This window comes from Bacillus cereus (genome assembly GCF_002567495.1).
GTDB lineage: Bacteria > Bacillota > Bacilli > Bacillales > Bacillaceae_G > Bacillus_A > Bacillus_A cereus_AQ.
On sequence record NZ_NVAP01000005.1, the window covers coordinates 1 to 115,343 of the forward strand.

The following is a 115,343-nucleotide window of genomic DNA, read 5'->3' on the forward strand; positions in this document are numbered from 1 at the left end:
CTATTCGGGTTCACTTCAACGATCTTTTAGGCAGTTTTTTATTCTTCTTTCACCGAGATAACATTTTCCCAATTCCATTTCTCATAATACCACTCTGGTACATCTACATTTTCAATCCACTTCTTTTCATGTTTTCCATCACTATGAGCTAGCCATATATCAGCTTTCTTACGATCTGAACGTATCCATATTAATTGATTGCTCTTCTTCATGAAGATTGGATGATAATCGCCTTGCTTATTAGATGGCTTTGTAATTTGATATTGTGTATCCCTTGTGCTATTTATCTCATATAAAGATGGGAATGGCCTTTTTTCTGGCGGTGTTTCAAACCCTCCCTCTTTTGCTCGTGAAACGATAATTACGTTATCGTTCTTCCATGTAAAATCCCAATCAACATATCCTTTCGGCGTAAATGTTTGCTGCTGGAGTGCTGGCAGTTCTTTTATTTTTAAATGTTTATTCTCTAATGCAACTCTCCCGCTTCCTTCAATATAAGCCAATATATTTTTGGATGGCGCCCATTTGAACCATTCTGTATTTAATAGCATTTGATCTACTATTTCAAACCGACTGCCGTCTGCTCGAATTAAGCAAAGCGTATTACTATCAGCTGACCATGAAGCTGTCGGTACCGCTAAAAATGAAATACACTTTTGATCTGGTGACCACGTAAAGCCACTTGCTACTAGCGCTAGAAAATCATCATGTTCATTTGGCAATGCATACAAATGCTTCATTTTGTGAGGATTCATATGTGCATCTTTTTGCACTTCATATAGCTGAGCCCCTGTCCATCCTGTTGGAAGTAAGTGCGCTTCTGAGGATACAAGAAAGTTCTTTCCATCGGGGTACCATGCATAATCCCCTACACCAGCCGATACATTTTCAAAATCTGCATTCTTTTTTTCTACATCAAATGTATTTAATGTACCTGTAAATATAAATGCAATTATATTTTCTGTTGGTGACCATTGATAATTCGATGCTTCTGAGTGAAACGGCGTAACTTTCTTTCCGTCTTTCAGCCGATATAACTCAAGCATACTTTGTTTCTTTCCTTTTACATATGCCAGCCACTCTCCATCATATGACCACTTCGGCCCTGTTATGTACTCTCCTTTTGTAATTTGTATTTCTTTTCCATCAACTTTTATCCAAAGATTATGATGACGAATAAAAGCAACTTTCACATTATTATTTTCTGCGCTCGTGATAGTGATAGAACATAAAAACATAAACAACACTACACTACCACTTACTATTAGCCTCTTCATACCATCACTCCATTTCCCTCATAGCATTCCTCACTTTCTCCCTACAATATGTGAAAAATATCGATTCGACATAATCAGAAAAAATTTCCCAAGAAATTTTCAATCCATAGAGGATTGGTATGAATTATGTCGAAAGTATAGTTTAGCCAACATTTATATTTATAATTTCCAACTAAAATGTAAGATTTTATTTCTGAATATTGGCACTTTTTATCAGGGGGAGTATCAATGAAAAAAACTACATCTACACTATTAAGCATGGCGCTTGTCTTTTCTAGTTTTGGAGCTTTAAGCGCTCATGCTGAATCACTACAAAAGGAGAAGCAATTTAGTCCACAATTAAAAACAACGATTGAACAATGGGGAGAAAATAAAATTGCTCAAAATGTTGAAACGAAAACAACAAAAGAAATATCAGTAATTGTAGAATTACAACATGCACCACTCGCTGCTCAAAGTAATATTCAGCATGCTCCAGATTTACAAAATAGTAATGCGCAGTCTTATCATGCTGAGCTAAAAAAAGCACAAGAAGATACGACTAAGAAAATAAAAGAAAAAGCACCTGGTGCAAAAATTAAAGAAATTTATAATACGTTATTTTCCGGATTCTCTATTTCAGTTCCTGGAGATCAAATTACCGCTCTTGCCTCTTTACCTGAAGTAAAAGCAGTCTATCCGAACTTAACATATAAATTGCATGAAACATCAAAAAGTGCTACTAGCGAAGAAGCACCAAATATCGGTGGACCGACAATTGGTGCACCTGAAGCATGGAATTTAAAAGATCCATCTGGCAAACCGCTTGATGGAAAAGGTATGAAAGTAGCTATTATCGATTCTGGCGTAGACTATACACACCCTGACTTAAAGGCAAATTATATTGGTGGATATGACACGGTTGATGAAGATAACGATCCAATGGATGGTAACGTACATGGTACTCATGTCGCTGGAATTATTGCGGGTAACGGAAAAATTAAAGGCGTTGCTCCAAATGCTTCTATTCTAGCCTATCGTGTAATGAATGACGGTGGTACTGGTACAACAGATGATATTATCCAAGGTATTGAACGAGCGATTCAAGATGGTGCCGATGTGTTAAATCTCTCCCTTGGGCAGGATTTAAATGTACCTGATCAGCCTGTCACATTAACGTTAGAACGTGCAGCGAAACTTGGTGTTACTGCTGTTGTTTCAAATGGAAATGACGGACCAAAACCTTGGTCTGTTGATGCTCCCGGTAACGCAAGTAGCGTCATTTCTGTTGGAGCATCTACGGTTTCTATCCCATTCCCAACATTCCAAATAGCTGGTTCCAGCAAAACATATCAAGGGTTACCGTTATCAAAATCCGATTTCCCAATAGGAAATGATTCCCCTCTTGTATATGTTGGTTATGGCAATCCAAGTGATTATGCAAACCAAGATGTGAAAGGGAAATTCGCACTTATTTTACAAGGCACTTCTAGTACATTAGTAAAAGCAGAGCAAGCGAAGCAAGCTGGTGCACTTGGTGTGTTATTAATTTCTAACGAAAAAGAAATTAATATGATGCCGGAATATTTTGCACGTGAAAATCTAGCTGTCCCAGTCATGCAATTATCAAATACAAATGGGGAAGAATTAAAAACTTTAATTACAAAACGAAAGAAAAATATAAAAATTGGACAACCAAAGCAAACAGAACTTATCGGTAACTTTAGTTCAAGAGGACCATCACAAGGAAGTTGGCTAATAAAGCCTGATATTGTTGCACCTGGCGTACAAATTACTAGTACAGTACCGCGAGGCGGCTATGAATCGCATAACGGAACAAGTATGGCTGCTCCGCAAGTAGCTGGAGCAGTTGCCCTTTTGCGTCAAATGCATCCTGATTGGACGACAGAACAATTGAAAGCGGCTCTTGCCAACACTGCAAAAACATTACATGATGTCAATGAAAATACATATCCTGTCATGGCACAAGGATCTGGTTTAATTAACATTCCGAAAGCAGCTCAAACCAATGTATTAGTAAAACCTAACAATATTAGCTTTGGTCTTATTAAGCCAAATAGCGGAAAAGTAAAACTGACGCAAAATGTTACATTACAAAACCTTTCTAGTAAAAAGAAAAGCTTTTCAACTCGTGTGGAGTTACTAGATGCAAACACAAAAACAAAAGTAAAAACTTCTGTCCCTTCATCGATTAGCATACAACCAAATAGTAGTACCGAAAAACCATTTACTATCACTGTAGATAGCTCACTACCACAAGGTGTGTATACTGGAAATGTATATGTAAAAGAACAAGGAGCAAAAGAAGAAATTCGAATTCCATTTACATTTAGTATCGATCCTAAAGATTATAAACGTATCGATGGACTTGAAATTGTTAATTCTACTTTTAGCCCAAATGATGATAACATACTAGACGTTAATCTTATCAACTACTATTTAGTCGCTCCAGTTGAAGATGTAACGTTACACGCTAACTTAGTTACAAAAGAGCGCGTAACGTACCAAGGAATAATTTATCAAGGTAAAAACGAAACAGCAGGTTATAAACCTTTCAAATGGAACGGTACTACAGTTGATGGATCGCCATTAGCAGATGGTTTATATCAAATTGAAGCTGTTGCTTCTAACTCAGGCGGAGAAACGAAACAAACAGCTGCTGTATTTGTTGACCGTACTGCACCGAAATTGACACATGAAGTTGATCAAGAAAACCTCGTAATTAGAGGGAAAGTTGACGATATTCTACTAGATTGGATGACAGAGTCTGGATGGGTAGCACCTGGAATTCCAGTGAAAATACAGTATGAAATTAACGGAAATGGTGTATGGGAACAAGCATTCCTAAACTCTTGGGAGAAAAGCTATGACATTTATTTCGAGCGTAATCAATTACAAGAAGGAAAAAATACTATTCACATTGTCGCAACTGATGCAGCTGGCAATACCTCTAATTTAAATGTTGATTTAGAAGTGAAATAAAGTGACACTTTAATCAGTGGGGATTTTGTTCATCCCCACTGATTATTAACCTTCACCAATCGGGTGTTTACGGCCAGTTAGTCTCCCCTCTAACTTCTTTGCTCCCGCCGAATTTTGAGGTGGGATTTTTACCGCTCGTCAACGCGAGATAAAAAAAATTGTTGACAATTTTTTTAATATAGTTTTATAATACAAAACATAGTTTAGTTGAACGAATTATATATCGGCTTTGAAGGAATACTAGTAGCGACTTATATCACTGTCTCAGAGAACTGATGGTTGGTGCGAATCAGTACATATACAAGCGTGAATTACAATTCTGGAGCTTCTTTCCCGTAATGCTTTTTATGCATGAAGAGAAAGACGGATCTTTCCGTTATCTTAAAGTGAGTGGTAAACAATTACTTGTTTACAAATAGGGTGGTACCGCGATTTTTATCGTCCCTATCGGATTTTCCGATAGGGACTTTTTTGCGTCCGCCCTCTTACAAAATTTCATATATACGCGTTGAAAGAATCGCAGTAGTATCTTATATCCCTGTTACAGAGAGCTAATGGTCGGTGGAAATTAGCACATATATGAGTATGAATTACAATTCTGGAGCTTCTTTTTCGTAGTGCTTTTATGCATGAAGGAAAAGACGGAATTTTTCCGTTATCATTAATTGAGATGTAAGTGTATTTTCACTTACAAATAGGGTGGTACCGCGATTCTTTCGCCCCTATCGGATTTTCCGATAGGGGCTTTTTCTATTTCTCACAGAAACAGATGTTAAATAATTCCGAATCTTATGATAAAATTTTATAAGCGCTTACAAATAATGAAGGGAGGTGATACAAGCTATACGAAATCGATATTCAATTTTATAGAAAAAAAGGAGGATGTCTAAATGACAAAGAAAACAGAAATTCCATCGCATTTAAAACCATTCGTATCCACACAACATTATGATCAATACACACCGGTGAATCACGCTGTGTGGCGTTACATTATGAGACAAAATCATAGCTTCTTAAAAGACGTTGCTCATCCAGCCTATGTGAACGGACTACAATCATCTGGTATTAATATAGATGCAATTCCAAAAGTAGAAGAAATGAATGAGTGTTTGGCACCAAGCGGCTGGGGTGCTGTAACGATTGACGGACTTATTCCTGGCGTAGCATTCTTTGATTTCCAAGGACACGGCTTACTACCAATCGCAACTGATATTCGGAAAGTAGAAAATATCGAGTACACACCAGCTCCAGATATCGTACATGAAGCCGCAGGACACGCACCGATTTTACTTGATCCTACATATGCAAAATATGTGAAACGTTTTGGACAAATTGGTGCAAAAGCTTTCTCTACAAAAGAAGAACATGATGCATTTGAAGCTGTTCGTACATTAACGATAGTAAAAGAAAGCCCTACTTCTACTCCTGATGAAGTTAAAGCTGCTGAACATGCTGTAATTGAAAAACAAAACTTAGTTTCTGGTTTATCAGAAGCTGAACAAATTTCACGTCTTTTCTGGTGGACAGTAGAATATGGATTAATCGGAAATATAGATGATCCAAAAATATATGGTGCTGGTCTCCTTTCTTCTGTTGGCGAAAGCAAACATTGCTTAACAGACTCTGTAGAAAAGGTTCCATTTTCTATCGAAGCATGTACAGGGACAACTTATGACGTAACAAAAATGCAACCACAACTATTTGTTTGTGAATCCTTTGAAGAATTAACAGATGCACTTGAAACATTTTCTAAAACAATGGCCTTTAAAACAGGTGGAAAAGAAGGTTTAGAAAAAGCAATTCGCTCTGAAAGCTATGCAACAGCTGAGCTAAATAGCGGATTACAAATTACAGGTACATTTAGCGAGACAATTGAAAACGATGCAGGTGAATTAATTTACATGCGAACAAATTCGCCAACGGCATTAGCACTTCATAATAAACAGTTAGTGAATCATTCTACTTCTGTGCACAGTGATGGATTTGGAACACCAATTGGATTACTCACTGAAAATATTGCATTAGAAAATTGTACAGACGAACAACTACAATCATTAGGAATTACAATTGGAAATATCGCTGAGTTTACTTTTGCAAGTGGTATTCATGTAAAAGGAACAGTAACAGATATTGTAAAAAACGATAAGAAAATTGCTCTTATTTCCTTTATCGATTGCACAGTTACTTATAACACCCGCGTTTTATTTGATGCTTCATGGGGCGCATTTGATATGGCTGTTGGCTCACAAATCACTTCAGCATTCCCGGGTGCCGCAGATGCAGCAGCATTTTTCCCAATGGATGAAGAAGTTCAAGAACTTCCTGCTCCACTTGTACTGAATGAACTTGAACGTATGTATCAAACAGTGCGAGATATTCGAAGTGAGGGTATTTTACACGACGCGCATATCGATCAATTAGTAGCAATTCAAGAAGTATTAAATACATTTTATGCGAAAGAATGGTTGCTGCGCCTTGAAGTATTAGAGTTACTTTTAGAGCATAACAAAGGTCATGAAACATCGGCAGCATTACTACAACAACTTTCTACTTTCACAACTGATGAAGCTGTAACACGCCTTATTAACAATGGCCTTGCGTTACTTCCAGTAAAGGATGTGAAAAATGATGCTACGATTAACTGAAGAAGAAGTTCACGAGGAATTATTGAAGGTAGATAAATGGATGGTAAAAGATGAGAAATGGATTGAACGAAAATATATGTTTTCCGACTACTTAAAAGGAGTCGAATTTGTCTCTGAAGCCGCCAAACTATCAGAAGAACATAATCACCATCCATTTATCCTTATCCAGTATAAAGCAGTTATTATTACTTTGTCATCTTGGAATGCAAAAGGTTTAACGAAACTAGATTTTGAGCTTGCAAAGCAATTTGATGAACTATTTTTACAAAATGAAAAAGCAATTATAAGAAAATAAAAAAGAGAAGCCTTTTTAGGCTTCTCCTTTTATTTTGAAATGGATACAATGTCCAAATGGATCCTCGACTTGTAATATTCCATCTTTGTACGTAGCAATCTTGCCAATATTTTTTAAGCTTTCACATACTTGCTCTTTTTGTTTTTCATTTGCTAGTACAATTGTGAAATATTTCAAACCAATGGACCCTGGCATTTGCGGTGGTACCCCTTCACCTTGCCATGTATTTAAACCGATATGGTGATGATAACCACCTGCAGATACGAACAACGCTCCATTACGAGCCGGGATCGTTACTTCAAAACCAAGACCATCAACATAGAAACGTTTCGCTTCCTCTAAATCAGCTACATGGAAATGAATATGTCCCATCACAGTACCAACTGGAAAACCATTCCATTTACTTCCTTGCTGTAATAATTCTTCACCAGCTAACGGGTTACTAACAAATGGTAGTTCTCCATTTTCATCACGCCAAACTTCTTTTTGACGATCATGATAAATTTCAATCCCGTTTCCATCTGGATCAGCTAAATAAAGAGCTTCACTAAAGTAATGATCGGCTCCGCCATGTAGCGGATATACCATCTCTACAAGATGACGAAGAACATTCGCTAAATCCTGTCTATTTGGTAATAAAATTGCGTAATGATATAACCCTGTTCTTCCTCTTTGCTTTGGAAAGGCTTCTTTCTTTTCTTCAATGATAAGAAGTGGTTCATCATTTTCATTCCCAAATGTAACAACTGCTTCTTCTTCTTTTAGCACCTTCATACTTAGTACTTCCGTATAAAACTCTAGTGATTTCTTTATATTCGATACGTATAAATGAACAACATCAAGTGTTGTATCGGGATGAAGTTGAAAACTCATCTTGTTAGCCTCCCATTTAAATTAGTTCTTCTTTGACATTTTCTCTTTTAAGAAATTATCTACAAAACCATCAGCTTTCGCAACAAATAAGTACGCACCCATTGCTAATAGTGCAAGTTCTAATTCGAAGCCAGGATTTTTTCCATCTCCTAATAAACCAGCTGACCATTTCACTTTTACAATTGCTCCAACCATAACAAGCGCAAATAGTAATCCAATATATCTTACACCTAAACCTAGAATTAATAATAGACCGCCAACTACTTCCATTGTTGCTACACCGTATGCAAGTCCTCCAGGTAAACCAATGCTTGTGAACCACCCTGCAATATTGTCAATTCCCGATTGGAATTTTGTTAAACCGTGCATGAAGAATGTTACCCCTAACACGATACGAATAATTAAGTTACCAATATGTTGATTCATTTCTTTCTCTCCTTTATAGTTTTCTTATACAAAACTTTTATTTACATTACAAAACATACACTAATTTTTTTTATTCGTCAATTCATTTTCATTGGGAAAAAATATATTTTTTTTGCTATGATACAAATAGTTGTTTACAAAAAGGAGCTTGATTTTATGAATATTGGTTCTGCAATACGTGAAATTCGTCAACGTAGAGGCATAACAATTGCACAAATTTGTGAGGGAACAGGTCTTTCTAAAGGCTTTATGAGTCAGGTTGAAAATAATAAAACATCACCATCTATCTCAACTTTAGAAACGATTTCCAATTTTTTAAATGTTCCTCTTCCCTATTTATTGTTAGAACAAAAAGATCAGTTGAAAATTGTCAAAAAAGAAGAACGGAAATACAGTGTATACGGCAAAGATGAGCAAAGAATTGAACATGTTGCGGAGCAAGGGGGGCTTCGCCTATCTCTAGTAGAAATCCCTACTGGGTTCCCAAAAGAAAACTCACCAAATGCCCATGAAGGGGAAGAATGTCACCTTGTATTACGCGGAAAACTAGAAGTTCAGCATGGTGAAGATATTGCAATTGTAGAAGAAGGTGATTCTTTCTCATGGAATGCATGCGTTCCTCATATTGTTCGTAATATAGGAGAAGAAACTGCATTATTACTTATCTCTAGTTATGCGGAAAATCGAAAACGTGTTTACTAAATAATAAAAAAGAAGCCTGATTAACAGGCTTCTTTTTTTATCCCCTTATAATTCCATAACTTGTCCCAACTAGTACAGTCTTTTCATGCTGATTGCGATAAACTGACTCGATTGAAACTTTTTTATAACCTTCCATTTGCTCAATATTTGTTAAAGTTAATTCACAAGTGATCGTATCTCCTGTAAAAACTGGTCTAATAAACTCACTTACTAATTCTCTTGCTATGTAATGTAACTCTTCGCCCACCTTTGTTCCGATACTAGCAGTCAATAAACCATGAACCATTAATCTTCCGTTTTCATCATATTCCATATGGTGTCTACCTTTATCACCTGTAATATTTGCAAATTCAAAAACTTCTTCCTCAGTAAATCTTCTTTCATATTTAAATACATCCCCAACTTTTATACTCATTTTTATCCCCCTAATAATAAACAGAATTTTCTTTTATTTTATCATAAAATGAGCCTCAATCCATTTTCTATTATAAAAAGTCTCAAAATTACCTCGCTATACTTTTTCTTTACTTTCCGTTCCTTTATCGATGACCATCTCTTTTCGCGACTTGATATCCATAGTACGCACATGTTCCATTTCTCGATAGCTCTCTAACTTCAAATCCACAACTTCTATAAAAATCAAAATTGTTCGCAGATGTATGCGCAAACCAATCACCGTGGGGAAGCTTTTGCAAACAAAGAGCTACGAGCTTCTTACCTAATCCCTTCCCTCTATATTCACACTTCACAACTAAATTTACTATGTTCGCGATCATAATTCCATCCGAAATGACCCTGACCATCGCAATCATCTCTTCTTCATCCCAAATTGTGAAAGCCCATGTTGAATTTTCGAATGCTATCGTAAATTTTTCAATTTGCCAAGAAGGGATATCATCATTACTCCAACCGGCATCTTCAAACAAAGCTTTAATTGCATATGCTGGTACACTACTCGTTCCCTCACGAATAATAAGTCCATTATGATAAATGTACATGTAATCCCCCCTTTATTTTCATATACCATTCTTCAAAAAATGTAATTTACCTTTAAAAAAGTAATTTTTTCATCCAACACGCTTAATGGAATAAACGAGAACATCCATCCCATGAAATGAAGTTGTTTTCTCATAGCTGAGCCCTGTCTTTCTAGCAACAAATATTGAGGCGGGATGATTCGGGTTAATAAGAGAAATTAATTTATTCATTCGTAATGCTTGGAAACCGTAGTCTCGAAATGCTGCCGCCGCTTCTTTTGCATACCCTTTTCCCCAATACTCAGGAAGCAACCAATAACCAATTTCAATTTCCTCTTTTCCATCTATCTGCTGCTTTACCAGCCCTGCATGACCAATTCTTGTTCCCGTTTCCTTTTCAATCAATACAAATAAACCGAGACCGTTTTTATAGCTAGGAATCACCCACTCCTCCAAACTTTTTTTACACTGCATATATGTTTTTAACGTCCCATTTCCAATATAGCGCATTACCTTCTCGTTCCCCCATAGTGAAGCGTAGAACTGTAAATCATCCATTGTATATTTGCGAATTTGTAAACGATCTGTATGAAACATGCCTGCACTCCTTTCCACTAATTTGTTCTTAATTTCACGATCATGTTTTGTATGTATACGAAATGTTACTATTAATTATAAAGTGAAACTTTAATCAGTGGGGAGTTTTGTTCATCCCCACTGATTATCAGCCCTCACCAATCGGGCGTTTACGGGCAGTCGATCTCCCGTCTAACTTCTTTGCTCTAGCTGAATTTTGAGGCGGGAGTCTTACTGCCCGTTAATGCGGGATAAATGAACCCACAACAAAATACAGAATATTCATTCTCACCGACTAAAAAAAGCAGTAGACAAATTTTGTCTACTGCATCCATATCATAACTAGTATTCAGAAAACTACAGTTGAGGGGGTGTAGGATTTTCAAATATACTAGATACTTATCCCGTTCTAACGGGCGGTAAACTTTCCAATTGTTTCAAGTGAAAAGTTTACCGCACATAAGAACTTCCTTCGTTCATTAAGATAGTATTGCTAAATAATCATATACACGCTTAGATTTCTCTCCACCCATTCGCGCATGCTGAAGAAGAGAAATACCATGAGGACCAGATGCATGCAACGCTTCTGGCTGGACTACTAAAATAGCTTGTACAACTTCTAATTCTCCAAGCATAGCTGCTGCAAAAATATCCATTCGAGCACCCTTTTCTAGTAAATAAAGAGCAATATCTTTACGCCCTACATGTGCCGCTGCTCCTAAAGCACTTTCCCAATCTGAGCCACCCCAACTATAAGAGGCATGAAGTAAGCTTGGTGATTCAACCAACAGTTCTTGTACTTTCTCTAAATCCCCGTGAGCTGCCATAACAAATTCTCTTACTAATTCAGTGGTAATACGCTCTTCTGTTTGCATCGCGCTTCTCCCCTTTTAGAAATTCGTTTCGGTGTAAAAAACGGCTTGTCATTTCCTTGAAAAATATCTACATCTATGCCAAATACATGTTGAAACATTTCATGGCACAGTACTTCTTCTGGTATACCATCATACTGAATCTCTCCTCGCTTTAATACGAGTAAACGATCGCTATATTGAGCCGCTTGGTTAATATCATGTAAAACCATTATAATTGTCATTCCAAACTCCTCATTTAATCGTTTCACAAGTTCCATTACTTCCAACTGGTGAACGATATCTAAAAAGGTTGTTGGTTCATCCAATAATAAGACATTTGTACGTTGCGCTAGCGTCATCGCAATCCAAGCACGTTGCCGTTCCCCTCCGGATAAAGAGTGTAAAAGACGATATTCATACCCTTCAAGATTTGTAACAGACAATGCCCAATCAACAATTTCTTCATCTTCTTTATTTAAGCGGCTACTCCATGATTTATGAGGACCTCTTCCAAACTCAATTAGTTCCTTCACTGTTAAATCTAATTGATGATCATGCATTTGTGGTAACATCGCTAATTGCTTCGCTACATCAGCACTTTTCATCGTATGAATATTTTTCCCATCTAAAATGATGTCCCCTTCGCTTTGTTTCAGTAGCCTTGCTATTAAACGAAGCAAAGTAGATTTTCCCGATCCATTCGGACCGATTAAACTAATGATTTCTCCAGCCTTAATATGTACATTCATATTTTTCATTTGAAATCTTTCAGAGTGTGCGTAAAACACTTTGTTAACGGAAATCACGTTGTTTTCCTCCTCTATGAATTAAATATAAGAAGAAAGGACCACCTAAGAAGGACAGTAAAATACCAACAGGCAATTCGATTGGGTCAAACCAACTTCGAGCTATTGCATCCGCAAAAACAAGTAATATCCCGCCGCCAAGGCATGATAAAGGTAGCAAATATCTATAATCATTTCCAACTAATAAACGTAGCATATGTGGTACGACAAGACCGACAAATCCAATAAGACCAGACACACTTACTGCAATTCCAGCTAATAATGTACTTACTACGATTAAATAAAACCGACTTTTTTCCACATTATGTCCTAATAGTTTTGCCATTTCATCTCCAAGCATTAACACTCGAATATGCTTAATACCAAAGAAAGCTAATATAATGGCGAATATTGCATAATAAATAATCATGTTTAAATGTGCCCAACTTACACCACCAATGCCGCCCGCTAGCCACGGTAACACGGATTGTACTTTGTCACTATGTAATAACATTAAAGCTGACGTTGCTGCACCAATTAATGCATTGATCGACACCCCTACTAAGACGATTCTTGAAGGTGGTGCCCCTTTTTGCCATGATAAAGCATAAATAACCATTGCTGTTATGAAAGCTCCTAAAAACGCCCCTAGTGGTAAAAAAGCTAGATGCTGTGGGAATAAAATCATGATGACAATTGCTACAAGACCTGCCCCAGATGAAACCCCAATAATACCAGGATCTGCAAGAGGGTTTCTCATAACCCCTTGCAACAGTGTACCAGATGCAGCTAAACATGTTCCTACTATAAACCCAACGAGAACTCTCGGTATGCGAAGATCCCATACAATTCGATGAACTGTCGAACCTTCATCTTGTATACCTGTTAGAATGTCTCGTACAGAAAAGGATAAACTTCCTGCGAAAAGACCGTAAAAGAGGCCTAGAATTGTTAATACAACTAAAGTAACTGCTATTATCCATCTTTTTTTCGCAAAAGGATGTTCCTTTTCTCTTACTACTTCACTACTTTCCATACGTATCATTTCCTTACATCTTGTATACTTTTATACATAAAGTCCATTGCTTCTGTAACTTTTGTCCCAGGATTAGATCCAAATAAATCAGGTGGCAAAATAACTACGCGGTTTTGTTTTACTGCATCTAAATTTTTCCACGCTTCATTTTTCATCATTTCGCCTTCGAATGCTTTTTTCACACTTTTTGGATCTCCGTGTGTAATTAAATAAATGACATCTGGATTCGCCTCAATAATACGTTCTACACTTAGCTGTGCATATTGCGGATATTCTTTCGTTTCTGGAAAATCAGAAGCAATATTTTTCCCGCCTGTTTTTTCTAAAACATCACCTGATAAAGATGTTGGTAATGCCGCTAAATAAGTACCTGGTGCGCCATACACTAGCAATGCTTTCACATCGCTCTTTTTCTCATATTTCTTCATTTGATCATTGATTTTTTGATTAAGTTCTTTTGCTTTATCTTCTTTCTTCATTACTGTTCCATATAATTCAATATTCTTTTGAATATCTTGTACAGAATTCGCAGAAGAAATGATTACTTTCGTTCCTTGTCCTTCAACCGTTGGCACATTCTTTTGGAATCCATTGTTAGCAACAAGTACATCGGGCTTTAAACTAGCAATTTGCTCAAAGTTCGGTTGATGTGCATTCCCGATTACTTTTGCTTTCTTTAACTCCTCTGGAAGAGTTAATTTCGTATCCGGACGACCTACTACTTTTCCACCTAAAGCATGAATAATATCCATGTCTCCCATACTTAATGTTGCAAAACTTTCTGGTACTTTATCGAATGTTACCTTTCTCCCTGACAGGTCGGTAATTTCGATTTTTTCTTTTCCTTTTTCTGTTTTGGTTGCAGACGCTTTTTCGTCCCCTTTGGCACTGCAACCTATTAACAAGAAAAAAATAGATAAAATCGCTGTAAATAGCGTAATAGACTTTTTCATTCCTTCACCTCTAATTGATAATGATAATCATTAACTACTATTCTACTTTAATTGATAAGGATTATCATTGTCAACATGAAACGCATACATTTTTCTACAAAAAACAAAAAGCGCGACAAAAAGATTCTTTCTTTTCGCCTCGCTCTAGTTAACAATATTATTCACATTCATTTTCCTCTAACTGGTCACGCATCACTTTCACACGCTGAAAGAAAAAGAATGATAAACTTAAAAATATAACGATGCTCCCCATCATAACAAAAAATTGGATTGTCTCTTTTGCTCCATCCGGAATCAACAAGCCAACCATTAACAATGTACTTACAGCGAGAAGAATTTGTCCGAACCTAGTATAATCTTCTATTTTCCCTTGTAATTCTTTCATTATATTCTCACTCCTCCATTTCACTTTATCATATTCTATGAAACTGAAAGACCAGTAAATACAGGCATTCTGGGAGATGTTTTCCAACAAAAAAAGAGCCGCTTTACTGCGGCTCTTTTGTAATCATTATTCACCCTTATATGCTTCCATATAAATTTCTTTCAGCTCTGAAATAAGCGGTAACTTTGGATTAGCAGTTGTACATTGATCTTCAAAAGCTCTTTCTGCTAATACTCCAACAATCTCTTCAAATTGCTCTTTATCTACTCCTTGCCCTGCAATACTCATATTAATATTTAAGCTTTTTCCAAGCTCAATAATTGCTTTGACGAGTGATTCCACACCTTCTGCTACTGAGCTTGCTGGAAGCCCAAGCATTCTCGCAATATGTGCATAGCGTTCATCTGCTACAAAGTGCTCATATTTTGGGAACAATGCGTGTTTTCTTGGCTTAATAGCATTATAGCGGACTACGTGCGGCATAAGAATTGCATTTGCACGTCCGTGTGGTATATGGAATTCTGGACCAATTTTATGTGCTAAGCTGTGATTAATACCTAGAAAAGCATTTGCAAATGCCATCCCTGCAATTGCAGAAGCGTTATGCATTTTTTCCCGTGCTTCTTCATCATTTCCATCTTTATATGCTCTCGGTAAATATTTGAATACGAGATCAATAGCTTTTAATGCTAATCCATCTGTATAGTCATTTGCCATAACAGACACATACGCCTCAATTGCATGTGTTAAAACATCCATACCAGTATCTGCTGTTACATGTGGTGGTACTGTCATTACAAATTGCGGATCAACAATTGCTACATCTGGTGTTAATTCATAATCTGCGAGCGGATACTTTATATTATTTTTCTTATCTGTAATAACCGCAAATGGTGTCACTTCTGATCCTGTTCCTGATGTTGTTGGAATCGCAACAAACTGCGCCTTTTTTCCTAATTCCGGATATTTACATGTACGTTTTCTTATATCTAAAAACTTCTGTTTAATGCCATAGAATGTCGTTTCTGGATGCTCATAGAATAACCACATTCCTTTTGCTGCATCCATAGCTGAACCGCCACCAAGTGCGATAATTACATCTGGCTGAAAGCTTCTCATCATTTCCGCACCTTTAAAGACAGTTTCATCTGATGGATCTGGTTCGACCTCAAAGAAAACTTCAATTTTCACATCATTTGCATGCTTGTTTAAATAGTGCGTGACTGTATCGACATAGCCATGTTCAACCATTCCAGGATCCGTTACAATAAATGCACGTGAAATGTTAGGCATATTTGCTAAATACGCTGTAGCATGTTTTTCAAAATAAATTTTTGGTGGCAATTTGAACCACTGCATATTCTTTTTTCTATTTGCCAGCCTTTTTATATTTAATAAATGAGTCGCTGTTACATTTTGGGAAACTGAATTCTTTCCGTAAGAACCACAACCAAGTGTAAGTGATGGAATAAATCCGTTATATATATCCCCTATTCCACCTTGTGATGAAGGTGCATTTACAATGAGACGGCAAGCTTTCATACGTAATCCAAATTGCTTTTGCACTTCTGTATTTGTAGAATGAATAACTGCTGAATGTCCTAAACCACCGAGGTTCAACATTTCTTCGCAATATGTAAATCCTTTTTCTAATGAATTCGCCTTCACACAAGCTAATACTGGGCTCAGTTTCTCACGAGATAACGGATATGCTGCTCCGATACCTTGAATTTCAGCTACAAGCATTTTTGTATGTTCAGGAACAGTAATCCCAACTAATTCGGCAATATACTGTGCTGATTTCCCTACAATATCACTATTTACTGCACATGTATTTTCATTTATAACGAGCTTTTCTAATTTTTTTCTTTCTTCTTCTGTTACAAAGTAACAATTGTTTTCGATCATTTCTGTTTTAACATCATCATAGATTTCTTTATCGACAATGATTGCTTGTTCCGATGCACAAATCATACCGTTATCAAATGTTTTCGATAAAATTAAATCATTAACAGCTCGTTTTACATGTGCTGATTTTTCTATATAACACGGTACATTACCAGGACCTACACCTAGCGCTGGTTTTCCAGTAGAGTAAGCTGATTTCACCATACCAGCGCCTCCAGTTGCTAGAACGAGTGCCACACCATCATGGTTCATTAATTGTTTCGTCGCTTCGACAGACGGTCTCTCAATCCATTGAATACAATGTTTTGGTGCACCAGCTTTCATTGCTGCATCATATACGGTTTTCGCTGCTGCCACAGAACAATTTTGTGCAGAAGGATGAAATGCGAAAATAATTGGATTTCTCGTTTTTATTGCAATTAACGCTTTAAACATTGTTGTCGACGTTGGATTCGTTACTGGCGTTACTCCAGCTACTACACCGACAGGTTCTGCAATTTCTATTATTTCTTCATAAGGATCTTCGTGAATAATTCCTACCGTTTTATCTTGCTTTATACTATGCCAAATATATTCAGTGGCAAAAATATTTTTAATGCATTTGTCTTCATAGACACCACGGCCTGTTTCTTCAACAGCCAATTTTGCAAGTGGCATATGTTGATCAACACCTGCTAATGCCATTTCATGAACAATGTTGTCAATCTGCTCTTGTGTAAAACTTTCTAATGCTTGTAAAGCTTGTTGACCGTTATTTACTAACGTATCAATCATCTCTTTTACCTCTTGCATTTCATTTACAACTTTCTCTTTGACTACCATGTAAATTTCCTCCTATTCTGTTATCACGGTCTTTATAAGTCCCTATAGGTCATAATAAGTCCCGATTAGCGAAAAAAAATAGAGTTACCGTCCTACATGAATCCCATTGTTTGTGAAATATTTCACAAGTTTGCTCGTGAATAACATTTCATGAATTCAATATACATGAAATCATTTCATTTGTGTATGTCTAATTTGTGAAACATTTCACAAATTAGCATAATAAAAATGCACTNNAGTGCATTTTTATTATGCTAGCGCTTGTGCTAAATCTTCAATTAAATCTTCACCATCTTCAATACCGACAGAAATACGAATTAATGTATCTGTAATTCCTAATTCTTTACGGCGATCTGCTGGGATTGATGCATGTGTCATTTGAGATGGGATAGAAATTAAACTTTCTACTGCTCCTAGGCTTTCAGCAAGTGTAAAGTATTGCAGTTTCTCAAGTACTTTATTTAATGTTTCCTCACTATCTACATCAAACGAGATAATAGCACCAAATCCATTTGCTTGTTCTGTTGCTAATTCGTGGTTTTGATGTGATTCAAGACCTGGGTAATATACTTTATTTACTTTTGGATGATTATTTAAGAATTCAGCAATAGCGCGTGAATTCGTTTCATGTTCTTCCATACGAATTCCTAATGTTTTTAAACCGCGAAGTAGTAAGAAGCTATCTTGTGGTCCAAGAATACCTCCTGTTGAGTTTTGTACAAAGTGAAGGTCTTCTGCTAGTTGTGGGCTATTTACCACTACTAGACCTGCAACTACGTCACTATGACCTCCTAAATATTTCGTTGCACTGTGAAGTACAATGTCTGCTCCTAAAGAAATCGGCGACTGCCAATATGGCGTCATGAATGTATTATCAATAATTGTTAATAAATCTTTCTCTTTAGCAAGAGTAGATATTTTCTTAATATCAGTAATTTTTAGTAATGGATTCGTTGGTGTTTCCACATAGATTGCTTTCGTATTTGGACGAATTGCTTCTACAACTTCCTCTAAGTTTGTTGTGTCTACAAATGTATGTTCAATACCGAAGCGGTTTAATACTTTCGTAATAACGCGGTACGTTCCGCCATAAACATCATCTGTTAAAATAACGTGGTCACCTTTTGAGAACAACATAATTGTTGCTGTAATAGCAGCCATTCCAGAACCAAATGCAAATCCAGCATGACCGTTTTCTAATACGGCAATCATTTCTTCTAATGCTGCACGTGTTGGGTTACCTGTACGTGAATATTCATATCCTTGATGCTTACCAACTGCTTCTTGTTTGTACGTACTTGTTTGATAGATCGGTACGTTTACAGATCCAGTTGAAGGTTCTCCTATGCGAATACCATGAATTAACTTTGTCTTTGCTCTCATTTTTTATTCCCATCCTTTGTATATGTCTTTACTTAAATAGCGCTCACTGCTATCAGGAAAAATTGTTACAATATTTGTACCTGGCGCTGCCTTCTCTGCCTCAAGTAAGCTCGCATGAAATGCTGCTCCTGAAGAGCTTCCAACGAGAAGTCCTTCTTTTTGCGCTAATTCTTTCACTCTTAAAAATGCATTTCGATCAGAAATCGTATGAATTTCATCAAAATAAGATGTCTTCAAAAATGGCGGGATAAATTCCAATCCAATTCCTTCTGTCTCATGTGAACCAGCCTTACCACCATTTAAAATAGATCCTTCTGGCTCTACGATAACGGTTTTAATATCTATATTTTTTTCTTTCAAATAAGATGCAGTCCCCATAAACGTACCGCCAGTTCCTGCTCCAGCAACAAATATGTTAATCTCTCCATTCAATGCGTCCCACAGTTCAGGACCTAATGTTTTAAAATATGCACGAGGATTTGCCTCATTTGCAAATTGACTTGGAGAGTATGAATTCGGTATTTCATTTACTAACTCTTTTGCTTTTGCAATTGCACCGGTCATTCCTTGCTCAGTCGGTGTATGCACGACCGTTGCACCTAGCGCTTTCATTAATTCTTGTTTTTCAATACTAAATTTCTCTGGTACACAAACAATAACGCGCAAATCATGTTCTAACGCTGCAAGTGCCAGTCCAATACCAGTATTCCCAGCAGTCGGTTCAATAATTGTTCCACCCTGGGTAACAAGCCCTTTTTCTAGTGCATCTTCGATTAATTCTCTTCCTAAACGATCCTTAACGCTTCCGCCTGGGTTATAAAATTCAAGCTTTGCAAATAAACGGACCCCTTCTGGAAGTGAAAAACGAGTAATTTCTACAATTGGTGTATGACCAATTAACTCATGAACTCCACGATATACATTCATCGTGTTCTCCCCCTTATTTGCCAATAAAGAAAAGGCAACTGTATGTATTTTCTTTATATGAGACAGTTGCCTTTTTGTTACATTACTTTAACTCTTCTAGCACTTTTACAATAAAGTTTGTAGAATGAAGAGCTGCTTGATCTAAAAACTGATCAAATGAAACATTTGATTCTTTACCAGCAATATCAGAAAGTGCGCGAATAATAACAAACGGAACTTCATATTGGTGGCATACTTGTGCAACAGCTGCTGCTTCCATTTCTACTGCATAAAGATTTTCAAATTTATCACGGATGGCTGCAACGCGGTTCGGATCACTCATAAATGAATCGCCTGTTGCAATCATGCCTTTTACAACTTGAATATTTTCTTCAGCTTGCATACATTTCTCAGCTAATGCAACTAACGCCTCATCAGCTTTAAATCCAGGCGGCATTCCTGGTACTTGACCATATTCATAGTTAAATGCTGTTACATCTACGTCATGGTGACGAACTTCAGTTGAAATAACTACATCCCCAACATTTAGAGAATGATGGAAACCACCAGCTGAACCAGTATTAATTACTTTTTCAGGCTTATATTTTTCTAATAAAATTGTCGTTGACATCGCTGCATTTACTTTACCAATACCAGACTTTAACAAGATTACTTCATGTCCTGCTAATAGTCCTTTCGTAAATTCACAACCTGCAACCGTTTCTGTTTCTGCTTGTTCTAATTTATCACGTAAAATACGTACTTCTTCTTCCATTGCTCCAATTACAGCAATTCTCAATCTAATCCCTCTTTCTATTGCTTAGTTGCCTCCATTACCCAAACGAAATGATTTAATCTCGTGAACGTTACATGGAAGCCATTGTTTTCAAAAATAGTCTGCATAACTGGAATACGTGTATAGTATTCCGTTTGCAAATCGTTTGCTAACTGGTGAAAACCTCTTTGTTTTGCTGTTTCAACAGTTTTATCATATGCATCTTGATCTGCAAATATCGTATCAGCAAACACTATTTTACCACCTTTGTTTAGCAATTGACTATACTTCGCAACCGCTACATTTTTTTCATCATCTGTTAAATGATGAAATGCATAGGTGCTTACAATGGTATCAATTGAATTTGGGACTTCAAACGAAAGAAAATCACCTTCTGTAATCGAAAATTCTTTTGGCAATTTCTCTTTTGCAATCATGCGCATTTCACGCGACGGTTCTATACCGTAAACTGTGCGGCCAGCAAGTAATAATTTATTTGTTAAATTACCTGTACCGACACCAAATTCTAATACATTACCAAATGACTTGTTAACTACATCCTCTAGAATGTCCTCATAATGGGCGAAAACTTCTTTATATTGTATATCTTCGCCTTGTACAAATGAGTCGTACGTATGAGCCCACTCATCAAATAAACCATTAAATTCTGTACCCATAAAAATTCCCCTTTTTCTTATCGGTTTTATCAGTATGATATTCCCTCTCGCTAAAAATGTCAATTGAAATGTACATGGTATTTCCTTCTTTTCTTTGTTACACTATAGTTGATTACATAGGAGAGGGGCCGTCTTCATGTCATTTACCTTTGAAATGTTAGAAGATAAAGTAGAATTTTTTGAAGCGGGAGACTTAGCTTCTTTAGAACGAAAAATTAGTGAACAAATCGATAATAATAAAGCACTTATGCTTGAAGTTCATCACATCTCACATCAAATGGTTATGGATCCTGAAAGCAAAAGACCGTATTATAGCGCGGTTGTTCATTTTAAATTGAAAAAATTGCGTTAACTAAAAAAGAGAGGCTCCNNGGAGCCTCTCTTTTTTAGTTTAGAGTTTGAACAAGTACTGGTTTCCAGCCCTCATTATCTACCCAATCAATATTTACGTAATATCTTTTTCCACTTTGCTTATCTTGAACGTCACCATAAGCTTTGCTCTTTCCAGTCTTATCTCGACCAACCCAATGAAGCACTAACTGGTTTTCTGGAACTTCAACAGCAGTAGAAATTGCTTTTATCATTTCATTCCAATTCGCTGTTCCTTTTTTAAATGCCCCATCTGGTGATGTACCTTGCTCTGTTCCTACAGCTTGCCAAGAAGATTTTGTGTAAGCATCTTTTGCCTGGGATACAGTTTTTTCAGCTGGTACTTTCTCATTAGCCTTCGCTTCTTCTTCAGCTTTTTTCTTTTCTTCCTCAGCCTTTAACTTCTCTTCTTCAGCTTTTTGCTTAGCTTCTGCTTGCTCTTGCTCTTTTTCTTTTTTCTTAGCAGATGCTTTATCTTCTGATTTTCCAGCTTTCTCATTCTTTGTTGTTTGTTGAGAGACTTTCTTATCACTAGAAGATGCTTGCTCTTTCGTATTAGGAACGAACAATTGATATGCTACAATAGCTACTAATAGTAACACAATAGCGATTGCAATATTTAAAACACCGTTTTGACGACGTTTTTGTTGTTTCTGTTGGAATCTTGATCCTCCTGCCATTCTCCAAACCTCCATGCAGTTTTTCCTAATTGCTATTGTAACATTAAATCTAGAAAGGTTGAACATTTACAATGATATTTTCGTGAAATGAAAACAATTCACTATAAATTGCAAGATTACTTTTCATTCTCCAATTGATAGATTGCTCCTACCATATCTTTAAAAATAGGTGTAACTTTATTCACTTTGCTATCAGTCTCTAGATCAACAACAACTAAAGCATATCTTGGATTCTCATACGGAAAGTAACCTGCAAACCAGCGATTCACCCTCGTCCCTTTCCCTGTTTGCGCTGTTCCGGATTTTCCAGCGACACTTAGTGGCAACGATCGGAATGCCGTTCCTGTACCTTTCTCCCTTGTTACAACGCCTCTTAATAACTCTTGTAATGTTTTCACTGTTTCATACGAAAGCTGTTTTCCATTTAACGTATGGCTCTCAAATGTAAAAAAATCTGCTCCATTTTTATATACTATTTTTTCAACAGCTTTCACTTCCATCTTTTCTCCATTCCTCGCAATCGTCGCCATCATATTTGCAATTGCTAGAGGTGATATACGTACATCTTTCTGTCCAATCGCTGTTTGCTCTACCGCTTTTTTACTATTTTTATTTTCTTCATTCCCCCAAATAGTAGTGCCTTTCTCTTCTGGCATTTGCTCAAAATGAGGTGCATGAAATACCGAACCTTTCCATCCAACCTTTTCATTTGCTCCTAAAGCTGCTACGTATGTCTCTAGCACCGTCCTATCCTTTTGTAATAGCTCATTACCTAACTCAGAAAACGTCCTGTTACAGCTCCTAGCAAAGCTCTCTTTAAAATTAAGTGTACCCATCATAACTTGTGGGTCGTTTTCACCATATAAATCTTTATTACAGTTAAATGTCCGATTAAACAAATTTACTTTTTGATCAATGACTGCCGCTGCAACTACTGTTTTAAAAACAGAGCCTGGAAAATGTGGCGTTAACATTTGATTTTCAAGTGTAGTCTTATATAAATTCTTGTCCCTTACTTGTAAAGACGGTTTACTGACCATCGCTAATATTTCATTTGTCTTTACATCGAGTAATACTAATCCCCCTTTCTTTATTTCGTTTGCTTCAATCACTTCTTCTGCTTTTTGCTGCAACCCTTTATGTAAAGTAGTTTGAATCCTAACTGGATAAAATGGATTTCCTGGTGAAGTATATTTCGCTTGTTTTCCGAAAATTGGTTCTCCTTGCCGATCTACTTGATACAATACTTTTGCCTCTCCATCAGTCAATAGAAATTCATCAAATGATTGCTGTAATCCTGAAATACCTATCGGCGTTTGTTTTGAAATTTTTTTCACTTCTCCATATCGATTTTGAAATTCTCTTTCGTTCTCCCCTACATTACCAATTAAATGATTTATCTCTCCATTTTGTTTTAATCGCACTTCAGCTGCTACAATACCTAATACATGTAATTGATTTACCTTCTCCATCTGCTCTCGTGTCACTCGAAATGGAACAGTTTCCCTTTGCAGTATAAATGCATTTTTTTTATTTTCCATTTGGCTTCTAATCTCTTGTCTCGACACACCAATGATATGCGCGATTTTCTCTAACATGTCATTTTTTATTTGTAAGAATGGAAAAATAATTAAAACAGGATACTTTTCCTCACCTATTTCTTTACCATTCCGATCTATAAACTGTCCCCGTCCATCGTCTACTGTAATGGATTGTGTACGTTGCGTAACACTTTTTTCAATTAAATTTATTTTGCGATCAGTAAATGATTCTGTATCTATAATTTGGATTTGAATTAAACGACAAAGCAATAAAAACATAACGCCCATAAAACAAATTAAAACAATTGTAATTCTCCGTTTTATTTTCATAAAAAAAACACCTCGTCTATTCTAGTTTGGACGGAGTGTTTCATCTTTTATACAAATAAAAAATCACTCGTTTTTACACGAGTGATTTTTTTATTATTTTACAGAGACAATCTCTACTTGCATTTCTCCGCCTGGTGTTTGGATTGTTACTTTCTCACCAATTTGCTTACCTAATAAGCTTTTTGCGATTGGAGAATCGTTAGAAATTCTTCCTTCAAATGGGTCAGCTTCCGCGCTACCTACGATTGTATACGCTTCTTCATCTCCGTTTGGTAATTCTTTAAATGTTACTGTTTTACCTAATGTAACAACAGTAGATACTTCGCCATTATCTTTAATGATAACTGCGTTACGAATCATATTTTCTAATTGTGTAATACGTCCTTCTACGAACGCTTGCTCATCTTTTGCTGCATCGTACTCAGAGTTCTCAGAAAGGTCCCCGAAGCTACGTGCGATTTTAATACGTTCTACTACTTCTTTACGTCTTACTGTTTTTAATTGCTCAAGTTCGTTCTCTAGTTTTTGCTTACCCTCTTGTGTCATAGGGTATGTTTTTTCTGTTGACATATTTTCCACTCCTTTTATATACCAATCCCCCGAAAAAAAGAGGAGTTCCATATGAAAACTCCTCCGCTTCCATTGTTAGCGGAGGTTTCTAGTACCCTTGCACTAGCGGAGTTGTCACATACAACCCCGTATTTCCAATTCTTCTTTATATAAAGAAGATATGTATGGAAAGTTGATATAAATATGCCCTCACCTATATATAGATGAGGTTGCATGTTTCATTGTATTCGATAGGAAGGGAAAAAATCCCTTCCTATCGTATATCTTTTACTATGCTATTACAAATTTACTTTTTGTTCAAGAATTGTTGCAATTTTTGTCACCATAATATCAATTGCAACATGGTTTTGTCCACCTTCAGGGATAATAATATCCGCAAATTTCTTAGAAGGCTCAATAAATTGATTGTGCATTGGACGTACAACAGTTACGTACTGATCAATAACTGAATCCATCGTACGACCGCGCTCTTTAATATCACGCTGCATGCGGCGTAAAATGCGAAGATCTGCATCTGTATCAACGAATAACTTAATGTCCATCAACTCACAAAGACGTGGGTCTTCTAAAATAAGAATTCCTTCTAAAATGATTACATCTTTCGGCTCAACTGGAATAATTTCTTCTGAACGCGTATGCAATGTATAGTCATATACAGGCTTATCAATTTGCTCATATGCAAGCAACTGCTGCAAATGTTCAATTAACAGATCATTATCAAACGCAAGCGGATGATCATAATTTGTTTTTAAACGCTCTTCCATCGGTAAATGGCTTTGATCTTTGTAATAATAATCTTGCTCCAAGATTAAAATGGAATGACCTTTAAAATGGTCAAAAATCGCTTTCGTTACACTTGTTTTTCCTGATCCTGAACCACCAGCGATTCCAATTACAACAGGCTTATTCGTCCCCATTCGACTACCACTCTTTCTTATTGAAGTATGTTTTTGCGCATCATATTATTCACATACACTGGTTGATCCACTTTGAATTTCACGATTTGCAACGGATGTCTCGCTGCATCTAATTCGTTTCCATCCTCATCCCAAATTTTCTCCACCGTCTGCGTAAAGTTTTCTATTTCTGGTCCAAAGAACTCCACTTCATGTCCTGGTTTGAAATGATTACGTTGCTCAAGCGTTACGATGCCCGTTTCTTCATTATAATCTAACACTAAACCAGCAAAATCATACGTTGTTTTCTTACTATGATTTCCAAACATTTGCTCTTGATGTCCTGGAACCCCTTCAAAGAATGCAGGAGCTGTATCACGATTTGCACATTTATCAAGCTCATCTAACCATTCTTGTTTAAACTCAAAGTTATCCGGATCCGCACAATACGCATCAATTACTTTACGATATACAGTTGCTACAGTCGCTACGTAATGGATAGATTTCATACGTCCTTCAACTTTTAAGCTGTCAATTCCAATTTCAATCATTTTTGGAATTGACAAGATTAAATTTAAATCTTTTGGACTCATCGCAAAGTGAGCATCTTCTTCTTGGAATAAAGGAAGCTCTTTTGCATCTTTATGTTGTGATACCGTTTGAACTAAGTCATAGTCCCAGCGACAAGATTGACAACAACCACCACGGTTAGAGTCACGCGCTGTCATATGGTTACTTAATGTACATCTTCCTGAATATGCGATACACATTGCACCATGGACGAATGCTTCAATTTCAATATCCACTTTGTCTTTAATTTCTTTCATTTCTTCATAGCTTGCTTCACGAGCTAATACAAGACGATGTAAACCTTCTTCTTTCCAATACTGTGCTGCTTTCCAGTTGGATAGCGATTGTTGTGTACTTAAATGCACCTCAACAGAAGGCGCTACACGTTTACACGTCTCAATAATAAGCGGATCGGCAACGATAATTCCCGTTACGCCAGCTTTTTCAATCCCTTTTAAATATTCCTCTAGCCCGTCCATATTTTCATTATGTGCGAAAATATTTGTTGTTACATATATTTTCGCTCCATATTTCTTTGCAAATTCAACGCCTTCTGCCATATCTTCCAGCGTAAAGTTACCTGCATTCGAACGAAGACCAAATTCTTGTCCACCTAAATATACAGCATCTGCCCCATAATGGATAGCTACTTTTAATTTTTCTAAGTTACCCGCAGGGATTAACAGTTCAGGTTTCTTCACAATAACGCGCTTGCCATCGATCACTCGTGAAATTTCTTGTACAGTCATTTCCTACACCCTCCTCGTTTAGTAAACCGTTTCTTTAAAGAAGAATCCTGTGTCTAACGGACGATTTACTGGTTGCATTTCTTCTATTTCTTTATATAGAGCATCTTTCACGTCATAATACGCATCACGATCTTCCACACATAAATCAATCGCTTGACGATATTTCTTCGTTACTTCAATAATGTATTCAGAGCTTTTTAGTACACCATCGATTTTTAAGCTGTCAACTTCAGCTTCGATTAGTTCCTCTAATTCATCGATGAAACAAATATCGTTCGGACTCATAATATGAGTACCATTTTCATCTTCATAGATTGGATATTTATTGTTACGCTCTGGGTCATATAAGAACATATTCTCTTCATACTTTTTCTTTTCAATGTCAAGATTACGTCCTTGATACTCAAAGTAGTTTCCTACTAATGAACGCTTCGATTGGAACATACAAGTCATACCGTGAATTTGTACTTCTAGTTCCACTTCAGCATTTTCTTTTAAATCAACAATTTCATCTAAGCTAAGCTCACGAGCTAATACAGCACGCTTCGCTCCTCGTTGTCCCCAGTAATTACAAGTGAACCAGTTCGTTGCTGTCGTTTCTGTATTCCAGTGCAACTGCATATTTGACGCTACTTCACGAACAGCCATTAATACCGCTGGATCGCCAAAAACAATTGCATCTACATTCACTTCGTTTAAAAATGAAACGTAATCTGTTAATTCTTCTACTTTATCGTTGTGGAACATAGCGTTCATTGCTACGTATACTTTCACACCATTTTCATGTGCGATCTTCACAGCTTGCTTCACATCTTCACGTGAAAACTCCCCCGCTAAACGCAAACCAAACTTTTGCTCACCGATCATTACTGCATCTGCCCCTGCTTTCGCAAGAGGTTCGATATCCGCCACCGCTCTTGGCGTTACTAACAATTCAGGTTTCTTCATACCTTGGTCACCCTCTCTTTTTACTAACAGCTACTCCATCACCAATTGGGAAAATCGTTGTATCATATCCTTCATGGTTCATAAGCCACTCATTGTACGTCTTAATACGACGGATTAAACCACGTGTACGTCTGTTTTCAATTTTCTCTTTTGTCGTTACAAGACCATGGTACATAACATTATCTGAAATAATTACGCCACCAGGATTTAATAACGGTTCATATAAGTCAAAAAAGCGACGATACTGTCCTTTTGCTGCATCAATAAAAATAACGTCAAATGTTCCTTGTTCTTTTACTTGTTCACCAGTCTCTAACGCATCACCGTAAATAACTGAAATACGATCTGTTACAGGGGAACGTTCTATATATTCAAGTGCTTTTTCATATCGCTCACGATTGCGCTCAACTGTCACAATACGTGAATTCGGAATAGCTTGCATCATACGAATACTAGAATAACCGATTGCTGTTCCAAGTTCTAAAATGCTTTTCGGTCCAATTAAACGTAAAAATTGCAGCATAAATTCCATTCCAAGTCGATCCATAATCGGCACATGATTTTCTGTTGCATATTCTTCCATTTCAAGAATTAATTTATCTTTCGGATCAATAAATGATAATAGGTACTCGTTAACTGCATCCTCCATAAATGGTCCTCCTTATTTACATGGAGAAGTGCCTCTATGACGTCTTTTCACACATAGAATGCAATAAAAATACAAGCCAGCTTTACCCTTAGCTTGTACGTCCCGTTTTGATATTAAAAACGATTCTTCTGCCAGTTTTTAACCCGATATATTTTACCACAAAAAAGAGGGATGTGCGACCTTTTTCGCTATCCCTCCCCATTTCACTGTTTTTTCGTAATGTATTTTTGCTTTAGTGCATTATGCTCTTCTAACGTTTTCGCATAGTATACTTCACCACTTGGTGCAGCTAAGAAATAATAATAATCTGTTTGCGCAGGTTCTAACGCAGCTTCCACTGAATGTTTACCAGAGTTTGCAATCGGCCCTACCGGTAATCCTTTTACAACATACGTATTGTACGGAGAGTTGATCTTTAAATCCTCGTATAATACACGTTGCTTATGCTTTCCAAGTGCATATAATACCGTTGGATCCGTTTGAAGCGGCATACCTTTCGCTAAACGATTATAAAAGACACTAGAGATTTTTTGACGATCTGTGAAACCAGTTGCTTCTTCTTCAATAAGTGAAGATAATGTTAAAAGCTGATGAACATCCCAGTTCTTCGCTTTCATTTTCGCTTCATTTTGAACAATGATTGCATTTGTTTTCTCTAGCATTGGAATTACAATTTCCTCTAGCGTCGTATCTTTCTTATAGAACGAGTACGTCGCAGGATATAAATAACCTTCTAATGGATATTTAATATTGCTATCAAAGATTTTATCCGTTAATAACTTCGGATACTTTTGCTGCATTTTTTGAATAAATGCTTTATCGTTTAATTGACGCGTAACATCATCTTTATTCCACTTTAGTTCTGCCGCAATCGTTTCTGCAATTTCAGTTACTTGCGCCCCTTCTTTGATCGTCACTTTATAAAGAGCTGGACGATGTACGTTGCCAGATGACATTTGTTCGATAACATCTTTAGCATTCATCGAAGGATTTAATAAATATGTACCTGCTTGTAAACTTTTCGATTTAGCCTTTGTATAAAAACTAAAAACTGTACCGTTTTTCACAGCACCTTTTTCTTCTAAAATTTCTCCAATTTTACTTGTAGATGATCCTTTCGGAATTTCTACTTCAATCTCTTTTTTATTCCCGCTATCAACTGGTCCTAATGCGGATGAAATATACGCATAGACTGAACCACAAACTAAAAGCAGTGCAATAATCGAAAATAAAAAGATGCGTCTACGCTTCTTTTTCACTTGATTCTCTATCAAAACTCTTCCTCCTTATTCAATTGTAGACCATATGTATATGTTTCTATACAGCATGATGAAAAGCCACAACAAATTCGCCTATCTTTTTTAGTATCCATTTTATTTTTCTACAATCCGTCTCATTATACTACAAAGACTTACACGGTTTCGACAAAAAATCTTTCATTTTACATATAAATACAAAAAAAGATGGACTGTATGTCGTCCATCTTTTCAGTACTTATTATTCTGCTTCTTGCTCATCAGCTAGAGTGTTGAACATTTCTTGTACCATTTCCCACTCTTCTTCAGATTCGATTGGAAGTAAACTTCCGCCCTCTTCTTCATTTTGCTCATAAGCCATTGCATCATAAATTGGGTCTCCATCTTCGTCTACTTCACCGATTGGAGAGAAGACTACATATGATTTTTTGCCAAATTTTTCAGCATCAAAAGTGAAAATAATTTCACATAAATGTTCGTTACCTTTTTCGTCTACAATTGTAATTTGATTTTCTTCCATTTTGGTCACCTCTTATTTACTATCTAAAAATCCTTGTAAGATTACGACTGCAGCCATCTTATCGATTACTTGCTTTCGCTTCTTACGGCTTACATCAGCTGAAATGAGTAGACGTTCCGCTGCCATCGTCGACAAACGCTCGTCCCACATTACAACGTCTAATTGTAACAGCTCTCGTAGGTTTTCTGCAAATTGTTGGCACGCTTCACCACGTGGGCCAATTGTACCATTCATATTTTTAGGTAAACCTACTACTATTTTATCCACATTGTACTGCTTTACTAACTCAGAAATACGATCAAAACCAAAGTGACCTCGTTCTTCGTTAATCTTGATTGTTTCTAACCCTTGTGCTGTCCAGCCCATTTCGTCGCTCATTGCAACTCCGACTGTTTTTGTACCTACATCTAAACCTAATATCCGCATAAACTACTCCTCACGATGATGTTTCAAGTAAGACTTCACAAGCTCTTCAATTAACTCATCACGTTCAAGCTTGCGAATGATGCTACGTGCATCTTTATGGCGAGGTATGTATGCTGGGTCTCCACTTAATAAATAACCGACGATTTGGTTAATCGGATTATAGCCTTTTTCTTGAAGTGCATCATACACAGTTAAAAGTACATCATTTACATGGACACTCTGTTTTTCATCTTGAATGCTAAACTTCATTGTTTTATCAAAACCGTCCATTTCAAGCACCTCACTTATATAGTAAGTATAGGGAGAAGAACTTCTCCTCTCCCTACCATTGTACACTACTATCTCTTTATTTTGAAACAGATTTAACGTACTCTTGTACAAATGCTAAAGCTTCTTCTACTTGAGCTGGGTTTTTACCGCCTGCTTGTGCCATATCAGGACGGCCACCACCGCCACCGCCACAACGAGAAGCTACTTCTTTCACAAGTTTACCAGCATGGTAGCCTTGGCTGATTAAATCTTTTGTTACACCTGCTAGGATGTTTACTTTATCGTCATTAACAGACGCTAATACAACAACTGCTGACTCTAATTTATTTTTCAAATCATCCATCATCGTACGTAAGTTGTTCATATCTGCAACATTTACTTTTGCTGCTAATACATTTACGCCATCAACTGTCATTACAGAATCAGTTAAGTTTCCAGCTTCGATATTGCTTAATTTCGCAGCAAGAGATTCGTTTTCTTTTTGAAGTTGTTTCACTTCAGCAAATAGACCATCAACTCTTGTTAAAATGTCTTTCGGATTTGTTTTCATTTTTCCTGCTGCTTCTTTTAATAAGCCTACTTGATCGTTCATTAATTCGTATGCAGACTTACCAGTTACCGCCTCAATACGACGAGTTCCTGCACCGATACCAGACTCAGCAACGATTTTGAAAATACCGATAGAAGCTGTATTATCAACGTGACAACCACCGCAAAGCTCTAAGCTGTAATCGCCAACTTGTACAACGCGTACAACATCTCCGTATTTTTCACCGAATAATGCCATTGCGCCCATTTCTTTCGCTTCTCCGATTGATTTTTGAGAAATCTCAACGTTAATACTTTCCCAAATTTTCTCGTTTACCATACGCTCAATTTTTTCTAATTCGTCAGCTTGTACTTGACCGAAGTGAGAGAAGTCAAAGCGTAAACGTTCAGAAGTTACAAGAGAACCTGCTTGATTAACATGCGTTCCAAGTACGTCTTTTAACGCTTGGTGTAGTAAGTGAGTTGCTGTATGATTTTTCACAACGCTACTACGGTTTTTCGTATCGATAACAGCTTTCACAGCTGCATCTTTCGTTAATGTGCCTTCTTCCACAGCTACTTTGTGTAAATTTTGACCATTTGGTGCTTTTTGTACGTCTTTTACAAGAACTTTCACGCCGTCAGCAAGAAGGTAACCACGGTCAGCAATTTGTCCACCGCTCTCAGCGTAGAATGGTGTTACGTCAAGAATTAACTGTCCTTCTTCACCTGCTTGTAGGCTATCTGTGTACTCACCGTTTTTCACAAGTGCAACAACGTTACTTTCTGTTGCAACTGTACCGTAACCAACGAACTCGCTCGCTACTTTAACTTCTCCAAGTACACCGCCTTGAACTTGCATTGAGTCAACGTCTTGACGAGCAGCACGTGCACGCTCACGTTGTTTTTCCATTTCATTTTCGAAGCCTTCTTGGTCAACTGTCATACCAGCTTCTTCTGCATATTCTTCTGTTAATTCGATTGGGAAACCGTATGTGTCATATAGACGGAACGCATCTACTCCAGAAATAACAGTTGTTTTTTCTTCTTTTGCTTTTGCAATAACTTCAGCTAAAATTGCTTCACCATCATGAAGTGTTTCATGGAAACGCTCTTCTTCGTTTTTCACAACTTTCGCAATGAAGTCTTTCTTTTCAAGTACTTCTGGATAGAAGTCTTTCATTACTTCTCCAACAACCGGTACTAATTCAAACATGAATGGACGATTAATGTTTAATTTCTTCGAATAACGAACAGCGCGGCGTAATAAACGACGTAATACATAACCACGACCTTCGTTAGATGGAAGAGCACCGTCACCAACAGCGAATGTTACTGTACGGATATGGTCAGCAATTACTTTAAATGCCATATCTTTTTCTAAATCGCCATTACGATATTTCTCACCAGAAATTGCTTCTGTTGCACCAATCATCGGCATGAATAGATCTGTATCAAAGTTCGTAGGTACATCTTGAACGATAGATGTCATACGTTCTAGACCCATCCCTGTATCGATGTTTTTCTTAGGAAGCGGTGTATATGAACCATCTGGATTATGGTTAAATTGAGAGAATACAAGGTTCCATACTTCTAAGTAACGCTCGTTTTCTCCGCCTGGATATAACTCAGGGTCACTAAAGTCATTACCGTAAGCTTCTCCACGATCATAGAAAATCTCTGTATTCGGTCCACTTGGTCCTTCACCGATATCCCAGAAGTTTTCTTCTAAGCGGATGATACGCTCTTTTGGAACACCCATTTTTTCATTCCAAATTGCGAATGCTTCTTCATCTTCTGGATGGATTGTAACAGATAGTAATTCTTTATCGAATCCGATCCATTTGTCGCTCGTTAAGAATTCCCAAGCCCATGTAATTGCTTCTTCTTTGAAGTAATCACCAATTGAGAAGTTTCCTAACATTTCAAAGAATGTATGGTGACGAGCTGTTTTCCCTACGTTCTCAATATCATTTGTACGAATTGATTTTTGAGCATTTGTAATACGTGGGTTTTGCGGGATTACACGACCATCAAAATATTTTTTTAATGTTGCTACCCCACTATTAATCCATAGAAGAGATGGATCTTCATGTGGAACTAGTGATGCACTAGGTTCTACTGCATGTCCTTTTTCTTGGAAAAAGTCTAAAAACATTTGACGAATTTGTGCGCCTGTTAGTTGTTTCATTGTATTTCCTCCTTAAATATAAAAAACTCCCGCCCCTATAAAAGGGACGAGAGTTAACTCGCGATACCACCCTAATTATGAATTGATTATTATAACAATCAATTCATCACCTCATGGTGCCGTAACGTGGCAAGACGGCAGTGATTAGCTGCTCTCAGGATTAGCTTTCTGTTACCCTTCATTTAAAGCTTCTTTCAGCCATATGGAAGCTTCTCTCTATAAATGGACTGTAACGTACTTGTTCCGTCATTGATTTAATGTATTATATGACTAAATATAATAGAATTCTCTTAAGTTTGTCAATGTAGATAATCATTTATATTGTATGAATCGCTTATTAATCATAGGTATTCTACTATTCATTCTTAACAGCCTTTTCATATATTATGCAGTTCATTAATAAATCGTACTATTTTCATAAAAATATCCGTATAAACTTTTCTGAATATTGTATTTTTGTTACAATTAAATTATTAATAACAAAGGAGCGATTACTATGGCGACCTTATTGAATAAAGCTAAAAACATATTAACGACTAACGAAACAATATTGTTTTACGCAGCATGTTCATTAGATATATTTATATATCGTTCCGTCTCAAGGCCCGGGCTGTTAATTTTAACGAACAAAAGGCTCTTCTTTTATGGACCCGACGTAAGTAAAAATCCAATATTTGAAGAATACTCTTTCGGAAAAATTTCTAATCTAAAAGAAAAAAAACGTCTTTTCAGCAATCAAATTATCTTTATGTATGATAACGAATGGAAAAAAATAAAACATATTCAAACAAATGATGTGAGCTCCCTCGTACAAAAGATACACGAGCAGCTTTCTAAATAAAAATATGATTAGCCCTCTATTTCTTACATAGAGGGCTTCTATACTTACACATCTTCTTTTTTCAAAAGAGGCCTTACATGAACAATGACCGTGCGAATAACTGCTAAAATTGGAACCGATATTAGTAACCCTATAATCCCAGCTACCTCTCCCCCAATTAGTAATGCAAGCATAATAATAACGGGATGCATACGAAGTGACTTACCAACAATGTAAGGGGATAAAATGTTACTTTCAACGAATTGTAAAATAGCAATCGTAATTCCTGCCTTAATAAGTAAACTCGTTGATACTGTTGCTGCAATCATTAACGTCGGGATTGCTCCTAAAATAGGACCGAAGTACGGGATTATATCCGTTACTCCAATAATAATGCCAAGCAATAATGGATATTTCATACCGATAAACCAAAAAGAAAGAGCTGATACGCTCCCTAATACTAAGCAAACAAATAACTGCCCTCGAATATAACTTCCAAGTGACTTATCAATTTCTTTCGCAAGCATTTGCCCCGTACCTCGCCATTTACTTGGGATTAGTTTCCAAAAGATGTGATAAAACTCACCATAATCTTTTAATATGTAAAATACAATAAACGGTATTAAGAAAATAATGAGCAACGAATCAAGTACACCACGCGCTGTACTCATCACTTTATTTAAAAGAGCTTGAATCTTCGTTTCTACACCACCAAAAATTTGTTTCACCTTTTCATGAATGAACGACGGGAAATTCGCTGTTTGTTCTGTAACACCATCCATCCATGAATCATACATTTTTGTAAACTGCGGAAATTGTTCGTTAATTTCTTGCAATTGCTTAATAACAACTGGTGTCCCTTTATAAATCCCATAACCAATTCCGCCAAAGAAAAGAATGTAAATGAGCAAAATAGCAAGTGTGCGTGGCATTCCTTCCTTATGGATTTTTTCAATTAAAGGGTGCAATAAATACGCAATAAAACAAGCGATAAGAAATGGCGTGATTGCTACTTTAAATACAAAAATAATTGGTGCCCATAGTGGCTTAATTTTTAAAAAGACGAGCAAACAAAGAAAAACAAGTAACAATAATCCTAAACGGTATATCCAAATGATTTTAAGATTCTTCACATGAAAAACCTCCTCCACCTTTATTTTGAAAATAAATGGGGTAGGTTATGTGCGAAACTTTTAAAATCTTTTCATACGGACCATACTGTTTTTTAAAGACGTACATATAAATAACATAACAAGGACAACCATCCCTGAGAATACAGCATGAAACAATATAATCAGGAGGACTAATTATGGTTTTGTTTATGCTTGGATTATCAGCACTTTTTATGATTCTTGAATGGATTTGTATCGGGTTTGGTATTTGGAAGGGATTCTTTATTCGTTCCTCACGTAAAGAAAAAGCGAAGCAATTATGGCAGTATGGAATACTCGGCGTTGGCTGCTACGGTCTATCTTATCTTTTCTCAGAAATCGGACTTTTTTATTTGCATATGAGCACATAAAAAAACTCCCTCGTCAATAAGGGAGTTTTTCACTTTATCAAAATGATTATAAGTAAGATTTAATCATCTTACGCGCCTTTTTTATATTTCGTTTTGAAAACACATCTTGCTTACGAGCATATTGATATGCTGCAGCTCCAACACCTAATGCGATTAATGAATTGCGTAGATTCAAAGTAAATCCCCCTTTTCGTTATCCGATCGTTCTTTCATTCTCATCAAATAAATCATCAAGAGAGCTTAATGAACCATCTTCCTCAACTTGATGCGTATGGATTTTCCCCTTTGAAACCGATAATTCGATATAACAATTCCAGCAATAAAATTGGTTGACACCTATTTTTCCAATGTCTTTCCCTTTGCAATTTGGACAAATGAACATATGGCTTTCATCTCCTTACAGTCTCCCAGATTCTATTCGCCATTATGTCCAAACCGCATTCATTTATACATTGCTGGAGCCTTTCAACGCTATGCGTTTGAAAGTTTCACTATATAATTTCACCTTGTTACATGAAATCATACGGTGAAATGTTTTCCACGTCCATTTCTTCGCCATTAACTGTTACCATCTGTACTTCTCCTTGTGATTCCTGCAAGCGATTAGCCAAAGTCGTTTGACGCATTGCATCATCAAGGCGATTTACACCAGATTGGAAAGCCGCTTCCTCCCCGCAAATAATAAGGAACTTCTTACTTCTTGTAATGCCCGTGTAAATTAAATTACGACGTAACATACGGTTGTAACTTTTCACGATCGGCATAATAACAATCGGAAATTCACTACCTTGTGATTTATGAATGGAACAACAATATGCATGCGTAATTTGATTTAAATCAGGCTTTGTATACGTTACCTCAATTCCATCAAATGAAACGATAATCATATCTTGTTGTTCAACGTTTTCTTTCGCATAAAACACTGAAACAATTTCTCCGATATCACCATTAAACACTTGGCTCTCTGGCTGATTAACGAGTTGCAGTACTTTATCGCCTCTTCGGTATACAACATCACCGTACGGGATTTCTTTACTCTTCTCCCTTTTCGGGTTAAATACTTGTTGCAATGCTTCGTTTAATACATTAATACCAGCAGGCCCACGGTACATCGGTGCTAATACTTGGACATCCCTTGCACTAAATCCTTTTGTTTTAGCATTTTCACAAACCTTTTTCACAACCTCAACAATTTGAGCCCCTGTACAGCTGATAAATGAACGATCTTTTTTATTTTGTGCTAAATCTGGCGGGAGCGTGCCGTCTTTGATCGCATGGGCAAGTTGAATAACAGATGAGCCTTCTGCTTGACGATAAATTTCAGTAAGCTTCACTGTCGGAACTGCTCCTGCATTTAATAAATCTTTTAACACTTGTCCAGGTCCTACAGATGGCAACTGATCTTCATCACCTACAACGATAACTTGAATGTTTGTCGGAAGTGATTTAAACAGCTGGTTTGCAAGCCAAATATCAACCATCGAAAACTCATCAATAATAAGGAGCTTACCTTGGACAGGATCCGTTTCATTACGCTGGAAAGATCCTTCTGGCGTCCAGCCAAGTAAACGGTGAATTGTACAAGCTGGAAGCCCTGTCGATTCACTCATCCGCTTCGCTGCTCTTCCTGTTGGAGCTGTTAATAGTATTGGAAATGGATTATCATCACTATATTCATTCGGATTTAACGATAATCCGTGCAATGATGCATACATTTCAACAATCCCTTTAATAACAGTTGTTTTCCCCGTTCCTGGTCCACCTGTTAATAACATCATCGGTTTATGGAGTGCCGTTTGAATCGCTTCTTGCTGAAACGGTGCATATTGTACGTTCAGCTGTTCTTCAATTTCACCTAATGTTTTTAACACTTCCGCTTCAGGAAATGTAGGTGTTTCCTCTTGATTCATCAATCGACGAATGGACTTTACAACACCTTTTTCAGAGTAGAACAACGACGCTAAATACACTCGTTCTTCTTCTATGATGACTTTCCCTTCACTTTGCATCATTTCAATACAACCTATAATATCTTCCTCAGTCACTCTTCCTTCTTGGTTATTCAAAAGTGACATCGTTTCTCTTACAAGTTGATCTTTCCCCATATAAACGTGGCCAAGTTGCAATGAGACATTCTCTAATGTGTAAAAACATCCTGCGCGTACACGGTCGTCGTGATTACCCGATATCCCTAACGCACGCCCTATATCATCCGCTCGTCCAAAACCAATCCCGTCCACTTCTTCAATAAGTTGGTACGGATTATTGCGAATTACTTCTAATGTCATCTCTTTATATTGCTGGTAAATCTTAATAGAAAGTTTCGTTCCAAAACCGTAACCATTTAAAAAGCTCATTACTTTCTCTAATCCTTGATGTTCAACAATTGTCTCATATATTTCCTGAGCCTTTTGTTTGTTAACAACACCATTTAACGCCTCAGGGTCATCCATAATTTTAGAAATAGCATGTTCCCCGAGATGATCCACAATTTTTTCCGCTGTACGCTTTCCTATCCCTTTAAATAAATCACTCGCTAAATATTGCACCATACCTGCTTTTGTTTGCGGCAATTCTTTTTTAAATGTTTCAACCATATATTGTTTTCCATACTTTGGATGGTCCTTAAAATGACCTGTCAATGTAAACACTTCATCTTCATGCATGCGGGGAAAATGACCGTTTATCATTACTTTCTTTTCGTCATACGTTTCATTCGTTTCAATGACTTTCATACTGACAACGGAATAGAGGTTTTCTTCGTTGTGGAAAATGGTATGAAGAACTTGCGCTTTTATAAACTTTTTCTCTTCCTCAAACAAATCCATTGCATGTTGATTTCCCATCTTTCCTCTCCTTTCCGATATTTTCACTTTAATGAGCAGTACATCCCCCACCTTTTTAGATGAGAGATAACTACCCATTAAACTATATTTTTATCTTATTCAGCTTCTTGCTCTAATAAACGAACGCCATTACCAGCTAAAAAGTGATCTGGCTGAATTTCAGTTGCTTTCTTAAATAAAGCGAGAGCCTTCTCGTTATTTTCTTCAAATACGTATGCAACACCTAAATTGTAATACGCATCTGCATGCTCTTCTTCCATTTCTAATACCTTTTCAAAATAAGGTTTCGCCTCTTGAATATGTTCTAGTCGTGCAAAGCAAAGTCCGCACTGGAATATAGCTTCTACATCGTTTTCATCTAATTCTGTTGCTCTTTGTAAGAATGGTAGTGCAAGACGATCATTTCCAAGCTGTACATGTGTAATACCTAACATAAATGTTACATCAGCTGATTGTAATCCAGCTTGCATTGCTTGTTCAAATACAGCTTTAGCCTCTGCAAATTGCTCTTGACCGTAATATACGTTTCCTAATCCATAATAAGCAGCAGCAGATTTATCATCTAACTCTAATGCACGTTTATAAAATAAAACTGCTCTTTCACTATCACCTAGTACATCTAATAAGTTCGCAAAATTAATGTATCCAAGCGCATCTTTCGGATTTTCTTCGATTGCTTCTGTGAAATTTTTAGCAGCTTCTTCCCAGTTTCCTTCTTGCATATATTGAATACCTGTTTCAAGTTTGTTTGACATGTCCTTCACCTCTACAACAAATTATAACAAAGAATGTATTTTCCAAGCGAACGAAAATTCGCTTTATGTAAAAGAAACCTCTAACCGCTAATCGGCAGAGGCTTCTCGTTTTATCCTAAATAATCCAATTTCTTACCACTACGGTACACTTCATCAATTGTAGCACCGCCTAAGCACTCATCTCCATCATAGAAAACAACTGCTTGTCCTGGTGTAATTGCACGAATTGGCTCGTCACAAAGAATGCGAATTGTATTTTCATCAACGATTTGAACCGTTACTTTATTGTCTTCTTGACGATAACGGAATTTCGCTGTACATTTAAATTCTTTTTCTTTCGCTTCATTACTTACCCAACCGATATTCGTAGCAATAACTTCATCACCATATAGCAGTTCGTTATGGAATCCTTGGTCAACATATAAAATGTTTTCTTTCAAGTTTTTCCCAACAGCAAACCACGGATCACCGTTACCACCAATACCAAGGCCATGACGTTGTCCAATTGTATAGTACATTAAACCGTCATGCTTTCCTTTCACTTCACCAGATAATGTTTGCATCACACCTGGTTGTGCTGGTAAATAATTACTTAAGAAATCTTTAAAGTTACGCTCACCAATGAAGCAAATACCAGTACTATCTTTCTTCGCCGCTGTTGCTAAACCAGCTTCTTTCGCCATTTCACGAATTTGCGGTTTCTTTAATTCACCTAACGGGAACATTGTTTTTGATAATTGCTCTTGGCTTAATTGATTTAAGAAGTATGTTTGATCTTTATTGTCATCAACGCCGCGAAGCATTTTATATTCGCCGTCCATATTAGCAACGCGTGCATAATGGCCTGTTGCTACATAATCAGCACCAAGCGCAATTGCATGCTCTAAAAATGCTTTAAATTTAATTTCTTTATTACACATTACGTCTGGGTTTGGTGTACGACCAGCTCGGTACTCGTCCAAGAAGTACGTAAATACTTTATCCCAGTATTGTTTTTCAAAGTTTACTGCATAATACGGAATACCGATTTGGTTACACACTTCAATTACATCATTGTAATCTTCAGTTGCTGTGCAGACACCATTCTCATCTGTATCATCCCAGTTTTTCATAAAAATTCCGATTACATCATAACCTTGCTCTTTTAATAAAAGTGCTGCTACAGATGAATCGACGCCACCGGACATACCGATGACAACGCGTGTTTCGTGAGGTAGTTTGTTCATCATGTCACCTCCCATGCTAATTTTGTGTTAATCGCTTCACGATTTTCACTGTTTCGTACGCCGCTTTTTCAATTTGTTCTTTCGTATTTCCAAGTCCAAAACTAAAACGTACGGATGAACGTATTTGATCGGAGTCTTTTCCAAACATCGCTACTAATACATGTGATGGATCAATCGAACCAGCTGTACAAGCAGAACCACTTGATACTGCAATGCCAGCTAGGTCTAAGTTCACAAGGAACGGTTCAATGTTCATTCCTGTAAAACTTACATTGAGCACATGCGGTAAGCGATGTTCTAAGTTTCCGTTTACCTCGAAAGTAATGCCTTCATTTTTGAAGACAGATACCATTATATCTTTAAACTCTTCATATTGGGCATTTTTTTGCTCACGAGTTTTTTCAGCAATAAAAATTGCATGCTGAAGCCCAGCAATACTAGGCACATTTTCCGTACCAGCACGGCGTTTTCTTTCTTGCTCTCCGCCTATTAATAACGGCTCAAATTTCACATTTGCACCAGCGAATAAGAACCCTACACCTTTTGGTCCGTTAATTTTATGAGCTGAAATTGATAATAAATCAATACCAAACTCTTTCACATCAATTTCTACTAAACCGTAAGCTTGTACCGCATCTGTATGGAAATAGGCTTGATGCTCTTTTAGTAGCTTTCCTATTTCCACAATTGGTTGCATTGTCCCTACTTCATTATTCCCAAACATAACAGATACAAGAATCGTCTCTTCTGTTAATGCCTTCTCTATGTCAGAAACTTGAACACGTCCTGTTTCATCGACAGGTAAATATGTCACTTCAAACCCTTCACGCTCTAACACTTCACACGTATGCAAAATCGCATGATGTTCAATTTGCGTCGTTATAATGTGGTTACCCTTATGACGGTTCGCACGCGCTACACCTATAAGCGCTAAATTATCAGCTTCTGTACCACCGCTCGTAAATATAATTTCATTCGGATTCGCATGAATGCTACGTGCACACACTCGTCTTGCCTCATCTACTGCGTGACGCGTTTGACGTCCATAAAAGTGAATACTAGACGGGTTCCCGAATATTTCTGTCATATATGGAATCATCTTTTCGACCACTTCTGGGTGAGTCGGAGATGTCGCAGCATGATCTAAGTAAATGCGTTCCATTAAATCTCCTTCTTTCCAAATCGTTTCACAAGGAATTAAATGTAAAACATATAGCCCCCGTGATTTTCTTCCTCATAACGTACTAAATCTTCTAACGTTGTACTATCTAACACTTCTTGCACCGCATCACGAACACGCATCCATAACTGGCGCTGTGCTGGTTCTTCTTCTTCTATCATTTCTACAACACTAATCGGTCCCTCTAATACACGGATTACATCCCCAGCTGTAATGTTAGCTGGTTGATCAGATAATACATATCCGCCATATGCCCCGCGCGTACTCTTTACAAGACGAGCGTTACGAAGTGGTGAAATTAATTGCTCTAAGTAATGCTCGGATAAGTCGTGTGCTTGCGCAATTGATTTTAATGAAATCGGACCTTCACCAAATTTTTTCGCAAGATCGATCATAATTGTTAAGCCATAACGGCCTTTCGTTGAAATCTTCATCTATTTTGCACCTCTTTTCAAATTTTCACTTCTATTGGTTATATCTTATTTATAAAAAGAACACAATTTAAAATCCTATGAAATTATAGCATAATATAGTATTATAAGAAATTTCAACTTGTGTATCAAAATGATAACATAAAATCACATTGAAAAACTCGGAAATTATTACAATTGAAAGAAAAATGAAAATATTTATCTTCATTTTTCCCACAAAACAGCATCCTATTTCAAATTTCACAGAAAAAAATGATACGATAGAACGAGATTATATATTAAGGGAGACGGTCTAAATGAAACAACCACTCGCACATCGAATGCGCCCTACAAATATTCAAGAAATTATTGGACAACAGCATTTAGTTGGTGAAGGAAAGATTTTATGGCGAATGGTCCAAGCAAATCATTTTCAATCTATGATTTTATACGGTCCTCCAGGTACAGGAAAAACATCCATTGCTAGTGCAATTGCAGGAAGTACCGGTACCCCGTTTCGTCTATTAAACGCTGTTACTCACAATAAAAAAGATATGGAAGTTGTCGTGCAAGAAGCAAAGATGCATCGACACCTCGTTTTAATTTTAGATGAAGTTCACCGTCTAGATAAAGCAAAGCAAGACTTTCTATTACCTCATTTAGAAAGCGGACTTCTTACTTTAATTGGTGCAACGACGAGTAATCCGTTCCATGCTATTAATTCTGCTATTCGAAGTCGTTGTCAAATCTTCGAATTACACGCATTAACAGAAGATGATCTTTTAATTGGCTTAAAACGAGCACTTGAAGATAAAGAAAAAGGTCTGGGAGAATATGATGTAACTGTTACGCCTGAAGCACTGCATCACTTTGCAAATGCGTCAGGCGGAGATATGCGTTCTGCTTATAATGCACTTGAACTAGCTGTTTTATCTAGCTTTACAACGGATGACAAAGCTGCGGAAATTACGCTAGAAATCGCAGAAGAGTGCTTGCAAAAAAAGAGCTTCGTTCATGACAAAGGTGGAGATGCTCATTATGACGTATTATCGGCGTTTCAAAAATCGGTGCGCGGAAGTGATGTAAATGCAGCACTTCATTATTTAGCACGCCTTATTGAAGCTGGTGATTTACAAAGTATTGGTAGACGTCTTCTTATTATGGCTTATGAAGATATCGGACTTGCTAGTCCACAAGCTGGACCACGTACATTAGCTGCAATTGAATCAGCTGAACGAGTGGGATTCCCAGAAGCACGCATACCACTTGCAAATGCCGTTATCGAACTTTGCTTATCACCGAAATCAAATTCAGCTTACAAAGCACTCGATGCAGCACTACATGATTTACGTAACGGTCAAACAGGTGATATTCCAAGCCATTTAAAAGATAGTCATTACAAAGGCGCAGAGGCATTAGGTAGAGGCATTGGATACTTATATCCACACGATCAGCCAAATGGCTGGGTACAACAACAATACTTACCTGATAAAATCAAAAACAAGCAATATTATAAGCCGAAAACGACAGGGAAATTTGAACAAGCACTTTCTACTGTGTATGACAGATTACAAAGTTCGAATAAAACGAAAAATAAAGGGTAACATAAACGAAAACGTCACCATTACGGAGGCTTCGCTTATGAAAACACGTCAAGATGCATGGACAAGAGAAGACGATCTCCTTTTAGCAGAAACTGTTTTACGACATATTCGCAGTGGCAGTACACAAATAAAAGCATTCGATGAAGTTGGCGATGCTTTGAACCGCACTTCAGCAGCTTGTGGCTTTAGATGGAATGCTGAAGTACGTGCGAATTACGAAGATGCGGTGCAGATTGCAAAAAAACAACGTAAAGAATTAAAACGTTCTGAAGCTAAAATAGAAAAAGATCAGTTCACGAAAACGAAACAACTCGTAATCGACGCTGAGTTTTCAGAAGATATTACGCCAAGTAAACAGGAACTTACAATGCAAAATGTCATCTCATTTTTGCAAAATATGGGACATAATAACCCTTCAATCGCAAAGTTGCAAACTGAAAATGATGTATTACAAGATCAGCTCACTTCCCTACAAAAAACGAATCATGAACTTGAAGCAAAATTAGCGGTACTCACAAAAAAACAACAAGCAATCGAAGAAGATTACGCAATGCTTGTTAGAATTATGGACCGTGCTCGAAAACTCGTTTCAGTTGAAGAACAAGAAGAACAGATCGCTCCCATTTTCAAGACAGATCAAAATGGAAATTTAGATATTATATATTCTGCAGAGAATTAGAAAACTCCCCACCAAAAATAAAAAGGTGGGGAGTTTTTCATAGCGATGAATTGAATAATTATAACTATAATATTATTATAAACCTAATGACTATTCTCAAAAGGATCTGGTAATCATGTCATTAATAATCTTCAAAATAACACTCGGTGTTCTCGTTCTGACTTTAGCTCTTTTTACCATTCATAGTTTTAAAAAGACATCCGCCTATAAAACAGATAAACATGATCATTACTTACTAGCTTTACTTACATTTGAACTAGTAATAATGCAAATATCCATATTTCTTTAATACATATAAAAAAGCATATATCCGAAATGGATATATGCTTTTACTTTATTCTTGCCCTACACGTTTCACTTCTACGTTTTTAATGCGTTCACGCACAACATGACTTGCCATAATTAAGCCTGCCACAGATGGTACGAATGCATTTGATGAAGGTGGTAATTTCGCTTTACGAATTTTTGCATTTTCGTCTGGTACGATTTCTTTACGTACTTCTTCACGAATTACGATTGGATTTTCGTCAGAGAAGACAACTTTTACACCTTTTTTAATACCCTCTTTACGAAGCTTCGTACGAATTACTTTCGCAATTGGGTCTGTATGTGTTTTAGAGATGTCCGCAATACGGAAACGAGTTGGGTCCATTTTATTTGCAGCACCCATACAAGAGATAATTTTAATTTTACGACGTAAACATTGTTTAATTAAATGGATTTTGAACGTAATTGTATCAGATGCATCCACTACGAAATCTAAACCGTGTTTAAAGAACTCTTCATATGTTTCATCTGTATAAAACATTTCTAGTCCAATTACTTCACACTCTGGATTAATGTCTGCAATACGCTCTTTCATTAATTCTACTTTTGAACGTCCAACAGTAGATACTAAAGCATGGATTTGACGGTTTACGTTTGTAATATCTACAACGTCTTTATCAACTAATACGAGACGCCCAACGCCAGAACGTGCCAACGCTTCTGCCGAAAATGACCCTACGCCGCCAATTCCTAAAATACCGACTGTACTATTTTTTAATATTTCAAGTCCTTCTTTACCGAAGGCTAATTCATTACGTGAAAATTGATGTAACATTCAGCTCTACACTCCTATTACAAAAATGGTCTACCATGTATTCTAGCGTTTTTCCGACTATTTGTATAGAAAAAGTTATAGAATTCCTAAAAATACATATTTCGAAAATGAAAACATAGTATAAATCGGATTTTTTCTTCCTAAATACACGTTTAAAAAAAGCCTAGATGGTATTAGTATAACCATCTAGACCCTATTTTCACTTCTCTTACTTCTCTTCTTTTAAGCTTAATTTTAAATTTAACTCTTCAAGCTGTGCTTCTGCAACTGGGCTTGGAGCTTCTGTTAATAAGCAGCTTGCGCTTGCTGTTTTCGGGAATGCAATTGTATCACGAAGGTTCGTACGGCCTGCAAGTAACATAACAAGACGGTCTAAACCTAATGCGATTCCGCCGTGTGGTGGTGTACCGTATTCGAATGCTTCTAATAAGAATCCGAATTGCTCTTGCGCTTCTTCTTGTGAGAATCCAAGTGCTTTGAACATTTTCTCTTGTACGTCACGCTCGTAAATACGAAGTGATCCGCCACCAAGCTCATAACCGTTTAATACAAGGTCGTATGCTTGTGCACGCGCTTTTTCCGGTGCTGTTTCTAATAGCTCAACGTCTTCACGGAATGGCATTGTGAATGGGTGGTGAGCTGCGAAGTAGCGATCTGCATCTTCATCGTACTCAAGAAGTGGCCAATCAGTTACCCACAGGAAGTTAAATTTACTTTCGTCAATTAACTCAAGCTCTTTACCTAGACGTAAACGAAGTGCGCCTAAGCTATCTGCAACAACGCTCTTCTTATCTGCTACAAATAGTAATAAGTCGCCAGCAGTAGCTTCTAATGTAGTCATTAACACGTTTGCATCTTCTTCACCGAAGAATTTCGCAATCGGTCCTTTTAAGCCGTCTTCTTCAACTTTAAGCCAAGCTAGACCTTTTGCACCGTATACTTTCACGAATTCAGTTAATGCATCGATGTCTTTACGAGAGTATTTGCTTGCAGCACCTTTTGCATTAATTGCTTTTACTTGTCCGCCGCTTTCTACAGCACTTGTAAATACTTTAAAGCCACAACCTGCTGCGAACTCAGATAAGTCTGTTAGTTCCATTTCAAAGCGTGTATCTGGCTTATCAGAACCGTAACGAGCCATTGCATCAGCATATTTCATACGAGGGAATGGTGCGCTAACTTCTACACCTTTTGCATCTTTCATGACTTTCGTCATCATACGCTCCATCATTTCTAAAATTTCATCTTGTGTTAAGAATGAAGCTTCAATATCGATTTGCGTGAATTCTGGTTGACGGTCCGCACGTAAATCTTCGTCACGGAAACAACGTGCTACTTGATAGTAACGCTCAAATCCACCGACCATAAGAAGCTGTTTAAATAATTGTGGTGACTGTGGTAATGCATAGAATTCACCGTCATGTACACGGCTTGGTACTAAATAGTCACGAGCTCCTTCTGGTGTGCTCTTCGTTAAAATTGGAGTTTCAACTTCTAAAAACTCTTCTGTATCTAAGAAGTTACGAATTGTTTTTGTTACGTCATGACGCATTTTGAATGTGTTGAACATTACCGGACGACGTAAGTCTAAATAACGATATTTTAAACGCACATCTTCTGATGCATCTGTATCATCAGCAATGATAATTGGCGTTGTTTTCGCTGCGTTTAATACATTTACTTTCGTTGCTTGTACTTCAATACGACCAGTTGCCATATTGTCATTAATCGCGCCTTCACCACGTTCAACAACTGTACCTTCTACGTGTAATACGTATTCGCTACGAATTGTTTCTGCTACTTCTAACGCTTCTTTTGATGTTTCTGGGTTAAATACAACTTGTACGATACCTGTACGGTCACGTAAGTCGATAAAGATTAATCCACCTAAATCACGGCGTTTTTGTACCCAACCTTTTAATTGAACTGTTTGTCCAACTGCTTCTACTGTTACTTTTCCACATGCATGTGTTCTTTCAGCCACTGTAAGTTCCCCCTATATTAATTTCTCTGCTACGTATGAAGCAAATACATCTAATGCTACTTCTTCTTGTTCGCCTGTTGTCATATCTTTTAAGTTAATGATGCCTTTATCTAGCTCGTCTTCCCCTAATACAGCTACAAATTTTGCCTTTAGACGATCTGCTGATTTAAATTGTGCTTTCATTTTGCGATCTAAATAATCTTTTTCAACTGATAATCCAGCTTTACGAAGATCAAACGCAACTTTCGCAGCATGGTCTTTTGCTTTTTCACCAAGAGCTACAACGTAACAATCGATACTATGTTCAATTGGTAATTCGATGTTTTCAGCTTTTAGCGCCATAATTAAACGTTCAATACTCATCGCAAAACCTATACCTGGCATTTCTGGTCCACCGATTTCTTGTACAAGTCCGTTATAACGTCCACCACCGCTTAATGTAGTGATAGCACCGAATCCTTCTGCCTCACTCATAATTTCAAAAACAGTATGTTGGTAGTAGTCTAAACCACGTACTAAGTTCGGATCTTTTTCAAATGGAACGTCCATCATCGTTAATAACTCTTGAACTTTGTCGTAGTATACTGCTGAATCTTCGTTTAAGTATTCTGTAATAGATGGTGCTGTTCCCATTAATTCATGGTTACGGTCCTTCTTACAATCTAAAATACGAAGAGGGTTCTTTTCTAAACGAGATTGACAGTCAGAACAGAACTCGCCGATACGTGGCTCGAAGTGTGCGATTAACGCATCACGGTGTGCTTGACGGCTCGCTGCATCACCTAAGCTGTTTAATACAACTTTAATATTTTTTAAGCCCATGCCGCGGTAAAACTCTACAGCAAGTGCAATTACTTCTGCATCAATTGCAGGATCGTTACTGCCGATTGCTTCAATACCGAATTGTACGAATTGACGATAGCGACCTGCTTGTGGTCTTTCGTAACGGAACATTTGACCGATATAGTATAATTTCGTTGGTTGTGTTGCGTCACCGAACATTTTGTTTTCAACGTAAGAACGTACAACAGGTGCAGTACCTTCTGGACGTAATGTTAAACTACGCTCTCCACGATCTTGGAATGAGTACATCTCTTTTTGTACGATATCTGTCGTATCACCAACACCACGTAAAAATAGCTCAGTGTGTTCAAAAATTGGTGTACGAATTTCTTTATAATTGTAACGACGGCAAATTTCGCGTGCTTGCCCTTCGATATACTGCCATAACTCAACAGTGCCTGGAAGAATATCTTGCGTTCCGCGTGGGATTTGAATAGACATATTCAGTTCCTCCTCAAATTGTTTTAATCTTAATAAAAATAAAAAAACTCCCGCCTCTACTGTTTAAACAGTAGGGACGAGAGTATTATACCCGTGGTGCCACCCTAATTGAAGCACGTATGCTTCCACTTTTTTAATAACGCTTAAATATGCGTTCATCCCTACTAAGCATATATGCCGTTCAAGTTGAAACCTCTAGAGTGTCATTCAATCAGTCATCATGCAGAAATGTTTTCAGCCTAAGACATTCCTTCTCTTTCCATGTGTGTCTCATTTACTCTTCTCTATCAACGGTTATATTCATATGTAAATATAAAATTACTATACGTTTGTTAAGTAGGATTGTCAAGTACTCTAAGAGCGTTCAATCTGCTTCTTTAGACGCTTTACATCTTGAAGAGAAATTCCAAACTCGGAAGCAAGCTCCATTGAAGTATTGTTTTGCTCTTTTGAAATAAAATCATGAAAATTCACGTTAAACAATTGATTTGCACCATTTGTAACAGAATGCCCTTTTTCATTCATACGCATACGTATATCCCTCACATTCAATATAGATGTTTTACTTTTTATTGTTCCATATTGATGAAAGAGTTATACATAACTGAAACAGCTATTGATTCCAAATAAACATTAGTATTCGATTTAAAACAACAATAATAATAGCCAGTCCACTTGCTAGCATATGATGCTTCAAATGATATAACGCTACAACACCTACTCCAAATACGATAATTTCTAACAGCACATGCAATATACATTGTACTTCCCCATTCTGCATGTGGCGCTCCAAATAACGCCCATACGACAGCAACAATAACCGGAAGAATAATTGCAAGTGTAATTTTTATAGCCGTTATTGTTCCTATCCGAAATCCCCAGTAACCAACAATCCCAAGAATGCATAACTCAAGCATAAAACGCAAGGCTATATTAAATTCTTGAAGCAATCAAACCTACCTCCTACTTTCGATTCCCCTTCTTTCGTAGGAAGTAAAGTATACATTAAACTACTTCTACACACTGATTCAATATACGGACCAACGTCTCTGGATTAGTTTCCATTACCCAATGCCCACCAACTTCAATAGAAAAAACTTCCCATTTTCTATCTCTTGCTTTTTTTGCGGATTCTAAAAAGATAGACGTCATTGGCCAATGTTCTGGATTATCCTTTACTTCTACGTATATATGCGGTATACATTGCGCTTTAGAGTTTTTTATTTCAACCGATTGTGTAAAAGCCAACAATGGCATCGCTGATTTTTTTTCATCTCTTGTATTTCTAGGAAGAACACGCCATCCCTCCCCGTATACTTTTACTTCTTCTATAAAATGTGCGGCCATTTCCGGTCCAGAAATATCCATAACAGAATCACCATTTTCCGGAAGCATTGCATCCACGTATACTAGCCCCTTAATAAACTCGGGAATCACTTCTGCCACTCCTGTAATTACCATTCCAGAATAGCTATGCCCTACTAAAATTACATCCTTTAGCCCCTCATATTTAATGGTATTAACAATGTCTTGAATAAATGTTTTCAATCCTATATTAGGTTGCATAAGATGCGTTCGTTCCCCAAGTCCAGTTAAGGTAGGAGTATATACACTATGACCATCTTTCCTTAAAAATTCAGCTAGTCTTTTCCAAACATAACCACCATCCCATGCTCCATGAACGAGTACAAACGTTTCCATAAACTTCATCTCCCATAATCCCCTGATTATATCGTTTATTTTCTTAACTATCATAACAATAATTAACAAAATATACCATTAAAAGACACAAAAGAAGAGAGGGAACTCATCCCCTCTCTTCTTAAACAACACTATTTACTATCCACAATTAAGGTCACCGGACCATCATTGATTAAAGAAACGTCCATCATTGCTCCGAACGTCCCTGTTTCTACATGCAATCCTTGTTTGCGAACTTCTTCATTAAAGAAATCGTATAAACGCTCTGCATAGTCAGGTTTCGCAGCATCCATAAAGTTTGGACGTCTTCCCTTGCGACAATCTCCGTATAATGTAAATTGCGAAATAGATAGAACTTGTCCTTCTACATCAAGTACAGAATGATTCATCTTTCCGCTCTCATCTTCAAAAATACGTAAGTTCGCAATTTTTTCTGCAATGTAAGTTGCATCTTTTTCTGTATCTTCGTGCGTAATGCCAACTAGCAATGTTAGACCGAACGGAATTTGCCCTACAATCTCACCATCTACTGTGACAGACGCTTCCTTTGATCGTTGTAAAACAACTCTCATCTTTCTACACTCCCTATTAATGCATCATGCGTCGTACTGCATAAATTTCTGGAACGCGTTTAATGCGTTCTACTACTTTTTTCAAGTGTTGTAAGTTACGAATTGAGATTGACATATTAATTGTTGCCATCTTATTACGGTCACTTCTACCAGAAACAGCTGAAATGTATGTTTTCGTCTCTGTAACAGCTTGCAGTACTTCATTTAATAAACCACGGCGATCGTAACCTGAAATTTCAATATCAACGTTATACTCAATTTCTTTTTCAGGACTACCTTCCCACTCTACTTCTAATAATCGTTCTACAGCTTCTTCTGTATGAACATTTACACAATCACGGCGGTGAATCGATACGCCTCGGCCTTTCGTAATATACCCAACGATATCATCGCCCGGAACTGGGTTACAGCATTTTGATAAACGGATTAATAAATTATCAGCACCACTTACCTTTACACCAGAATCCCATTTTCGAATTTTCATCGGTTTACGAACTTCTTTAACTTCAACGATTTCTTCTTCTTCGCGTTGTTTGCGGAACTTGTCCGTTAGTCGCGTAACAATTTGCGAAGCTGTAATTCCGCTATATCCAACTGCTGCAAACATATCTTCTTCATTTGCAAAGTTAAATTTCTCAGCGACGCGTTTTAAGTTATCAGGTGCTAGTACTTCCTTCATCTCATACTCTAGACCACGTACTTCCTTTTCAACAAGTTCACGGCCTTTTTCAATATTTTCATCTCTACGTTGTTTCTTAAAGAATTGACGAATTTTATTTTTAGCATGAGATGTTTGAGCAAGTTTTACCCAATCTTGACTTGGGCCATACGAATGTTTCGACGTTAAAATTTCAATAATGTCGCCTGTTTTTAATTTATAATCCAGCGTCACCATTTTTCCGTTTACTTTTGCACCAATTGTTTTATTCCCAATTTCCGAATGGACACGATACGCAAAATCAATTGGAACCGATCCAAGTGGCAATTCCATTACATCGCCTTTCGGTGTAAAGACGAATACCATGTCAGAGAATAAATCAATTTTTAATGACTCCATAAATTCTTCTGCATTAGAAGCTTCATTTTGCCATTCTAATATTTGACGGAACCATGTAAGTTTCTTCTCTAATGTACCTGTTGTTTCTGCTGTTTTTCCTTCTTTATACGCCCAGTGTGCCGCGATCCCGAATTCTGCAATTTCATGCATTTCTTTCGTACGAATTTGCACTTCAAGTGGATCACCTTTCGGTCCGATTACAGTCGTATGAAGAGATTGATATAAATTTGCTTTTGGCATTGCAATATAATCTTTAAAACGACCTGGCATCGGCTTCCAGCACGTATGAATAATTCCAAGCACCGCATAACAATCTTTAATACTATTTACAACGACACGTACAGCTAATAAATCGTAAATTTCATTGAACTGCTTATTTTGCAGCGCCATTTTACGATAAATACTGTAAATATGCTTCGGTCTCCCAGAAATCTCAGGTTGAATTGCAACTTCTTTTAATTTCTCACGAATACCAGTCATTACTTCGTCTAAGTATTCTTCACGTTCTGCACGTTTACGCTTCATTAAATTTACAATACGATAATATTGCTGTGGATTTAAATAGCGAAGTGACGTATCCTCTAGCTCCCATTTAATAGTACTAATTCCGAGTCTATGTGCTAAAGGTGCAAAGATTTCTAACGTTTCATTCGCAATGCGACGCTGCTTCTCTTGAGGCAAATGTTTCAATGTACGCATGTTATGAAGACGATCAGCTAGTTTAATTAAAATAACTCGAATATCTTGAGCCATCGCAATAAACATTTTGCGATGGTTTTCGGCTTGTTGTTGTTCGTGAGATTTATATTTAATCTTCCCAAGCTTTGTAACACCATCAACAAGCATAGCAATTTCTTTATTAAATTCCCGTTCAATATCTTCTAACGTAATCTCTGTATCTTCCACTACATCATGTAAGAAACCTGCTGATACCGTAGCTGGATCCATGTGTAAATCAACTAAAATACCTGCAACTTGAATCGGATGAATAATATACGGTTCACCCGATTTTCTATATTGTTCGCTATGCGCATCACGTGCATATTCATAGGCACGTGCCACTAGCTCAATATCTTCATCCGCTAAATATTGACTTGCTTTCTCGAGTACCTGTTCAGCTGTTAGTACCTGCTCATTTGCCATCGAATCACCTTTTATTGAAAATTGACTTTATCTTTATTTAATAGAATAAATTATATTCTATCATTATAACCCAATGATTGTGAATTGTGAAAAGGAAAAGATTTTACTGACATTTCACCATGATTTTTTGTTCAATTATACAAAAGTACCCGCTCCTCTCCAAGAGATTCACGGGTACTTTTTATCACCGTAGTTTTACCTATATAGTGATTAGTATTTTTCTAATACTAATACATCGTAACCATCTAACATTTTACGACCATCTAAGTAAGTAAGCTCTACTAAGAATGCAATCCCTGCTACAACTCCGCCAAGTTCTTCAACTAGCTTAATTGTTGCTTCGATTGTTCCACCTGTAGCTAATAGATCATCTGTAATTAATACGCGTTGACCTGGTTTAATTGCATCTTTATGGATTGTTAAAACATCCGTTCCATATTCTTTACCGTAGTCAACTGTAATTACTTCACGTGGTAATTTCCCTAATTTACGAACTGGCGCAAATCCTACTTCTAACGCATAAGAAACTGGGCAACCGATAATGAAACCACGAGCTTCTGGTCCTACTACAACATCGATATCTCTTTCTTTTGCGTATTCAACGATTGCATCTGTTGCCGCTTTGTATGCTTTACCGTCATTCATTAAAGGTGTAATGTCTTTAAACACAATACCTTCTTTCGGATAATCCGGTACAATTGCGATATGTTGCTTGAAATCCATATTTCTGAATCCTCCTCAGATCTAAAAGGTTTGTAAATACAAATCCTTTACCCTAACTGTTCTACTTCTTTATGATTACGAATCGTTTCAAACCATGTATATAGTTGCTGATATGTGCTATAAACCAATTCTTTTTCTAATTGTAAGTGGTTCATTTTCTCACGATATGTGTTCGATTCAATTAAATCACGCTTTTGTTTTTTGTCTGCCATAAAAATGACGCCATCTTTTATTGTAACAAATTCTAACTCAAAAAACACCTGTGTCATGAAATTTACTGTATCTTTCGACCAACCTTTATGACGACATAGTTGTTCTCCATATTGTCTTAAAGAAAATGGTGTTTTTTGGTTTAAGAAAGAATAGTACCATTTAAAGTGTTCTCTCGTAGGAACTGTACTAAATAAATGGTTATTTTCTTGATAAAACAGCGTATAAATTCGCGCTGGGAATCCTACTTTAAATAACTCACGTAATTCATCTGTTCCTTTTGGCAAATCGAGTAACACGATGTATTGATCATCTAAATATGTTACTTCTGACGCATGCATAAGCTTCTCTTTATAGTCTTCTAAAGAAAATTTATTCAATACCTCTTCAGAAAAATACACCATTGTTATTTTTTCTTTCGGAAGTTCTGATAAATTTGCTTCTACATTACGCATGCTACGCCAATCAAATAATTGCCACGCCTCTACAGCAATATCTTGTACCATTAATTGTGGCTTTTTAAAATTGTTCCATTCATTAATGGATGCTTCTCCTATTACAGATACTTTTGCAACTGGAGAAATTTCTTTCGCATACGCACCAAATCCAAATCCAATTGTATCCAGTGTTGCCTGTCCATCACGAAGAGCCATTTTCAAATGAGAACCATCTGATCCGATTGCACGAATACTTTCTAGTTCTGCATCTTTCACTGCAATACGTGGTTTCGGATTTCCAACACCAAATGGTGCTAACTTCTGCATATCTTCAATTGCCGCTAGCGTTACATCCTCCACTTTACAAAAAACATCAACTGCTGTAATTGGAATGAAATCTTCTTCGGTTAAAATTGCATCTGCTTGTTCATTTAAGCGGCGACGTAATTCATCTACATCATTCATATGTAGCGTCATCCCAGCTGCCATCGGATGCCCTCCGAAGTGTGGCAATAACTCTCTACAATCTGATAAATTTGCAAACAAATCAAATCCTGCAATACTACGTGCTGAGCCTTTTGCTGTTTCTTTTATAGGATCAATGCTTAATACAATAGTCGGACGATAAAAACGTTCAACTAATTTAGAAGCGACAATCCCAATTACACCTGGATTCCAACCTTCTTTTGCAAGCACTAACACTTTGTTTTCTTCTGGCGGGAAGTTATTTTCAACTTCAGCGATAGCCTCTTCTGTAATTTGCTTTACAATATCTTTTCGTAGTTTGTTCAGCTCATCAATCTCTTCGGCTAATTCTTTCGCTTCCTCTGGATCATCTGATAATAAAAGGTGTACAGCCGGCGTTGCATCTTCTAAACGCCCAACCGCATTAATACGCGGTGCAATTGAGAAGCCAATACTCTCTTCTGTAATTTCACTTTGCGAAACGTTAGCAACTTTAAACAATGCCTTTAAACCAATATTTTTCGTCATACGCATATGTTTTAAACCGCGTTTCACTAGCAACCTATTTTCACCATGAAGTGACACTAAATCGGCTACTGTACCAATTACTGCAATCTCTAATAAATGTTCTGGTACACGGCCTAATAGTGCATGTGCAACTTTAAATGCAACACCTACACCAGCTAAATAGTGAAACGGATATACACCGCCCTCTAATTTCGGATGTATAATCGCAAGTGCTTCTGGCAATTCTGGCGGTGGCTCATGATGATCTGTAATAATTAGATCTATTCCAAGCTCTTTCGCTACATTCGCTTCATGTACCGCTGCAATACCAGTATCGACAGTAATAATTAGCGAGAACCCTGCGCTATGCGCCCAGCGAAATGCTTCTTCGTTCGGTCCATATCCTTCTGTAAAACGATTTGGAATATAAAATTCTACTTCTGCACCTAATTCTTGAAGAGCAAGATATAAAACCGTCGTACTGCTTACTCCGTCCGCATCGTAATCACCAAATATTAATATTTGCTCTCCATTTTGAATCGCCTTATTTACACGTTCTACTGTTCTATCCATTCCTTCTAATAAAAATGGATCGTGAAATTCTTGATTTTCTGTATTTAAAAAATCTAAAATCTTATCTTCTGTGTCTAGTCCTCTACCAAGGAATAACGAAACGACAAGTGGCGATAACTGTAATTTACTTGCTAATTCACTCACTCGCTCGTCATTATATTCTTTTTCTTTCCAACGCGTCTTCGGTTGTAACACGAAATCACCCCTTAACCTGTTCATTATACAAGACAGATTAAGGGGTGACAATATAATGCAAACTACGATGCAATATCTATATACTAAAATGTTAATGATGTTTAATTTGGAGAATACGGATTTATATGTACAAATACATTTTGTACATTATCTTGTTTCATAAGCATTTCTTTCACATGTTTTCCAATACGGTGTCCTTCTTCTACAGTAATGTACGGATCTACAGACACTTTAATATCGACAATAACATAATGACCATGCTCCCGTGCATATAAAGAACCGATTTTTTTCACACCATCTACTTGAAGAACTGCTTCTCTAAGCGGAAGAACATCCTCCTCATGAAGAACATGATCAAGCGTTGCATGAATTGCTTCCGCTCCGATGCTCCATGCCATTTTTGCAACAAGAAGTGAAACAAATAATCCTGCAATCGGATCAGCATACACAAGCCAGTCTATACCAAACTTACCACCAATTATAGCTGCACAAATACCGATTAAAGCTGCAATTGAAGAAAATACATCCGAACGGTGCTCATATGCATTTGCAATAATTGCATCACTGTTTACCCTCTTCCCTAATCGGAATTTATATTGGAACATTCCTTCTTTCACGATAATCGAAAGAACAACAGCAAAAATTGTAATTCCTTTTGGTGGTTCTAGTTCTTGCGAAAAAGCTTTTATAGACGAAATCGCTATCTCAATTCCCACAATAAATAATAATACCGCAACAATAATCGCTGAAATCGATTCCGCTTTACCATGACCATACGGATGATCCTCATCAGGTGGCTGCTTTGCCGCTCGCAATCCAAAAAGTACAGCTAGCGAACCAATTACATCTGATGCAGAATGCACGGCATCCGCTAATAGCGCTTTACTGTTCCCAATATAACCAATTACCGCCTTTACAATCGCTAATATAATATTACCAACGATCCCGACAATAGCACCAAACTCGGCCTGTTTAAAACGTTCATCTTTTTCCATAATTAAAATCCCTTCTTTTCTTAACCTATCTTTTTATTGTAACAAAAATAACGATAACATCACCACTTTCTTCCATTTAATCCTTTCCAAAGCTGTTATCTTATTGTATCCACAAACGAAAAAAGAGATGCCTCATAACGAGGCATCATCTTTTCTATACTTGCGGTTCAGATTCTACTTTCTCAACCTTCTTCTTGTTTTTACCTCTTTTCAAACGACGGTTTTCAAGCATTAACCAAATTTGAGAAGCAACGAAAACAGAAGAGTACGTACCTACAATTAATCCAACAAGTAACGCAAACGAGAAGTTACGTAGTGACTCACTGCCGAAGATAAGCAGTGCAATTACTGGGAATAACACTGTTAATACGGTGTTAATCGAACGACCAAGCGTTTGGCGAATACTTGCATTTACGATTTCTTCTAAATCTTTTATATCGCGAACTCGTTTTTTCTGTTTGTATAATTCACGGTTTCTATCGAATGTAACAATTGAGTCATTAATAGAATAACCGATGATTGTTAGCACCGCAGCGATAAACGTTAAGTCTACCTCTAATTGGAAAATACTAAACATAACAATCATAACGAATGCGTCATGTAGTAACGCAAGCACTGCAGATAGTGCATACGTAAATCGGAATCGAATACTTACGTATAAGATAATAACTGCAGAAGCAATTAATACTGCGATAAATGCATTTCGTGCAATTTCTTTCCCAATTGTCGGCGAAACTGTACTTACATTTGGATCTGTACCATATTTGTCGTGGAAGAATGTTTTGGTTTTCGCAATTTCATCTTTTGATAGAACGCCTAATGTACGAACTGCGAAACCTTTATTGTCATCCCCGGTCGGTACAATATTTTCTTCTTTTACATCAATGTTCAACTCTTTAAAATCTTTATGAACATCAGAAACAGTAACTGCTTGTTTTGATTGCAAGTCAATACGTGTACCACTTGCAAAGTCAATGCCAAGATTCAATTTGAAAATTGGCAGGATAATTGCACCCGCAATTACAACTACAATCGAGAAGACAAGGAATTTATGGCCAAGATTTACGAAGTTAATACGATCAAATCTCGTTGGCGGATGTACTACACCTTTTGTTAATGGAATAATATCCTTTTGTTTCACACCAAAATATGATGGTTTTTTATCGAAGTAACGGCTCTTTACAAGTAAACCTAGTAAGAAACGAGTACCGAATACGTTCGTAATGAAACCGACTAAAATACTTACGATTAAACTTGTTGCGAAACCTTTTACAGAGCTATTACCATATACGAATAACACACCTGCAGCTGCAAGGGTCGTAACGTTTGCATCTAAAATTGTTGCTAATGAACGATGGTTACCAGCACGAAATGCTGACATCATGGACTTACCAATTTTCAGCTCTTCTTTCAGTCTCTCGTACGTAATAATATTCGCATCAACTGCGATACCTACCCCGAGCACTAAAGCCGCAATACCTGGCAATGTCAGAACAGCATGCATCCAGTTAAAGACAAGTAATGTAACGAAAATGTATAGACCTAACATAATAACCGCTACAAGTCCTGGTAAACGATAGAATACAAGCATGAATAAGAAGATAATAGCAATACCGATTGCACTAGCGAAAATCGTTTGCTCTAATGCTTGTTGACCAAATTTCGCTCCAACAGATGTTGAATACATTTCTTTTAAATCAACAGGAAGTGCACCTGCATTTAATAAAGATGAAAGTTGTTTCGCACTTTCAACTGTGAAGTTTCCACCTACAATAGATACCTCAGCTTGGTTAAATACTTGGCTTACTGTTGCCGCTGATAAGAACTTCGGATTCGGTTTTGCAGATTCTGCTTTATACGAATCTTTTCCTTCTTCAAAGTCCAGCCAAATTACCATTAAATTCGTTGGTGGTGGCATTTTTGAAATCTTTTCAGTTACTGCACGGAATTTTTCAGCGCTTTTTAGTGTAAGACCTACACTCGCACGGCCTTGCTCATCAAATGTTTGCTTCGCTCCGCCGCCTTTTAAATCCGTTCCATCCATAAGAAGGTTATCATCCACATCACGGAATGTTAATTTCGCTTGTGTTGATAACATTTCACGTGCTTTTTGCTGATCTTGTACACCAGCAAGCTGTACACGAATTCGATCTTGCCCTTCGATTTGAATGTTCGGTTCACTTACACCAAGAACATTGACACGATTTTCAAGAGCACCAACTGTACTTACAAGTACGTCTCGATCGATTTTATCACCTTTTTTGGCCGGTTTTACTTCATACAGAATTTCAAAACCACCGCGAAGGTCTAGTCCTAGACTAATTCCTTTTGCTATGTCTTTTCCTGCCGCACCAATTACTCCACCGATTAATAAGACGATGAGGAAAAAGGCGGCAATTCTCGTACCACGCTTTGCCATATGTACCCTCTTTCTGCTACTAACACTTTCAATAAATCTCTTACGATTTACTTTTACACGTGTGCATACGCCTAGTTAGTAGACTTCCTTTCTATAATTTTGCTAGTTCCTCACTAGCTGTATAGGTAAGCTCTTTACACTACCTACACTTTCATCATTTATTTTCCTCTTCACTACCTCCTTTATATATAATCTTAGACATAATTATTTCCTCTTTATCAATACCTATCATTATACTGCAAAAGGAAGAACAAACCAATTGCAGTCGGTTATTTATTTTCGTACTCATCAAATGACCAAAGTGGCGCTTGGTACGCTTCAACAGTTAAATATGTCATATACTCATTAGCACTTACTCTTAATACATCATTTACCAATTCATATAATCTAACATCACTGTCTATCTTTTTCCACTTTTTCACTTTGAGAAACTTCCAAATGTCATCATCTGTCACTCGGTCGTAACCGAACATGTGAAACTCTTCTACTTTACTTTCTAAAACGACTTGTAACTGTCCGCGGTATGATTCTACCAAAGCCTCTTTATCTAACATCTATAACATCTCCTTCTTATTTCAGCACGAAAAAGTCGCTTTAATCCCGCTCTAATGGACAGCAATAACTACTTTCAAGAGCACTATCATACTTCACTCTCTTAAATGCTTGTCATTCTTGTCTCGTACGTGCATATAAATTATTGTAAATCATTCCATTGATTTTGAGAAGGTAGGAGAAGAACATGACGAGACAAAGCTTTTTAAAAGGCGCATTTATTTTAATGATAGCCGGATTTATTACAAAAATACTTGGTTTCATCAATCGTATAGTAATGGCACGTATTTTAGGTGAAGAAGGCGTTGGTCTTTATATGATGGCCGTTCCTACATTCATTTTAGCAATTACATTAACACAAATCGGTCTTCCTGTCGCAATCGCAAAATTTGTAGCAGAAGCGGAAGCTGTGAACGATAAACAGAGAGTTAAAAAAATATTAACCGTATCACTAGCTGTTACATCCGTTATTAGTATCATATTAACAATCGGAATTATGTTCCTCACACCTATTTTAGCAAAAACATTATTAACCGACGAAAGAACGTACTATCCATTAATGGCCATTTTGCCCGTCGTTCCTGTTATTGCTATTTCTTCTGTTTTGCGCGGTTACTTCCAAGGGAAACAAAATATGAAACCTAGCGCTTATGCACAAGTTCTAGAACAAGTTGTCCGCATTACCATTATCGCTATATGCATTCAATTATTTTTACCTTACGGCGTAGAATATGCTGCAGCCGGTGCTATGTTATCAGCTGTTCTCGGTGAAGTTGCATCCTTATTATTTTTACTCACGTTATTCCAGCGCGAAAAACATTTATCAATACGCTCTGGATTTTTCACTACTGTAAAGGAGAGCAAAGGGACATTTTATTCCCTTATGGATATCGCCCTTCCAACTACAGGAAGTCGTTTAATCGGCTCCGTTTCATATTTTTTTGAACCTATTGTCGTTATGCAAAGCTTAGCAATCGCTGGTGTTGCCGCTTCTGTTGCAACCCAGCAATACGGTATATTAAACGGTTATGCATTCCCGCTTCTATCACTACCCGCCTTTATTACATACGCTCTTTCTACAGCACTCGTTCCTTCTATTAGTGAAGCAATGGCAAAAAGACAACATAAATTAGTGGAGCACCGTTTACAACAAGCACTTCGAATTTCATTAATTACTGGCGGATGGTCTGTCGTTATATTATACGTATTTGCTTCCCCTGTTTTAACTCTTATGTACGGATCAGACAGCGCAACAGCATTCATTCAGCTTCTTGCACCTTGCTTTTTATTTCATTATTTCCAAAGTCCACTTACCTCCGTTTTGCAAGCTTTAAACTTAGCAAGAGCTGCAATGATGAATACATTTATTGGCGCCATCGTGAAATTAATCGTTATTTTTGTACTAGCCTCAAGGCCAGAATTTCAAATGATGGGAGTTGCTCTCGCTATTGCAGCAAATATTGTAACAGTAACATTTCTTCACTACGCTACCGTCTTAAAAAAGATTACATTTACTATTTACGCAAAAGACTATATTTTCGGCGGACTTGCCATCGGTATCGCAGGCGCCTTCGGTTTTTATCTTCATAAATATATTATTTTCTCTCATTCCCTTGGCATACAAACATTATGGGAAATCACTTTAACAACAATTGTTTATATCGTACTTCTCTTCACTTTCAAACTCATTCGAAAAGAAGAGTTAAGTCGTCTCCCTATCATTCGTAAACTTTCATTTTTGAAATAAGGTGAAACTTTAATCAGTGGGGTGATCTCCACTGATTATTAGTTAAACTAATCATACTTACCCTTTCAAAGGATTAGTCTCTAATTTTCTTTTAAATCAACAAAAAACTGTCCGTTTTGAAAACTACAGTATAAAATTTGGGTTATATCGTTATAACCTAATTTTTTTAATTTCCCAACGAGCCACTCGTCTGTATGTTCAATCATTTGCAAATGATTAGATTGAATTTCTCCATCAATAATAAGAGGAAAAGTAAACTGCAATGCATCTTGTTTATTTTTTTGTTTTTGAAAGACAGATAACTTCCCAGACGGTTCCAAAATAGCATATTCTACATCCCGAATATCTCCAACTCCTTGCTCCCTTAATTGCATCATTAAATCATCTATGTTATATCTCTGCTTCCGCATCTTTTTTTCATCAATCTTTCCCGCATTTACAAGGATAGCCGGCTCCCCTTCTATTAAATGTCGAAAGCGTTGAAACTTTAAAGAAATGACTGACAAAATGATTTGTATACACATAAGAAAAGTCATCGGCACTAATTGATGCCAAAGTGATTTATCTGTATTTTCAATTGCTACTACGGCCATTTCTCCAAGCATAATAAATACGACTAAGTCTAATACACTTAGCTCTCCAATCTCACGTTTACCCATAAGACGAAAAATAATTAAGATGATGATATACAAAAGCATTGTCCGTCCAATTATTGATACCCATTCCATTTCTACATCTCCTTTTTAACGTATAGACTCCCCTATAAAAAAGAAACTAGTCTAACTTTGACAAAAGGAAAATATGCTTGTATTAAAAAGGGGGAATCTATAAATGGATGGAACGAAAAAATTATCCACTGCAATCGGCTTTGGTATTGTTACACTATTAATTCTCGCATCTATTACTAGCATGATTATGGCTCTTTTATTAAAGTTTACGAATATAAACGAAGGGACATTAGCCGTTACTATTTTTATACTCGCTCTTTTATCTATGCTTATGTCTGGTTTTATCGCTGGCAAAAAGGCACAAGGGAAAGGTTGGCTAGTAGGTTTCACAACAGGGATCACGTTCACTATACTCGTTTTTCTAGTTAACTATTTAGGCTTTTCCCAAACTTTATCGAACTCACAATTACTTTATCAATTAGCATTAATGGGGGCGAGTACACTCGGTGGTATTTTCGGTGTAAATATGTCAAAACAAAGTAACTAAAAAAGGCCCTGCACATTTCATGCAGGGCCTTCCACATTAGTTTTTCACGACTTCACGAATCGCATTGCGATCGAAAGTTAAGTGTGAACCACCAGATTTAATAACGATTTTCGTTTCATCTACTGATTCGATTGTACCGTGTAAGCCACCAATTGTTATGATAGCATCACCTTTTGCTAACTCGTTTTGCATTTGAGCAACTGCTTTTTGACGCTTTTGTTGCGGGCGAATCAATAAGAAATAGAAAATCGCAAACATCGCAACGATCATAACGATATTCATCATACCTGCATTCATCTTTTGTTCCTCCTTTTAAATTATGTATTAGAAGTTTTTAGCATTCGGTTTATTAAAGCCATACTGTTCAAAGAACTCTTCGCGGAAATCGCCAAGACGGTCTTCACGAATAGCTTGTCTCACCTGCTCCATTAAGTTTAACAGAAAATGAAGGTTGTGATAAGACGTTAAACGAATTCCGAACGTTTCATCACATTTCATTAAGTGACGAATGTACGCACGAGAGTAATTTTTACATGTGTAGCAATCACAGTTTGGATCAAGAGGCCCGAAGTCTCTTGCGAATTTCGCATTTTTCACAACTAAACGGCCTTCACTTGTCATACATGTACCATTTCGAGCGATACGAGTTGGAAGTACACAGTCAAACATATCAACGCCGCGAATTGCACCATCAATTAACGAGTCAGGAGAACCTACTCCCATTAAGTAACGTGGTTTATCATCTGGAAGAAGTGGTGTTGTAAACTCAAGAACACGATTCATAATATCCTTCGGTTCACCAACAGATAGACCACCTATAGCATAGCCAGGGAAGTCCATTGAAACAAGGTCTTTTGCACTTTGACGACGAAGCTCTTCAAACTCTCCGCCCTGTACAATACCAAATAAACCTTGATCTTGCGGACGCTCATGCGCTTTTAAACAACGCTCTGCCCAGCGACTCGTACGCTCTACAGACTTCTTCATATATTCAAAAGTAGCCGGGAAAGGTGGACACTCATCAAATGCCATCATAATATCTGAACCTAATGCATTTTGAATTTCCATCGCTTTTTCTGGTGATAAGAATAATTTATCTCCATTTAAGTGGTTACGGAAGTGAACACCTTCCTCTTCAATACGACGGAAGTCACTTAAACTGAACACTTGGAAACCACCAGAATCCGTTAAGATCGCACGGTCCCAGTTCATAAATTTATGCAAACCACCTGCTTCACGAACAATTTCATGACCTGGACGTAGCCATAAATGATACGTATTACTTAAAATAATACCAGAATCCATTGCTTTTAGTTCTTCTGGTGACATTGTCTTAACTGTTGCAAGTGTACCAACTGGCATAAATGTTGGTGTATCAAATGAACCGTGCGGCGTATGCACACGACCTAAACGGGCACCCGTTTGTTTACATGTCTTAATAAATTCATAACGAATTGCTGTCATAACTTACTCCTTTTATTTGTTTTTCATTTTAGCGTGAGATGCAACGAACATTGCATCACCGAAGCTAAAGAAACGATATTTTTCTTTTACTGCTTCATTATAAGCATGAAGTACATTATCTCTGTTTGCAAATGCACTTACAAGCATAATTAATGTTGATTTCGGTAAATGGAAGTTTGTAATTAAACCATCAATTGCTTTAAATTCATATCCCGGATACATGAAAATATCTGTCCATCCCGAAGCGGCGCAAAGCTTACCGTCATGATCTGTTGCAATTGTTTCTAACGTACGAGTTGATGTCGTACCTACAGTAATAATACGTCCACCATTCCCTTTCACACGATTTAATAAAGCCGCTGTCTCTTCAGACATATGGTAATATTCTGCGTGCATATGGTGTTCTTCAATCGTGTCTGCAGAAACTGGTCTAAACGTTCCAAGTCCTACGTGAAGTGTAATAAATGCTAACTCAACGCCTTTTTGCTTTAACTTCTCAAGTAACTCTTCTGTAAAGTGAAGTCCCGCAGTCGGCGCTGCTGCTGAACCGATTTCTTTCGCATATACTGTTTGATAGCGATCGCGATCTTCCAGCGTTTCCTTAATATACGGAGGAAGTGGCATTTCTCCAAGTTCATCTAAAATTTCATAGAAGATGCCGTCATATGAAAATTCAAGCTGACGTCCACCTTGATCTGCAGTTCCTATGCAAGTTGCTTTTAATTTCCCTTCGCCAAAAGAGATAACAGTTCCTTCTTTTACACGTTTCGCTGGCTTTACAAGCGTTTCCCACTTATCGCCTTCTTCTTGTTTTAAAAGAAGTACTTCAATGTGTGCGCCTGTATCTTCTTTCACACCATGCAAACGAGCAGGCATAACTTTCGTTTCATTTAAAACTAAGCAATCCCCCTCATGTAAGTAAGAAAGAATGTCCGCAAAATGTTTATGCTCAATATCACCTGTTTCACGATCTAACACCATTAATCTTGATGTTTCACGATCTTCTAATGGGACTTGTGCAATAAGTTCTTCTGGTAAATGAAAATCAAACAGATTTATATCCATAACTATATCCACCTATTTCTTATTTAAATCGATTTATTATATACATAATAAAAGATAATACAATACTTAAAACAATACATGTAATGATAGGAAAATAAAAGGTAACGTTTCCTTTTTTCACAAAAATATCGCCTGGAAGCCTTCCAATGAACTTCCAAGCTAATCCAACAACGATGAGTAAGATACCCGCTGTAATAAGCAATTTGGGCATCTCCGTCATACTTTTGGTATCTCCATTCCGAAATGCTCATACGCAAGTGGCGTTACAATTCGGCCCCTTGGCGTTCGTTGTAAAAAGCCAATTTGTAATAAATACGGCTCATACACATCTTCAATCGTATGAGATTCTTCTCCAATCGTTGCTGAAACCGTCTCTAATCCAACTGGACCACCACGGAATTTTTCAATAATACCAAGCAGTAATTTATGATCAATATGATCTAGACCTAATTTATCTACTTGCAATAGCTCTAATGCCATTTGTGTAATTTCCATCGTAACCGTTCCATTACCACGAACTTGCGCGAAATCACGTACACGTCTTAAAAGACGATTCGCAATACGCGGTGTACCACGAGCACGTCTTGCAATTTCTAATGCAGCTAATGAATCGATTTCAACTTCAAATACTTCTGCTGTACGTTCAACAATCGCAGAAAGCTGATCTACTGTGTAATACTCTAACCTTGAAAGTACACCGAAGCGGTCACGAAGCGGTGCCGATAATGCTCCGGCGCGTGTCGTTGCTCCAACTAATGTAAATGGCGGTAAATCTAGGCGTACAGAACGTGCTGAAGGCCCTTTTCCAATTACGATATCAAGGCAAAAGTCTTCCATCGCAGGATACAATACTTCTTCAATCGATCTATGCAAACGATGAATCTCATCAATAAATAATACATCCCCTGGCTGAAGCGCTGTTAATACAGCCGCTAAATCTCCTGGTCTTTCAATTGCCGGGCCTGAAGTTGTTCTAACATTAACGCCCATCTCATTTGCAATAATATTCGCAAGCGTCGTTTTACCAAGACCTGGTGGTCCATATAAAAGTACGTGATCTAACGTTTCTTCACGCATTTTCGCCGCTTCAATAAATACTTCTAAATTATGTTTCGCTTTATCTTGGCCAATATACTGACGGAGCGTCTGTGGCCGTAATGAATATTCTAAATCCGAATCTTCATATGCAGATTCCCCTGAAAGGAGACGTTCGTCCATTATACTCACCTCTTACCATTTAGTAAAAGACTAAGTGCCTTTTTAATATACTGATCCGTTGTTAATGATTCTTTTAATAACTCTGGTACAACGCGAGAAACCTCGCGTTCTGCGTATCCAAGTGCGCGCAGAGCTTCCAGCGCCTCATCAAGCTCAGCTGATGAACCTTTCTTCTCATCAAAACGTTCTGTGTCTGAGAATAGATCAACAAATGCATCCGGTACGACATCTGCTAGTTTTCCTTTTAAGTCTAAAATCATTTGGCGTGCTGTTTTCTTTCCGACACCTGGGAACTTCACTAAAAACTTCTCATCTTCATGCTCAATCGCTTGAACGACCTGTCCTGTTTGACCAGAAGCTAAAATTGCAAGAGCGCCTTTTGGCCCAATGCCGGACACGCCTAACAACTTTGTAAATAATAAACGCTCTTCACGTGTTTTAAACCCGTAAAGTGCCATAATATCTTCTCTCACATAATGATATGTATAGACACGGATTTCTTGCTTACTTCTTTGAAATACATACGGATTCGGTGTGAAAATTTGATAACCAATTCCATTATGATCAATTACGACATATTCCGGCCCTACATGCTCCACGTAACCTGTAACATATTCAAACAAAATACGATCTCTCCCTCTTAAATCATGTATTCCATTTTAACATATTTAATGATAGAAAAGCGAGACTGCCCCAACAAATGTTCTCCATTCGAAACTTCTGTTATTTTCCATTGACAGAAAGTTTAAAGCACCTTAATATACAGAAGTCGATAATGATTATCAATACTAATTAAAGGGGTTACAGCAGGATGAAACGTAAACTACTTATTTTATTTACTATTATGCTTGTTGTTCTTTCTATCGTTGGATGCTCTTCTCAAAAAGAAGAGTCGAAAACAAAAGAACAACCGAAAACAAAAGTTGTAAAACACGCTAAAGGGGAAGCTACAATCCCAGTAAATCCAAAGAGAATTGTTGACCTATCTGGATCAACAGAAGAATTATTACTTCTTGGACACAAACCTGTTGGTACAGCAAATACATATAAAGATAAAATCCAAAATCACTTAACAGACAAGTTAGATGGAGTAAAAGCAGTAGGTTGGTACTGGTCACCTAAAGTTGATTTAGAAGCTGTTACTGCATTAAAACCAGACTTAATTATTTTAAACAACCGTCAATTGAAAATTTATGATCAACTAGAAAAGGTTGCACCTACAGTTGTTCTAGAAACAAACCTAGAAGACTGGCGTGGTAAGTTTAAAGAAGTAGGTAAACTATTTGATGAAGAAAAGAAAGCAGACAAATGGATTGCAGACTACGATAAGAAAGCAGACACTTTATCTAAAAAAATTAAAGAGAAAACAAAAGATGAGAACTTTATGTTCGTTGCAGTTACACCACAAAACTTCCGTGTATACGGTAGCTTCGGATACGGTGACATCATCTTTAACGACTTAAAACTTCCAGCGACAAAAGGTACAGATTTGAAACAAACGATGGCGCAAGTATCACTAGAAGGCCTTGTTGCATTCCAGCCTGACCAAATGTTTATTGTAAACTTCGGCGGCGAAGCTGATAAAGTGTACGAAGACTACAAAAACAGTGCCGTTTGGAAAGATAATAAAGCAGTAAAAAACAATCACGTATATGAAGTATCAAATGAAGTCTTCAATACGAAAGCATTCAATCCAATCGGAAAAGATATGCTAATTGATGAAATCGCAAAAGAAATTTCAGCTAAGAATAAGTAAGAAAAAGCAGCTCACCATGAGCTGCTTTTTTTCTTACTTTGTACTGCATATTGCTTCATTTTTTCAATCGTCTTCACAAAACCTTCTTTTGATTTAATACGAATACCGCGTTTCAATTTCGCACGCTCATAGCTCTCCAGCTTTTTCATATCAATTTGAAAGAAAGAATGGATCGCATTATCACTTTTCGGCACGCCGTTGAAAATTTGTAATATCCCTTCCTCTGAAACACCAAAATATCCGCTCGTTTTCAATAACGGAGAAATATCATCCACTTTCTTTTGCAATACAATTTGTACATCATCACGATCAACGAGTTGCCATTCTTTATATTGCTGTAAAAACTTTTCTAAATCAGCTACTTTTTCTGTAAATATTTCTTCGCTTACTTCGCCATCAACATACATACGCTCTAATAAAATTGTAACTCGGGGCTCTTTTTCTGTTACTTCTGGTACCGGCCCTTCTGCCTTCACAGTCGTTTCATAAACGAAACAAAACATCATAACGAAAACTTGTACCACAATCAGTATCCATTTCATTTCCGTTCACCTCTTCTAGGCAAAATCAAACTTTCATTAGTAGTTTTTCCGGAAATCGGGGTTTTATCCCTAATTCATAGAATGCCATCATTAAGAATTATAGTGTTCAATTATTTCTACCTATTTCTTCGAAACACATTGATTATGCGAAAGCTTCTTTATATCTTTATTTGATTGTACTGTTGCTATATAAACCCCAATTAGAACAATTATCATTCCTACTATTTGTTGCCACGTAACAATCGCTCCATATAATACAATCGATATACCAGTAGCCACAATAGGAGTTAGATTTAAATACATACTAGCTTTACTTGCACCTAACTCTTCAACCCCTTTATTAAACACGATATACCCAATTAACGTCCCACATACGACCATGTACAACATTTCTATCCACCCTTGTAAAGAAAGCGTTAAAACCTTTCCCCACCCACCTTCATGTAGAGAAAGTCCTGCTAAAAAAACAGTTCCTAATATCGTCATACTCATTGTAGTTAACAAGGGTGATACGCCACGCATAACTTTTTTCCCTGTTAAGCTATATAACACCCCACATATTAGGGCAGCTATAAATAAAAGATCTCCCTTATTAAATGATAAAGACATAAGTTTATATACTGAACCACTCGTAATAACAACTATGACACCAATTAGAGATAAGATTAAACTTATTCCTATTTTTAAACTCCAAGACTCTTTAAAAAACAATATTGCTCCTAATGTTACAAAAACGGGCATTGTAGCAATAATAAGTGAACCATTCATAGTGGAAGTATAGTTAAGTCCCATAAAGAAAAAGACATTGTAGCCAAAAATACCTGTTAGTGATACAAATAACAACCCTTTCCAATTCTTTAATAACAAACTTGTATTCCACTCAGATTTCATAAAAACTATGCCTATTAAAATAAAACCAGCTAAACCAAAACGAATTGTTGCTGCGGTAATTGGTGGAATTTCCGTAATAATATGCTCCGCTGTCGCAAAAGAGCCACCCCAGAACAAAGGAACAAGTAACATAATTACGTACATACGATTTATACTATTCATTTTTATTACCCCTTTTTCACAAAACGAGTTCATAAGTTTAAACTTGTTTACTTGTTGATCAAAAAAAATTAATAATTTGACTCTATCGCTTGAATTAAATCTTTTACCTGTTTTAAAAACTCTCCAGCCACTATAGAATAAAAAATTTCTTTTCCATTCCGGTCAGCTTCAACTAATTCTGCTTGTTTTAAAATTTTTAAATGATGCGAAACAGCCGGTCTAGAAATGCCTATCTCATCTGTTATTTGCGTTACATTCATCTGCTTGTTTTCTAATAGCAACGTAATAATTTGCTGACGATTCTCATCCCCTAACGCTTGAAATATAGGTGTTACGACTTGAAACTTTTCCAACACAACTTCTGTATTTCTACATTCAAAATTCTCCATATACTCTTCATCCTAACTTTATATATAAACATGTAATATATTACCATTAAATAGTAACCCTTTTACATAAACTTGTAAATAACTTTATTTTCTGACTTTAACATTAACAAAAAAGAGAAGCTTGGATTCCTCCAGTCTTCTCTTTACATTCATATAAAATGAAAGACGCCTGCAAAGCAGGCGTCTTGATGCGTTTACGGCGAGAGACCAGGCGACCACATTCGCGTGTTTAGCACTTAAGCATATCTCTCGTCTTACGTAAATTAGCTCATCGCTTTGCTAATATAACATTAATAAAGTGTAAGTGCAACATGTTTATAAAAAATATTTTCTTTCCTCTTTCATCCAAATTATTTTATGTAAATTATAAATTGATATATGTAATGTATATGTTACAACAGGTATAACAGCGAAATCATAATAAGCAGGGGATGGATATTGTGAAAAAAATAAAGGATGAACGTCTCATTCTTAAAACGTTAAAAAACATACGTATTGCCTTTCTATTTCAATACATTGGCGTAGTTGGAATTTTAGGCTATATCGGATTCACTGAAGGAATTAATCAAATTACGAAATCTCCATTATGGCTATTATTTATGCTTACGAGTATTTTACTTGCTTATTTACAGTTAAGTGTTTCAATCGATGTAGAAGAAGGCGAAAAGGAAATAAAATTAACCCCTTATTACAAGCTTGTTTTACGCTCTCTTATTGTTGGAATTATTATAACTACTATTTATATCATTTTCAGTCCTGAAAGACCTCTATTTGAAGCTATTTTAACAGGTAGTATTTTCTTCATATGCTTTTTGGTTTCTTATTCCGTTAGTTATTTTATTAAAAAACGTCGTTTACAAGATGACGATGAATAAAGAGGAAGGGCTACCCCTTCCTCTTTCGTTTTTCTATCGCACTGTACCAGTTAAACCGTAACGAATATCTCGGAACATATTTGTTATGTCACGATTAAAATCGTTTGTAACTGTACCGTTACGTAGACGCGTACTCATTGCATCAACACGAGTAAACATATCATTTCTTACAGAAACATATACGTTTCTGTTTCCAACTTCATTTACAACAGCTTGACGAACTTCATTTGCAAGCGCTGTTTCATTCGATACTGGATTACGCGGTTTTACTGCAATCGCTACATCGTTTCCATATACAACTGTAGACACACGGTCTACGTTATTCATACGTTTCACACGATTCGTTATTCTTTCAGCTGTTTTACCATCATTGTTAATGTATGAATTGTTCATTGTAATATTACGAGTTGGATGTGGATTAGCAATTTGTCCATTGTAATTTACATCACGGTAATAATTGTATCCTGTATCGTTACGACCGTTTCTATATGTCACATAATCTGTATAGCGATCATTACGCGCTACATTATCACGATACTGGTGTGTATCATTATAAGATGTACGCTCATAGTTGTAGTTACGTCCATCCATTGCATTGTTATCTTTTGGTGTACCACATGCAGCTAACGCACTGGTAACTAACAAAGAAGCAGCAATCACTTTTACTTTCGTATTCAATACAAAAACCCCCTCTGTTAGAATGAACTTCTCTTCTGAAAAGCTCCCTCTTATGATGAGTAACAGAGAAGGTTTTTACACTGTTAATATTTCACTGGGAATTTTCTAGCACTTGATAAAAACCCTTTATTTTCTTAATTAACACGAATGCCAAAAAGGCGGGAATAGTCCCGCCTTTTTAAACTTCCTCTTCGTCCTCTTCTTCTGAAACTGGCTCTCCAAATACATTTGGTGGATCTGGTTGATAATACATCGTTCCTGGCTGTGGTGCATATGCAGACTGCGTTGGTTGATAATATAAAGGATTCGCATATTGCGGACCGCCTGGTTGCGGGCTATATAGTCTACTTTCCCCTCCGCATCCACAATCTTCCTCACCTTGTATGAGCGGAGGCATATTATTATCCATTGGCATCATATTTTGATTTGGCATAGACGTATATTGCGGCCCAAATGGTGCGCCTTGCTGATACGGCATTTGATATGGATTTTGTTGTTGATAATAAGGATTCGGCGGCATCATAGGCTGTTGATATGGCATCATATTCGGTGGTTGATTGTTATCCATAATTGGCATTATATTCGGCATTTGAATATTTGGCGGTATGACTTGTGGAATAACTACATTTTCTTTCGATACATTTGGTGATACTATATTCCCTACGTTTTCTTTCTTCACTTGTGGTGACACTATATTTCCTACGTTTTCTTTCTTCACTTGTGGTGACACTATATTCCCTACATTTTCTTTCTTCACTTGCGGCGAGATTATATTCCCTATATTTTCTTTCTTCACTTGCGGTGACACTATATTTCCTACGTTTTCTTTCTTCACTTGCGGTGACACTATATTTTCTTTCTTCACTTGCGGTGACACTATATTTCCTACATTTTCTTTCTTCACTTGCGGTGACACTATATTCCCTACGTTTTCTTTTTTCACTTGTGGTGACACTATATTCCCTATATTTTCTTTCTTTACTTGCGGCGAGATTATATTATCTTTTTTCGTTTGCGGAGAAATGATATTGTTAGGTTTCATTTTACTAATTTGAGGAGCAATTAACTCGCTACCTTTTTTAATGACATCTGAAATTTTATACTGTTTTTTCGGTTTTATTGGTGGTTGTGGCGGCTGTGGCAATACATTTACCGAAAACTTCGTGTTTTCTTTTTCCGCCGGTTTTTGAATAACAGACGGTTTTTCAACTGGCTTTTCTTTTTGAATTGGTTTTTCTTTTTGCACTTCTTTTTGTGGTTTTACTTGCATTTCTTTTTGCGGTTTTACTTGCATTTCTTTCTGCGGTTTCACCTGTACTTCTTTTTGCGGTTTTACTTGCACTTCTTTTTGCGTTTGTTGCATAGCTGGTTGCTGTGTAATTGGTGCTGATTGATACGTAACTTCTTCCTCATCTTCTATTCCAAGCGGAGTTGGAGTTGCTGCAAATTCTTTTTGCTGCACTTCTTTTACATATTGCTTTGGAGGCGCTGAGCCTGCTCCAGCCTGTTGTTTCATATGAACACTCTTTGATGGCACTTTAATTTTCATACCTGGCATGATTAAATCTGGATTACTAAGTTGTGTATTTGTTTTTTTCAGCGTGTCAAAATCCACTCCGTACTTTTTCGCAATTTTCCAAAGGGTATCCCCTTTTTGCACGATATGAATTTTCAAATTTTCCCCCTCCTGTATAACTTATCTATAAGTAACAAATCTCATGAAGTAACCCTTTCTACATAACGTTAACTTCTTTTCACTTTTATCACTTCTTCTATTTTCAATATAGTTCGAAGTGGAATAAACATAAAAAAACCACAATGATTTCTTCAAAACAATGTATGCCCATTTCGTTCTCGTTATGATTATATGTATGAAAAAAAGCAACGGGAATACCGTTGCTTTACACACGCTCTAACATACGATTTAATGCAAGAACTGCTTCTGCCGTGACTTGTTTATCTACGCTAATAACGTTAATTTCTTCTCCTCTTTCTATCGTTTCAAGTGCCCATAATAAGTGAGGCAAATCAATTCGATTCATCGTTAAACATGGACACATAAATGGATTAAGTGAAACAATTTCTTTATCTGGATGTTGCTGAATAATTCGGTTCACTAAATTCATTTCTGTACCAATCGCCCATTTGCTACCAGATGGCGCCGATTCAATCATATCAATAATATATTTCGTTGAACCTGCATAATCTGAAGCAGCTACAACTTCATAGCAACATTCTGGATGTACAATGATATTCATATCAGGATGATTCTTTCGTACGCTCTCAATATTCTTCACTGTAAAATTTTGATGAACAGAACAATGCCCTTTCCATAAAATCACTTGAATTTCTTCTATATCTCCATCGTACTCTAATGAATCTGTGTGTGGGTCCCATACTGCCATTTTATCTAACGGAATACCTAAATCGTACGCTGTATTTCTTCCTAAATGTTGATCTGGTAAAAAGACAAGACGTTCTTTTTGTGTAAACGCCCAAGATACCATTTGCTTTGCATTTGAAGAAGTTACTGTTGCTCCTCCGTTACGACCACAAAATGCTTTAATTGCAGCTGTAGAGTTTACATACGTTAACGGAATCATCGTATCTCCAAATAATTTCGTGAGCTCTCTCCATGCTCTTTCTGTTTGTTCAATATCTGCCATATCTGCCATCGAACAACCTGCACGCATATCTGGTAAGATGACAACTTGATCATCTGTCGTTAACATATCTGCTGTTTCTGCCATGAAGTGCACACCACAAAACACAATATATTTTGCGTCTTTATTACTCGCCGCAACTTGTGCAAGTTGTAGTGAATCCCCTGCCGCATCAGAGAATTGCACAACTTCATCTTTTTGATAATGATGTCCTGGAATAAATAACGTTTCCCCCATTTTCCCTTTAATTTCACGAACACGCTTTTCCATATCTTCCGTTGACATCGTGTAATAACGCTCTGGTAACATCGTTTCAATTGGCTGTACTTTTTCTAAAATACTCATATACGTTTCTCCCCCTCTAAGCCACTTTCCTTACCCTTCAATATTGAAACTAATATCAAGTGCTTTCACTGAATGTGTTAATGCTCCAAGTGAAATATAATCTACCCCTGTTTTTCCATATTTCGATAAATCTTCAATTGTAATGCCCCCTGAAGCTTCCGTGACGATAGCGCTTGGTACAAGCTTTGAAAACTCCCTAATCTCATCTGGCGTACGATTATCGAACATAATAATATCCGCCCCAGCAGCTACAGCTTCTCTCACTTGCTCCTCTGTTTCTGTTTCCACTTCCACTTTCACCATATGCCCTAATTTTTCTTTCACCGATGTAACAGCTTTTGTAATAGAACCAGCAAACATAATATGATTGTCTTTAATCATGACACCATCATATAAACCGAAGCGATGGTTAAATCCACCTCCGCACACGACTGCATACTTATCAAACATACGTAGTCCTGGCATCGTTTTTCTCGTATCACAAATGCGTGTATGACTGCTACCTAAAGTAAGAACTGCTTTACGTGTCATCGTCGCTATCCCGCTCATACGCTGGATGACGTTTAATATAACGCGCTCTGCCATTAATAACGATGCGATTGGTCCTTGCACAGTTGCAATGATTTCGCCTTTTCCTACAAGATCCCCATCTTTTTTATGAAGCTCTACTTCAATTGTCTCATCAATTAATTTAAATCCTGTTTCAATTACTAATCGTCCCACAAAGACCCCTGTATCCTTTGCAAGAAACGTTCCTTTCGAAAGCAAGTTATCTGGGAAGATAAGCTGCGATGTTACATCTCTTTCTCCTATATCTTCTAAAAAAAATTGATTTAATGCTTCTTTAACTTTTATCGTGTTCATAAAACCCCTCTTCCCCTCATCACACAAGTTGTAGTTTTCTCTTTACTCGAACAATCTCTTTCTTTCCTATATTTCTATCTGGATAATCACTTCGGTAATGCCCGCCAATACTTTCTTCTCTTTGTAGGGCTGACACAACTATAAGCTCACACACTGTTAACATATTAATAAGCGTTATCTCTTCATTCGTAAGAGCATCATGTTGTAATATCATATTTCGAACACCGTACTTACTAAGCCATCGCTTCGCATAAGATAAACTTTGCTCTGTTCGCACAATCCCAACATATTTCATCATGCATTTTTGTATTTCTTCTTTCGCCGGCAAATGATTCAGAACGATAAACCTCGCTTCCTTTTCGGCTAGCATGTTCACCTTTTCTTTTGTCGCTCTAGTTAAAATGTGTCGTCCGATTCTTGTTCCAAACACAAGACCTTCTAATAATGAATTACTCGCTAACCTATTCGCCCCATGAACACCATTACAAGCTACTTCACCGACTGCATATAGGTTCGGAATAGATGTCTCTCCATCACAGTTCGTTTTCACGCCGCCCATGTGAAAATGAGTACCGGGCACGACTGGAATAAGTTTTTTACTTATATCGACTCCATTCGTTTTACATATCGATGACACGGTCGGAAAGCGTTGTTCAAAGTTTTGAATCATTTCGATGTTTAAGTACACCTTTTCACCCGTAAGTAGCTGTTCATGAATAGCCCTTGCGACTACATCACGAGGCGCTAGATCCTGTTCGGGATGTATATTCATCATAAAACGCTGCCCTTTTCCATTTATAAGGACAGCTCCTTCTCCGCGAACAGCTTCAGAAACGAGGCCGGGGCAACGCCCACCCGCATATAACATCGTCGGATGAAATTGTATAAACTCTAAATCTACAAGCTCCCCACCCGCACGGTACACCATTGCAAGTCCATCACCTGTAATTGTGTCATCATTAGAAGTAAAGGCGTATAAACCGCCAATCCCGCCTGAAGCTAACACCGTATAATCTGCATCGTAACGTTTCAGTTCTCCTTTACTATTGCGAGTTAAAGCCCCAACACATTTATCTTTTTCTATAATAAAATCGAGCACCATTTCCTGTTCCACTACCGTAACGTATGGAACTACTTCTTGAATAAGATGCTCTAATAAATTCTTTCCTGTTGCATCGCCACCTGCATGTAAAATACGACGTTTTCGATGCGCCCCTTCTTTTCCAAGATGAGGACCTGTTTCATCTCCATCAAATTTCATTCCCTGTTCAATAAGATCATTAATTTCTTTCGGTCCTTCCTCGACTAAATAACGGACCACCTCTTCATTGTTATAATGACACCCTGCTACTAACGTATCTTCAAAATGATCATTTGGATTGTCATATGTAGCTACTGCTGCGGCAATTCCACCTTGGGCTAAATGTGTATTATTATTACGTTTCGTTTCCTTTGTGATAATAATCACATTCTTTTCGTGACAAATCTCTTTTGCAACACGAAGTGCCGCAACGCCACTTCCAATAATTAAGACATCTGCACTTGGCATAATTGTTGCCTCCTACTTTACACTTTTCAACTGTCTTGACACCTATATTTACATAGTTTTAAAATAATGACAAGAGTTTTTTTATAATTCTTATTTTCACTACCATTTAAAAAAATAAAAGAAATGTAACTCTTACTAGGGAGAGGAACTTACATGATGATATATCTTGACTATGCAGCTACTACACCTATGAGCAAGGAAGCTTTACAAACATATATAAAAGCAGCATCGCAATACTTTGGAAATGAACAAAGTTTACATGATATTGGAGGAACTGCCTCTTCTATATTACAAGTTTGCAGAAGAACATTGGCTGAAATGATTGGAGGAAAAGAACAAGGGGTATTCTTCACAAGTGGTGGTTCAGAATCTAACTATCTTGCCATTCAATCACTTCTAAATGCTAGAAAAGGGAAACATATTATTACGACACCTATGGAACATGCATCCATTCGAAGCTATTTTCAATCTTTAAAATCACAAGGCTATACAATCACTGAAATTCCTGTTGATACAAGTGGACTCATTCATTTAGTAGATTTAGAAGAAGCCATTACAGAAGAGACTGTTCTAGCAAGTATACAGCATGGAAACTCTGAAATTGGAACCGTCCAAAACATCGAAGAGATCGGAACACTTTTAAAAAAATATAATGTTTTATTTCATACGGATTGTGTGCAAACGTTTGGCAAACTACCTATCAATGTTTTTAAGATGGGGATTGATAGTCTTTCTGTTTCAGCACATAAAGTATACGGACCAAAAGGTGTCGGCGCTTGCTATATAAATCCGCAAGTTCGCTGGGAACAAGTATTTCCGGGAACTTCTCACGAAAAAGGATTTCGCCCAGGTACAGTGAACGTTCCCGGCATCGCATCTTTTTTAACAGCTGCTGAAAATATATTAAAAACTCAATGGGAAGAAAGTTTACGTTTTAAAGAGTTAAGATCCTACTTTTTAGAGCAAATACAAACACTTCCGCTAGAAATTGAAGTAGAAGGTCATTCTACTTCTTGTTTACCACATATTGTTGGGGTTACAATAAAAGGAATAGAAGGTCAATATACAATGCTAGAATGTAACCGTCATGGCATTGCCATTTCCACCGGAAGTGCTTGCCAAGTCGGTAAACAAGAACCTTCGAAAACAATGCTTGCAATTGGAAAAACGTATGAAGAGGCAAAACAATATGTTCGCTTCTCTTTCGGACAACAAACAACGAAAGATCAAATTGATACTACTATTCATGCACTACACACAATTGGAAATCAATTTTATAGAGGTGTTAAATCATAATGAAACAAAATGACCAAAAAAAGATTTTAGGTGAAGAAAGACGACAACTTATCCTTCAGTGGCTTCTTGCTGCAAATGAACCGTTATCGGGGAATGAACTATCTAAAAAGACGAACGTAAGTAGACAAGTGATCGTGCAGGATATTTCCTTGCTCAAAGCAAGAAACGAACCAATTATTGCGACTGCTCAAGGCTATTTATATTTAAAACCGCAAGAGAAACAACAAGCTTTTGAACGCGTAATCGTATGCCAGCATAAACCAGCTGAAGTACGTCAAGAACTTACAATGCTTGTTGATCACGGCGTTACGATTAAAGACGTAAAAGTTGAGCATCCTGTCTACGGCGATTTAACAGCATCCATCATGGTAAGTAATCGCTTTGATGTAGAGCAATATTTACAAAAAATCGAAAACACAAATGCTTCCTATCTTTCGCAACTAACAGATGGTATTCACTTACATACAATTGAGGCAGATTCTAAAGAAAAGTTAGATGCTGCTTGTGAAGCACTAGATAAAGCAGGATTTCTCGTTTATTAATTCATGTAAAGCACAGAGTTTTTATCATTCTCTGTGCTTTTTTAATGCTATAATATTGTAATCAATCGTAAAGGAGATCACATATGGGAATTGAACTCGTTCACTTTAGCATTGGCAAACCGAAACAAATGAAATATGGCGAAGATAAAGAAATGATAACAGGTATATGTAAAGATTCTACGGAAGAAGCTTTTCTCTCAAAAGATGGATTCCTTGGTGATGATGTAGCGGATTTAAAACACCACGGGGGACCTGATCGTGCCGTTTGTGTGTACCCACACGAGCATTACGCACTATGGGAAGAGGAATTTCAAACAACGCTTCCAGCTTCCACATTTGGTGAAAACATTACCGTAACAAATATGTTAGAGCATGACGTATGCATCGGAGATACGTATCAACTAGGTGAAGCAATCATTCAAGTGACGCAAGCCCGCGTACCTTGTAGCACAATTTCAAAACGTCTTGGCATCCCTGGCATTTTGCCGCGCATTGTCGCAACTGGATTTACTGGCTACTTATGCCGTGTTCTTCAAGAAGGTACTGTACGTAAAGATTCAAAAATTACATTACTAGAGCGTCCATCAAACAATGTATCTGTTTTGTTCTCTAACGTAATTTATTTTCATAATAGAAAAGATAAAGATGGCATTGAAAAAATTCTTGCGGTTCCAGCACTAGCTGATATTTGGCGTGGTCAGTTAGAAGATCGTCTTGCGAAGTTAAAATAAAGTGAAACTTTAATCAGTATGTGCCTTACTTGCCCGCAAATAGCGCGATAAAAAATCCCACCTTTTGCAGGTGGGATTCTATTAATCTATTAAAAAGTATACTAGTCAATGAAATGATATTAACGATTAGACAAATAAATACCAACACTCCATCCACCTCTTACAACCAATAAGAAGAATAACTCCCAAGCACAGTAACAGAAAAACCAAGCGCTTCAAGTTCCATCGTTACGCCTGGCAATAATACGTCATCGTATGCTTTATCGACATCGATTAAGAAAAAGTAATTTCCGAGTCCTGTTTTCATCGGGCGCGATTCGATTTTTGATAAGTTTAATTTTCTCCATGCGAAAGCTGATAACACTTGATATAGCGCTCCTGCATAATCTGCAGGTAACGTTATCATAAGCGTCGTTTTCTCTCCGCGGTTTTCTCCGTTATTCGAGAGTACTGCTTTCTTTTTCTTATGGAGTACTAGGAAACGTGTGTGATTATTTTTATGCGTATGAATACTACGTCTCACAATTGTTAATCCGTATTTTTCTGCGGCTGCTTCATTTGCAATAGCGGCAATTTTCTCTTCAGGATGTTCTTTCACATATTGTGCAGCGGCACTTGTGGATGTCATATCTCGAACAGTTACACCTTTTAATTCTTCATTTAAAAACTTATGGCACTGTGCAATGGCATGCGGATGAGAATGCACCGCATATACTTCATCCCACACTTCTGCATACTGTGGATGTACAAGTAAATGCTGCTGAATTGGTACTGTAATTTCTCCTACAATGGAAAGCGGCTGTTCATGTACAAGGTAATCAACCGTTATATTCACCGAACCTTCTATTGCATTTTCTAACGGTACCACTGCGAAGTCTACATTTTCATTTGCAGCTGCATCTATACAGTCTGGAATCGTTCGATACGGTACATGCTCTGCTTCCGGAAAAAAACGACTCACCGCCATATTTGTAAATGTTGCTTCTGGTCCTAAATATCCTACTCGAATCATCGTCTTTTCCCCTCTTTTTTCGTTTTCTTACTGTTATACCATACTTTTTTATATTCTTCTATGTAAATTTCGAATATTAAAAAAAGACTAGCGTTCGCTAGTCTAAATGTTTCTTATATTCTCTTTGAGCGAAAAAGAAATAAATGATGCATGCAACGATATAAAACAAAATGAACAAACCTACTTTTCTTAATGATCCGTCCATAAAAAGCGTATTATGAAACGTATATAACGCAACTGCACTATGCATACTCCCTACTATAATTGGCGCAAAAAACAGCATACACAATTGCCAGCGAGAAATTTTCCACACTTCTTCTTTCGTCATTCCCAGTTTAGAGAGTGCCCCGTACTGCTTTCTATCCGATGAAATATTATGAAACCATTTAAAATATACGATACTACATGATGTAAGGAAAAATAATATACTAATGAATGAGCCTATAAATAGAGTAATATTGCCGAACTCTTTCATATTCACATATAACTCCATATTACTTCGAAATGCGTTATTATCATCTTGTTTCATATGTTTCCGTAAATCTTCATTTAATTTTTTCGTATTTTCGATATTTGGTAATGTGTATCCTCTATATATCATTTTTTCAGAATCCGGAACCTGATTTGCTATACTGTCAAAGTCTTCATCATTCATGACGAAGAACAGACCATTAATGTACGAAAGATGATAGTTAAATTGAACCCCTTCTTTCTGACCGTTAAATACGAATTGATATGGTTGATTCATTACTTGCAATTGAATCTCTTTTTGATTATATACATTCGAATTATTGTATTTATTATAATAAACAAGTGTCACTGTACCTTTTTTAGGACGATACGTTTTCTGTTTTTGTTTCCTTGCTTCTTGATTATATTCACTTTCTTTTATAAGCAGCGCTATTGTTGTTTCTCCTTTATTAGACTGAAAAGATGCATACACTCCAACAAAACTCATAGATTGAAAATCATCATACCCATACTGATGTAATAATTTTTCAACTGTACCTTCCTCAAAGACTTCATGTGTAGAAACACCTTTTTCTATGTATGACAATGAGTGCGTGCCCCCATCCCGCCACATATCTTGCATACTAGAAAAATATAAGAACACCGTACCAGTTGCCGTAACTACAAACGTCGTTGCCATAGACATCAGAAAGAAAAAGCGACCATTTTCCTTCATTCGATGTGACAATTGATTCACTATAAATAAATACGGATATGTATACATAATCTTTTTATTTCGCTTTATCATCTCTAATACTTGAGTGGCACCATGCGCGAAAGAAAAATACGTTCCCAAAAAGACAAGTATAGACACAGGGAAAAAGTATATTGCTATCGTTGCCATCGTCACTTGTAGCGCTAACGCATATCCTATCCCTAAACAAATAAAGCCGAATATACAAAGCCACTTTGATGTTTTCTTCTCTTTTTTATCTGTTCGAAATTCTTTCAATAACCGAATGATTTTTATATTCCATATACGTAAAGCACTTATAAAAGATAACAGAATAAAAACGACCATATATGTAATAAATGTTACACCAATCGCCCTTACGTCAAATATGACAGGGAGTTCTTTTGGAAGGCGAAGTAACATACTAAACACCATGAAGAAGAGCTTTAAAAAGATCATGCCCAGCCCAATACCGAAAATATTAGCAAAAATCCCAATCAATATTTGCTCGGTCATAATCACTCCTATTACGTTAGATTTCGTCGCTCCCATTAACATATATAATCCTAATTCTTTCTTACGCGCCTCTATGAAAATAGAAGTAGAGTACAAAATAAATATGACGAAAAAAGAAATGATTATAACATTACATATGATAAGTCCCCAGCGTATGTTTTGATACCACATCGTCTCCTGCATATACGGATGTACAATAACAGACATGTATGCAAAAGACGCAAATATTGCAAAACAACTACTTAAGAAAAACACTTTATAATTACGCCAATTCCCCTTTATATTTTGCAGAGCTAGTTGCCGAATGTTCATCTATCGTCCTCCTGTAACTCACTACATAGGCAAAAAGCTAGAGGTTTCCCTAGCTTTGCACGTGTTTTAAATACCCTCTTTGCGCGATCATAAAGTAAATCGCAGAAGCCAAAATGTATGCTCCAATTACAATCGCACCTGATTTCCATAAATCGATATAAAGCATTTTCCCTAACGTATGAAGAGCAAATCCACTATGAATTGAACCGATTAAAATTGGTATAAAGAAGATAACTCCCATTTGACGAATTGCAATTTTACGAATTTCTTTATCTGTCATACCGATTCTCTTTAACGATTTAAATTGAATACGATCTTGTTCTTTATCGTTAAACCATTTAAAGTATGTCATACTACAAGCGAAGAAGAAGAACAGTACTGCTACGAAGAAACCGATGAACATTGTAATTGCTCCACCTTCTCTTATATCTTTATAAGCAAACACTGAGTTTCTCAATTCTCCTTGCTTTTCTGGTGCAATTTCATTTTTTAAATCTAATACAAGATCTTCTGTACTTTTCCAATCCTCAATATAATAACCGTAATATTTCGTCTTTTCTTCATCTGCTAAAAGTTTTGCATATTTCTCAAAATCTTGATCATTTACAACGAGATATTCACTATCATTAAAAACAGAATACTGCGTTGGGGCATTTAATTGAACAGACTGCTTTTGTCCGTTAATTGTAAATTCATACGGTTTCGTACGGTCTATCTTCATCAGTTCATTTGCCATATCAACCGCAACCATCGTTGCACTACCCGGCGCATTATGAACTTCTGTAGGTTGCTCTCTCTTTTGTTCACGCACTTCCGCATTATATTCTTTTTCTGAAATAATCGTCATCGGTACTTCATGTTCACTATTAAACCACGTTATTTTCTGTGTTGCTGGTAGTTTAACGTAGGTTACTTTTCGCGCATCTTCAAACCCGTATCTCTTCACAAGCTCCTGTACCTTTTCTTCATTAATAAGGCTATGCGTATTTAACCCCTTTTCCTCATATGAAATAGCATGTGGTGTAAGTTCTACCGTTTTCGCACTCAAATTTTCAAAATATACGTAAAGCGTGCCAACTGCCGAGGATACAACCGCCGTAATAATAGAAATAATAAATAGAAAACGAGCATTATCTTTCATTTTATAAATAAGATTGCTAAGGACGAACATATTTGGGTACGTATAAAAAGATTGCTTTCGTTTTTGCAACGCTTTTAATACAACTGTACTTCCTTGTGTAAATAGTAAATACGTTCCGCCAATTGTCAGTCCTACAACCGGTAAAAAGAGGATAATAAAATTCAGAAACGTTACTTGGAAGCTAAGTACATATGCAGCAATAATACATCCTATACCAACTACACATAACCATGTAAATGCAAACGGCTCCACTTTTTGCTTTCTTGCTTCTCTTAATAAATCAATAATTTGCAAGCGTCCGACTGTCCAAACACTAAACAATGATAGGATTAAAAATAGAATAAAGTATACACCAGCTGTAATCAAAACAGCTTTACTATTCCACACAAGCGGAAGTGTCTTATCTATTTTCAATAATACGCTTAACGCTTGGAAAAATAATTTTGAACAAAGCATTCCAACCCCAATACCAACTACAATTGCAATACTACCTAACATCAGTTGCTCTAATATAATCATTCGGCCAAGTTGAGATTTCGTTCCACCTATTAATGTTAGTAGACCAAACTCTTTTTTTCTTGCTCGCAAAAATGTTGAATTTGCATATAAAATAAAGAGTGCTGAGAAGATAACTACAATATAATTCATCGATTCTAATCCTTTTGTAATCATCGTTCTCATACTAATATTACCGCCTACGACATCTGGATGATAAATGAAGGAAGCATACATAAAAAACACAACAATTGATAAACAACTACTTATTAGAAACGCTTTATAATTACGCCAATTTCCTTTTACGTTATTAAGCGCGAGCTGGCGAAAGTTCATGATATTCTCCTCCTAGCATCGCAAGTACGTCTAAAATTTCTTGGAAAAAGGCTTGCTTCGTTCTTCCTTTATGTATTTCTGAGAAAATTTCTCCATCGCGTATGAAAAGGATACGTTCACAATAACTTGCCGCTACTGGATCGTGCGTTACCATTGCAATCGTTACTTTCTTTTGCTCGTGTAAATCTTGCAGAGCGCCCATTAGCGATTTCGCTGACTTCGAATCTAAGTTTCCAGTTGGTTCATCTGCTAAAATTAAAGTCGGTTCATGAATGATTGCTCTCGCTGCTGCTGCACGTTGTTGTTGCCCGCCTGATACTTCATATACTTTTTTATTTAAAATTTCTTCGATATTTAAAAACTTTGCAATCTCAAGCACTTTTGCATCGATTTCATTTACAGATTTCTTCGCCATGACAAGTGGTAAAATAATATTTTCTTTAATCGATAACGTATCAAGTAAGTTAAAATCTTGGAAGATGAATCCTAAATGTGTACGGCGAAACTCTGCTAATTTTGCAGCACGCATTTGATTAATTTCTTCGCCATTTACAAGCACATGACCTGAAGTTTGCTTATCGATTGTTGCTAATAAATTTAAAAGCGTTGTTTTGCCGCTTCCTGAAGGACCCATAATCCCTACAAATTCACCTTCTTCTATTTTAAAATTTATATCATTTAAAGCAGTCGTCGCTACTGAACCTTTCGATTGGTACACCTTCGTTAATCCTTTTACTTCTAGAACACTCATTTCTAATCCCCCTATGTGTTTTCCTCTTACATTTACTATAAGAAAAATAAGAAAAAGAAACGAGTGATTTCCCTTACAAAACGTTTTGTTATCTTACAGTTTTGTCATTTTTCTCATTAATGTATGATATTCTTCATCTTTTGTAAATTGGAACGTGAATGTCGTTCCTTCCCCTTCAACCGATTGCACATAAATACCATGATGTAAATTATCGCAAATTTCCTTCGTAATATATAAGCCCATTCCAGTCGCTTCTCTCGTTTTACGGCCATTTATTCCCGTAAAGAATGGATCAAATATACGCTTTACATCTTGATCTGGAATACCGATTCCATTGTCCTTAATATGTACTAACACCTTTTGATCTTTCTCTTCAATTTGAAATTGAATTTCTTTTTTCTCTGACTCTGAAATTTTTGTATACTTAATTGCATTTACAACAATTTGCCCTATAGCGATGCTTAACCATTTTCTATCAGATGCAACCATACAAGTATCTTCTTCAAACATCACTTTCGGAAATACAGAAGATTGAATGAAGGATTTCCGATTTTCATTAATAATACCTCGCACGACATCTATAACATTTACTACTTCTACTTTATAATCTTTCGCAAACTGCTCTAGCCTTGCCATATGTAAAGCTAAATCTAAACCATTTAGTATACGGTTATTTTCTTCACGAATACTTTCAACTGTTGCTCTTGCCTCACGATGCTCTTTACCAAACTTCTGCAACAATAATTCAATAACAGATACTGGTGTTTTCATTTGATGAATCCATTGGTTCATAAATATCATTTGCTGCTGCTCTTTCGCATGCTGTTTATGAACTTCATTCATATATTGCTGTCTTAATAACGTAAAAGATTCAACGACCATCTCTTGCTCTGATGTATAAGATTCATCAATAAGTAAAGAGTCATGTAATGTATTTCCGCTGCCAATATATTGTTCGATTCTCTTTAAAAACACACTCCGTTTTCGGTAATCGTAAATGAGGTATACAGTAAACACAACTGTCCCTAATAAAAGGCCGTATAACCACGTACTCCAATCAATCGATTTCTTTTCTAAAAGACTTTGCAACTGCAATACGACTCCAAATAAACAAAGACTAACAATATAAGACAGAATTAAAGAAAAACGGTCCACGAGGTAATTTTTAACCTTCATGCCCTTCGCCCCACTCTGTAAGAAGCGCATAACCGTATCCACGTTTCGTTACAATTGCATTTTTAATGCCTAGCTCCTCTAGTTTCTTCCTTACACGTTTTACATTTACGGTTAATGTATTATCATCAACAAAAGCTACTTCATCCCACAAAGCTTCTAACAGCTCTTCGCGCGTTACATATTGATTTGCCTGTTTCATTAAACACTCTAATAGGTAAAACTCATTTTTTGTCAGTTCAGTTTGTTGCCCCTGCCATTCAACAACGTGCTGGGACGGGGATAACAACAGTCCATTTACCCCTAAACAATCACTCTCAGCAGCAGAAGCATACTCGCCATAGCCACGGCGAAGTGCACTTTTCACCTTTGCCATCACGATGTCTAAATGGAATGGCTTCGTAATGTAATCATCCCCGCCATTTTCAATCGCCATTACTTGATCCATTTCTCCTGTTCTTGCAGAAACAAAAATAATCGGTGCATTCGATACAGTACGGATTTGACGACACCAATAAAAACCATCAAAATACGGTAAATTTATATCCAGTAATACAAGATGTGGATTTACTTTTACGAACTCATCTTTTATATGACGTAAATCACTTGCTCTAAATGATTGATAGCCATACCTTTCTAAATGCTCTTCTAATATTCCCGCAATTTTCTCATCATCTTCTACAATTAATATTTTATACATGCTCTTTTTCTCCCCATAAAAGAATTCTTCTACATTTACTCCTTTTCCCATTATAAATTGAAAATTTAATTAGTGGGGATTTTTTCCTATAGCAATCTAACTATTACAATATAAAATGATATTTTAATCAGTTGGGGATTTCATGGACAAATAGTGGGATAAAAAAAGACTGCCATATTTCGGCAGTCTTAGTCGATAAATTCAAATTCATATTCAAGAATTTTTACAATATCTCCGTCTTTTGCACCACGTGCACGAAGCGCTTCATCAATGCCCATTCCGCGCATTTGACGAGCGAAACGACGTATAGATTCATCACGTGAGAAGTCTGTCATTTTGAATGTCTTCTCGATATCGTAACCAGAAATAACAAATGTGCCGTCACTTTCACGTGTAATTTCAAATTTAAGACTTTCAGCATCAAATTTATACATTACACTTGCTTCAGACTCTTCGACAACATCGTACATTGGGAATTCTGGTGTTGTTTCTAATAAGTTCGCTACTTCAAATAGTAAATCACGAACACCTTGTTTCGTTACAGCTGAGATTGGGAAGATTTTTACTTCGTCTCCCACTTTCTCTTTAAATGCTTGTAAGTTTTCTTCTGCATCTGGCATATCCATTTTGTTTGCTACAACAACTTGTGGACGCTCTGTTAAACGCATATTGTATTCTTTTAATTCATTATTGATTGTAACATAATCTTCATATGGCTCACGGCCTTCTAAACCAGACATATCAATAACATGTACAATTACACGTGTACGTTCGATATGACGTAAGAATTGGTGTCCAAGTCCGACGCCAGCATGTGCGCCTTCAATTAATCCAGGAAGGTCAGCCATAACGAAGCTACGGTTATCACCCGTTTCAACAACACCAAGATTTGGAACGATTGTTGTAAAGTGATACTCTGCAATTTTCGGACGCGCTGATGATACAACAGATAATAATGTAGATTTACCTACACTTGGGAATCCAACAAGTCCAACATCTGCTAACACTTTAAGTTCTAGAATGACATCACGTTCTTGACCTGGTTCCCCGTTCTCAGCGATTTCTGGCGCTGGATTCGTAGCTGTTGCGAAACGTGAGTTACCACGGCCACCACGGCCACCTCTTGCGATTACAGCAGTTTGTTCATGCGTTACTAAATCGGCAAGAATTTGACCAGTTTTTTCATCTTTTACTATTGTTCCTGGTGGAACCTTTACAATTAAATCTTCAGATTTACGTCCGTGCTGACCTTTACTCATTCCGTGCTGACCGCGATCAGCTTTGAAATGACGTTGGTAGCGGAAGTCCATTAATGTACGTAAGCCTTCCTCAACTACGAAAACAACATCTGCACCTTTACCACCGTCGCCACCTGCTGGGCCACCTTTAGGAACATACTTCTCACGACGATACGCAACCATACCGTTACCACCGTCGCCGCCTTTTACATATATCTTGACCTGATCTACAAACATTATTTCACCACACTTTTTTCAATTGGTTGTAATATAACTGAGACTTCTTCGTCTCGTACTGTATAAGAAATGGAATACCATTTATTGTTTTGGGTCGCAAGCCAATTCTGTAGTTCTTCTACACTCGTTAGCTTACCACGAAAATCAAAAAAGAAACGAGCATTCTCCGCGTCACATTCAATTGTGATACAAACATAATTTTCAACATATACGTCTAAACTATGCTGAAGCATTGAGAAAAACTGATTCGTCCATGTACATACAGTCTCATCTAAGTGAGATAAGTTATGTAATTTCCCTAATACTTCGTACTCCAATAAGCACGGCTGCTGTTTCCAATTATATGTTAAAATCCACTCTGAAAATAAAGGCATTGATAGCCCCATCAGATTGGATTCTTGTCTCGCTTCTTGGACAAAACGATCGATGAGCCTATGAATCTCTTCCACTTTTCCAAGGGAAAGGTTTCCTTTCACCATCTGCATACGATTGAGCCAATCATGTCTTGAATGACGCAACGCATCTATAATTGTCCATTTTTCATTCATTTAGATACCCCTTAATATAGAAAAACTCTAACCTGCACTCAGGTTAGAGTTTTCCGTGAGTTCTTATGCTTCTTGAGCAACAGGATATACGCTCACTTGTTTGCGGTCACGGCCAAGACGCTCAAAGCGTACTACGCCGTCAACTTTCGCGTATAAAGTGTCATCGCCACCACGACCAACGTTAACACCTGGATAAATTTTTGTACCGCGTTGACGGTAAAGAATTGAACCACCTGAAACCGTTTGACCATCTGCGCGTTTAGCACCAAGACGTTTTGACTGAGAGTCACGACCGTTCTTTGTACTACCTACACCTTTCTTAGATGCGAAAAACTGAAGATCTAATCTTAACATACGTTACACCTCCTGCACTTTTTCTATTAAACGGATATACTTTCCGTAATCAAGTTCGATCGTCTTAAGCGAAACAACTAATCCTTCTAAAAGCGTTTGTGCTTTTTCTGCTGCATGAACGTCTAAATCATTAGGCAATTCATACGTTAAGAATCCGCCATCACTTCCGAGTTCAATAGTTGCCTGCACATTACAAAGTTCTTCCACTGCATTTATAGAACCAAACACAACCGCTGTAGTTCCAGCACAGACAAGGTCTTGTCCATGTGGCGCATAATCGGCATGCCCAGTCATTTTAAATGATTGGATACTTCCTAATTTCGTGCGACTTATCGTAATTTTAATCATGTTAACCTGGATTAAGCGTTGATAGCTTCAACAACTAGCTTAGTGTAAGGTTGACGATGACCTTGTTTCTTACGATTGTTCTTTTTCGCTTTGTATTTGAAAACGATGATTTTCTTAGCGCGACCTTGTTTTTCAACTTTCGCAGTAACTGTTGCACCTTCTACAACTGGGCTACCAACTTTAACGTTTTCGCCACCAACGAAAAGAACTTTGTCAAAAGTAACAGTTTCACCAGCTTCAACATCTAATTTTTCAATGTAGATTGCTTGACCAGCTTCAACTTTAATTTGTTTTCCACCTGTTTCGATAATTGCGTACATACTTGCACCTCCTCTTAATTACTAAGACTCGCCAAAAACGAGGTAGACATAAATGCCTTTAGGGAACCTGTCTTGTGCGGTTGTAGCATATAGCCGTTTAGGTGCTATAAACTATAACATAAAGATGTTATCATGAATCATAGACGGTTGTCAATAAATGTTCTGCTAACTATTTTTTCCGTTCTACAATTTCTTTTTTACTCCCAAATCGGATAATAGCGTACTTTTCGATAATATCATCTTTGAAATAAATTTCAAATGGAATATTTTTTTGTAATTCTTTTTGCAAAAATTGTTTTTGCAGCTCTTTAGGCGCAGCAATTAATACTGCTTCATCTTCTATATTGCCATATGTGATTAGTTCTCTCTCTAACTCATACGCAATTGTTTCATACGACATAACATAACCCGTCGCTTTGCAAGGTACACACTCTTCTAATAATACATCACGTAAAGAATGTTTTTTACGTTTACGTGTCATCTCCAAAATCCCTAACTCTGTAAATCCGAGCACTCTTGTATATGTGCGGTCATCTTGCATAGCAGCTATGAGACATTCTCTTACCTTTTCTTTCTCTTCTCGTCTTTTCATATTAATAAAATCAATTAATATCATACCGCCAATATCACGTAATCTTAATTGACGTGCAATCTCTTCAGCTGCCAGCTCATTTGTACGAAGTACTGTATCTTGTAAATTTTGTTTTCCCGTAAACTTGCCTGTATTCACATCAATTACAGTCATCGTCTCCATTTGTTCTACAATTAAATAAGCACCATTTGGAAGCCACACAATTTTTTGGAGTGCTTTCTCAATTTCACGCTCTATTCCAAAATGGTTAAACATCGAAGATTTTTCATTATAAAAAGACACTTTTTCTTTTCCAACTTTGTCTTCTAATTCTTTTACTATACTTCTTGTATCTACAACTACTTTTTCAATCGTTTCAATTGGATTCTCTTGAAATACACGATCTAAAAAGGTCGCCGGTCGATGAAGTAGTAACGGTGCCTTTCCTTGGCCCTCTTTTCTTTTTAACTCTTCATATAACTGCTGCAAATTTTGCATTTCAGCTTGTATTTCTTCAATTTCCCCTTTTTCAGAAGCAGAGCGGAAAATATACCCCCCCGTTCCTTCTACTTCAATTTCGAGTAGCTGTTTTCTTCTTTTATTATTTTTTATTTTTCGAGAAACGGCTCGCATTTCATCGTACGGCATATAAACGACATATTTCCCGGTAAATTCTATGTTCGCTGTCAATTTAGGTCCTTTCGTATCAATTGCCTCTTTCACCACTTGTACGAGTATCGCTTGCCCTTCATGTATCCGATAAGAAGATGGTACATCATCATATGAAAGGTAAGCATGTTTTTCTAAACCGATGTTTACAAATGCTGCGTTCATTCCAGCAATCGTTCTGGCGATACGCCCAACATAAATATGTCCAACAATCTCTTGCTCTTCATTACGTTTCCATAAAAACTCAACAATCTTTTTCTTCTCTTCAATTGCAACGCGCTTTTCCGATCCAGCATAATTCACATATAACGTTTTCAAAATTATTTCCTCACTTTATAATCTTCTTTGCTTTTACAATAATAAAAGGTTAGTGCTATCGTCAACACTAACCGATTAATTCTTCAACTGATGAAGTTGTTCGTTTTTCAGTAAAATATGCATAGAGCAATTCATTTTCATCCAATGTGTAATGCTCTTTATATTTTCCACGGACGATAATAGAATGCTTATATCCTCTACGAAATTTTGTGAAGATCGTATATAAACGATCTTCCGTTTGCACCTCAATAGGTGCAATCTTTTCGATTCCTCTTTTATTTCCGTAATAACGTTCTAATAGAAAACGCATAAATGCATACCGTCTTTGTTTCCACTCTTGATATAACGACACTGCCAAAAATATGAGTAGTACCCACATCATAATATTGTTGCTATTCCAAAGTAACTGCCACCCTAATATTACACCCAAAAAAACACATGACAATTTCATCATCTTTTCATGTGCTTGTAAATAAGGGAAACGATATGATAGTACATTAAACAATACTTTCCCGCCATCTAACGGCCAAATAGGGAGTAAATTAAACGCTAAAATAATTATATTATTCCACATAAAGAAATAATATAAATCTGCATTCAGCCAACCTGCTTCAAACAACATATAACCTACCAGCATCATCCAAACATGCTGAATCGGTCCTGCAATGACGACAACAAGTTCCTCTTTCAATGACTTATTTCCATGTTCCTCAAGCTCAGCAACGCCACCAAACGGCAAAAGCTGAATTTTTTTAATACGCCAATTATAGTGCGCTGCTGCAAGAGCATGCCCAAGTTCATGAATAAGAACAATACAAAACAACAGTAGTAACTCTTTAAAACGTGCAGTAAAAATACCAATGACAATAATAACCCAAAATAATGGATGCACGGAAATTTTCGTTAAAACGTCCCTATATTTAATCAAATGATATCACCTGAATCGGATCAATAAATTTTTCATTCTTTTTTATCGCGAAATAAAACTTTCCATTTTTATCATTTGTATCATTACTCACCGTTCCAATTTTTTGTTTCTTTGAAACGTAATCATATAATTTAACTGACATATCGTTTAAGTTTGCATACCATGACTCCGTACCATCTGCATGTTGAATTTGAACTGTATTTCCAAGTTCCTCTTTTTTACCCGCAAAAACAACTAATCCTTCATTCACTGACTCGACGGTTGCATTTGTAGCTGTTTGGACAAATACACCTTGGCCATTTTTTTGAAACCCTTGCATTACCTTTCCGGAAGCAGGAATGGCATAATCTTTTTGCTGCATATTTCCTTCCTTTTTCTCATTCGGCGAGTAAAATACAAGCGGTTTTCCAAATTGCTTTTCGTACCATTTCGCTACAGTAGCAAACTGAAATTCCTCTTTCATCACTTTTTCTGTAACAGCTTTAGCACCATCGAACGAAGAAGGGGCATTCTTATATAAAATAGCAACAGAAAGAACTAATATTGCTGATAATAAAACTTTGAAGAAAAAGACTTCCTTTCGAAATAAAGGGTGAATTTCCTTTTCCCCATCTTCAATAAATACCGCTTCACTATCAAAATTCCCTCCGGTAAAATACTGCTCTTCCTCCATCCTTTCTTGCTCTGCCTTCCTTTTTGCAATTCGCTTTTTTATTTCTTCTACACGTCTATTCTTCATACTGTCTCCTTTCTTCCGTTAAGCTAATTTAAATAGAAACAGTTGTATACAGTTTGTACATATGTATGAGCTAAGAAAGAAAGATATTCGTGTGAAGAAAAAAAGAAAGCACTTCGCATATATGCGAAGTGCTTTTAACGGATTCCAAAGAAGTTTTTCACTTTTGTAAATACCGATACCTTTTCTTGGTCAAATGCTTGTAATGGTACATTCTCACCTAACAAGCGTCTTGCAATATTACGATAAGCTAACGCTGCTTTTCCGCTCGGTTGCAACGCTACAGGTTCACCTGTATTTGTAGCACGAATAACTTCATCGTCATCTTCGACAACACCGAGAAGTTCAATTGACAATGTACGTACAATTTCATCAACATCTAACATATCCTGTTCATGAAGCATATGACTACGTACACGGTTAATAACAAGTTTCGGTGGTTCAATATCCTCTTTTTCTAAAAGCCCAATAATACGATCCGCATCGCGCATCGAGGATACTTCTGGCGTCGTAACAACGATTGCTTTATCCGCACCAGCTACCGCATTTTTAAATCCCTGCTCAATTCCCGCAGGACAATCGATTAATATGTAATCATAATCTTGACGTAATACTTGTATTAATTCATCCATTTGTTCAGGTGTTACCGCTGATTTATCACTCGTTTGTGCTGCAGGTAATAAATAAAGATCATCAAAACGTTTATCTTTAATAAGAGCCTGAGGTAAACGGCAACGCCCTTCAACGACATCAACAAGATCAAATACAATACGATTTTCCAGCCCCATTACTACGTCTAAATTTCGAAGACCGATATCTGTGTCAATTAAGCACACTTTCTTTCCAGATAACGCTAGGGCTGTACCAATGTTCGCAGACGTTGTAGTTTTACCTACTCCGCCCTTTCCAGATGTAATTACTATTGCCTCTCCCACAGCTATACAATTCCCCTTTCTAACTTTGTTAAATTAGGTCTAAGATGAGTGAGAAGTTGCAGGCGATCGACAACAATGTGATTGTTCTCATTAATATACGCACATTCTGCCGCCTCCGCTCCGTCTTCTTTCTCTTCCGGAGCCCGCATTGCCACATCACTAATTCGAAGTTGCATTGGGTTCATAATAGATGCAGCAATTACAGCATCCGAATCCCCATAATACCCAGCATGTGCAATTCCTCTTAATGATCCTATGACAAAAATATTCCCCCCAGCGATAACCGTTCCGCCTGGATTAACATCTCCAATTAACAACAAATTTCCTTTTACATGTAACACTTGTCCAGAGCGAACAATTTTGGAAATAGGGACAATTTCTGTTTCTTCTTTCCAAGCTATTGCTTCTGCTTTAGTTATAACATCACTTTCAATTGAATCCACAACAAGATTCTTTTTATTACGAATTAACGTACGAATCTCTTCTTGTTGGACTTCTGTTAAATAACGATTCCCTACTTTCACATGCACTTCAATTAAAGAGCGCCCATCACCATCGTAGTAATGTGTAGAAAGTTTTTCGTCTAATTCCATCAACAATTCAGAGAATGAACAACAATCATCTAAATGAAGCGTTATCCCATCTTTTGTCCCTTTTATTGTTACATTTTGTTGCTTTTTTTCTTCCACTAAAGTTCACCCCACCGATTCAATTCGACATAAAATTAGAAAATCCTTTTTTCTTTTTCTTCCATCGCTTTTGAAAGACGCAATACATATCGTCTCAGTGGGAAACAAACTATCAATAAGAAAATAGCATTTAACAATATAGTAGAAAGGAGACGATCTGTGAAAAAGACATACGCTGACATATGAGTACGTCCCAACAAAGTTAAAAATCCATACACATAATACTCTAGTGCTACAATGCTAGCTAATATGATAGAAACAACAATAAATAAATTCAATTGCAGTACCTTCATTACACTATAAACTAAATAAGCTAAAATCGGATAAGCAAAAATATATATCCCGACAAGTTCTGTGTATACGGTATCAAATAAGAAACCAAATAATAGTCCGTAATAAATCCCTTGGACCGGACTATAATACACTGTAATAAAACATAAAACGATTATAAAGAAATGCGGTGCTGCTATACTGTCTTTCCAAAACACATCGGTCGGAACAACAGTAGCAAACATATTTTCAAATAGAAACACAAAAAGGAGCAAAAGAGGAAGAGCTGCTCTTTTTAATATCTTCATCATCTCTTCTTCTCCTCCTATTCTAATGGCGCTGAAGGTGTTGCACGTTTAGCAACCGTAATATGCTCTACGTCATTTAAATCAGCGGCAGGTTTTACATAAGCTGTTTTTGTTAAGCCATATGCATCCGGCTGAACATCAACGATTTTTCCAATTACAAGACCTTTCGGGAAAATATCACCAAGTCCAGATGTTACAACTAGTTGATCCTTTGCTACCGGTGCATCAGAGCCAATCTTTGTGAAAAGAAGCAATTGTTTTTCTTTGTCATAACCTTCAATCAATCCAAAGATTTTCTCTTGCCCTTGTACAATAGCAGAAACGCGATTTGTTCTGCTCATAGAACTTAGTAATTCTACTGATGATGTAAACTGAGATACACTTTTCACTCTTCCAACTAACCCTTGTGAAGTTACTACAGCCATATCTTTTTTAATTCCTTGCTGTGCCCCTTTATCAATTCCAATTAAATCGTACCATTTATCTGGATTACGAGAAACAACAGTAGCTGGAATTTCAGTATATCCGCTATTTAACTCTTTTTTACCAGTTAGCTCTTGTAGCTTCTTGTTATCATCTTCTAGTTGTTTTACTTTCCCTGATAGACCTGCATAATTATCTAATTTTGCTTTTAATTCTTTATTCTCTTCATACGTGCGCTTTACATCCTCTACATTTTCGAAGAATCCAGCTACGTATTTCGCTGGCTTTTGGAATACACGTTCTACAACACCGACAGTGTCTTTAACAAACTGCTCTGGCCATGTTAAACTGTTCCGTTCTTTCAATGAGATTCCAATCAATGCCACGAGAAGAATAATACTAACTAACAAAACAATTAATCTTTTGTTTAAGAAAAACTGTGGCACGTTCACACCCTCTTAATTTCACTGATTTTTATTTTGCAATATTATCGAGCAGCAGTTTTGAAAAGATCGATATTGTCTAATGCTTTACCCGTTCCAATTGCTACGCAATCTAATGGATCTTCTGCAACAAGAACTGGCATTTTTGTTTCTTCACTAATTACTTTATCTAAGTTACGTAGTAATGCCCCGCCACCTGTTAATACGATACCGCGGTCCATAATATCAGCCGCTAATTCCGGTGGAGTTTTTTCTAACGTATTTTTAACTGATTCTACAATCGCATCTACTGTATCTTTTAATGCATCTGCAATTTCTTCTGGCTGAATTAGTACTGTTTTTGGTAAACCACTTACTAAATCACGACCGCGAATTTCCATAGGCTCGATACCTTCTGGCTCGCCTGCAGAACCAATTTCTAATTTTAATGCTTCAGCTGTTCTTTCACCAATCATTAAGTTGTAGCTTTTCTTAATGTACTGAATGATTGAATCGTCCATATCATCACCAGCAACACGAACTGACTGGCTTGTTACAATACCACCTAAAGAAATAATTGCAACTTCTGTTGTACCACCACCGATATCAACAACCATACTACCAGTTGGTTCCCAAACAGGTAAGTTTGCACCAATTGCTGCTGCAAATGGTTCTTCGATAGGATAAGCATCACGAGCACCCGCTTGACGAGTCGCATCGATTACTGCACGTCTTTCTACAGCTGTAATACCAGATGGTACACATACCATTACATACGGCTTACGTGAAAAGAAACCGTTTGATTTTTGAGCTTGTTGAATGTAATATTTCATCATTGTTGCAGTTGTTTCATAATCAGCAATTACACCGTCTTTCATTGGGCGAAGTGCCACAACGTTCCCTGGTGTACGACCAATCATTTGTTTTGCGTCGCTACCTACAGCAACGATTTGTTTCGTATCAGTTTGTAACGCAACTACTGAAGGTTCACGTAAAACTACACCTTTTCCTTTTACATATACAAGCGTGTTCGCAGTTCCTAAGTCTATTCCAAGATCGCGAGTAAATCCACCAAATCCAAACATATTATTTATCTTCCTTTCTTGTTTTCACGGACTCATTTTTTCTTACTTTATATTATAAAAACAGTACGTTTTTTATATCTTTATCCTTTTTGTAGATAAATTTCTACAAAAAACTCATAAATCACATTATAAAACAAAATAAGTAAAAAGCATAGTCTTAAATATGACCTTTTTCCTTTAAACTCACGAATTTATGGTCACCTATTATAATATGATCAAGCACTTCAATTCCGATAATTCGGCCGCATTCTACTAAACGTTTTGTTACTTCAATATCTTCACGGCTCGGCGTAGGATCTCCTGAAGGATGGTTATGAAGACATATGATAGAGGCTGCTGCACGACGGAAGGCTTCTTTAAAAACTTCCCTGGGGTGTACAATTGACGTGTTTAAACTTCCAATAAAAATCGTTTGCCTATGTATAACTTGATTTTTCGTATTTAAATATAAACAGACAAAATGCTCCTGTTGTAAAAAACGCATTTCTTCCATCATGTATTTTGCACAATCTTCTGGACTTCGAATACTATATCTATTTTGATATTCTAAACGTACCATTCTTCTACCTAGTTCAAAGGCCGCCATAAGTTGCGATGCCTTTGAAATCCCAACACCATGTATACTAATTAGCTCTTCTAATGTTGCATCTTTCAACATACGCAAGCCATCAAATTGGTGTAAAATTTTATCTGACAACTTTAAAACTGTTTCTTCTTTAGAACCTGTTCTGAGTAACACTGCGAGAAGCTCTCGATTTGATAAACTTCCAGCACCTTCTAACAATAAACGCTCCCGTGGCTGTTCTTCTCTTACAACATCACGAATACCGTTCATCTCTCCACCCCTTTATTTGTTCTCTCAAAGAAAACCCCATGCAATTTTACGCATGGGTTACATCAATATCAAATTGTTTTAATTCCCGAACGAGACGTGCAATTGGTAAGCCAACTACACTATAGTAGTCCCCTTGAATATGTTGAACGAAAATAGATCCTTTACCTTGAATCCCATAACTACCTGCTTTATCAAGAGGTTCCTTCGACGCAACATATGTATCAATTTCCTCTTCTGTTAATTCCCAAAACGTAACTTCTGTACGCTCATAAAAAGTAACCGTTTTTTCTTTTGCTATAATTGCAACACCTGTATACACTTCATGTGTTTTTCCTGACAGTAATTGTAACATTTCTTTGGCCGCATCCTCATTAGAAGGCTTACCAAGAATACGCGATTCATATGTAACAATTGTATCTGCACCTAACACAATGTGATTACTATTATTTTCTGCCACCGCTGATGCTTTTTGCAAGGCAAGCGACATTACAATATCAGAAGGCGATGAATATGCACCGATTGTTTCCTCTACTTCACTTACAACGATTTCAAATGGCACACTAGCTAACTCAAGCAATTCCTTCCTACGAGGTGATCCTGAAGCTAAAATTATTTTTCTCATATTTTCTCCTTCCTTTCTCACATGAAGCAGAACAATTTATATCAATCGTATCAAAGGAGTAGTTTGCCCACAAATGAAAGAAATATTAATTTCTCTAACAAAAATAACACTTCTTTATTGCATACGATTATATTCCTGTCATAGAGAAAGCACTTTACTCTAAATTCAAAAGAAAAGAAAGAAGTACATGTACTTCTTTCTGACTCATTTTATTATCCTATCATTTCACTTTCTACGAAACAATTTTTTCATACGAGAGTAAGCCATCAATAATAACTTGATTTAATTTCGCCAAAGATTCCTTATCCATTTTCCCATCTTTTACTGTTTGTACAGCCACCGACGTATACATATACAGTTTCTTCGCTTCTTCTCGCTTCATACTTTTCCCTTCTTTTTCAATCGCTTTCCATTCTTTTTCAATCGCTTCTATATCTTTTGCGTTGCTTTTCCCACCAACTTGTACGCTAGAAGCATATTTTGTTAAATGAGCATATAATGGCTGCACTTTTGTTAAAAATGTTCCTACTTCTTTATCATCTTTCAGCAATGCTTTATCTGTTATATCCCAGTTCTTTTTCAAAACGGAGACACCGTCATTTTTATACTGAGTCATTAATTGATTTATAGCTTGTTCATCGCTAGCAATACCAACAACTATTGCATACTTATCCCCGCTCGGTCTCAAAGCTCCAATGCCCCCATTGCCTTTCCATTCTTCAAGAGCTGCCCGTCCCTTTTCTTCAGAAGAATAAAGCCCCCCTTGAACAAAAAATAATTTCATCGGATCCAATGACGTTCCTGCCTGTGCTTTTTGTTTTTCTTCTTTTGGTGCTGATGTTTGTTCTACCGTTCCACCCACCTTTGATTCTCCATTCCCAGTCGGCTTTGAAGCTGTTACTTCACTTCCTTCTGTCGTCCCTTGTCCAGTGAGTAAATGAAGCATCCCCATTCCAAACGCCGTACCGATAATAATTGCGGTTGCAACGATTGCAATTAATGTATTACTCCACTTCTTTCGGTATTTTTCCACAGACATCGATTTCGCTTTTTGAAACGGAACAACATTTCTCGGTCGTTCACCTTCTACTACCATCCATTCAAATTCATCTTTCTTCTTTTCCTCATACTTCGCTTCTGTTCCATTCACTTTCACTGAGATCGTTCGTGATTGCTTGTCCATACACTCACACCTCACCTCTTATCGTTGTCCGCATCATATCATATTCATTTCACAAAAAAACGAGATATTTGTCAGAGAAATTCGCCAAATAACCCTATATATTTATCTTATATGTATGCTTTTGACTTCATTTGTAGAACAAAAAACTAGATAGCAAAGACTATCTAGTTTTTCTCGCGAATATATTTTCGAACTTCAGAAATGAAATAAAGAGAACCTGTTATGATGAAAACATCATTTTCTCCTATCCTTTCAACTTTTGTATCAATTGCCTCTTTCCAATTTTCAAAAATTAATTTTGATTCTTTTTGTGAATATGATGCAAGTTTATCAGCAGCGATAGCACGATCAAAGGCGAATGTTGTAAAAATAATTTCATCTGCAATGGTTTCTAATTGGCCTACCATGTTATGCAATTGTTTATCACCAAGGGCAGTAAATAAAACTATTACATTTTTATCTTTGTAATGCGCTTCTACTGTTTTCACAAGGCTTTCGATACCTTCTGGATTATGGGCACCATCAATAACAATGTCCGGATTACTTTGTAATTTTTCAAATCTTCCAATCCAGTATGCTTCCTGTAATCCAACTCTTATTTCTTCATCCTCAATTAAAAATGATACATATGTTTTCAGGTACATCACTGCCATAAGTGCTACTGCTGCATTTCCTACTTGGTGAATACCTTTCATTGAGATTTGCACATCTTCAAATGCAGCGAAAGGACAAGTAAAATCAAACTGTTCTCCATCTTCGTTAGATTGTTTATGTAGTGCTGTAAACTGCTTGCCCACTTCATATAAGTTCGCATTATTTTCCTTCGCAACCTTTTGAATGACTTGCAACGCTTCCTCATCTTGTACACCAGTAACTACTGGAACACCTGACTTAATAATCCCCGCCTTTTCATATGCGATTTCTCCTAGTGTATTCCCTAAAATATGCATATGATCGTGACCGATATTCGTAATAATCGTGAGAACAGGGTGTATAACATTGGTAGAATCAAAACGTCCACCAAGCCCTGTTTCAAATAAAACAACATCACAGAAATTGACTTTACCGAAATAACAAATTGCCATAACAGTAATAATTTCAAACTCAGTCGCTTCCCCTAAATCCGTCTCATCTAGTTTTTCAACAACTGGCTTTACCATCTTTACGAGTTCAGTAATCTCTTCATCTGCAATTGGTGTCCCATTCACACTAATGCGCTCATTAAATGTTTCGATATAAGGAGAGGTAAACGTTCCTACCTTATACTTCGCGCCCTCTAACATGTAGCGCATATATGTTAACGTTGAACCTTTTCCATTTGTACCAGCAAGATGAACACATTTTATATGACGTTCTGGATTTCCGAGTTCTTCTAGCATCCATCTCATTCTTTCTAATCCTGGCTTAATTCCAAATTTCAATCGGCTATGAATCCATCCTATCGCTTCTTCGTATGTATGTATCACGTATGCTTTTCCCCTTTCAAAAAACAACTTTCATAATTCTATTATACGCAAAGAAAAGAGACTCACCAATATAGTGAGTCTCTAAAAACATTTTTACTTTTCAAGATCTACTAGACGTTGACGAACTGCTTCGCGTTTTTCTAGGTAATCTTGCTCTTTCGCACGCTCTCCGTCAATAACTGCTGCAGGAGCTTTCGCTACGAAACCTTGGTTAGAAAGTTTCTTCTGTACACGTTCTACTTCTTTATCAAACTTCTCAAGTTCTTTCTCAAGACGAGCTCTCTCTTCATCAAGATTGATAAGATCAGCTAACGGTAAGAATAACTCTGCACCTGATACGATTGCAGTCATTGCTTTTTCTGGCGCTTGTAAATCCATTTGAATTGTTAATTCGCTTGGATTACAGAAACGCTCAATGTAAGAGCTGTTTTTCGTAAGTTGAGCAAGTACAGCCTCATCTTTTGCTTTAATTTGCATTTGAACTTTTTTGCTCATTGGCGTATTTACTTCTGCACGGATGTTACGAACAGAGCGAATGATATCAACTAGAAGGTGCATTTCTGCTGCCGCTTCTTTATCTTGTAAATCTTCGCGAACTGTTGGCCACGCTGCTACTGTAATAGACTCGCCTTCATGCGGTAAATGTTGCCAAATTTTCTCTGTTACAAATGGCATGAATGGGTGTAATAGACGCATTGTTTGGTCTAATACGTAAGCTAAAATTGAACGAGTTGTTTTCTTAGCTGCTTCATCTTCACCGTATAGTGGAAGCTTCGACATTTCAATGTACCAGTCACAGAAATCGTCCCAAATGAAGTTGTATAATGAACGTCCAGCTTCACCGAACTCATATTTATCCATGTTACGTGTTACACTTTCGATTGTTTCGTTTAAGCGAGTTAAGATCCACTTATCTGCAACTGATTTTTCACCAGTTAAATCGATTTCTTCATACTTCATGTCATCCATGTTCATTAATACGAAACGTGATGCGTTCCAAATTTTATTAATGAAGTTCCAAGTAGATTCTACTTTTTCCATGCTGAAACGTAAATCTTGACCTGGTGCACTTCCTGTTGATAAGAAGAAACGCATTGCATCTGCACCGTACTTCTCGATAACATCCATTGGGTCAATACCGTTACCAAGAGATTTACTCATTTTACGTCCTTGCTCATCACGAACTAAACCGTGAATTAATACATCTTTAAATGGACGCTCTCCTGTAAACTCTAAACCTTGGAAAATCATGCGAGATACCCAGAAGAAGATGATGTCATAACCAGTTACTAAAGCATCTGTTGAATAGAACTTTTTAAAGTCTGCTGCATCTTCATTCGGCCAGCCAAGTGTTGAGAATGGCCATAGCGCTGAACTAAACCATGTATCAAGTACGTCGTTATCTTGATTCCAGTTTTCAATATCCGCTGGCGCTTCTGTACCTACGTATACTTCACCAGTTTCTTTATGGTACCAAGCTGGAATACGGTGGCCCCACCATAATTGACGAGAAATACACCAGTCATGAATGTTTTCCATCCAGCGTAAGTATGTGTTTTCAAAACGATCTGGTACGAACGTTACTTTTTCTTCTTCTTTTTGTTGAAGCGCTACTGCTTTTTCAGCAAGTGGAGCCATTTTTACGAACCATTGTGTTGATAAATAAGGCTCAACAACTGCACCGCTACGCTCACTATGACCTACTGAGTGCATATGAGGCTCGATTTCTACTAATACGCCAGCTTCTTGTAAATCTTTCACTAACTCTTTACGGCATTCGAAACGATCCATACCGTTATACTTACCAGCTTTTTCGTTCATCGTTCCATCTTCGTTCATTACTAAAATGCGTGGTAAGTCATGACGGTTACCTACTTCAAAGTCATTCGGGTCATGAGCTGGTGTAATTTTTACAACGCCTGTTCCGAAGTCTTTTTCTACGTACTCATCAGCAATAATCGGAATCTCACGGCCTACGATTGGAAGTGTAACTGTTTTTCCGATTAAATGTTTGTAACGATCGTCTTCTGGATGAACTGCTACTGCTGTATCACCAAGCATCGTTTCTGGACGCGTTGTTGCAAGACGAATGTGACCAGAACCATCTGTTAACGGGTAGTTCATATGGTAGAATGCACCTTGAACTTCTTTATGAATTACTTCAATATCAGAAAGAGCTGTGCGTGTTGCTGGATCCCAGTTGATGATATATTCACCACGGTAAATTAAGCCTTTTTCATATAATTGAACGAATACTTTATTAACCGCATCAGATAAACCTTCGTCTAATGTGAAACGTTCGCGAGAATAGTCTAGTCCTAAACCAACTTTTCCCCATTGTTGACGAATGTGAGAAGCGTACTCTTCTTTCCACTCCCAAGCTTTTTCAAGGAATTTCTCACGGCCAAGATCGTAACGTGAAATACCTTCTTCACGAAGTTTTCCTTCTACTTTCGCTTGTGTTGCGATACCAGCATGGTCCATTCCTGGAAGCCATAACACATCGTATCCTTGCATACGCTTCGTACGAGTTAAAATATCTTGAAGAGTTGTATCCCAAGCATGACCTAAGTGTAACTTACCAGTTACGTTCGGAGGTGGAATTACAATTGTATACGGTTGTTTCTTCTCGTCTCCTGTTGCTTCGAAATATTTGCCTTCAAGCCACCATTGATAAAGGCCTTCTTCAACGGACATATGATCATATTTAGTTGGTAAATTCTTTTCCGTGTTTGACATTATTTTCCCTCCTTAAAATAAAAAATGCCCCTCATCCAAAAAAGGACGAGGGACATCGCGGTACCACCTTTATTTACAAACAAATTCAGAATTTGCTTATACTCTTAATTTGATAACGGACAAATCCGTCTTTTCCTAATGAGAACTATTCCGTTCAGAAAAGATGCTCCAGGGCTACCTTCTAACATAACTATCTAGAGAATCTCCCAGCTAATGATTCTCCTCTCTGAAGACGTTTCATGTTATACTCTTCCCCTTCAAGGCATTTATATGATTGTTAATTATTATATACATTAGTGTAAAAAACGAAACCTTATTCGTCAAGATAAATTTAATACTACAGCTTTTCGGTCCAAAAAAAGAAGATAAGTAGCATCCTCTACTTATCTCCTTTACCCGTTCCCTTGCTGGGCAGCTTGTAATTGTGACAGGAAATATTCTATATTGCTAACGAGCCAATGCGATTGTTGCAAACTCTTTACTTCGCGCAGTTCATTTTCCTCGCTGCGATTATCTCTTTTTTTTCTATAAGACCCGATTTGTCGAATAAATTGTGATGGATACGTCATATAAGCAAACATGAGAAGTTGCTCTTCTTTCGTAAACGGAAAATTTTTTTGATACATTTGATACCATTCAAACCGATCACTTCTTGCGATTGGATATGTGTTTAAAGACCGCGAATAAAAACCTACTATATCTTGCACAGGCGTTGCAAACTTCGATTTTTCCAAACTAATAAAATAGCCATTCCGCTCATAGTCAAATAAAAAATGATTAAGCGACACGTTACCATGCACAAAAGTAATACGTGTTTTCTCTTTTTCTTTCATCGCATCGTTCCACTCATTTAATTGCTTCGTTGCAAATTCACGCGCTCTCATTACATGATGATAGTACGTACAATATTGCAATTCAAACGGAGACATATACCATTTCGATTCAGATTCTACGAGAAACTCTTCTAACATCTCACCATCATTTTCCCAGCGATCGGATATAGTTGTATAATGTTTTTCTAAATCTTCTTCCGTATATGTTTCTTCCTTCACAGTTTTTTGATGCAACGTTCCGAGTGTCTGAAACATTTTATGGTATTGATCATTATCCTCGCCACTTCCTTCTGCACGCTCTAACCAAGGCATTAAATAATAATTATACGTCCCGTCACTTAAAATATAATTTCCATCCGTCGCGTGGTATATAGGTACATAATTTGAAAAACCTTTCTCCTTCAAATATTGAATATGATGCAGAAAGTTATTCCGCTCTAACTTTCTGCCTTCTATTTTCTTGAGTGCATACGGACCTTGATTCGTATAAATTTTCATTACACTTCCGTGCTCTTCCATATGCTGCGTATCCAATCTATATTGCCTCACGATAGGTTCATAGTGATTTCGTAATTCAATATCCATACGAATAACCCTTTCTATTCAAAACATAGCCTCTAAGAAGAGAAGCGAGTGAAAACACTCACTTCCTTATTTCGCCTTTACCTTTGAAACGGGAATATAAATAATTTGCCCTGTATTTAAAAATATATCTTCTGTTTGATTGACACGGTATAAATTTTGTACAGACGTTTCATAACGTTCTGCAATAGATTCAATTGTATCCCCTTCTTGCACGAAATACATTCTTAACTTTGTAAATTCTTCTTCCGGTTCTTTCGTAAATATTTTTGTTAAATAAAGCGCATTTTCATCTCGCTGTGAATACTCTTCTTCTTGTTCTTCCTGCTTTTTCGCTTTTTCTTTCTTGAAATCTTTTCGCCCGAACAATTCAAATTGTGGCGTCGTTTCTTGCTCCTCTTCACGCTCCACAAATTCATGTTCTTCTATTTTCTCTTCTTCTAATTCCTGCTCTTTTCTTTCTTCTAATTGGAACGGTTCAAATGCGTAATCTTCCCACTCATCTGATTCCTTATATGCTGGTTCTTCTACATGTGGCACCGGTCTATGTTCATCCTCTTGCGCGGAATCATCTTCTAACTCCGCATACGCCGTTTCTTCCTCTTCATCCTCGATTCTTTCCTCATCACATAAACCTGTAATAGATATATCCGCTAATAATTGTAAGCAACCATTTTCCTTTAATTCATAATCAAATTCCTCGATTGATACATATAGTTCTTCAATTACTTTCACTCGATTTCTCGGAATTGATATTTCAAGCGGAAAGGAATGAACAAGTTCATTAACCCCATCTTCCCTTGTTTCTACATAATCAATCGACTTTGCTGGCGATAGTTCTCTTAATGAATACGCCGAATCATCTTGCCGTGCAACATACTCTCCCGTTAAATCTAATTGCCCTCTCACAATCACTTCATGATCAAGCTCTTCTATCTCAACGTCTGGATCTAACGAAATTGACAAAAGTTCATCGACTTCCTGTCCTTTTTGGAACCACACAGATTCTTTTAATGAAAATCGTAATGAATGGTCTGCAGCCACTTCTTTTCCCCCTCCCAAACTATATGTCATTACAGATTTATGTATGGAAAGCTTACTTTATGAATAAAAAAAATCGCTCCCCTTATGGAGAGCGGTTTTCTTCTAATACATTACGCTTTTAATTTTGACATTGCAATTTCAGCTGCTGCAATCGTCGCTTCAATATCTGCATCACTATGTGCTGTCGATAAGAATAAACCTTCAAATTGGGATGGTGGTAAGAACACCCCTTGTTCTACCATTTCACGATAGTACGCCGCAAAGAATTCTAAGTTTGAAGATTTTGCTGCATCGTAATTAATAACATGCTCATCTGTAAAGAAAATACCAATCATAGAACCTGCACGATTAATATGATGTGGAATGCCATGTTTTTCAGCTGCTTTACGTAATCCAGCTTCTAACATTTCAGCTTTACGCTCAAATTCTACATATGATTCTGGCGTTAACTGTACTAACGTTTCATAACCTGCTGCCATTGCAAGTGGGTTACCTGATAAAGTACCAGCTTGGTAAATTGGTCCGCTTGGCGCAACTTGGCGCATAATTTCTGCTTTACCCCCGTATGCTCCTACCGGTAAACCACCACCAATTACTTTACCTAAGCAAGTTAAATCAGGTGTTACTCCGTAATAACCTTGGCCACAATTATAAGCAACTCGGAACCCAGTCATTACTTCATCAAAAATAAGCAATGCACCGCTTTGTTCTGTTACTTCACGAAGACCCTCTAAAAATCCAGGTTGCGGGGGAACAACTCCCATATTTCCCGCTACTGGTTCTACAATTACACAAGCAATATCATCACCGAATTGTTCAAAAGCGTATTTCACGCTTTCTAAATCGTTATAAGCTACTGTAATCGTATTTTTCGCTACACCTTCTGGTACGCCAGGGCTATCTGGTAAACCTAGAGTCGCCACACCAGAACCAGCTTTAATTAATAACGAATCACCATGACCGTGGTAACAACCGATAAATTTCAAGATTTTATTACGACCTGTATAACCACGAGCTAAACGTAGCGCACTCATTGTCGCTTCCGTTCCAGAGTTAACCATACGTACAATCTCAATTGATGGTACGCGCTCAATAACAAGTTTTGCTAATTTATTTTCAATTTCTGTTGGTGCACCGAAGCTTGTACCTCTTTCAGCAACAGATTTTAACGCTTCAACAACACGATCATTTGCATGACCATGAATTAAAGGACCCCATGATAATACGTAGTCGATGTATTCATTCCCATCGATATCATATACTTTAGAGCCTTTTCCACGCTCCATAAACAACGGATTCATCCCTACAGACTTAAAAGCACGAACTGGGCTATTTACGCCACCAGGCATTAAGTCTTGCGCCTCTTCAAACGCTGCAATTGACTTATCAAACTTTTTCATTATTTAGCGCCTCCTTCTTGTAACCATCTTGCTGCATCTTTTGCATGATACGTAATAATTAAATCTGCTCCTGCACGTTTCATGCTAATTAATTTTTCAAGTACAACTTCTTTTTCATTAATCCAACCATTTTGCGCTGCCGCTTTAATCATCGAATATTCACCACTTACATTATAAGCAACAACTGGTAAATTAAAGTTGTTTTTCACATCACGAATGATATCTAAGTAAGAAAGAGCTGGTTTTACAATTAAGAAATCTGCACCTTCCATTACATCTGATTCTGCTTCACGGAATGCTTCCATACGGTTTGCTGGGTCCATTTGATATGTTTTACGGTCACCAAATTGTGGCGCACCGTGCGCAGCATCACGGAATGGTCCATAAAATGCTGATGAATATTTCACAGCGTACGACATAACTGGTACGTGTCCAAAACCATTTTCATCTAATGCATGGCGAATTGCTGTTACGAAGCCGTCCATCATGTTTGATGGCGCAATAATGTCCGCCCCTGCTTTCGCTTGACTTACAGCTGTTTTCGCAAGAACTGCAAGAGACTCGTCATTTAAAATAATACCATCTTCAATTACACCGCAATGACCATGGCTTGTAAATTGACATAAACACGTGTCTGCAACTACTACTAGCTCAGGGAAATCACCTTTAATTTGCTTAATAGCACGTTGTACAATTCCGTGATCACAATATGCTGATGATCCAACTTCATCCTTTTCAGCAGGTAAACCAAATACAATAACAGAACGAATACCTAAATCAACAACTTCTTGCATTTCAGCTTGCAATAAATCTAAAGACATTTGATATACGCCTGGCATAGAAGGAACTTCATTACGAACATTTTCACCTTCTAATACAAAAATAGGGTAAATAAAATCTTCCGTATGTAAAAACGTTTCACGCACAAGCGCCCGCATGCCCCCGCTTTGTCTTAAACGACGATGACGATTAAATTGTAAAGAGTTCATAGATTTCTATCCCCATTCTTTCATTTTATAGATTCACAAACACATTGTAGTAATGCTTCTACAGTGTACTCTTTCGGCACAATAACAGACGGAAAATAACGACTTGCCTCTTTTTCCGTAATAGGTCCTATACAAGCAATTGTACATTTTTTTGTCCATTCTCTCCAGTTTGTACCCTCAAGTAAACGAACAAAACTAGTAACAGTTGAAGGGCTCGTAAATGTAATAATATCTATTTCCCCTAATTTCAACGCTGCTATAAGCTCTTGCTTTTTTTCTACATTCACTTTCGTACCGTATACGATTAACTCATCTAGAGAAACACCAATTCCCCTAAGTTTAACTGGTATTACATCTCTTGCTAAATTCCCTTTTGGAAATAAAACACGCTCGTTTCCACTTAATTCTTTTAGAAACTCTTCGGCAAATACTTCTGCCACAAACGAAGTCGGAACAAAATGAACTTGATAGCCCCTTTTTTCTAACTCTAATTTTGTTTTCACACCTACCGCAGCGATTTTAATAGTTAGTGGTAGTTTCTTTTTCAAACTATCTAGAAAAAAAGCTACACCATTTCTGCTCGTAAAAATAACCCAGTCATACGAATGTAGCTGCCCTTCAATATGTTGAATTTGCCTATGAGACATACCTTCCATACGCAAAAGCGGAATTTCCAATGGAATTCCGCTCTTTTCTTTCACTGCTACACTCATTTGTTTCGCTTGATGCTGGGCACGTGTAATCAATACCGTTTTTCCAGCGAGAGCGTTCATATTTATTGTTGCTCCTTATTTGCAGCAAGAATAAGTTCTTTGGCGCCTTGTTTAATTAAACGGTCAGCAGCCTCTAACCCTACTTCTTCGGGATTAGTACCCACTACTGTCTCTTTTAATAAAACCGAACCATCCATAGAGCCAACAAGAGCTGTTAATTCGATTGCATCGCTTTCTGTAAGGGTTGCATATCCAGCGATTGGAACTTGGCATCCACCTTCAAGTTTATGAAGAAATACTCGCTCCGCCGCCACTGTTCTTTCTGTTACCGCATCATTAATATGCGCTAACAACTGCAATAAATCCTTATCATCCTCACGACATTCAATCGCCAATGCACCTTGTCCTACAGCAGGTACACATAAAGTTTCATCTAAATGTTCTGTAATAACTTCATCATCCCAGCCCATTCTTTGTAATCCAGCTGTCGCTAAAATAATCGCATCGTAATCTTCTTCTTTTAATTTTCGTAAACGTGTATCGATATTCCCGCGAATCCACTTCACTTGTAAATCAGGTCTCGCAGCGAGTAGCTGTGCACTACGTCTTAAACTACTCGTACCTAAAATAGCACCTTCCGCTAACTCTTTAAACGATGCTCCATTTTTTGAGATAAAAGCATCACGAGGATCAACACGCTTTGGTATACAGCCAATCGTTAATCCTTCTGGAAGTACGGCCGGCATATCTTTCATACTATGTACAGCCATATCGATTTCTTTCGTAAGTAACGCATGTTCAATTTCTTTAACGAACAAGCCTTTTCCACCTACTTTTGAAAGAGTAACATCTAAAATAACATCACCTTTTGTGACAATTTCTTTCACTTCAAATTCATATGGTAAACCTAGCGCTTTTAACTGATCAATAAACCAGTTTGTTTGCGTTAATGCTAGTTTACTCTTTCGTGATCCTACAATAATTTTGCGCATAATTCTCTCTCCTCATTATAAATACCAAAAGTGGAAATTGGATAAACTGCTTAACAGAAAAATGTTTACTAGCATTACGAGAAATGCCCCTACATTCCACAGTACAATTTTCTTCCCTTGCAACACATCTGCCGCTCTTAAATACAAGCCCGCACAATATACAAATAGAACGACAAACGAACCAATTACTTTCGTATCATACCAATGGAAATTGTCCAATTTTGTATAGCCCCATATGCATCCTAATAAAATTGCTAGTAAGAAAAATGGAACAGAAAATAAATTTAATCCGTAAGACGTAGATTCAAGCTTCGGCAAATTCCCTAACCTTCTTAATCTCGCATTCCACTTTTTCTTTTTTAATAGACGATATTGCAGTAAATACATAATAGAAAAAATGAACGATACCGTAAACGTTGCATAAGAAATAATCGCCATTCCAACATGCACGTATACAAGTTCTGAAACTAATTGTTCCGCAAGTACCGGCGACATCTTTCCGAGCGGTGTAAAAATAGAAAAAGCGCTTACGCCAAATGCAACAACATTTGTAAAAAAGACTAAAAAGTCAACGCGCATAAATCGATTTATGACTAACGACATTGTAATCAATAGCCAAACATAAAAATAAATTCCTGATAATAAAGTTAAAATGGGATTCGTTTCTGAATCTGTTGCCCTAAGCAACATAAAAATAGACTGCAATACCCATACAATCGAAAGTAACCAAAAAGCAAATCGGTTCGCCTTTCGGTTACTTTGGAAATAATCTATAAAATATAAACTAATGCTACAAGCATATAAAATAATTGCAATATGATAAATAATACTGTTATTTAAAAAACTCATCCGATCATCCTTCCAAATTATAAAGATGGAACGGATGGTGTCCACGCTCTTTTATGTTCTACTTCTTCCGCACAACTCTCTACGTCTTCCATTTCTAAATCGAAAATCTTCGCAAATAATGCTAATTTTTCGCCCGCTCCTTCTTCAGCAGCTATTTCTTTCGCTACTAAAATTGGGTCTTTTAATAATTGGTTAATAATACTTTTCGTATGCTTACTAATAACTTTTTTCTCACGATCACTAAGATTTGGTATTTTTCGTTCCAGGCTTACCATCGTTTCACTTTGGATTGCAAGTGCCTTATCACGAAGAGCTGATATTAACGGAACAACACCAAGTGTACTTAACCACGTTTTGAATAAAACAATTTCCTCTTCAATCATAAATTGAATTTTCTCTGCTTCTTTCAAACGCTCAGCACGGTTTGCTTCCACTACTCCTTGTAAATCATCAATATCATACAAGAAAGAACCTTCTAGCTCATCAATCGCTGGATCAATATCACGTGGTACTGCAATATCAACCATAAATAAAGGACGACCAGAGCGCATTTTCTCTACCTTTGTCATCATCTCTTTCGTAATGACATACTCTGATGCACCAGTTGAACTAATTAAAATATCCGCTTCTAATAATGCGCATTGCAATTCACTTAAAGATTTTGCATGTCCCATATATTTCTCAGCCATTACTTCTGCTTTCGAAAGCGTTCTATTCATAACTGTTACTTTACGAGCACCGCTTCCATATAAGTTTTGTAGTGCAAGTTCGCCCATTTTACCAGCACCAAGAATAAGCACATGACAATCCGTTAACTCGCCAAATATTTTCTTTCCAAGCTCAACAGCAGCATAACTAACAGACATCGCACTTTCACCAATTGTTGTTTCTGAGTGAGCACGTTTTGCTAATGTAATGACTTGCTTAAACAATTCATTAAAAATTGTGCCTGTTGCTTTGACTTGTTGTGCTTCTAAAAAGCTATCTTTTATTTGACCTAAAATCTGTGTTTCTCCAACTACCATAGAATCTAAACCGCACGTTACACGGAATAAATGATCTATTGCACCATCTTGTTCAAAAATAGTTAAATATGGTGCGACTTCTTCTATTTCAAGCTGAAACCAATCAGCTAAAAATTTCTTAATATAATACCGTCCCGTGTGTAATTGATCGACAACAGCATAAATCTCAGTGCGGTTACAAGTTGATACAATGACATTCTCTAACACGCTCTTTTGATTTTGTAATGTAGTCATCGCTCGCACTAGCTCTGCTGCCTGAAATGTGAGTTTCTCACGAAATTCTACAGGGGCTGTTCGATAATTTACACTAACAACAAGAATATGCACGCAGCATGTCCCCCTTCACCCGTTTTATCACTTTATCTACTATCATAATACAACTTTCCTCTTATGAATCTGACAATCGTGTGAACAACCGATTATTTTTTAATTATTCTCCGTATGTAATAAAGGAGATTCAGTAACACTAATAAAAACTTTCTACTTTATAATGATTATAAATTAATAACTCTATTTGTACGTTACCAAAAAAAGTCCTCATAATCAAGTGATGGAAACTATTCCATATAAATTATAACATCATCTTCCCTATCTTCTTTCATCATGAAGGAAAATATGTATGATTGTTCCAAAATGTAACCAACACTTTCTCAATACAATGTATTTGACATTGTATTTATTTTTCGTTATATTGGTTTTACAAAATTAAATTGTGCACAACTTAATTAGAAGGGAGTTATGTATGACAGAGGACTCTTTGCATCTAGATAACCAACTTTGTTTTTCTATTTACGCCTGTTCTAGAGAGGTTACTCGTTTTTATCGACCTTATTTAGAAGAAATGGGTATTACGTATCCACAGTACATTACTTTACTCGTACTATGGGAGCAAGATGGACTAACAGTAAAAGAAATTGGAGAACGCCTATTTTTAGATTCCGGTACGTTAACACCTATGTTAAAACGAATGGAATCATTAAAACTTGTAAAGCGTGTTCGTTCCAAAGAAGACGAGCGAAAAGTTTGTATTGAATTAACAAAACAAGGAAAAGATTTAAAGGAAAAGGCATGTTCATTACCGACAACGATGGCTACAAACTTAGGAATTACAGAGCAAGAATATCGTTCTTTATTAATCCAACTAAATAAACTAATTGAAACAATGAAAACAATTAATGATGGAAAAGGGGAATAAATATGGATAAATTATATACTGCTTCAGTAACAGCAACAGGTGGAAGAAATGGGAAAGTAGTTTCAGATGATGGCATATTAAATCTTGATGTGAAAATGCCGAAAGCACTAGGTGGTGCAGGTGGAGAAGCAACAAATCCAGAACAACTATTTGCCGCTGGTTATGCAGCTTGTTT

At 37.0% G+C, this 115,343-nt stretch carries 113 protein-coding genes, 1 pseudogene and 6 other annotated features (1 of these 120 running past the window's edge); of the genes and pseudogenes, 18 read left to right on the forward strand and 96 right to left on the reverse strand.

The features are described 5' to 3' along the window. Positions 1-38: 38 nt before the first annotated feature. The gene (locus COK05_RS01735) at positions 39-1,277 is read right to left on the reverse strand and encodes a TolB family protein (RefSeq protein WP_098611232.1); all 1,239 of its coding nucleotides are present in this window, start codon (positions 1,275-1,277) and stop codon (positions 39-41) included. 228 nt (positions 1,278-1,505) lie between these two features. On the opposite strand from COK05_RS01735, the gene COK05_RS01740 reads away from it, so the two are divergent. The 3 genes from COK05_RS01740 to COK05_RS01750 all read left to right on the forward strand — a co-directional run bounded on the left by COK05_RS01740 (position 1,506) and on the right by COK05_RS01750 (position 7,199). Next, complete coding sequence (locus COK05_RS01740) at positions 1,506-4,259, forward strand: S8 family serine peptidase (protein ID WP_098611233.1); 2,754 nt, start codon at positions 1,506-1,508, stop codon at positions 4,257-4,259. Positions 4,260-4,479: 220 nt separating this feature from the next. After that, positions 4,480-4,708: a binding site (T-box leader), on the forward strand. Positions 4,709-4,758: 50 nt separating this feature from the next. After that, positions 4,759-4,986 (forward strand) — a binding site (T-box leader). A gap of 163 nt (positions 4,987-5,149) precedes the next feature. After that, positions 5,150-6,904, forward strand: coding sequence for an aromatic amino acid hydroxylase (locus COK05_RS01745; protein WP_098611234.1), 1,755 nt, complete (start codon positions 5,150-5,152; stop codon positions 6,902-6,904). Next, positions 6,885-7,199: a 4a-hydroxytetrahydrobiopterin dehydratase gene (locus tag COK05_RS01750; RefSeq protein WP_000979537.1), complete on the forward strand. Its 315-nt coding sequence runs from the start codon at positions 6,885-6,887 to the stop codon at positions 7,197-7,199. Before COK05_RS01745 ends, COK05_RS01750 begins: the two co-directional genes overlap by 20 nt. 15 nt (positions 7,200-7,214) lie before the next feature. Here the strand turns inward: COK05_RS01750 and COK05_RS01755 are convergent, their stop codons facing one another. After that, positions 7,215-8,072: a VOC family protein gene (locus COK05_RS01755; RefSeq protein WP_098611235.1), complete on the reverse strand. Its 858-nt coding sequence runs from the start codon at positions 8,070-8,072 to the stop codon at positions 7,215-7,217. A gap of 21 nt (positions 8,073-8,093) precedes the next feature. Next, positions 8,094-8,498: a DoxX family protein gene (locus tag COK05_RS01760; protein WP_098391024.1), complete on the reverse strand. Its 405-nt coding sequence runs from the start codon at positions 8,496-8,498 to the stop codon at positions 8,094-8,096. A 156-nt stretch (positions 8,499-8,654) separates the two neighbouring features. On the opposite strand from COK05_RS01760, the gene COK05_RS01765 reads away from it, so the two are divergent. Next, entirely contained in the window at positions 8,655-9,200 is a 546-nt protein-coding gene (locus COK05_RS01765; protein WP_098611236.1) for a helix-turn-helix domain-containing protein, read from the forward strand. 37 nt (positions 9,201-9,237) lie between these two features. Here the strand turns inward: COK05_RS01765 and COK05_RS01770 are convergent, their stop codons facing one another. From COK05_RS01770 to COK05_RS01835, 13 genes are all read right to left on the reverse strand, one after another. Beyond that, positions 9,238-9,615 (reverse strand): MaoC/PaaZ C-terminal domain-containing protein, encoded by a 378-nt coding sequence (locus tag COK05_RS01770; RefSeq protein ID WP_000025008.1) that lies wholly within the window; start codon positions 9,613-9,615, stop codon positions 9,238-9,240. Between the two features lie 124 nt (positions 9,616-9,739). Further along, positions 9,740-10,198: a GNAT family N-acetyltransferase gene (locus COK05_RS01775; protein ID WP_098611237.1), complete on the reverse strand. Its 459-nt coding sequence runs from the start codon at positions 10,196-10,198 to the stop codon at positions 9,740-9,742. A gap of 69 nt (positions 10,199-10,267) precedes the next feature. Further along, complete coding sequence (locus tag COK05_RS01780) at positions 10,268-10,846, reverse strand: GNAT family N-acetyltransferase (protein WP_141538858.1); 579 nt, start codon at positions 10,844-10,846, stop codon at positions 10,268-10,270. 386 nt (positions 10,847-11,232) lie between these two features. Beyond that, complete coding sequence (locus COK05_RS01785) at positions 11,233-11,628, reverse strand: ankyrin repeat domain-containing protein (protein ID WP_098611239.1); 396 nt, start codon at positions 11,626-11,628, stop codon at positions 11,233-11,235. Continuing rightward, entirely contained in the window at positions 11,595-12,413 is an 819-nt protein-coding gene (locus COK05_RS01790; protein WP_098611240.1) for an ABC transporter ATP-binding protein, read from the reverse strand. The genes COK05_RS01785 and COK05_RS01790 overlap by 34 nt, the downstream gene beginning before the upstream one ends. Continuing rightward, positions 12,400-13,428 (reverse strand): FecCD family ABC transporter permease, encoded by a 1,029-nt coding sequence (locus tag COK05_RS01795; protein ID WP_141538859.1) that lies wholly within the window; start codon positions 13,426-13,428, stop codon positions 12,400-12,402. Before COK05_RS01795 ends, COK05_RS01790 begins: the two co-directional genes overlap by 14 nt. A 5-nt stretch (positions 13,429-13,433) precedes the next feature. Further along, the gene (locus COK05_RS01800; RefSeq protein WP_016080223.1) at positions 13,434-14,381 is read right to left on the reverse strand and encodes an ABC transporter substrate-binding protein; all 948 of its coding nucleotides are present in this window, start codon (positions 14,379-14,381) and stop codon (positions 13,434-13,436) included. Between the two features lie 157 nt (positions 14,382-14,538). Beyond that, positions 14,539-14,766, reverse strand: coding sequence for a YrhC family protein (locus COK05_RS01810; RefSeq protein ID WP_000661454.1), 228 nt, complete (start codon positions 14,764-14,766; stop codon positions 14,539-14,541). Positions 14,767-14,892: 126 nt separating this feature from the next. Continuing rightward, positions 14,893-17,496: a bifunctional acetaldehyde-CoA/alcohol dehydrogenase gene (adhE, locus tag COK05_RS01815; protein WP_098611242.1), complete on the reverse strand. Its 2,604-nt coding sequence runs from the start codon at positions 17,494-17,496 to the stop codon at positions 14,893-14,895. A 249-nt stretch (positions 17,497-17,745) separates the two neighbouring features. Next, entirely contained in the window at positions 17,746-18,879 is a 1,134-nt protein-coding gene (locus COK05_RS01820) for a bifunctional cystathionine gamma-lyase/homocysteine desulfhydrase (protein WP_001201921.1), read from the reverse strand. Positions 18,880-18,882: 3 nt separating this feature from the next. Next, entirely contained in the window at positions 18,883-19,806 is a 924-nt protein-coding gene (locus tag COK05_RS01825) for an O-acetylserine dependent cystathionine beta-synthase (protein WP_098611243.1), read from the reverse strand. 82 nt (positions 19,807-19,888) lie between these two features. Beyond that, a complete protein-coding gene (mtnN, locus tag COK05_RS01830; RefSeq protein ID WP_001217025.1) occupies positions 19,889-20,584 on the reverse strand; it encodes a 5'-methylthioadenosine/S-adenosylhomocysteine nucleosidase in 696 nt (231 codons plus the stop codon). 14 nt (positions 20,585-20,598) lie between these two features. Further along, complete coding sequence (locus COK05_RS01835) at positions 20,599-21,237, reverse strand: class I SAM-dependent DNA methyltransferase (RefSeq protein ID WP_000536323.1); 639 nt, start codon at positions 21,235-21,237, stop codon at positions 20,599-20,601. Positions 21,238-21,373: 136 nt separating this feature from the next. On the opposite strand from COK05_RS01835, the gene COK05_RS01840 reads away from it, so the two are divergent. Further along, entirely contained in the window at positions 21,374-21,589 is a 216-nt protein-coding gene (locus tag COK05_RS01840) for a YrzA family protein (RefSeq protein ID WP_000010984.1), read from the forward strand. A gap of 34 nt (positions 21,590-21,623) precedes the next feature. Here the strand turns inward: COK05_RS01840 and COK05_RS01845 are convergent, their stop codons facing one another. From COK05_RS01845 to alaS, 12 genes are all read right to left on the reverse strand, one after another. After that, a complete protein-coding gene (locus COK05_RS01845) occupies positions 21,624-22,286 on the reverse strand; it encodes a YrrS family protein (RefSeq protein ID WP_098611244.1) in 663 nt (220 codons plus the stop codon). A gap of 116 nt (positions 22,287-22,402) precedes the next feature. Continuing rightward, the gene (locus COK05_RS01850; protein WP_098611245.1) at positions 22,403-24,157 is read right to left on the reverse strand and encodes a peptidoglycan D,D-transpeptidase FtsI family protein; all 1,755 of its coding nucleotides are present in this window, start codon (positions 24,155-24,157) and stop codon (positions 22,403-22,405) included. A 93-nt stretch (positions 24,158-24,250) separates the two neighbouring features. Further along, positions 24,251-24,727 carry a transcription elongation factor GreA gene (greA, locus tag COK05_RS01855; RefSeq protein WP_014894880.1) on the reverse strand — a complete coding sequence of 159 codons (477 nt, stop codon included), beginning with the start codon at positions 24,725-24,727 and terminating at the stop codon, positions 24,251-24,253. A gap of 278 nt (positions 24,728-25,005) precedes the next feature. Further along, positions 25,006-25,644, reverse strand: coding sequence for a uridine kinase (gene udk / locus COK05_RS01860; RefSeq protein ID WP_000537080.1), 639 nt, complete (start codon positions 25,642-25,644; stop codon positions 25,006-25,008). A 17-nt stretch (positions 25,645-25,661) separates the two neighbouring features. Next, positions 25,662-26,942 carry a peptidase U32 family protein gene (locus COK05_RS01865; RefSeq protein WP_000217960.1) on the reverse strand — a complete coding sequence of 427 codons (1,281 nt, stop codon included), beginning with the start codon at positions 26,940-26,942 and terminating at the stop codon, positions 25,662-25,664. 18 nt (positions 26,943-26,960) lie between these two features. After that, the gene (locus tag COK05_RS01870; protein WP_098611246.1) at positions 26,961-27,890 is read right to left on the reverse strand and encodes a peptidase U32 family protein; all 930 of its coding nucleotides are present in this window, start codon (positions 27,888-27,890) and stop codon (positions 26,961-26,963) included. A gap of 7 nt (positions 27,891-27,897) precedes the next feature. After that, positions 27,898-28,539, reverse strand: a complete 642-nt coding sequence (locus COK05_RS01875) for an O-methyltransferase (RefSeq protein WP_098611247.1) — start codon at positions 28,537-28,539, stop codon at positions 27,898-27,900. A 203-nt stretch (positions 28,540-28,742) separates the two neighbouring features. Further along, on the reverse strand, positions 28,743-29,813 hold the full coding sequence (gene mltG / locus COK05_RS01880) for an endolytic transglycosylase MltG (protein WP_098611248.1): 1,071 nt from the start codon (positions 29,811-29,813) through the stop codon (positions 28,743-28,745). Positions 29,814-30,036: 223 nt separating this feature from the next. Beyond that, positions 30,037-30,315, reverse strand: a complete 279-nt coding sequence (locus COK05_RS01885) for a DUF1292 domain-containing protein (protein ID WP_000392245.1) — start codon at positions 30,313-30,315, stop codon at positions 30,037-30,039. 12 nt (positions 30,316-30,327) lie between these two features. Further along, positions 30,328-30,741, reverse strand: coding sequence for a Holliday junction resolvase RuvX (gene ruvX, locus COK05_RS01890; RefSeq protein ID WP_001221202.1), 414 nt, complete (start codon positions 30,739-30,741; stop codon positions 30,328-30,330). A gap of 3 nt (positions 30,742-30,744) precedes the next feature. Continuing rightward, the gene (locus COK05_RS01895; protein WP_000348590.1) at positions 30,745-31,011 is read right to left on the reverse strand and encodes an IreB family regulatory phosphoprotein; all 267 of its coding nucleotides are present in this window, start codon (positions 31,009-31,011) and stop codon (positions 30,745-30,747) included. A 76-nt stretch (positions 31,012-31,087) separates the two neighbouring features. Then, complete coding sequence (alaS, locus tag COK05_RS01900) at positions 31,088-33,730, reverse strand: alanine--tRNA ligase (RefSeq protein ID WP_098611249.1); 2,643 nt, start codon at positions 33,728-33,730, stop codon at positions 31,088-31,090. Positions 33,731-33,769: 39 nt separating this feature from the next. Further along, positions 33,770-33,989 (reverse strand) — a binding site (T-box leader). Positions 33,990-34,226: 237 nt separating this feature from the next. On the opposite strand from alaS, the gene COK05_RS01905 reads away from it, so the two are divergent. Then, positions 34,227-34,571: a PH domain-containing protein gene (locus tag COK05_RS01905; protein ID WP_098611250.1), complete on the forward strand. Its 345-nt coding sequence runs from the start codon at positions 34,227-34,229 to the stop codon at positions 34,569-34,571. A 44-nt stretch (positions 34,572-34,615) separates the two neighbouring features. Here COK05_RS01905 and COK05_RS01910 read toward each other — a convergent pair whose 3' ends face one another. Further along, positions 34,616-35,683, reverse strand: a complete 1,068-nt coding sequence (locus tag COK05_RS01910; protein ID WP_098611251.1) for an AI-2E family transporter — start codon at positions 35,681-35,683, stop codon at positions 34,616-34,618. 176 nt (positions 35,684-35,859) lie between these two features. On the opposite strand from COK05_RS01910, the gene COK05_RS01915 reads away from it, so the two are divergent. Next, positions 35,860-36,072, forward strand: a complete 213-nt coding sequence (locus tag COK05_RS01915) for a hypothetical protein (protein ID WP_098611252.1) — start codon at positions 35,860-35,862, stop codon at positions 36,070-36,072. A gap of 46 nt (positions 36,073-36,118) precedes the next feature. Here COK05_RS01915 and COK05_RS01920 read toward each other — a convergent pair whose 3' ends face one another. The 7 genes from COK05_RS01920 to cymR form a co-directional block, all read right to left on the reverse strand. After that, on the reverse strand, positions 36,119-36,247 hold the full coding sequence (locus COK05_RS01920; RefSeq protein ID WP_001053552.1) for a YrzQ family protein: 129 nt from the start codon (positions 36,245-36,247) through the stop codon (positions 36,119-36,121). Positions 36,248-36,265: 18 nt separating this feature from the next. Then, positions 36,266-36,454: a hypothetical protein gene (locus COK05_RS01925; protein ID WP_000469281.1), complete on the reverse strand. Its 189-nt coding sequence runs from the start codon at positions 36,452-36,454 to the stop codon at positions 36,266-36,268. Positions 36,455-36,581: 127 nt separating this feature from the next. Beyond that, positions 36,582-38,918: an SF1B family DNA helicase RecD2 gene (recD2, locus tag COK05_RS01930; RefSeq protein WP_098611253.1), complete on the reverse strand. Its 2,337-nt coding sequence runs from the start codon at positions 38,916-38,918 to the stop codon at positions 36,582-36,584. A 95-nt stretch (positions 38,919-39,013) separates the two neighbouring features. Continuing rightward, on the reverse strand, positions 39,014-39,673 hold the full coding sequence (locus COK05_RS01935) for a tetratricopeptide repeat protein (RefSeq protein WP_098611254.1): 660 nt from the start codon (positions 39,671-39,673) through the stop codon (positions 39,014-39,016). 110 nt (positions 39,674-39,783) lie between these two features. Further along, positions 39,784-40,899 carry a tRNA 2-thiouridine(34) synthase MnmA gene (gene mnmA, locus COK05_RS01940; RefSeq protein ID WP_098611255.1) on the reverse strand — a complete coding sequence of 372 codons (1,116 nt, stop codon included), beginning with the start codon at positions 40,897-40,899 and terminating at the stop codon, positions 39,784-39,786. Positions 40,900-40,915: 16 nt separating this feature from the next. After that, positions 40,916-42,061, reverse strand: coding sequence for a cysteine desulfurase family protein (locus tag COK05_RS01945; RefSeq protein WP_098611256.1), 1,146 nt, complete (start codon positions 42,059-42,061; stop codon positions 40,916-40,918). 35 nt (positions 42,062-42,096) lie between these two features. After that, complete coding sequence (cymR, locus tag COK05_RS01950) at positions 42,097-42,513, reverse strand: cysteine metabolism transcriptional regulator CymR (protein ID WP_000704116.1); 417 nt, start codon at positions 42,511-42,513, stop codon at positions 42,097-42,099. A gap of 293 nt (positions 42,514-42,806) precedes the next feature. On the opposite strand from cymR, the gene COK05_RS01955 reads away from it, so the two are divergent. After that, the gene (locus tag COK05_RS01955) at positions 42,807-44,093 is read left to right on the forward strand and encodes a replication-associated recombination protein A (protein ID WP_098611257.1); all 1,287 of its coding nucleotides are present in this window, start codon (positions 42,807-42,809) and stop codon (positions 44,091-44,093) included. 37 nt (positions 44,094-44,130) lie between these two features. Next, positions 44,131-44,772 carry an RsfA family transcriptional regulator gene (locus tag COK05_RS01960; RefSeq protein ID WP_098611258.1) on the forward strand — a complete coding sequence of 214 codons (642 nt, stop codon included), beginning with the start codon at positions 44,131-44,133 and terminating at the stop codon, positions 44,770-44,772. A 334-nt stretch (positions 44,773-45,106) separates the two neighbouring features. Here COK05_RS01960 and COK05_RS01970 read toward each other — a convergent pair whose 3' ends face one another. The 13 genes and pseudogenes from COK05_RS01970 to COK05_RS02030 all read right to left on the reverse strand — a co-directional run bounded on the left by COK05_RS01970 (position 45,107) and on the right by COK05_RS02030 (position 60,693). Further along, positions 45,107-45,874 carry a tRNA threonylcarbamoyladenosine dehydratase gene (locus COK05_RS01970; RefSeq protein WP_000903182.1) on the reverse strand — a complete coding sequence of 256 codons (768 nt, stop codon included), beginning with the start codon at positions 45,872-45,874 and terminating at the stop codon, positions 45,107-45,109. Positions 45,875-46,082: 208 nt separating this feature from the next. Continuing rightward, positions 46,083-47,858, reverse strand: a complete 1,776-nt coding sequence (gene aspS / locus COK05_RS01975) for an aspartate--tRNA ligase (RefSeq protein ID WP_098611260.1) — start codon at positions 47,856-47,858, stop codon at positions 46,083-46,085. Positions 47,859-47,870: 12 nt separating this feature from the next. Further along, positions 47,871-49,142 (reverse strand): histidine--tRNA ligase, encoded by a 1,272-nt coding sequence (hisS, locus tag COK05_RS01980; RefSeq protein ID WP_097818417.1) that lies wholly within the window; start codon positions 49,140-49,142, stop codon positions 47,871-47,873. A 69-nt stretch (positions 49,143-49,211) separates the two neighbouring features. Continuing rightward, positions 49,212-49,442 (reverse strand) — a binding site (T-box leader). A gap of 54 nt (positions 49,443-49,496) precedes the next feature. Continuing rightward, complete coding sequence (locus COK05_RS31215) at positions 49,497-49,673, reverse strand: hypothetical protein (protein WP_001242605.1); 177 nt, start codon at positions 49,671-49,673, stop codon at positions 49,497-49,499. An 82-nt stretch (positions 49,674-49,755) separates the two neighbouring features. After that, positions 49,756-50,092 (reverse strand): annotated as a pseudogene (locus COK05_RS01990) (YrdB family protein). Positions 50,093-50,147: 55 nt separating this feature from the next. Then, the gene (locus COK05_RS01995; protein WP_098611452.1) at positions 50,148-50,843 is read right to left on the reverse strand and encodes an alpha/beta fold hydrolase; all 696 of its coding nucleotides are present in this window, start codon (positions 50,841-50,843) and stop codon (positions 50,148-50,150) included. Positions 50,844-50,974: 131 nt separating this feature from the next. Continuing rightward, the gene (locus tag COK05_RS02000; RefSeq protein WP_001266958.1) at positions 50,975-51,415 is read right to left on the reverse strand and encodes a D-tyrosyl-tRNA(Tyr) deacylase; all 441 of its coding nucleotides are present in this window, start codon (positions 51,413-51,415) and stop codon (positions 50,975-50,977) included. 16 nt (positions 51,416-51,431) lie between these two features. Continuing rightward, positions 51,432-53,615 carry a GTP diphosphokinase gene (relA, locus tag COK05_RS02005; RefSeq protein WP_001262795.1) on the reverse strand — a complete coding sequence of 728 codons (2,184 nt, stop codon included), beginning with the start codon at positions 53,613-53,615 and terminating at the stop codon, positions 51,432-51,434. Between the two features lie 210 nt (positions 53,616-53,825). Continuing rightward, on the reverse strand, positions 53,826-54,338 hold the full coding sequence (locus COK05_RS02010) for an adenine phosphoribosyltransferase (protein WP_000346217.1): 513 nt from the start codon (positions 54,336-54,338) through the stop codon (positions 53,826-53,828). Between the two features lie 47 nt (positions 54,339-54,385). After that, positions 54,386-56,725 carry a single-stranded-DNA-specific exonuclease RecJ gene (recJ, locus tag COK05_RS02015; RefSeq protein ID WP_098611261.1) on the reverse strand — a complete coding sequence of 780 codons (2,340 nt, stop codon included), beginning with the start codon at positions 56,723-56,725 and terminating at the stop codon, positions 54,386-54,388. A gap of 101 nt (positions 56,726-56,826) precedes the next feature. Then, entirely contained in the window at positions 56,827-57,720 is an 894-nt protein-coding gene (locus COK05_RS02020) for a cation diffusion facilitator family transporter (RefSeq protein ID WP_098611262.1), read from the reverse strand. 154 nt (positions 57,721-57,874) lie between these two features. After that, positions 57,875-60,139, reverse strand: a complete 2,265-nt coding sequence (secDF, locus tag COK05_RS02025) for a protein translocase subunit SecDF (protein ID WP_098611263.1) — start codon at positions 60,137-60,139, stop codon at positions 57,875-57,877. A gap of 269 nt (positions 60,140-60,408) precedes the next feature. After that, a complete protein-coding gene (locus COK05_RS02030) occupies positions 60,409-60,693 on the reverse strand; it encodes a post-transcriptional regulator (protein ID WP_000884549.1) in 285 nt (94 codons plus the stop codon). A 185-nt stretch (positions 60,694-60,878) separates the two neighbouring features. Between COK05_RS02030 and spoVB the strand changes: the two genes are divergently transcribed. Further along, positions 60,879-62,438, forward strand: coding sequence for a stage V sporulation protein B (gene spoVB / locus COK05_RS02035; RefSeq protein ID WP_098611264.1), 1,560 nt, complete (start codon positions 60,879-60,881; stop codon positions 62,436-62,438). A gap of 80 nt (positions 62,439-62,518) precedes the next feature. Here spoVB and COK05_RS02040 read toward each other — a convergent pair whose 3' ends face one another. Continuing rightward, positions 62,519-63,166, reverse strand: coding sequence for a DUF421 domain-containing protein (locus tag COK05_RS02040; RefSeq protein ID WP_098611265.1), 648 nt, complete (start codon positions 63,164-63,166; stop codon positions 62,519-62,521). A 103-nt stretch (positions 63,167-63,269) separates the two neighbouring features. Between COK05_RS02040 and COK05_RS02045 the strand changes: the two genes are divergently transcribed. Then, a complete protein-coding gene (locus COK05_RS02045; RefSeq protein ID WP_098611266.1) occupies positions 63,270-63,653 on the forward strand; it encodes a TIGR04086 family membrane protein in 384 nt (127 codons plus the stop codon). 36 nt (positions 63,654-63,689) lie between these two features. Here the strand turns inward: COK05_RS02045 and yajC are convergent, their stop codons facing one another. Genes yajC through ruvA form a run of 6 tightly spaced genes read right to left on the reverse strand, consistent with a single transcriptional unit; the run spans position 63,690 to position 68,023 of the window. Then, a complete protein-coding gene (gene yajC, locus COK05_RS02050) occupies positions 63,690-63,950 on the reverse strand; it encodes a preprotein translocase subunit YajC (RefSeq protein ID WP_016080201.1) in 261 nt (86 codons plus the stop codon). Positions 63,951-63,977: 27 nt separating this feature from the next. Beyond that, entirely contained in the window at positions 63,978-65,117 is a 1,140-nt protein-coding gene (tgt, locus tag COK05_RS02055) for a tRNA guanosine(34) transglycosylase Tgt (protein WP_000125368.1), read from the reverse strand. 12 nt (positions 65,118-65,129) lie between these two features. After that, entirely contained in the window at positions 65,130-66,182 is a 1,053-nt protein-coding gene (gene queA / locus COK05_RS02060; RefSeq protein WP_098611267.1) for a tRNA preQ1(34) S-adenosylmethionine ribosyltransferase-isomerase QueA, read from the reverse strand. Between the two features lie 19 nt (positions 66,183-66,201). Further along, on the reverse strand, positions 66,202-66,402 hold the full coding sequence (locus COK05_RS02065; RefSeq protein WP_000138162.1) for a DUF2905 domain-containing protein: 201 nt from the start codon (positions 66,400-66,402) through the stop codon (positions 66,202-66,204). Continuing rightward, positions 66,399-67,400 carry a Holliday junction branch migration DNA helicase RuvB gene (gene ruvB / locus COK05_RS02070; RefSeq protein ID WP_000344464.1) on the reverse strand — a complete coding sequence of 334 codons (1,002 nt, stop codon included), beginning with the start codon at positions 67,398-67,400 and terminating at the stop codon, positions 66,399-66,401. The genes COK05_RS02065 and ruvB overlap by 4 nt, the downstream gene beginning before the upstream one ends. 5 nt (positions 67,401-67,405) lie before the next feature. Further along, a complete protein-coding gene (gene ruvA, locus COK05_RS02075) occupies positions 67,406-68,023 on the reverse strand; it encodes a Holliday junction DNA helicase RuvA (protein ID WP_016080199.1) in 618 nt (205 codons plus the stop codon). 188 nt (positions 68,024-68,211) lie between these two features. On the opposite strand from ruvA, the gene COK05_RS02080 reads away from it, so the two are divergent. After that, positions 68,212-69,156, forward strand: a complete 945-nt coding sequence (locus COK05_RS02080; protein ID WP_098611268.1) for an iron-hydroxamate ABC transporter substrate-binding protein — start codon at positions 68,212-68,214, stop codon at positions 69,154-69,156. Between the two features lie 11 nt (positions 69,157-69,167). Here the strand turns inward: COK05_RS02080 and COK05_RS02085 are convergent, their stop codons facing one another. The 3 genes from COK05_RS02085 to COK05_RS02095 all read right to left on the reverse strand — a co-directional run bounded on the left by COK05_RS02085 (position 69,168) and on the right by COK05_RS02095 (position 71,140). After that, on the reverse strand, positions 69,168-69,698 hold the full coding sequence (locus COK05_RS02085) for a BofC C-terminal domain-containing protein (RefSeq protein WP_098611269.1): 531 nt from the start codon (positions 69,696-69,698) through the stop codon (positions 69,168-69,170). 120 nt (positions 69,699-69,818) lie between these two features. After that, positions 69,819-70,751: a DMT family transporter gene (locus COK05_RS02090; RefSeq protein ID WP_098611270.1), complete on the reverse strand. Its 933-nt coding sequence runs from the start codon at positions 70,749-70,751 to the stop codon at positions 69,819-69,821. A gap of 68 nt (positions 70,752-70,819) precedes the next feature. Further along, the gene (locus COK05_RS02095) at positions 70,820-71,140 is read right to left on the reverse strand and encodes an ArsR/SmtB family transcription factor (protein ID WP_098611271.1); all 321 of its coding nucleotides are present in this window, start codon (positions 71,138-71,140) and stop codon (positions 70,820-70,822) included. 431 nt (positions 71,141-71,571) lie between these two features. Here COK05_RS02095 and COK05_RS02100 point away from each other — a divergent pair, with 431 nt between their 5' ends. Next, entirely contained in the window at positions 71,572-72,015 is a 444-nt protein-coding gene (locus tag COK05_RS02100) for a branched-chain amino acid ABC transporter substrate-binding protein (RefSeq protein WP_098611272.1), read from the forward strand. 33 nt (positions 72,016-72,048) lie between these two features. On the opposite strand, the gene COK05_RS02105 is transcribed toward COK05_RS02100, so the two are convergent. The 5 genes from COK05_RS02105 to nadB all read right to left on the reverse strand — a co-directional run bounded on the left by COK05_RS02105 (position 72,049) and on the right by nadB (position 78,114). Next, positions 72,049-72,693, reverse strand: a complete 645-nt coding sequence (locus COK05_RS02105; protein ID WP_098611273.1) for a YhcN/YlaJ family sporulation lipoprotein — start codon at positions 72,691-72,693, stop codon at positions 72,049-72,051. 178 nt (positions 72,694-72,871) lie between these two features. Further along, positions 72,872-74,368 (reverse strand): SafA/ExsA family spore coat assembly protein, encoded by a 1,497-nt coding sequence (gene safA / locus COK05_RS02110; RefSeq protein WP_098611274.1) that lies wholly within the window; start codon positions 74,366-74,368, stop codon positions 72,872-72,874. Between the two features lie 226 nt (positions 74,369-74,594). Next, on the reverse strand, positions 74,595-75,701 hold the full coding sequence (gene nadA, locus COK05_RS02115; RefSeq protein ID WP_098611275.1) for a quinolinate synthase NadA: 1,107 nt from the start codon (positions 75,699-75,701) through the stop codon (positions 74,595-74,597). A 30-nt stretch (positions 75,702-75,731) separates the two neighbouring features. Further along, the gene (gene nadC / locus COK05_RS02120) at positions 75,732-76,565 is read right to left on the reverse strand and encodes a carboxylating nicotinate-nucleotide diphosphorylase (protein ID WP_098611276.1); all 834 of its coding nucleotides are present in this window, start codon (positions 76,563-76,565) and stop codon (positions 75,732-75,734) included. Positions 76,566-76,584: 19 nt separating this feature from the next. Then, positions 76,585-78,114 (reverse strand): L-aspartate oxidase, encoded by a 1,530-nt coding sequence (gene nadB / locus COK05_RS02125; RefSeq protein ID WP_098611277.1) that lies wholly within the window; start codon positions 78,112-78,114, stop codon positions 76,585-76,587. A 153-nt stretch (positions 78,115-78,267) separates the two neighbouring features. Here nadB and COK05_RS02130 point away from each other — a divergent pair, with 153 nt between their 5' ends. From COK05_RS02130 to COK05_RS02140, 3 genes are all read left to right on the forward strand, one after another. Next, positions 78,268-79,410, forward strand: coding sequence for an IscS subfamily cysteine desulfurase (locus COK05_RS02130; protein ID WP_098611278.1), 1,143 nt, complete (start codon positions 78,268-78,270; stop codon positions 79,408-79,410). Further along, a complete protein-coding gene (locus COK05_RS02135) occupies positions 79,410-79,952 on the forward strand; it encodes a transcription repressor NadR (RefSeq protein WP_000812240.1) in 543 nt (180 codons plus the stop codon). Before COK05_RS02130 ends, COK05_RS02135 begins: the two co-directional genes overlap by 1 nt. Before the next feature lie 83 nt (positions 79,953-80,035). Next, a complete protein-coding gene (locus tag COK05_RS02140) occupies positions 80,036-80,683 on the forward strand; it encodes an MOSC domain-containing protein (protein ID WP_098611279.1) in 648 nt (215 codons plus the stop codon). Positions 80,684-80,843: 160 nt separating this feature from the next. Here COK05_RS02140 and pheA read toward each other — a convergent pair whose 3' ends face one another. The 32 genes from pheA to hemA all read right to left on the reverse strand — a co-directional run bounded on the left by pheA (position 80,844) and on the right by hemA (position 114,300). Further along, positions 80,844-81,695, reverse strand: coding sequence for a prephenate dehydratase (gene pheA, locus COK05_RS02145; protein WP_098611280.1), 852 nt, complete (start codon positions 81,693-81,695; stop codon positions 80,844-80,846). A 97-nt stretch (positions 81,696-81,792) separates the two neighbouring features. Continuing rightward, positions 81,793-83,706 (reverse strand): ABC transporter permease, encoded by a 1,914-nt coding sequence (locus tag COK05_RS02150; RefSeq protein WP_098611281.1) that lies wholly within the window; start codon positions 83,704-83,706, stop codon positions 81,793-81,795. A 49-nt stretch (positions 83,707-83,755) separates the two neighbouring features. Beyond that, complete coding sequence (locus COK05_RS02155) at positions 83,756-85,678, reverse strand: ABC transporter permease (protein ID WP_098611282.1); 1,923 nt, start codon at positions 85,676-85,678, stop codon at positions 83,756-83,758. Then, entirely contained in the window at positions 85,653-86,429 is a 777-nt protein-coding gene (locus COK05_RS02160) for an ABC transporter ATP-binding protein (protein ID WP_000114529.1), read from the reverse strand. The genes COK05_RS02155 and COK05_RS02160 overlap by 26 nt, the downstream gene beginning before the upstream one ends. 93 nt (positions 86,430-86,522) lie before the next feature. Further along, positions 86,523-87,605 (reverse strand): HAMP domain-containing histidine kinase, encoded by a 1,083-nt coding sequence (locus COK05_RS02165; protein ID WP_098611283.1) that lies wholly within the window; start codon positions 87,603-87,605, stop codon positions 86,523-86,525. Then, complete coding sequence (locus tag COK05_RS02170; RefSeq protein WP_098611453.1) at positions 87,595-88,302, reverse strand: response regulator transcription factor; 708 nt, start codon at positions 88,300-88,302, stop codon at positions 87,595-87,597. Before COK05_RS02170 ends, COK05_RS02165 begins: the two co-directional genes overlap by 11 nt. Positions 88,303-88,490: 188 nt before the next feature. After that, complete coding sequence (gene obgE / locus COK05_RS02175) at positions 88,491-89,777, reverse strand: GTPase ObgE (RefSeq protein ID WP_000497121.1); 1,287 nt, start codon at positions 89,775-89,777, stop codon at positions 88,491-88,493. After that, positions 89,777-90,325, reverse strand: coding sequence for a sporulation initiation phosphotransferase B (locus tag COK05_RS02180; protein WP_098611284.1), 549 nt, complete (start codon positions 90,323-90,325; stop codon positions 89,777-89,779). The genes obgE and COK05_RS02180 overlap by 1 nt, the downstream gene beginning before the upstream one ends. A gap of 63 nt (positions 90,326-90,388) precedes the next feature. After that, positions 90,389-90,679, reverse strand: a complete 291-nt coding sequence (gene rpmA, locus COK05_RS02185) for a 50S ribosomal protein L27 (RefSeq protein ID WP_000944957.1) — start codon at positions 90,677-90,679, stop codon at positions 90,389-90,391. A 3-nt stretch (positions 90,680-90,682) separates the two neighbouring features. Next, on the reverse strand, positions 90,683-91,027 hold the full coding sequence (locus tag COK05_RS02190; protein WP_001973720.1) for a ribosomal-processing cysteine protease Prp: 345 nt from the start codon (positions 91,025-91,027) through the stop codon (positions 90,683-90,685). Between the two features lie 11 nt (positions 91,028-91,038). Next, a complete protein-coding gene (rplU, locus tag COK05_RS02195; protein WP_000270907.1) occupies positions 91,039-91,347 on the reverse strand; it encodes a 50S ribosomal protein L21 in 309 nt (102 codons plus the stop codon). 14 nt (positions 91,348-91,361) lie between these two features. Beyond that, positions 91,362-91,439 (reverse strand) — a sequence feature (ribosomal protein L21 leader region). Positions 91,440-91,516: 77 nt separating this feature from the next. Continuing rightward, positions 91,517-92,905, reverse strand: a complete 1,389-nt coding sequence (locus tag COK05_RS02200; protein WP_098611285.1) for an Rne/Rng family ribonuclease — start codon at positions 92,903-92,905, stop codon at positions 91,517-91,519. A 67-nt stretch (positions 92,906-92,972) separates the two neighbouring features. Next, the gene (spoIVFB, locus tag COK05_RS02205) at positions 92,973-93,833 is read right to left on the reverse strand and encodes a stage IV sporulation intramembrane metalloprotease SpoIVFB (protein ID WP_098611286.1); all 861 of its coding nucleotides are present in this window, start codon (positions 93,831-93,833) and stop codon (positions 92,973-92,975) included. Beyond that, complete coding sequence (gene spoIVFA / locus COK05_RS02210) at positions 93,826-94,572, reverse strand: stage IV sporulation protein SpoIVFA (RefSeq protein ID WP_098611287.1); 747 nt, start codon at positions 94,570-94,572, stop codon at positions 93,826-93,828. The genes spoIVFB and spoIVFA overlap by 8 nt, the downstream gene beginning before the upstream one ends. A 134-nt stretch (positions 94,573-94,706) precedes the next feature. Beyond that, positions 94,707-95,504 (reverse strand): septum site-determining protein MinD, encoded by a 798-nt coding sequence (gene minD, locus COK05_RS02215; RefSeq protein WP_098611288.1) that lies wholly within the window; start codon positions 95,502-95,504, stop codon positions 94,707-94,709. Positions 95,505-95,506: 2 nt separating this feature from the next. After that, positions 95,507-96,193 (reverse strand): septum site-determining protein MinC, encoded by a 687-nt coding sequence (minC, locus tag COK05_RS02220; RefSeq protein WP_098611289.1) that lies wholly within the window; start codon positions 96,191-96,193, stop codon positions 95,507-95,509. A gap of 35 nt (positions 96,194-96,228) precedes the next feature. Further along, complete coding sequence (gene mreD / locus COK05_RS02225) at positions 96,229-96,774, reverse strand: rod shape-determining protein MreD (protein WP_098611290.1); 546 nt, start codon at positions 96,772-96,774, stop codon at positions 96,229-96,231. A gap of 14 nt (positions 96,775-96,788) precedes the next feature. Further along, positions 96,789-97,640, reverse strand: a complete 852-nt coding sequence (gene mreC / locus COK05_RS02230) for a rod shape-determining protein MreC (RefSeq protein WP_016080178.1) — start codon at positions 97,638-97,640, stop codon at positions 96,789-96,791. A gap of 41 nt (positions 97,641-97,681) precedes the next feature. After that, complete coding sequence (mreB, locus tag COK05_RS02235; protein WP_000466736.1) at positions 97,682-98,701, reverse strand: cell shape-determining protein MreB; 1,020 nt, start codon at positions 98,699-98,701, stop codon at positions 97,682-97,684. Between the two features lie 157 nt (positions 98,702-98,858). Further along, positions 98,859-99,536, reverse strand: coding sequence for a DNA repair protein RadC (gene radC / locus COK05_RS02240; protein ID WP_098611291.1), 678 nt, complete (start codon positions 99,534-99,536; stop codon positions 98,859-98,861). A gap of 46 nt (positions 99,537-99,582) precedes the next feature. Then, on the reverse strand, positions 99,583-100,158 hold the full coding sequence (locus tag COK05_RS02245; protein WP_098611292.1) for a Maf family protein: 576 nt from the start codon (positions 100,156-100,158) through the stop codon (positions 99,583-99,585). 232 nt (positions 100,159-100,390) lie between these two features. Then, positions 100,391-101,341: a stage II sporulation protein B gene (locus tag COK05_RS02255; RefSeq protein ID WP_098611294.1), complete on the reverse strand. Its 951-nt coding sequence runs from the start codon at positions 101,339-101,341 to the stop codon at positions 100,391-100,393. 164 nt (positions 101,342-101,505) lie between these two features. Continuing rightward, the gene (locus COK05_RS02260; protein WP_098611295.1) at positions 101,506-102,807 is read right to left on the reverse strand and encodes a bifunctional folylpolyglutamate synthase/dihydrofolate synthase; all 1,302 of its coding nucleotides are present in this window, start codon (positions 102,805-102,807) and stop codon (positions 101,506-101,508) included. A gap of 93 nt (positions 102,808-102,900) precedes the next feature. After that, a complete protein-coding gene (locus tag COK05_RS02265) occupies positions 102,901-105,546 on the reverse strand; it encodes a valine--tRNA ligase (RefSeq protein WP_098611296.1) in 2,646 nt (881 codons plus the stop codon). Between the two features lie 38 nt (positions 105,547-105,584). Then, positions 105,585-105,816 (reverse strand) — a binding site (T-box leader). A 122-nt stretch (positions 105,817-105,938) separates the two neighbouring features. Then, a complete protein-coding gene (gene ysxE, locus COK05_RS02270; RefSeq protein ID WP_098611297.1) occupies positions 105,939-106,964 on the reverse strand; it encodes a spore coat protein YsxE in 1,026 nt (341 codons plus the stop codon). Between the two features lie 66 nt (positions 106,965-107,030). Continuing rightward, complete coding sequence (gene spoVID, locus COK05_RS02275; RefSeq protein ID WP_141538860.1) at positions 107,031-108,035, reverse strand: stage VI sporulation protein D; 1,005 nt, start codon at positions 108,033-108,035, stop codon at positions 107,031-107,033. Positions 108,036-108,115: 80 nt separating this feature from the next. Next, positions 108,116-109,405, reverse strand: coding sequence for a glutamate-1-semialdehyde 2,1-aminomutase (gene hemL / locus COK05_RS02280; protein WP_098611299.1), 1,290 nt, complete (start codon positions 109,403-109,405; stop codon positions 108,116-108,118). Continuing rightward, positions 109,405-110,394, reverse strand: coding sequence for a porphobilinogen synthase (hemB, locus tag COK05_RS02285; RefSeq protein ID WP_098611300.1), 990 nt, complete (start codon positions 110,392-110,394; stop codon positions 109,405-109,407). Before hemB ends, hemL begins: the two co-directional genes overlap by 1 nt. 20 nt (positions 110,395-110,414) lie before the next feature. Continuing rightward, the gene (hemD, locus tag COK05_RS02290; RefSeq protein ID WP_098611301.1) at positions 110,415-111,167 is read right to left on the reverse strand and encodes a uroporphyrinogen-III synthase; all 753 of its coding nucleotides are present in this window, start codon (positions 111,165-111,167) and stop codon (positions 110,415-110,417) included. Positions 111,168-111,169: 2 nt separating this feature from the next. Continuing rightward, the gene (hemC, locus tag COK05_RS02295; protein WP_098611302.1) at positions 111,170-112,099 is read right to left on the reverse strand and encodes a hydroxymethylbilane synthase; all 930 of its coding nucleotides are present in this window, start codon (positions 112,097-112,099) and stop codon (positions 111,170-111,172) included. Positions 112,100-112,114: 15 nt separating this feature from the next. Continuing rightward, positions 112,115-112,948: a cytochrome c biogenesis protein gene (locus COK05_RS02300; RefSeq protein ID WP_000009002.1), complete on the reverse strand. Its 834-nt coding sequence runs from the start codon at positions 112,946-112,948 to the stop codon at positions 112,115-112,117. Positions 112,949-112,965: 17 nt separating this feature from the next. Next, positions 112,966-114,300 (reverse strand): glutamyl-tRNA reductase, encoded by a 1,335-nt coding sequence (gene hemA, locus COK05_RS02305; protein WP_098611303.1) that lies wholly within the window; start codon positions 114,298-114,300, stop codon positions 112,966-112,968. 415 nt (positions 114,301-114,715) lie between these two features. On the opposite strand from hemA, the gene COK05_RS02310 reads away from it, so the two are divergent. Together COK05_RS02310 and COK05_RS02315 are read left to right on the forward strand one after the other, a co-directional pair. Further along, on the forward strand, positions 114,716-115,168 hold the full coding sequence (locus tag COK05_RS02310; RefSeq protein WP_098611304.1) for a MarR family winged helix-turn-helix transcriptional regulator: 453 nt from the start codon (positions 114,716-114,718) through the stop codon (positions 115,166-115,168). Between the two features lie 2 nt (positions 115,169-115,170). Beyond that, positions 115,171-115,343: the start of an organic hydroperoxide resistance protein gene (locus tag COK05_RS02315; protein WP_000359781.1), read on the forward strand. It continues 244 nt past the right edge of the window; the window shows 173 of its 417 coding nt (coding positions 1-173); the start codon lies at positions 115,171-115,173; its stop codon lies beyond the right edge, outside the window.

What these genes read in the sequence shown, in the direction of transcription:
- COK05_RS01735 (WP_098611232.1), bottom strand. Translation starts at nt 1,277, where the DNA reads ATGAAGAGGCTAATAGTAAGTGGTAGTGTAGTGTTGTTTATGTTTTTA.
- COK05_RS01740 (WP_098611233.1), top strand. Translation starts at nt 1,506, where the DNA reads ATGAAAAAAACTACATCTACACTATTAAGCATGGCGCTTGTCTTTTCT.
- COK05_RS01745 (WP_098611234.1), top strand. Translation starts at nt 5,150, where the DNA reads ATGACAAAGAAAACAGAAATTCCATCGCATTTAAAACCATTCGTATCC.
- COK05_RS01750 (WP_000979537.1), top strand. Translation starts at nt 6,885, where the DNA reads ATGATGCTACGATTAACTGAAGAAGAAGTTCACGAGGAATTATTGAAG.
- COK05_RS01755 (WP_098611235.1), bottom strand. Translation starts at nt 8,072, where the DNA reads ATGAGTTTTCAACTTCATCCCGATACAACACTTGATGTTGTTCATTTA.
- COK05_RS01760 (WP_098391024.1), bottom strand. Translation starts at nt 8,498, where the DNA reads ATGAATCAACATATTGGTAACTTAATTATTCGTATCGTGTTAGGGGTA.
- COK05_RS01765 (WP_098611236.1), top strand. Translation starts at nt 8,655, where the DNA reads ATGAATATTGGTTCTGCAATACGTGAAATTCGTCAACGTAGAGGCATA.
- COK05_RS01770 (WP_000025008.1), bottom strand. Translation starts at nt 9,615, where the DNA reads ATGAGTATAAAAGTTGGGGATGTATTTAAATATGAAAGAAGATTTACT.
- COK05_RS01775 (WP_098611237.1), bottom strand. Translation starts at nt 10,198, where the DNA reads ATGTACATTTATCATAATGGACTTATTATTCGTGAGGGAACGAGTAGT.
- COK05_RS01785 (WP_098611239.1), bottom strand. Translation starts at nt 11,628, where the DNA reads ATGCAAACAGAAGAGCGTATTACCACTGAATTAGTAAGAGAATTTGTT.
- COK05_RS01795 (WP_141538859.1), bottom strand. Translation starts at nt 13,428, where the DNA reads ATGGAAAGTAGTGAAGTAGTAAGAGAAAAGGAACATCCTTTTGCGAAA.
- COK05_RS01800 (WP_016080223.1), bottom strand. Translation starts at nt 14,381, where the DNA reads ATGAAAAAGTCTATTACGCTATTTACAGCGATTTTATCTATTTTTTTC.
- COK05_RS01810 (WP_000661454.1), bottom strand. Translation starts at nt 14,766, where the DNA reads ATGAAAGAATTACAAGGGAAAATAGAAGATTATACTAGGTTCGGACAA.
- adhE (WP_098611242.1), bottom strand. Translation starts at nt 17,496, where the DNA reads ATGGTAGTCAAAGAGAAAGTTGTAAATGAAATGCAAGAGGTAAAAGAG.
- COK05_RS01820 (WP_001201921.1), bottom strand. Translation starts at nt 18,879, where the DNA reads ATGAGAGCAAAGACAAAGTTAATTCATGGTATTCGCATAGGAGAACCT.
- COK05_RS01825 (WP_098611243.1), bottom strand. Translation starts at nt 19,806, where the DNA reads ATGAATGTATATCGTGGAGTTCATGAGTTAATTGGTCATACACCAATT.
- COK05_RS01835 (WP_000536323.1), bottom strand. Translation starts at nt 21,237, where the DNA reads ATGGGTACAGAATTTAATGGTTTATTTGATGAGTGGGCTCATACGTAC.
- COK05_RS01840 (WP_000010984.1), top strand. Translation starts at nt 21,374, where the DNA reads ATGTCATTTACCTTTGAAATGTTAGAAGATAAAGTAGAATTTTTTGAA.
- COK05_RS01845 (WP_098611244.1), bottom strand. Translation starts at nt 22,286, where the DNA reads ATGGCAGGAGGATCAAGATTCCAACAGAAACAACAAAAACGTCGTCAA.
- COK05_RS01850 (WP_098611245.1), bottom strand. Translation starts at nt 24,157, where the DNA reads ATGAAAATAAAACGGAGAATTACAATTGTTTTAATTTGTTTTATGGGC.
- greA (WP_014894880.1), bottom strand. Translation starts at nt 24,727, where the DNA reads ATGTCAACAGAAAAAACATACCCTATGACACAAGAGGGTAAGCAAAAA.
- udk (WP_000537080.1), bottom strand. Translation starts at nt 25,644, where the DNA reads ATGGGGACGAATAAGCCTGTTGTAATTGGAATCGCTGGTGGTTCAGGA.
- COK05_RS01865 (WP_000217960.1), bottom strand. Translation starts at nt 26,942, where the DNA reads ATGACTGTACAAGAAATTTCACGAGTGATCGATGGCAAGCGCGTTATT.
- COK05_RS01870 (WP_098611246.1), bottom strand. Translation starts at nt 27,890, where the DNA reads ATGAAGAAACCTGAATTGTTAGTAACGCCAAGAGCGGTGGCGGATATC.
- COK05_RS01875 (WP_098611247.1), bottom strand. Translation starts at nt 28,539, where the DNA reads ATGGAGGATGCAGTTAACGAGTACCTATTATCATTTATTGATCCGAAA.
- COK05_RS01885 (WP_000392245.1), bottom strand. Translation starts at nt 30,315, where the DNA reads ATGGAAGAAAATCAAATTACAATTGTAGACGAAAAAGGTAACGAACAT.
- ruvX (WP_001221202.1), bottom strand. Translation starts at nt 30,741, where the DNA reads ATGCGGATATTAGGTTTAGATGTAGGTACAAAAACAGTCGGAGTTGCA.
- COK05_RS01895 (WP_000348590.1), bottom strand. Translation starts at nt 31,011, where the DNA reads ATGGACGGTTTTGATAAAACAATGAAGTTTAGCATTCAAGATGAAAAA.
- alaS (WP_098611249.1), bottom strand. Translation starts at nt 33,730, where the DNA reads ATGAAACAACTAACAGGCGCACAAATTCGTCAAATGTTTTTAGACTTT.
- COK05_RS01905 (WP_098611250.1), top strand. Translation starts at nt 34,227, where the DNA reads ATGGCGACCTTATTGAATAAAGCTAAAAACATATTAACGACTAACGAA.
- COK05_RS01915 (WP_098611252.1), top strand. Translation starts at nt 35,860, where the DNA reads ATGGTTTTGTTTATGCTTGGATTATCAGCACTTTTTATGATTCTTGAA.
- COK05_RS01925 (WP_000469281.1), bottom strand. Translation starts at nt 36,454, where the DNA reads ATGTTCATTTGTCCAAATTGCAAAGGGAAAGACATTGGAAAAATAGGT.
- recD2 (WP_098611253.1), bottom strand. Translation starts at nt 38,918, where the DNA reads ATGGGAAATCAACATGCAATGGATTTGTTTGAGGAAGAGAAAAAGTTT.
- COK05_RS01935 (WP_098611254.1), bottom strand. Translation starts at nt 39,673, where the DNA reads ATGTCAAACAAACTTGAAACAGGTATTCAATATATGCAAGAAGGAAAC.
- mnmA (WP_098611255.1), bottom strand. Translation starts at nt 40,899, where the DNA reads ATGAACAAACTACCTCACGAAACACGCGTTGTCATCGGTATGTCCGGT.
- COK05_RS01945 (WP_098611256.1), bottom strand. Translation starts at nt 42,061, where the DNA reads ATGGAACGCATTTACTTAGATCATGCTGCGACATCTCCGACTCACCCA.
- cymR (WP_000704116.1), bottom strand. Translation starts at nt 42,513, where the DNA reads ATGAAGATTTCAACGAAAGGCCGTTATGGCTTAACAATTATGATCGAT.
- COK05_RS01955 (WP_098611257.1), top strand. Translation starts at nt 42,807, where the DNA reads ATGAAACAACCACTCGCACATCGAATGCGCCCTACAAATATTCAAGAA.
- COK05_RS01960 (WP_098611258.1), top strand. Translation starts at nt 44,131, where the DNA reads ATGAAAACACGTCAAGATGCATGGACAAGAGAAGACGATCTCCTTTTA.
- COK05_RS01970 (WP_000903182.1), bottom strand. Translation starts at nt 45,874, where the DNA reads ATGTTACATCAATTTTCACGTAATGAATTAGCCTTCGGTAAAGAAGGA.
- hisS (WP_097818417.1), bottom strand. Translation starts at nt 49,142, where the DNA reads ATGTCTATTCAAATCCCACGCGGAACGCAAGATATTCTTCCAGGCACT.
- COK05_RS31215 (WP_001242605.1), bottom strand. Translation starts at nt 49,673, where the DNA reads ATGCGTATGAATGAAAAAGGGCATTCTGTTACAAATGGTGCAAATCAA.
- COK05_RS01995 (WP_098611452.1), bottom strand. Translation starts at nt 50,843, where the DNA reads ATGGAAACGTTTGTACTCGTTCATGGAGCATGGGATGGTGGTTATGTT.
- COK05_RS02000 (WP_001266958.1), bottom strand. Translation starts at nt 51,415, where the DNA reads ATGAGAGTTGTTTTACAACGATCAAAGGAAGCGTCTGTCACAGTAGAT.
- relA (WP_001262795.1), bottom strand. Translation starts at nt 53,615, where the DNA reads ATGGCAAATGAGCAGGTACTAACAGCTGAACAGGTACTCGAGAAAGCA.
- COK05_RS02010 (WP_000346217.1), bottom strand. Translation starts at nt 54,338, where the DNA reads ATGGATTTCAAGCAACATATCGCAATTGTACCGGATTATCCGAAAGAA.
- COK05_RS02020 (WP_098611262.1), bottom strand. Translation starts at nt 57,720, where the DNA reads ATGGAAAAAGATGAACGTTTTAAACAGGCCGAGTTTGGTGCTATTGTC.
- secDF (WP_098611263.1), bottom strand. Translation starts at nt 60,139, where the DNA reads ATGGCAAAGCGTGGTACGAGAATTGCCGCCTTTTTCCTCATCGTCTTA.
- COK05_RS02030 (WP_000884549.1), bottom strand. Translation starts at nt 60,693, where the DNA reads ATGTTAGATAAAGAGGCTTTGGTAGAATCATACCGCGGACAGTTACAA.
- spoVB (WP_098611264.1), top strand. Translation starts at nt 60,879, where the DNA reads ATGACGAGACAAAGCTTTTTAAAAGGCGCATTTATTTTAATGATAGCC.
- COK05_RS02040 (WP_098611265.1), bottom strand. Translation starts at nt 63,166, where the DNA reads ATGGAATGGGTATCAATAATTGGACGGACAATGCTTTTGTATATCATC.
- COK05_RS02045 (WP_098611266.1), top strand. Translation starts at nt 63,270, where the DNA reads ATGGATGGAACGAAAAAATTATCCACTGCAATCGGCTTTGGTATTGTT.
- yajC (WP_016080201.1), bottom strand. Translation starts at nt 63,950, where the DNA reads ATGAATGCAGGTATGATGAATATCGTTATGATCGTTGCGATGTTTGCG.
- tgt (WP_000125368.1), bottom strand. Translation starts at nt 65,117, where the DNA reads ATGACAGCAATTCGTTATGAATTTATTAAGACATGTAAACAAACGGGT.
- queA (WP_098611267.1), bottom strand. Translation starts at nt 66,182, where the DNA reads ATGGATATAAATCTGTTTGATTTTCATTTACCAGAAGAACTTATTGCA.
- COK05_RS02065 (WP_000138162.1), bottom strand. Translation starts at nt 66,402, where the DNA reads ATGACGGAGATGCCCAAATTGCTTATTACAGCGGGTATCTTACTCATC.
- ruvB (WP_000344464.1), bottom strand. Translation starts at nt 67,400, where the DNA reads ATGGACGAACGTCTCCTTTCAGGGGAATCTGCATATGAAGATTCGGAT.
- COK05_RS02080 (WP_098611268.1), top strand. Translation starts at nt 68,212, where the DNA reads ATGAAACGTAAACTACTTATTTTATTTACTATTATGCTTGTTGTTCTT.
- COK05_RS02085 (WP_098611269.1), bottom strand. Translation starts at nt 69,698, where the DNA reads ATGAAATGGATACTGATTGTGGTACAAGTTTTCGTTATGATGTTTTGT.
- COK05_RS02090 (WP_098611270.1), bottom strand. Translation starts at nt 70,751, where the DNA reads ATGAATAGTATAAATCGTATGTACGTAATTATGTTACTTGTTCCTTTG.
- COK05_RS02095 (WP_098611271.1), bottom strand. Translation starts at nt 71,140, where the DNA reads ATGGAGAATTTTGAATGTAGAAATACAGAAGTTGTGTTGGAAAAGTTT.
- COK05_RS02100 (WP_098611272.1), top strand. Translation starts at nt 71,572, where the DNA reads ATGGATATTGTGAAAAAAATAAAGGATGAACGTCTCATTCTTAAAACG.
- nadA (WP_098611275.1), bottom strand. Translation starts at nt 75,701, where the DNA reads ATGAGTATTTTAGAAAAAGTACAGCCAATTGAAACGATGTTACCAGAG.
- nadC (WP_098611276.1), bottom strand. Translation starts at nt 76,565, where the DNA reads ATGAACACGATAAAAGTTAAAGAAGCATTAAATCAATTTTTTTTAGAA.
- nadB (WP_098611277.1), bottom strand. Translation starts at nt 78,114, where the DNA reads ATGCCAAGTGCAGATGTCTTAATTATTGGAAGTGGCGTTGCGGCACTT.
- COK05_RS02130 (WP_098611278.1), top strand. Translation starts at nt 78,268, where the DNA reads ATGATGATATATCTTGACTATGCAGCTACTACACCTATGAGCAAGGAA.
- COK05_RS02135 (WP_000812240.1), top strand. Translation starts at nt 79,410, where the DNA reads ATGAAACAAAATGACCAAAAAAAGATTTTAGGTGAAGAAAGACGACAA.
- COK05_RS02140 (WP_098611279.1), top strand. Translation starts at nt 80,036, where the DNA reads ATGGGAATTGAACTCGTTCACTTTAGCATTGGCAAACCGAAACAAATG.
- pheA (WP_098611280.1), bottom strand. Translation starts at nt 81,695, where the DNA reads ATGATTCGAGTAGGATATTTAGGACCAGAAGCAACATTTACAAATATG.
- COK05_RS02150 (WP_098611281.1), bottom strand. Translation starts at nt 83,706, where the DNA reads ATGAACATTCGGCAACTAGCTCTGCAAAATATAAAGGGGAATTGGCGT.
- COK05_RS02155 (WP_098611282.1), bottom strand. Translation starts at nt 85,678, where the DNA reads ATGAACTTTCGCCAGCTCGCGCTTAATAACGTAAAAGGAAATTGGCGT.
- COK05_RS02160 (WP_000114529.1), bottom strand. Translation starts at nt 86,429, where the DNA reads ATGAGTGTTCTAGAAGTAAAAGGATTAACGAAGGTGTACCAATCGAAA.
- COK05_RS02165 (WP_098611283.1), bottom strand. Translation starts at nt 87,605, where the DNA reads ATGAAGGTTAAAAATTACCTCGTGGACCGTTTTTCTTTAATTCTGTCT.
- COK05_RS02170 (WP_098611453.1), bottom strand. Translation starts at nt 88,302, where the DNA reads ATGTATAAAATATTAATTGTAGAAGATGATGAGAAAATTGCGGGAATA.
- obgE (WP_000497121.1), bottom strand. Translation starts at nt 89,777, where the DNA reads ATGTTTGTAGATCAGGTCAAGATATATGTAAAAGGCGGCGACGGTGGT.
- COK05_RS02180 (WP_098611284.1), bottom strand. Translation starts at nt 90,325, where the DNA reads ATGAATGAAAAATGGACAATTATAGATGCGTTGCGTCATTCAAGACAT.
- rpmA (WP_000944957.1), bottom strand. Translation starts at nt 90,679, where the DNA reads ATGTTAAGATTAGATCTTCAGTTTTTCGCATCTAAGAAAGGTGTAGGT.
- COK05_RS02190 (WP_001973720.1), bottom strand. Translation starts at nt 91,027, where the DNA reads ATGATTAAAATTACGATAAGTCGCACGAAATTAGGAAGTATCCAATCA.
- rplU (WP_000270907.1), bottom strand. Translation starts at nt 91,347, where the DNA reads ATGTACGCAATTATCGAAACAGGTGGAAAACAAATTAAAGTTGAAGCT.
- spoIVFA (WP_098611287.1), bottom strand. Translation starts at nt 94,572, where the DNA reads ATGAAGAATAGACGTGTAGAAGAAATAAAAAAGCGAATTGCAAAAAGG.
- mreD (WP_098611290.1), bottom strand. Translation starts at nt 96,774, where the DNA reads ATGATGAAGATATTAAAAAGAGCAGCTCTTCCTCTTTTGCTCCTTTTT.
- mreB (WP_000466736.1), bottom strand. Translation starts at nt 98,701, where the DNA reads ATGTTTGGATTTGGTGGATTTACTCGCGATCTTGGAATAGACTTAGGA.
- radC (WP_098611291.1), bottom strand. Translation starts at nt 99,536, where the DNA reads ATGAACGGTATTCGTGATGTTGTAAGAGAAGAACAGCCACGGGAGCGT.
- COK05_RS02245 (WP_098611292.1), bottom strand. Translation starts at nt 100,158, where the DNA reads ATGAGAAAAATAATTTTAGCTTCAGGATCACCTCGTAGGAAGGAATTG.
- COK05_RS02255 (WP_098611294.1), bottom strand. Translation starts at nt 101,341, where the DNA reads ATGGACAAGCAATCACGAACGATCTCAGTGAAAGTGAATGGAACAGAA.
- COK05_RS02265 (WP_098611296.1), bottom strand. Translation starts at nt 105,546, where the DNA reads ATGTCAAACACGGAAAAGAATTTACCAACTAAATATGATCATATGTCC.
- ysxE (WP_098611297.1), bottom strand. Translation starts at nt 106,964, where the DNA reads ATGGATATTGAATTACGAAATCACTATGAACCTATCGTGAGGCAATAT.
- spoVID (WP_141538860.1), bottom strand. Translation starts at nt 108,035, where the DNA reads ATGACATATAGTTTGGGAGGGGGAAAAGAAGTGGCTGCAGACCATTCA.
- hemL (WP_098611299.1), bottom strand. Translation starts at nt 109,405, where the DNA reads ATGAAAAAGTTTGATAAGTCAATTGCAGCGTTTGAAGAGGCGCAAGAC.
- hemB (WP_098611300.1), bottom strand. Translation starts at nt 110,394, where the DNA reads ATGAACTCTTTACAATTTAATCGTCATCGTCGTTTAAGACAAAGCGGG.
- hemD (WP_098611301.1), bottom strand. Translation starts at nt 111,167, where the DNA reads ATGAACGCTCTCGCTGGAAAAACGGTATTGATTACACGTGCCCAGCAT.
- hemC (WP_098611302.1), bottom strand. Translation starts at nt 112,099, where the DNA reads ATGCGCAAAATTATTGTAGGATCACGAAAGAGTAAACTAGCATTAACG.
- COK05_RS02300 (WP_000009002.1), bottom strand. Translation starts at nt 112,948, where the DNA reads ATGAGTTTTTTAAATAACAGTATTATTTATCATATTGCAATTATTTTA.
- COK05_RS02310 (WP_098611304.1), top strand. Translation starts at nt 114,716, where the DNA reads ATGACAGAGGACTCTTTGCATCTAGATAACCAACTTTGTTTTTCTATT.